Origin of the sequence: Streptomyces sp. NPDC050625, assembly GCF_040654755.1 — a bacterium.
In the GTDB taxonomy this organism is placed as follows: domain Bacteria; phylum Actinomycetota; class Actinomycetes; order Streptomycetales; family Streptomycetaceae; genus Streptomyces.
In genome coordinates, this window is the sequence record NZ_JBFAIQ010000005.1 from 1 (window position 1) to 114,460 (window position 114,460).

Annotated in this window: 103 protein-coding genes, 2 tRNA genes, 2 pseudogenes and 1 riboswitch (1 of these 108 cut by a window edge); of the genes and pseudogenes, 59 read left to right on the forward strand and 48 right to left on the reverse strand. The window is 69.5% G+C overall.

The genetic code is table 11. The annotated features are described in order from the left end of the window. Nucleotides 1-161 precede the first annotated feature (161 nt). The 4 genes from AB0I54_RS13265 to AB0I54_RS13280 all read left to right on the forward strand — a co-directional run bounded on the left by AB0I54_RS13265 (nt 162) and on the right by AB0I54_RS13280 (nt 3,805). Nucleotides 162-1,109, forward strand: coding sequence for a MerR family transcriptional regulator (locus tag AB0I54_RS13265; protein ID WP_363296089.1), 948 nt, complete (start codon nt 162-164; stop codon nt 1,107-1,109). A 136-nt stretch (nt 1,110-1,245) separates the two neighbouring features. Further along, nucleotides 1,246-1,827, forward strand: coding sequence for an RNA 2'-phosphotransferase (locus AB0I54_RS13270; RefSeq protein WP_363296509.1), 582 nt, complete (start codon nt 1,246-1,248; stop codon nt 1,825-1,827). A gap of 59 nt (nt 1,828-1,886) precedes the next feature. Continuing rightward, nucleotides 1,887-2,789: an LLM class flavin-dependent oxidoreductase gene (locus AB0I54_RS13275; RefSeq protein ID WP_363296090.1), complete on the forward strand. Its 903-nt coding sequence runs from the start codon at nt 1,887-1,889 to the stop codon at nt 2,787-2,789. A gap of 89 nt (nt 2,790-2,878) precedes the next feature. Beyond that, a complete protein-coding gene (locus AB0I54_RS13280; RefSeq protein WP_363296091.1) occupies nt 2,879-3,805 on the forward strand; it encodes an HAD-IIB family hydrolase in 927 nt (308 codons plus the stop codon). A gap of 71 nt (nt 3,806-3,876) precedes the next feature. Here the strand turns inward: AB0I54_RS13280 and cydD are convergent, their stop codons facing one another. From cydD to AB0I54_RS13295, 3 genes are all read right to left on the reverse strand, one after another. Then, nucleotides 3,877-7,398, reverse strand: coding sequence for a thiol reductant ABC exporter subunit CydD (gene cydD, locus AB0I54_RS13285; protein ID WP_363296092.1), 3,522 nt, complete (start codon nt 7,396-7,398; stop codon nt 3,877-3,879). A gap of 61 nt (nt 7,399-7,459) precedes the next feature. Then, nucleotides 7,460-8,464, reverse strand: coding sequence for a cytochrome d ubiquinol oxidase subunit II (gene cydB, locus AB0I54_RS13290; RefSeq protein ID WP_363296093.1), 1,005 nt, complete (start codon nt 8,462-8,464; stop codon nt 7,460-7,462). Nucleotides 8,465-8,482: 18 nt separating this feature from the next. Next, nucleotides 8,483-9,991 (reverse strand): cytochrome ubiquinol oxidase subunit I, encoded by a 1,509-nt coding sequence (locus tag AB0I54_RS13295; RefSeq protein WP_363296094.1) that lies wholly within the window; start codon nt 9,989-9,991, stop codon nt 8,483-8,485. Nucleotides 9,992-10,352: 361 nt separating this feature from the next. Between AB0I54_RS13295 and AB0I54_RS13300 the strand changes: the two are divergent. Further along, a pseudogene (locus tag AB0I54_RS13300) lies at nt 10,353-10,400 on the forward strand (hypothetical protein); the annotation flags it as partial. Nucleotides 10,401-10,460: 60 nt separating this feature from the next. Here the strand turns inward: AB0I54_RS13300 and hisC are convergent. After that, nucleotides 10,461-11,540, reverse strand: a complete 1,080-nt coding sequence (gene hisC, locus AB0I54_RS13305; protein ID WP_363296095.1) for a histidinol-phosphate transaminase — start codon at nt 11,538-11,540, stop codon at nt 10,461-10,463. A 439-nt stretch (nt 11,541-11,979) separates the two neighbouring features. Between hisC and AB0I54_RS13310 the strand changes: the two genes are divergently transcribed. From AB0I54_RS13310 to AB0I54_RS13325, 4 genes are all read left to right on the forward strand, one after another. After that, nucleotides 11,980-13,092 carry a LacI family DNA-binding transcriptional regulator gene (locus AB0I54_RS13310; protein ID WP_363296096.1) on the forward strand — a complete coding sequence of 371 codons (1,113 nt, stop codon included), beginning with the start codon at nt 11,980-11,982 and terminating at the stop codon, nt 13,090-13,092. A gap of 440 nt (nt 13,093-13,532) precedes the next feature. Further along, a complete protein-coding gene (locus AB0I54_RS13315) occupies nt 13,533-14,609 on the forward strand; it encodes a metallophosphoesterase (RefSeq protein ID WP_363296097.1) in 1,077 nt (358 codons plus the stop codon). Between the two features lie 181 nt (nt 14,610-14,790). Next, on the forward strand, nt 14,791-15,660 hold the full coding sequence (locus tag AB0I54_RS13320; RefSeq protein WP_363296098.1) for a hypothetical protein: 870 nt from the start codon (nt 14,791-14,793) through the stop codon (nt 15,658-15,660). Nucleotides 15,661-15,944: 284 nt separating this feature from the next. Then, complete coding sequence (locus AB0I54_RS13325) at nt 15,945-16,430, forward strand: hypothetical protein (protein ID WP_363296099.1); 486 nt, start codon at nt 15,945-15,947, stop codon at nt 16,428-16,430. Between the two features lie 47 nt (nt 16,431-16,477). On the opposite strand, the gene thiC is transcribed toward AB0I54_RS13325, so the two are convergent. After that, on the reverse strand, nt 16,478-18,280 hold the full coding sequence (gene thiC, locus AB0I54_RS13330) for a phosphomethylpyrimidine synthase ThiC (protein ID WP_363296100.1): 1,803 nt from the start codon (nt 18,278-18,280) through the stop codon (nt 16,478-16,480). Next, nucleotides 18,273-18,453, reverse strand: a riboswitch (TPP riboswitch). It overlaps the preceding gene by 8 nt. 71 nt (nt 18,454-18,524) lie before the next feature. On the opposite strand from thiC, the gene AB0I54_RS13335 reads away from it, so the two are divergent. Then, nucleotides 18,525-20,000, forward strand: coding sequence for a YibE/F family protein (locus AB0I54_RS13335; protein ID WP_363296101.1), 1,476 nt, complete (start codon nt 18,525-18,527; stop codon nt 19,998-20,000). Between the two features lie 113 nt (nt 20,001-20,113). Here AB0I54_RS13335 and AB0I54_RS13340 read toward each other — a convergent pair whose 3' ends face one another. From AB0I54_RS13340 to AB0I54_RS13355, 4 genes are all read right to left on the reverse strand, one after another. After that, the gene (locus AB0I54_RS13340) at nt 20,114-20,551 is read right to left on the reverse strand and encodes an SsgA family sporulation/cell division regulator (protein WP_363296102.1); all 438 of its coding nucleotides are present in this window, start codon (nt 20,549-20,551) and stop codon (nt 20,114-20,116) included. Nucleotides 20,552-20,649: 98 nt separating this feature from the next. Beyond that, complete coding sequence (locus AB0I54_RS13345; protein WP_363296103.1) at nt 20,650-21,510, reverse strand: helix-turn-helix domain-containing protein; 861 nt, start codon at nt 21,508-21,510, stop codon at nt 20,650-20,652. Nucleotides 21,511-21,706: 196 nt separating this feature from the next. Then, nucleotides 21,707-21,919 (reverse strand): DUF5326 family protein, encoded by a 213-nt coding sequence (locus AB0I54_RS13350; protein WP_363296104.1) that lies wholly within the window; start codon nt 21,917-21,919, stop codon nt 21,707-21,709. A 134-nt stretch (nt 21,920-22,053) separates the two neighbouring features. Further along, the gene (locus tag AB0I54_RS13355; protein WP_363296105.1) at nt 22,054-22,371 is read right to left on the reverse strand and encodes a cupin domain-containing protein; all 318 of its coding nucleotides are present in this window, start codon (nt 22,369-22,371) and stop codon (nt 22,054-22,056) included. A gap of 59 nt (nt 22,372-22,430) precedes the next feature. On the opposite strand from AB0I54_RS13355, the gene AB0I54_RS13360 reads away from it, so the two are divergent. The 6 genes from AB0I54_RS13360 to AB0I54_RS13385 all read left to right on the forward strand — a co-directional run bounded on the left by AB0I54_RS13360 (nt 22,431) and on the right by AB0I54_RS13385 (nt 27,180). After that, nucleotides 22,431-22,811, forward strand: a complete 381-nt coding sequence (locus AB0I54_RS13360) for a phage holin family protein (RefSeq protein WP_363296106.1) — start codon at nt 22,431-22,433, stop codon at nt 22,809-22,811. Nucleotides 22,812-22,816: 5 nt separating this feature from the next. Then, nucleotides 22,817-23,308 carry a low molecular weight protein-tyrosine-phosphatase gene (locus AB0I54_RS13365; RefSeq protein ID WP_363296107.1) on the forward strand — a complete coding sequence of 164 codons (492 nt, stop codon included), beginning with the start codon at nt 22,817-22,819 and terminating at the stop codon, nt 23,306-23,308. Further along, on the forward strand, nt 23,305-24,453 hold the full coding sequence (locus tag AB0I54_RS13370; protein ID WP_363296108.1) for a cystathionine gamma-lyase: 1,149 nt from the start codon (nt 23,305-23,307) through the stop codon (nt 24,451-24,453). The genes AB0I54_RS13365 and AB0I54_RS13370 overlap by 4 nt, the downstream gene beginning before the upstream one ends. Nucleotides 24,454-24,680: 227 nt before the next feature. Then, nucleotides 24,681-25,586: a LysR family transcriptional regulator gene (locus AB0I54_RS13375; protein ID WP_363296109.1), complete on the forward strand. Its 906-nt coding sequence runs from the start codon at nt 24,681-24,683 to the stop codon at nt 25,584-25,586. Nucleotides 25,587-25,674: 88 nt separating this feature from the next. Further along, on the forward strand, nt 25,675-26,157 hold the full coding sequence (locus tag AB0I54_RS13380) for an NUDIX hydrolase (protein ID WP_363296110.1): 483 nt from the start codon (nt 25,675-25,677) through the stop codon (nt 26,155-26,157). A 156-nt stretch (nt 26,158-26,313) separates the two neighbouring features. Beyond that, a complete protein-coding gene (locus AB0I54_RS13385) occupies nt 26,314-27,180 on the forward strand; it encodes a GNAT family N-acetyltransferase (RefSeq protein ID WP_363296111.1) in 867 nt (288 codons plus the stop codon). Between the two features lie 66 nt (nt 27,181-27,246). On the opposite strand, the gene AB0I54_RS13390 is transcribed toward AB0I54_RS13385, so the two are convergent. Continuing rightward, entirely contained in the window at nt 27,247-27,678 is a 432-nt protein-coding gene (locus tag AB0I54_RS13390) for a heme-binding protein (protein ID WP_363296112.1), read from the reverse strand. A 37-nt stretch (nt 27,679-27,715) separates the two neighbouring features. Beyond that, entirely contained in the window at nt 27,716-28,924 is a 1,209-nt protein-coding gene (locus AB0I54_RS13395; RefSeq protein ID WP_363296113.1) for an MFS transporter, read from the reverse strand. A 145-nt stretch (nt 28,925-29,069) separates the two neighbouring features. Between AB0I54_RS13395 and AB0I54_RS13400 the strand changes: the two genes are divergently transcribed. Both AB0I54_RS13400 and AB0I54_RS13405 read left to right on the forward strand, forming a co-directional pair. Next, nucleotides 29,070-29,528 carry a MarR family transcriptional regulator gene (locus AB0I54_RS13400; protein WP_363296114.1) on the forward strand — a complete coding sequence of 153 codons (459 nt, stop codon included), beginning with the start codon at nt 29,070-29,072 and terminating at the stop codon, nt 29,526-29,528. 9 nt (nt 29,529-29,537) lie between these two features. Continuing rightward, entirely contained in the window at nt 29,538-29,990 is a 453-nt protein-coding gene (locus AB0I54_RS13405; RefSeq protein ID WP_363296115.1) for a GNAT family N-acetyltransferase, read from the forward strand. 81 nt (nt 29,991-30,071) lie between these two features. Here AB0I54_RS13405 and AB0I54_RS13410 read toward each other — a convergent pair whose 3' ends face one another. Next, nucleotides 30,072-31,457, reverse strand: a complete 1,386-nt coding sequence (locus AB0I54_RS13410) for a serine hydrolase domain-containing protein (RefSeq protein ID WP_363296116.1) — start codon at nt 31,455-31,457, stop codon at nt 30,072-30,074. Between the two features lie 44 nt (nt 31,458-31,501). Then, nucleotides 31,502-32,980, reverse strand: coding sequence for a replicative DNA helicase (gene dnaB / locus AB0I54_RS13415; RefSeq protein ID WP_363296117.1), 1,479 nt, complete (start codon nt 32,978-32,980; stop codon nt 31,502-31,504). A gap of 459 nt (nt 32,981-33,439) precedes the next feature. Between dnaB and AB0I54_RS13420 the strand changes: the two genes are divergently transcribed. After that, entirely contained in the window at nt 33,440-34,777 is a 1,338-nt protein-coding gene (locus AB0I54_RS13420) for an MATE family efflux transporter (protein WP_363296118.1), read from the forward strand. Nucleotides 34,778-34,890: 113 nt separating this feature from the next. On the opposite strand, the gene rplI is transcribed toward AB0I54_RS13420, so the two are convergent. The 4 genes from rplI to rpsF form a co-directional block, all read right to left on the reverse strand. Further along, nucleotides 34,891-35,337 carry a 50S ribosomal protein L9 gene (gene rplI, locus AB0I54_RS13425; protein ID WP_263210579.1) on the reverse strand — a complete coding sequence of 149 codons (447 nt, stop codon included), beginning with the start codon at nt 35,335-35,337 and terminating at the stop codon, nt 34,891-34,893. 18 nt (nt 35,338-35,355) lie between these two features. Continuing rightward, the gene (rpsR, locus tag AB0I54_RS13430; protein ID WP_003949403.1) at nt 35,356-35,592 is read right to left on the reverse strand and encodes a 30S ribosomal protein S18; all 237 of its coding nucleotides are present in this window, start codon (nt 35,590-35,592) and stop codon (nt 35,356-35,358) included. A 57-nt stretch (nt 35,593-35,649) separates the two neighbouring features. Then, nucleotides 35,650-36,234: a single-stranded DNA-binding protein gene (locus AB0I54_RS13435; protein WP_363296119.1), complete on the reverse strand. Its 585-nt coding sequence runs from the start codon at nt 36,232-36,234 to the stop codon at nt 35,650-35,652. Between the two features lie 77 nt (nt 36,235-36,311). Further along, a complete protein-coding gene (gene rpsF / locus AB0I54_RS13440; RefSeq protein WP_003956532.1) occupies nt 36,312-36,602 on the reverse strand; it encodes a 30S ribosomal protein S6 in 291 nt (96 codons plus the stop codon). 276 nt (nt 36,603-36,878) lie between these two features. On the opposite strand from rpsF, the gene AB0I54_RS13445 reads away from it, so the two are divergent. The 3 genes from AB0I54_RS13445 (at nt 36,879) to AB0I54_RS13455 (ending at nt 39,594) form a co-directional block, all read left to right on the forward strand. After that, nucleotides 36,879-37,196 (forward strand): hypothetical protein, encoded by a 318-nt coding sequence (locus AB0I54_RS13445; RefSeq protein ID WP_363296120.1) that lies wholly within the window; start codon nt 36,879-36,881, stop codon nt 37,194-37,196. 179 nt (nt 37,197-37,375) lie between these two features. Beyond that, nucleotides 37,376-38,497, forward strand: coding sequence for a peptidoglycan bridge formation glycyltransferase FemX (gene femX, locus AB0I54_RS13450; RefSeq protein WP_363296121.1), 1,122 nt, complete (start codon nt 37,376-37,378; stop codon nt 38,495-38,497). A 65-nt stretch (nt 38,498-38,562) separates the two neighbouring features. Then, a complete protein-coding gene (locus tag AB0I54_RS13455) occupies nt 38,563-39,594 on the forward strand; it encodes an alanine racemase (RefSeq protein WP_363296122.1) in 1,032 nt (343 codons plus the stop codon). 101 nt (nt 39,595-39,695) lie between these two features. Here AB0I54_RS13455 and AB0I54_RS13460 read toward each other — a convergent pair whose 3' ends face one another. Beyond that, nucleotides 39,696-41,204, reverse strand: coding sequence for a glycosyltransferase 87 family protein (locus AB0I54_RS13460; protein WP_363296123.1), 1,509 nt, complete (start codon nt 41,202-41,204; stop codon nt 39,696-39,698). 129 nt (nt 41,205-41,333) lie between these two features. Beyond that, nucleotides 41,334-43,964: a transglycosylase domain-containing protein gene (locus AB0I54_RS13465; RefSeq protein ID WP_363296124.1), complete on the reverse strand. Its 2,631-nt coding sequence runs from the start codon at nt 43,962-43,964 to the stop codon at nt 41,334-41,336. A gap of 353 nt (nt 43,965-44,317) precedes the next feature. Between AB0I54_RS13465 and AB0I54_RS13470 the strand changes: the two genes are divergently transcribed. From AB0I54_RS13470 to AB0I54_RS13485, 4 genes are all read left to right on the forward strand, one after another. Beyond that, a complete protein-coding gene (locus tag AB0I54_RS13470) occupies nt 44,318-45,001 on the forward strand; it encodes a helix-turn-helix transcriptional regulator (RefSeq protein ID WP_363296125.1) in 684 nt (227 codons plus the stop codon). Between the two features lie 43 nt (nt 45,002-45,044). Then, a complete protein-coding gene (locus AB0I54_RS13475) occupies nt 45,045-46,127 on the forward strand; it encodes an inositol-3-phosphate synthase (RefSeq protein WP_363296126.1) in 1,083 nt (360 codons plus the stop codon). 95 nt (nt 46,128-46,222) lie between these two features. After that, nucleotides 46,223-47,485, forward strand: coding sequence for an MFS transporter (locus AB0I54_RS13480; protein WP_363296127.1), 1,263 nt, complete (start codon nt 46,223-46,225; stop codon nt 47,483-47,485). 136 nt (nt 47,486-47,621) lie between these two features. Beyond that, complete coding sequence (locus tag AB0I54_RS13485; RefSeq protein WP_363296128.1) at nt 47,622-48,113, forward strand: hypothetical protein; 492 nt, start codon at nt 47,622-47,624, stop codon at nt 48,111-48,113. A gap of 99 nt (nt 48,114-48,212) precedes the next feature. On the opposite strand, the gene AB0I54_RS13490 is transcribed toward AB0I54_RS13485, so the two are convergent. Beyond that, nucleotides 48,213-49,679 carry a CCA tRNA nucleotidyltransferase gene (locus tag AB0I54_RS13490; RefSeq protein WP_363296129.1) on the reverse strand — a complete coding sequence of 489 codons (1,467 nt, stop codon included), beginning with the start codon at nt 49,677-49,679 and terminating at the stop codon, nt 48,213-48,215. A gap of 257 nt (nt 49,680-49,936) precedes the next feature. Here AB0I54_RS13490 and AB0I54_RS13495 point away from each other — a divergent pair, with 257 nt between their 5' ends. The 7 genes from AB0I54_RS13495 (at nt 49,937) to trxA (ending at nt 59,664) form a co-directional block, all read left to right on the forward strand. Further along, nucleotides 49,937-52,300 carry a DUF6049 family protein gene (locus AB0I54_RS13495; RefSeq protein WP_363296130.1) on the forward strand — a complete coding sequence of 788 codons (2,364 nt, stop codon included), beginning with the start codon at nt 49,937-49,939 and terminating at the stop codon, nt 52,298-52,300. Nucleotides 52,301-52,346: 46 nt separating this feature from the next. Continuing rightward, the gene (murJ, locus tag AB0I54_RS13500) at nt 52,347-54,683 is read left to right on the forward strand and encodes a murein biosynthesis integral membrane protein MurJ (RefSeq protein ID WP_363296131.1); all 2,337 of its coding nucleotides are present in this window, start codon (nt 52,347-52,349) and stop codon (nt 54,681-54,683) included. 118 nt (nt 54,684-54,801) lie between these two features. Beyond that, nucleotides 54,802-56,499, forward strand: coding sequence for a protein kinase family protein (locus AB0I54_RS13505; protein ID WP_363296132.1), 1,698 nt, complete (start codon nt 54,802-54,804; stop codon nt 56,497-56,499). A gap of 22 nt (nt 56,500-56,521) precedes the next feature. Continuing rightward, entirely contained in the window at nt 56,522-57,244 is a 723-nt protein-coding gene (gene sigM / locus AB0I54_RS13510) for an RNA polymerase sigma factor SigM (RefSeq protein WP_363296133.1), read from the forward strand. After that, complete coding sequence (locus tag AB0I54_RS13515) at nt 57,241-58,149, forward strand: hypothetical protein (RefSeq protein WP_363296134.1); 909 nt, start codon at nt 57,241-57,243, stop codon at nt 58,147-58,149. Before sigM ends, AB0I54_RS13515 begins: the two co-directional genes overlap by 4 nt. Nucleotides 58,150-58,318: 169 nt before the next feature. After that, on the forward strand, nt 58,319-59,287 hold the full coding sequence (gene trxB / locus AB0I54_RS13520; RefSeq protein WP_363296135.1) for a thioredoxin-disulfide reductase: 969 nt from the start codon (nt 58,319-58,321) through the stop codon (nt 59,285-59,287). Nucleotides 59,288-59,331: 44 nt separating this feature from the next. Continuing rightward, nucleotides 59,332-59,664, forward strand: a complete 333-nt coding sequence (trxA, locus tag AB0I54_RS13525; RefSeq protein WP_363296136.1) for a thioredoxin — start codon at nt 59,332-59,334, stop codon at nt 59,662-59,664. Between the two features lie 94 nt (nt 59,665-59,758). Here trxA and AB0I54_RS13530 read toward each other — a convergent pair whose 3' ends face one another. The 9 genes from AB0I54_RS13530 to rpmH all read right to left on the reverse strand — a co-directional run bounded on the left by AB0I54_RS13530 (nt 59,759) and on the right by rpmH (nt 66,662). Beyond that, nucleotides 59,759-60,376 (reverse strand): GNAT family N-acetyltransferase, encoded by a 618-nt coding sequence (locus AB0I54_RS13530; protein ID WP_363296137.1) that lies wholly within the window; start codon nt 60,374-60,376, stop codon nt 59,759-59,761. 332 nt (nt 60,377-60,708) lie between these two features. Next, nucleotides 60,709-61,809, reverse strand: coding sequence for a ParB/RepB/Spo0J family partition protein (locus AB0I54_RS13535; protein WP_363296138.1), 1,101 nt, complete (start codon nt 61,807-61,809; stop codon nt 60,709-60,711). Further along, complete coding sequence (locus tag AB0I54_RS13540; RefSeq protein WP_363296510.1) at nt 61,806-62,879, reverse strand: ParA family protein; 1,074 nt, start codon at nt 62,877-62,879, stop codon at nt 61,806-61,808. Before AB0I54_RS13540 ends, AB0I54_RS13535 begins: the two co-directional genes overlap by 4 nt. 265 nt (nt 62,880-63,144) lie before the next feature. Then, on the reverse strand, nt 63,145-63,861 hold the full coding sequence (gene rsmG / locus AB0I54_RS13545; protein ID WP_363296139.1) for a 16S rRNA (guanine(527)-N(7))-methyltransferase RsmG: 717 nt from the start codon (nt 63,859-63,861) through the stop codon (nt 63,145-63,147). Between the two features lie 117 nt (nt 63,862-63,978). Then, nucleotides 63,979-64,491, reverse strand: a complete 513-nt coding sequence (locus tag AB0I54_RS13550) for a R3H domain-containing nucleic acid-binding protein (RefSeq protein WP_189311399.1) — start codon at nt 64,489-64,491, stop codon at nt 63,979-63,981. A gap of 15 nt (nt 64,492-64,506) precedes the next feature. After that, on the reverse strand, nt 64,507-65,766 hold the full coding sequence (yidC, locus tag AB0I54_RS13555) for a membrane protein insertase YidC (RefSeq protein ID WP_363296140.1): 1,260 nt from the start codon (nt 65,764-65,766) through the stop codon (nt 64,507-64,509). Between the two features lie 3 nt (nt 65,767-65,769). Beyond that, nucleotides 65,770-66,135 (reverse strand): membrane protein insertion efficiency factor YidD, encoded by a 366-nt coding sequence (gene yidD / locus AB0I54_RS13560; protein ID WP_363296141.1) that lies wholly within the window; start codon nt 66,133-66,135, stop codon nt 65,770-65,772. Next, nucleotides 66,132-66,503, reverse strand: coding sequence for a ribonuclease P protein component (rnpA, locus tag AB0I54_RS13565; RefSeq protein WP_363296142.1), 372 nt, complete (start codon nt 66,501-66,503; stop codon nt 66,132-66,134). The genes yidD and rnpA overlap by 4 nt, the downstream gene beginning before the upstream one ends. 21 nt (nt 66,504-66,524) lie before the next feature. Next, entirely contained in the window at nt 66,525-66,662 is a 138-nt protein-coding gene (gene rpmH, locus AB0I54_RS13570; RefSeq protein WP_003956500.1) for a 50S ribosomal protein L34, read from the reverse strand. A gap of 396 nt (nt 66,663-67,058) precedes the next feature. Between rpmH and dnaA the strand changes: the two genes are divergently transcribed. From dnaA to AB0I54_RS13615, 9 genes are all read left to right on the forward strand, one after another. Beyond that, a complete protein-coding gene (dnaA, locus tag AB0I54_RS13575) occupies nt 67,059-69,017 on the forward strand; it encodes a chromosomal replication initiator protein DnaA (protein ID WP_363296143.1) in 1,959 nt (652 codons plus the stop codon). An 862-nt stretch (nt 69,018-69,879) separates the two neighbouring features. Next, on the forward strand, nt 69,880-71,010 hold the full coding sequence (dnaN, locus tag AB0I54_RS13580; RefSeq protein WP_363296144.1) for a DNA polymerase III subunit beta: 1,131 nt from the start codon (nt 69,880-69,882) through the stop codon (nt 71,008-71,010). Nucleotides 71,011-71,170: 160 nt separating this feature from the next. Continuing rightward, a complete protein-coding gene (gene gnd / locus AB0I54_RS13585; RefSeq protein ID WP_363296145.1) occupies nt 71,171-72,046 on the forward strand; it encodes a phosphogluconate dehydrogenase (NAD(+)-dependent, decarboxylating) in 876 nt (291 codons plus the stop codon). A gap of 52 nt (nt 72,047-72,098) precedes the next feature. Continuing rightward, nucleotides 72,099-73,220, forward strand: a complete 1,122-nt coding sequence (gene recF / locus AB0I54_RS13590; RefSeq protein ID WP_363296146.1) for a DNA replication/repair protein RecF — start codon at nt 72,099-72,101, stop codon at nt 73,218-73,220. Next, on the forward strand, nt 73,217-73,759 hold the full coding sequence (locus AB0I54_RS13595; protein WP_363296147.1) for a DciA family protein: 543 nt from the start codon (nt 73,217-73,219) through the stop codon (nt 73,757-73,759). The genes recF and AB0I54_RS13595 overlap by 4 nt, the downstream gene beginning before the upstream one ends. Before the next feature lie 420 nt (nt 73,760-74,179). Beyond that, a complete protein-coding gene (gyrB, locus tag AB0I54_RS13600; protein WP_363296148.1) occupies nt 74,180-76,219 on the forward strand; it encodes a DNA topoisomerase (ATP-hydrolyzing) subunit B in 2,040 nt (679 codons plus the stop codon). Nucleotides 76,220-76,261: 42 nt separating this feature from the next. Next, the gene (gene gyrA, locus AB0I54_RS13605; protein WP_363296149.1) at nt 76,262-78,856 is read left to right on the forward strand and encodes a DNA gyrase subunit A; all 2,595 of its coding nucleotides are present in this window, start codon (nt 76,262-76,264) and stop codon (nt 78,854-78,856) included. Between the two features lie 18 nt (nt 78,857-78,874). Further along, complete coding sequence (locus tag AB0I54_RS13610) at nt 78,875-79,675, forward strand: DUF3566 domain-containing protein (RefSeq protein ID WP_363296150.1); 801 nt, start codon at nt 78,875-78,877, stop codon at nt 79,673-79,675. Nucleotides 79,676-79,786: 111 nt separating this feature from the next. Beyond that, a tRNA-Ile gene (locus tag AB0I54_RS13615) sits at nt 79,787-79,863 on the forward strand. A gap of 246 nt (nt 79,864-80,109) precedes the next feature. On the opposite strand, the gene AB0I54_RS13620 is transcribed toward AB0I54_RS13615, so the two are convergent. Both AB0I54_RS13620 and AB0I54_RS13625 read right to left on the reverse strand, forming a co-directional pair. After that, nucleotides 80,110-84,111: an AAA family ATPase gene (locus tag AB0I54_RS13620; RefSeq protein ID WP_363296151.1), complete on the reverse strand. Its 4,002-nt coding sequence runs from the start codon at nt 84,109-84,111 to the stop codon at nt 80,110-80,112. A gap of 419 nt (nt 84,112-84,530) precedes the next feature. Then, on the reverse strand, nt 84,531-85,010 hold the full coding sequence (locus AB0I54_RS13625) for a hypothetical protein (protein ID WP_363296152.1): 480 nt from the start codon (nt 85,008-85,010) through the stop codon (nt 84,531-84,533). Nucleotides 85,011-85,158: 148 nt separating this feature from the next. Between AB0I54_RS13625 and AB0I54_RS13630 the strand changes: the two genes are divergently transcribed. The 3 genes from AB0I54_RS13630 to AB0I54_RS13640 are packed head-to-tail and all read left to right on the forward strand — an operon-like array spanning nt 85,159 to nt 87,523. Continuing rightward, a complete protein-coding gene (locus AB0I54_RS13630) occupies nt 85,159-86,370 on the forward strand; it encodes an amidohydrolase family protein (protein WP_363296153.1) in 1,212 nt (403 codons plus the stop codon). A 38-nt stretch (nt 86,371-86,408) separates the two neighbouring features. After that, a complete protein-coding gene (locus AB0I54_RS13635; protein ID WP_263210617.1) occupies nt 86,409-86,603 on the forward strand; it encodes a ferredoxin in 195 nt (64 codons plus the stop codon). Next, a complete protein-coding gene (locus tag AB0I54_RS13640) occupies nt 86,600-87,523 on the forward strand; it encodes an FkbM family methyltransferase (protein ID WP_363296154.1) in 924 nt (307 codons plus the stop codon). The genes AB0I54_RS13635 and AB0I54_RS13640 overlap by 4 nt, the downstream gene beginning before the upstream one ends. 67 nt (nt 87,524-87,590) lie before the next feature. Here AB0I54_RS13640 and AB0I54_RS13645 read toward each other — a convergent pair whose 3' ends face one another. The 3 genes from AB0I54_RS13645 to AB0I54_RS13655 all read right to left on the reverse strand — a co-directional run bounded on the left by AB0I54_RS13645 (nt 87,591) and on the right by AB0I54_RS13655 (nt 89,649). Further along, complete coding sequence (locus tag AB0I54_RS13645) at nt 87,591-88,346, reverse strand: glycosyltransferase (protein WP_363296155.1); 756 nt, start codon at nt 88,344-88,346, stop codon at nt 87,591-87,593. Nucleotides 88,347-88,354: 8 nt separating this feature from the next. Further along, nucleotides 88,355-89,143: a GntR family transcriptional regulator gene (locus AB0I54_RS13650; RefSeq protein ID WP_363296156.1), complete on the reverse strand. Its 789-nt coding sequence runs from the start codon at nt 89,141-89,143 to the stop codon at nt 88,355-88,357. A gap of 158 nt (nt 89,144-89,301) precedes the next feature. Next, the gene (locus tag AB0I54_RS13655) at nt 89,302-89,649 is read right to left on the reverse strand and encodes a DUF6344 domain-containing protein (protein WP_363296157.1); all 348 of its coding nucleotides are present in this window, start codon (nt 89,647-89,649) and stop codon (nt 89,302-89,304) included. A gap of 348 nt (nt 89,650-89,997) precedes the next feature. Between AB0I54_RS13655 and AB0I54_RS13660 the strand changes: the two genes are divergently transcribed. Then, a complete protein-coding gene (locus tag AB0I54_RS13660) occupies nt 89,998-90,126 on the forward strand; it encodes a DLW-39 family protein (RefSeq protein ID WP_003999697.1) in 129 nt (42 codons plus the stop codon). A gap of 246 nt (nt 90,127-90,372) precedes the next feature. After that, entirely contained in the window at nt 90,373-91,704 is a 1,332-nt protein-coding gene (locus AB0I54_RS13665) for a hypothetical protein (RefSeq protein ID WP_363296158.1), read from the forward strand. Here AB0I54_RS13665 and AB0I54_RS13670 read toward each other — a convergent pair. Together AB0I54_RS13670 and AB0I54_RS13675 are read right to left on the reverse strand one after the other, a co-directional pair. Then, nucleotides 91,668-93,176 carry a protein kinase gene (locus AB0I54_RS13670; RefSeq protein ID WP_363296159.1) on the reverse strand — a complete coding sequence of 503 codons (1,509 nt, stop codon included), beginning with the start codon at nt 93,174-93,176 and terminating at the stop codon, nt 91,668-91,670. The genes AB0I54_RS13665 and AB0I54_RS13670 overlap by 37 nt on opposite strands. 165 nt (nt 93,177-93,341) lie before the next feature. Further along, nucleotides 93,342-93,890, reverse strand: coding sequence for a DNA-binding protein (locus AB0I54_RS13675; protein ID WP_263210626.1), 549 nt, complete (start codon nt 93,888-93,890; stop codon nt 93,342-93,344). A gap of 173 nt (nt 93,891-94,063) precedes the next feature. Between AB0I54_RS13675 and AB0I54_RS13680 the strand changes: the two genes are divergently transcribed. After that, nucleotides 94,064-94,136, forward strand: a tRNA-Ala gene (locus AB0I54_RS13680). A gap of 401 nt (nt 94,137-94,537) precedes the next feature. Here the strand turns inward: AB0I54_RS13680 and AB0I54_RS13685 are convergent. Continuing rightward, entirely contained in the window at nt 94,538-95,509 is a 972-nt protein-coding gene (locus AB0I54_RS13685; RefSeq protein ID WP_363296160.1) for a patatin-like phospholipase family protein, read from the reverse strand. A 365-nt stretch (nt 95,510-95,874) separates the two neighbouring features. On the opposite strand from AB0I54_RS13685, the gene AB0I54_RS13690 reads away from it, so the two are divergent. Then, a complete protein-coding gene (locus AB0I54_RS13690) occupies nt 95,875-96,327 on the forward strand; it encodes an SPW repeat protein (RefSeq protein WP_363296161.1) in 453 nt (150 codons plus the stop codon). 81 nt (nt 96,328-96,408) lie between these two features. Beyond that, nucleotides 96,409-96,738, forward strand: coding sequence for a DUF3040 domain-containing protein (locus AB0I54_RS13695; protein WP_363296162.1), 330 nt, complete (start codon nt 96,409-96,411; stop codon nt 96,736-96,738). 92 nt (nt 96,739-96,830) lie between these two features. On the opposite strand, the gene AB0I54_RS13700 is transcribed toward AB0I54_RS13695, so the two are convergent. Continuing rightward, a complete protein-coding gene (locus AB0I54_RS13700) occupies nt 96,831-97,232 on the reverse strand; it encodes an anti-sigma factor antagonist (protein WP_363296164.1) in 402 nt (133 codons plus the stop codon). 334 nt (nt 97,233-97,566) lie between these two features. Between AB0I54_RS13700 and AB0I54_RS13705 the strand changes: the two genes are divergently transcribed. Then, nucleotides 97,567-98,088: a vitamin K epoxide reductase family protein gene (locus AB0I54_RS13705; protein WP_363296511.1), complete on the forward strand. Its 522-nt coding sequence runs from the start codon at nt 97,567-97,569 to the stop codon at nt 98,086-98,088. A gap of 52 nt (nt 98,089-98,140) precedes the next feature. Here the strand turns inward: AB0I54_RS13705 and AB0I54_RS13710 are convergent, their stop codons facing one another. Beyond that, nucleotides 98,141-98,341: a DUF2180 family protein gene (locus AB0I54_RS13710; RefSeq protein WP_363296165.1), complete on the reverse strand. Its 201-nt coding sequence runs from the start codon at nt 98,339-98,341 to the stop codon at nt 98,141-98,143. A 206-nt stretch (nt 98,342-98,547) separates the two neighbouring features. Next, nucleotides 98,548-99,153 carry a MarR family winged helix-turn-helix transcriptional regulator gene (locus AB0I54_RS13715; RefSeq protein WP_363296166.1) on the reverse strand — a complete coding sequence of 202 codons (606 nt, stop codon included), beginning with the start codon at nt 99,151-99,153 and terminating at the stop codon, nt 98,548-98,550. A 580-nt stretch (nt 99,154-99,733) separates the two neighbouring features. Between AB0I54_RS13715 and AB0I54_RS13720 the strand changes: the two genes are divergently transcribed. Beyond that, nucleotides 99,734-100,429, forward strand: a complete 696-nt coding sequence (locus tag AB0I54_RS13720; protein ID WP_363296167.1) for a chloride channel protein — start codon at nt 99,734-99,736, stop codon at nt 100,427-100,429. On the opposite strand, the gene AB0I54_RS13725 is transcribed toward AB0I54_RS13720, so the two are convergent. Next, nucleotides 100,369-100,809: a nuclear transport factor 2 family protein gene (locus AB0I54_RS13725; RefSeq protein WP_363296168.1), complete on the reverse strand. Its 441-nt coding sequence runs from the start codon at nt 100,807-100,809 to the stop codon at nt 100,369-100,371. The two genes, AB0I54_RS13720 and AB0I54_RS13725, sit on opposite strands and share 61 nt — an antisense overlap. Before the next feature lie 52 nt (nt 100,810-100,861). On the opposite strand from AB0I54_RS13725, the pseudogene AB0I54_RS13730 reads away from it, so the two are divergent. Then, a pseudogene (locus tag AB0I54_RS13730) lies at nt 100,862-101,035 on the forward strand (RNA polymerase subunit sigma-24); the annotation flags it as partial. A 429-nt stretch (nt 101,036-101,464) separates the two neighbouring features. On the opposite strand, the gene AB0I54_RS13735 reads toward AB0I54_RS13730, so the two are convergent. From AB0I54_RS13735 to AB0I54_RS13745, 3 genes are all read right to left on the reverse strand, one after another. Continuing rightward, nucleotides 101,465-101,881 carry a DUF779 domain-containing protein gene (locus AB0I54_RS13735; RefSeq protein WP_363296169.1) on the reverse strand — a complete coding sequence of 139 codons (417 nt, stop codon included), beginning with the start codon at nt 101,879-101,881 and terminating at the stop codon, nt 101,465-101,467. A 15-nt stretch (nt 101,882-101,896) separates the two neighbouring features. Further along, on the reverse strand, nt 101,897-103,414 hold the full coding sequence (gene adh / locus AB0I54_RS13740) for an aldehyde dehydrogenase (protein WP_363296170.1): 1,518 nt from the start codon (nt 103,412-103,414) through the stop codon (nt 101,897-101,899). 126 nt (nt 103,415-103,540) lie between these two features. Next, nucleotides 103,541-104,782 carry a transcriptional regulator gene (locus AB0I54_RS13745; RefSeq protein ID WP_363296171.1) on the reverse strand — a complete coding sequence of 414 codons (1,242 nt, stop codon included), beginning with the start codon at nt 104,780-104,782 and terminating at the stop codon, nt 103,541-103,543. A 225-nt stretch (nt 104,783-105,007) separates the two neighbouring features. On the opposite strand from AB0I54_RS13745, the gene AB0I54_RS13750 reads away from it, so the two are divergent. Genes AB0I54_RS13750 through AB0I54_RS13760 form a run of 3 tightly spaced genes read left to right on the forward strand, consistent with a single transcriptional unit; the run spans nt 105,008 to nt 108,325 of the window. Continuing rightward, nucleotides 105,008-106,282, forward strand: coding sequence for an iron-containing alcohol dehydrogenase (locus AB0I54_RS13750; RefSeq protein ID WP_363296172.1), 1,275 nt, complete (start codon nt 105,008-105,010; stop codon nt 106,280-106,282). Between the two features lie 16 nt (nt 106,283-106,298). After that, nucleotides 106,299-107,663, forward strand: a complete 1,365-nt coding sequence (locus tag AB0I54_RS13755; RefSeq protein WP_363296173.1) for a histidine kinase — start codon at nt 106,299-106,301, stop codon at nt 107,661-107,663. Further along, the gene (locus AB0I54_RS13760; RefSeq protein WP_363296174.1) at nt 107,660-108,325 is read left to right on the forward strand and encodes a response regulator transcription factor; all 666 of its coding nucleotides are present in this window, start codon (nt 107,660-107,662) and stop codon (nt 108,323-108,325) included. Before AB0I54_RS13755 ends, AB0I54_RS13760 begins: the two co-directional genes overlap by 4 nt. 18 nt (nt 108,326-108,343) lie before the next feature. Here AB0I54_RS13760 and mftM read toward each other — a convergent pair whose 3' ends face one another. From mftM to mdo, 4 genes are all read right to left on the reverse strand, one after another. Beyond that, nucleotides 108,344-109,270 carry a mycofactocin oligosaccharide methyltransferase MftM gene (gene mftM, locus AB0I54_RS13765; protein ID WP_363296175.1) on the reverse strand — a complete coding sequence of 309 codons (927 nt, stop codon included), beginning with the start codon at nt 109,268-109,270 and terminating at the stop codon, nt 108,344-108,346. Beyond that, entirely contained in the window at nt 109,267-110,790 is a 1,524-nt protein-coding gene (locus tag AB0I54_RS13770) for a VWA domain-containing protein (RefSeq protein ID WP_363296176.1), read from the reverse strand. The genes mftM and AB0I54_RS13770 overlap by 4 nt, the downstream gene beginning before the upstream one ends. A gap of 50 nt (nt 110,791-110,840) precedes the next feature. After that, nucleotides 110,841-112,037 carry a MoxR family ATPase gene (locus AB0I54_RS13775; RefSeq protein ID WP_363296177.1) on the reverse strand — a complete coding sequence of 399 codons (1,197 nt, stop codon included), beginning with the start codon at nt 112,035-112,037 and terminating at the stop codon, nt 110,841-110,843. Between the two features lie 107 nt (nt 112,038-112,144). Beyond that, nucleotides 112,145-113,437, reverse strand: a complete 1,293-nt coding sequence (mdo, locus tag AB0I54_RS13780; protein ID WP_363296178.1) for an NDMA-dependent methanol dehydrogenase — start codon at nt 113,435-113,437, stop codon at nt 112,145-112,147. A 387-nt stretch (nt 113,438-113,824) separates the two neighbouring features. Here mdo and mftA point away from each other — a divergent pair, with 387 nt between their 5' ends. The 3 genes in view from mftA to mftC are tightly spaced (at most 10 nt apart) and all read left to right on the forward strand, a layout consistent with a single transcriptional unit that may run on beyond the window. After that, nucleotides 113,825-113,932 (forward strand): mycofactocin precursor MftA, encoded by a 108-nt coding sequence (mftA, locus tag AB0I54_RS13785; RefSeq protein WP_363296179.1) that lies wholly within the window; start codon nt 113,825-113,827, stop codon nt 113,930-113,932. A 10-nt stretch (nt 113,933-113,942) separates the two neighbouring features. Continuing rightward, nucleotides 113,943-114,227 (forward strand): mycofactocin biosynthesis chaperone MftB, encoded by a 285-nt coding sequence (mftB, locus tag AB0I54_RS13790; RefSeq protein WP_363296180.1) that lies wholly within the window; start codon nt 113,943-113,945, stop codon nt 114,225-114,227. Further along, nucleotides 114,224-114,460: the 5' portion of a mycofactocin radical SAM maturase gene (gene mftC / locus AB0I54_RS13795; RefSeq protein ID WP_363296181.1), read on the forward strand. The gene runs 993 nt beyond the window's last position; the window shows 237 of its 1,230 coding nt (coding positions 1-237); the start codon lies at nt 114,224-114,226; its stop codon lies beyond the right edge, outside the window. The genes mftB and mftC overlap by 4 nt, the downstream gene beginning before the upstream one ends.

Consider the following 114,460-nt stretch of genomic DNA (forward strand, 5'->3'; position numbering starts at 1 on the left):
GCTCTTCGAGCAGGGGGGACCCCCAGGCGGCACGGGTGGGCGATGGGGGTCCCCCCTGCTCGAACGAAGTTGAGAGCTTGGGGGAGGCACCCCGCAGCGCCGGGCTGCGCGACCCACCCCCGTTCAGCGCCATCACCGGGCACCCCACCAAGGAACCCCACATGACCGACCCCCCGGCCCCCACCCCCTACCGCATCGAAGACCTGGCCCACCACACCGGCACCACGGTGCGAACCATCCGCGCCTACCAGGACCGCGGCCTCCTCCCCCGCCCCGAACGCCGGGGCAGGGCCAACGTCTACTCCGACGTCCACGTCACCCGCCTCCGCCAGATCGCCGACCTCCTCGACCGCGGCTACACCCTGGCCTCCATCAAGGAGCTCCTGGAGGCATGGGACACCGGCCGCGGCCTGGGCGGCGTCCTCGGGCTGGTCACCGAGGTCGAGGGCCCGTGGACCGACGAGGAGCCCTCCCGGGTCTCCCGCGCGGAGCTGGACGCCCGCTTCGGCGGCACCCCCGACGACGACGCCGTGGCCGAGGCGGTCGAACTCGGCGTGCTCGAACCCGTACCCGCGGACCCCGACTCGTTCCTCGTGCCGAGCCCCCAAGAGCTGGCCGTCGCGGTCGAGTTGCACACGGCCGGAGTCCCTCTGTCCGCGATCACCGGCCACCTACGGGAGTTGAGGGTCCAGGTCGAGCACATAGCCACCCGTTTCCTGGAGTTCACGACCGAGCACGTCTTCGCCCCGTACCTGGACGACCCGCACCGTCTCACCGACGACCGGGCGGCGGAGGCGGCCTCGCTCGTACGGCGTCTGCGCCCCCTCGCGCAGCAGACCGTGGACGCCGAACTCGCCCGCGCGATGCGCCTGTTCGCCACCCGTCATCTGCGCCGGCAGCTGGGCGCGGGAGATCCACGAAAGCCGGTCGAGGAGAGCCGTCCCGTATCGATACCGGCAGAGACGATCCAGGCTGTGGAGCGGCTGGTTGGTGCCGAGCGGGCTGCCGAGTTCGTCGCGCTGGCGGCCGAACGGGAGGTGCGTGCCCGGCTCTTGGACGACCTGATGACAAGTCATGTCGCCGTGAAGGATCTTGACGAAACTCCCTGAATCGCCCACTGCTTGTCCACAACTTCGCCAATTACCCTGTGGATAACCGGACTTGGTTGTGGATCAAACCTCCGGGCGAAAATAACCTGCGTGATCCGCGTCTCTCCCGCACGCTGGTGGAGTGAGTGAAAGAGAGATGGACGAGAGGCGCACCGTGAAGGTGTCGAAGTACCTCTCGAAGCACCTGCGGCACCAGCCCGAACGGATCGGCCTCACGCTCGACGAGGGCGGCTGGGTGGAGATCGACACCCTGATCGCCGCGGCGGCCGCGCACGGATTCCGGTTCAGCCGCGCCGAGCTCGACCATGTGGTGGCCGCCAACGACAAGAAGCGGTTCGCCGTCGAGGGCACCCGGATCCGCGCCAGCCAGGGCCACAGCGTCGAGGTCGACCTCGGACTGCCCCCGGCGACCCCGCCGCCGTACCTCTACCACGGGACCGTCGCCCGCAATCTGGAGTCGATCCGCGCGGCGGGCCTCAGGCCGATGAACAGGCACGACGTACACCTCTCGGCCGACCGCGAGACCGCGACCCGGGTCGGCGCCCGGCGCGGCCGCCCCGTCGTACTGACCGTCGACGCGGCCGCCATGCACCGCGCCGGTCATGTCTTCCACATCAGCGCGAACGGCGTGTGGCTGACCAAGGCCGTACCGCCCGAGTACCTCCGCTTCGCCGAGCCGCACCGACCCCCCTTCCGCTCCGCCTCACCCCGTGGCTGAGCGGCCGCATACAGTGACCGTTTCGGCCCTGGTCGCGGGGTCCCCTTAGTCTCGAACGCATGAGTCTGCGTCTGAGCACCGTGATCCTCCCGTACCGCCGCTGGCACGAAGGCGGCCGTTCGGCCTGGACACGTGCCGAGCAGCTCGGCTTCCACACCGCCTACACCTACGACCACCTGACCTGGCGCAGCTTCCGCGACGGTCCGTGGTTCGGCGCCATACCGACGCTGACCGCCGCCGCGGCCGCCACCGACCACCTCCGCCTGGGCACGCTGGTGACCTCGCCGAACTTCCGGCACCCGGTGACCCTCGCCAAGGAGCTGATCTCGCTCGACGACATCTCCGGCGGCCGGATCACGCTGGGCATCGGCGCGGGCGGCACCGGCTTCGACGCCACGGCACTCGGCCAGGACCCGTGGAGCCCGCGCGAGCGCGCGGACCGGCTCGCCGAGTTCGTACCGCTGCTGGACCGGCTGCTCACCGAGGACTCGGTGTCGTACGAGGGCGACTTCTACTCGGCGCACGAGGCGTACAACATCCCGGGCTGTGTGCAGCGCCCCCGGCTGCCCTTCGCGGTGGCCGCCACCGGCCCCCGCGGGCTGAAGCTCGCCGCGCGGTACGGGCAGGCGTGGGTGACCACCGGCGACCCCAAGCTGTACGAGAACGGCACGCCGGAGGAGTCGGTCAAGGCGCTGCGCGGCCAGACCGAGAAGCTGGCCGACGCCTGCGCCGCGCTCGGACGGGATGTGGCCGGCCTCGACAAGATCCTGCTCACCGGCTTCACCCCGGACCGCGGGCGCCCGCTGGAGTCCCTGGACGCGTTCGTGGACTTCGCGGGCCGGCACCAGGAGCTGGGCTTCACCGAGATCGTGCTCCACTGGCCCGTGCCCGACTCGGACTTCGCCGCGGACGAGAAGGTCTTCGAGCAGATCGCCATGGAGGCGCTGGCGCAACTGGACTGACCCGGCCCGGTGCCACCCGGCCACATCGCCGTCGGCCACACGTCATCCGTGTCTCATCTGTGCGGGCTCTCGCACGGCCGTGCTGGCATATGCGCGAGAATGACCCGGTGACCTCAGCCACCGGAACGCCCGAGACCCCGGCCTCCCCCAAGCTCTCGACCGCGCTCAAGCAGGCAGGCAGCCCCGTCGTCCCGGCGCGGCTGATCGCCACCGACCTCGACGGCACCCTGCTGCGTGACGACAAGTCGGTGTCCCCGCGTACGGTCGCCGCGCTGGCGGCCGCCGAGGAGGCGGGCATCGAGGTCTTCTTCGTGACCGGCCGTCCGGCCCGCTGGATGGACGTGGTCGCCGACCACGTCCACGGCCACGGCCTGGCGATCTGCGGCAACGGCGCCGCCGTCGTCGACCTGCACGGCGGCCCCGGCACCCACCGGTTCGTGAAGGTGCGCGAACTGGCCCGACAGAACGCCCTCGACGCCGTACGCCTGCTGCGCGACGCGGCGCCCGGCACGGTGTACGCGGTCGAGCAGACGTACGGCTTCCACCAGGAACCGGCCTATCCGAAGCTGCACATGGAGATACCGGACAACCTCGCGCCCGCCGAGGAGCTCCTGGCGTCCGACGGCCCGGGTGCCGCCGAGCCGGTGCTCAAGATCCTCGCCTATCACCCGGATCTCGACCCCGACGCGTTCCTCACCCTCGCCCGCCTCGCCGTCGGCGACCGTGCGAACGTCACCCGCTCCAGCCCCAGCGCCCTGCTGGAACTCAGCGGCCCCGGCGTCTCCAAGGCCAGCACCCTCGCCCTGTGCTGCGCCGAGCGCGGCATCTCGCACGAGGAGGTCGTCGCCTTCGGGGACATGCCCAACGACGTGGAGATGCTGACCTGGGCAGGTCAGTCGTACGCGATGGGCAACGCGCACCCGGACGTGCTGGCCGCGGCGTCGGGCCGGACGGTCGCCAACAACGAGGACGGCGTGGCCGTCGTCATCGAGCAGTTGCTGACGGCCGGGGCGTAGCCTCACCGGGCCGCGGGCGGACCCGCCCGTACGGCGGGACCGCGTCAGCGCCCTCCGCCCGGCGGACCGCGTCAGCGCATTCCGACCGGCAGCTCCGCCTCGGCCTCCCGTTCCACCATGGTGCGCAGCGGCCCGTCCACGGCGGCCAGTTCGGCGTACGGTCCGTGCTGCACCACGCGTCCCTCGCCCAGCACGATCACCTCGTCCACCGCGTCGAGTCCGGCGAGACGGTGGGTGATGAGCAGCGTCGTACGGCCCTCGGTGGCTGCCAGCAGATCGGCGGTGAGCGAGTCGGCGGTGGGCAGATCCAGGTGCTCGGCGGGCTCGTCGAGCACGAGGACCGGGAAGTCGGCGAGCAGCGCGCGGGCGAGCGCCAGCCGCTGCCGCTGTCCGCCGGACAGCCGCGCGCCGTGCTCGCCGACGAGCGTGTCGAGCCCGTCGGGCAGCCCGTCCGCCCAGTCGAGCAGCCGGGCCCGCGCCAGCGCGTCCCGCAGCTCCGCCTCGGTCGCGTCCTTCTTCGCGAGCAGCAGGTTCTCGCGGACGGAGCTGTCGAAGAGGTGCGCGTCCTGGGCGCACAGCCCGACGAGCCGCCGTACGTCGTCGCCGTCCAGCGCGTATGCGTCCACACCGGCCAGCGTGTAGGAGCCCGCGCTCGGGTCGAGGAACCGCAGCAGCACCTGGGCGAGGGTCGTCTTGCCGGACCCGGACGGCCCGACCACGGCGACCCGGCGCCCTTCCTCCAGCGTCAGGTCGAGCCCGGTGAGCGCCTCCCGGTGCTGCCCGGAGTACCGGGCGGCCAGCCCCTTCACCACGACCGGGAACGGTGACGCGGGCGCCTGCCGCGGCCGCTCCGGCTCCCGTACGGGCTCGGGGGCGTCCAGGATCTCGTACACACGCTCCGCGCTCCGGCGCACCCGCTGCCGGTACCGCACGGCCACCGGCAGCCCGAGCACGGCCTCGAAGGCGGCCAGCGGGATGAGGACGACCACGGCCATCACCACCCCGTCCAGCCGGCCCCCGGCGACCGCCTGGGCGCCCAGCAGGGCGGTGGCCGCCACGGTCAGGCCGGAGATCAGCGCGGTGAGTCCGTCGCCGAGCGCGGTGGCGGTGGCGGCGCGCGAGGCGAGCCGGGTGAGGGTGCCGTCGGCCCGCCGCGCCGCGTCGGTACGGGCGGGCAGCGCGCCGGCGACCGTCAGCTCGGCGGTGCCGGTGAGCAGGTCGGTCACTCGCGTCGCGAGGTCTCCCCGGGCGGGCGCCAGCCGTCGCTCGGCACGCCGCGCCACGGCGCCGGTCAGCAGCGGTACGCCGATCCCGGCCGCGAGCAGTCCCGCCGCGAGCGCGGCTCCGGCCCCGGGCACCAGCCAGGCGGTGAACGCCACGGACCCGGCGGACACGGCCACCGCGACCCCCGCGGGCAGCAGCCAGCGCAGCCAGTAGTCCTGCAGCGCGTCCACGTCGGCGACGAGCCGGGACAGCAGGTCGCCCCTGCGGGCCGTACGGAGCCCGGCGGGCGCCAGCCGCTCCAGCCGCCGGTACACGGCGACCCGGGTGTCGGCCAGCATCCGCAGCACGGCGTCGTGCGACACCAGCCGCTCCGCGTACCGGAACACGGCCCGCCCGATCCCGAAGGCCCGGGTCGCCGTCACGGCCACCATCAGATACAGCACGGGCGGCTGCTGCGAGGCACGCGAGATGAGCCACCCGGAGGTGGCCATCAGCCCGACGGCGGAGCCGAGCGCCAGACTCCCGAGCAGCAGCGCGAGGACGAGGCGTCCGCGCCGGGGGCCGGCCAGTGCGCGGACACGGGTGAGGACCCGTCCCTCGGACTTCGTGGGGCCCGCTTCGGACCCGTCCCCGGCAGGAGCACCGGCCGGCACCTCCTCGACGGAGCGCGCGTCCAGCGACCCGGCAACGGCGGAAGCGGGGGAGGCGGTGGCCGCGGTGGCGGAGGACTCGGCCGCCGCCAGCCGCACCACGCGGTCGGCGACGCCGAGCAACGCCGGTCGGTGCACGACCAGCAGGACGGTCCGCCCCACCGCAAGCCGTCGCACCGCCGTCACGACCTCGGCCTCGGTGGCCCCGTCGAGCGCGGCCGTCGGCTCGTCCAGCAGCAGTACGGGCCGGTCGGCGAGGAACGCCCGGGCCAGCGCGAGCCGTTGCCGCTGCCCGGCGGAGAGCCCGGCACCGTCCTCGCCGAGCACGGTCCGGGCGCCCTGGGGCAACGCGTCCACGAACTCCAGAGCCCCCGCGTCGCGCAGCGCCCGCCGTATGGCTTCGTCGTCCGCGTCGGGACGCGCCAGCCGTACGTTCTCCGCGATGGTCCCGGCGTACAGGTGCGGCCGCTGCGGCACCCAGGCGATGCGCGAGCGCCACTGCTCCAGGTCGACGTCGGCCAGATCGGCTCCCCCGATCCGCACCCGGCCCTCACTGGGCCGTACGAACCCGAGCAGGACGCTCAGCAGCGTGGACTTGCCCGCACCACTCGGCCCGACCAGGGCGACGGTCTCTTCGGGTTCGACGGCGAAGGAGACATCCGTCACGGCATCCATGGACCGCCCGGGATACCGGACCGTCACGCCCTCGAAGGCAAGCGCTCCCGAGGGCACCGGCCCGGTCCCGGACTCGGGTACCGGCGTCTCCAGCACGGCGAAGATCTCCTCGGCGGCGGCAAGTCCCTCCGCCGCCGCGTGGTACTGCGCCCCCACCTGGCGCAGCGGCAGATACGCCTCGGGCGCCAGCACCAGGATGAGCAGCCCGGTGTACAGGTCCATGTCGCCATGAACGAGTCGCATGCCGATCGTCACCGCGACCAGCGCCACCGACAGCGTCGCGAGCAGCTCCAGCGCGAAGGAGGAGAGGAACGCGATCCGCAGGGTCCGCATGGTCGCCTGGCGGTACTCACCGGTGATACGGCGGATGGAGTCGGCCTGCGCCTTGGCGCGCCCGAACACCTTCAGGGTGGGCAGCCCGGCGACGACGTCCAGGAAGTGCCCCGAGAGCCGGGACAGCAGCCGCCACTGACGGTCCATCCGGGACTGGGTGGCCCAGCCGATCAGCGCCATGAAGAGCGGGATGAGCGGCAGGGTGCCGACGATGATCGCCGCCGACATCCAATCCTCGGTGACGATCCGTGCCAGCACCGCGGCCGGTACGACCACCGCGAGCCCCAGCTGCGGCAGATAGCGGGAGAAGTAGTCGTCGAGGGCGTCGACACCACGCGTGGCAAGGGTGACCAGGGAACCGGTCCGCTGTCCGCTCAGCCATCCGGGGCCCAGTGTCGCGGCGCGCTCCAGGAGCCGTCCGCGCAGCTCGGACTTGACTGCCGCGCTCGCCCGGTGCGCGGCGAGCTCGGTGAGCCAGGAGACCAGCGCACGGCCGCCGGCGACGGCCACCAACAACACCAGGGAGGTGCGCAGTTCATTCGCCGACTGGCCGTGCTGGAAGGCACCGACCACCACTTCGGCGATGAGCATGGCCTGGGCGATGACGAGTCCGGCGCCGAGGGCACCCAGGGCGACGACCGCCGCCAGGAAAAGTCGCGTGGCGCGGGCGTAGCGCAGAAGACGCGGATCGATTGGTTTCACGTGAAACATGCCCTTCGGCCCGAGGAGGGGTGTTTCACGTGAAACATGGTGAACACCCCTCCTGCCAGACTCAATGCGCGGGTTCGGCGATGTGCTGCGTGCCGATCCGCTTGCGGAACACCCAGTACGTCCAGCCCTGGTAGAGCAGCACGATCGGCGTGGCGATCCCTGCGCACCAGGTCATGATCTTCAGGGTGTACGGGCTCGACGAGGCATTGGTGACCGTGAGGCTCCAGTCACCGTTGAGCGACGACGGCATGACATTCGGGAAGAGCGACAGGAAGAGCATCGCCACGGCGGCCACGATCGTGACGCCGGACAGCGCGAACGACCATCCCTCGCGGCCCGCCTGGTTGGCCACCAGGGCGGCGACCAGTGCGACGACCGCCACGATCATGGCCGCCAGGCTCTTGCCGTCACCGCTGTCGACCTGCGTCCACAGCAGGAAGATCACTGCCAGCACAGCCGTGACGAGGCCGACCCTCAGCGCGAGCTTCCGCGCCCGCTCCCGGATGTCCCCGACCGTCTTGAGCGCGGTGAACACCGCACCGTGGAAGGTGAACAGCGTCAGCGTCACCAGGCCGCCGAGAAGCGCGTACGGGTTCAGCAGATCCCACACGCTGCCGACGTACTCGGCATGCTCGTCGATCTTCACGCCCCGCACGATGTTGCCGAAGGCCACACCCCACAGGAGGGCGGGGATCAGCGAGCACCAGAAGATCGCGTTCTCCCAATTGCGCTGCCAGTTCTCCTCGGGCCGCTTGGCCCGGTACTCGAACGCGACGCCCCGGACGATCAGACTGACCAGGATGACCAGCAGCGGCAGATAGAAGCCGGAGAAGAGCGTGGCGTACCACTCGGGGAAGGCGGCGAAGGTCGCGCCGCCGGCCGTGAGCAGCCACACCTCGTTACCGTCCCAGACAGGGCCGATGGTGTTGATCAGCACCCGCTTCTCGGCCCGGTTCCGGGCGAGAAGCTTGGTGAGGATGCCGACCCCGAAGTCAAAACCCTCCAGGAAGAAGTAGCCGATCCACAGGACGGCGATCAGTACGAACCAGACGTCGTGAAGTTCCATGACTGCAGCTCCCTCGGCCTAGTACGAGAAGGCCATCGGCTTGTCGGCGTCACGGGCCTCGCCGCCGATCTTCGTGGGCGGGTTGAGGTCGGCCTCGGTGAGTTCGGGCGGGCCGGCCTTGACGTACTTCACCAGCAGCTTGACCTCGATCACGGCGAGGATCGCGTACAGCAGGGTGAAGACGGTCATCGAGGTGAGGACCTCGGCCTGGGAGACACCGGGGGAGACCGCGTGGCGGGTCTGCAGGACGCCGTAGACGACCCAGGGCTGGCGGCCCATCTCGGTGAAGATCCAGCCCCAGGAGTTGGCGATCAGCGGGAAGGCCAGGGTCCAGATCGCGATGCGCCAGGACCAGGTGGTGAGCTTCGGGCCGAAAGCCTTGTTCTTGAGCAGGACCAGATGCGGCACTTCGTCGTCGCTCACCCGCAGGTGCTGCGGCAGCATGAACCTCTTCCGAGTCAGCCAGAGTCCGGCCAGACCGATGGCGAAGGACGCCATGCCGAAGCCGATCATCCAGCGGAACGCCCAGAAGGTGACGGGGATGTTCGGCCGGTAGTCACCGGGCCCGAACTTCTGCTGCTCGGCCTTGTTGACGTCGTTGATGCCGGGCACATAGGAGCTGAAGTCGTCGTTCGCGAGGAAGGACAGCACGCCCGGCACCTCTATCGCGACCGTGTTGTGGCCCTTCTCCACATCGCCGTACGCGAAGATCGAGAACGGTGCGGAGTCCTGGCCGTCCCACAGGGCCTCGGCGGCGGCCATCTTCATCGGCTGCTGCTTGAACATGACCTTGCCGAGGGTGTCGCCGCTGACCGCGGTGAGCAGACCGGCGATGACCACGGTGATCAGACCTAGCCGCAGCGAGGTCTTCATCTCTGCGATGTGCTTCTTGCGGGACAGGTGGTAGGCGGCGATGCCGACCATGAAGGCGCCGCCGGTCAGGAAGGCCGCGGCGAGCGTGTGGAAGGCCTGGGCCAGCGCGGTGTTCTGGGTCAGCACGTGCCAGAAGTCGGTGAGCTCCGCACGCCCCTTCGCCTTGTTGATCCGGTAGCCGACGGGGTGCTGCATCCATGAGTTGGCCGCGAGGATGAAGTACGCCGACAGGAACGTGCCGATCGAGACCATCCAGATGCAGGCTAGGTGGATCTTCTTGGGCAGCTTGTCCCAGCCGAAGATCCACAGACCTATGAAGGTGGACTCGAAGAAGAAGGCGATCAGGGCCTCGAAGGCAAGCGGTGCGCCGAAGATGTCGCCGACGAAGCGTGAGTAGTCGGACCAGTTCATGCCGAACTGGAACTCCTGCACGATGCCGGTGACGACGCCCATCGCGATGTTGATCAGGAAAAGCTTGCCCCAGAACTTGGTCGCTCTGAGGTACTTCTCCTTTTCCGTGCGCACCCACGCCGTCTGCAGACCGGCCGTGAGGGCCGCCAGCGAGATCGTCAAGGGCACGAACAGGAAGTGGTAGACGGTGGTGATGCCGAACTGCCAACGCGCCAGTGTCTCCGGCGCCAAAGCCAAGTCCACGTCGACAATCTCCTTACATGCCGTGGTCAAGCGGCAGTTTGCCCCTTATGTCACACACAACGGCGGAGCAACCGGGACACGCTTGTGAACGCGTTCACATTCACAAGCAATTATGACGCATGGCCGTTCGATGTCGGAGGGGTGGGGGGTCCTAAGCACGATCCGGCGGACCCTGGCCGAAAAGGGCCGGTGGGCCCATGGCGCACAGGGGCTTCCCCTGCTGATTCAACAGAACGTTGCATCCGAGGCGGGCGGTGTGGCAGATACGGATCTTCTGGCCCGCGGCTCACCTCAGGGTGACGCTTGATGGCGTCTCCGTTCCACGTGAAACGGACGCCCACCGGATCGTCGCGCCGGCACGATCGCGTTCTGGCCGGAGGGCGAGGCTCTCGCCCTCCCCTACGGCCTCACACCGATCTCGCGAGGCGACGAGTGCCGCCTCGCGAGCCTGTGCAACGTCCGGGCCTTCTCAGAGCTCCTTGCGGAACGCCTCCGCCACCTTCACGAAGATGTCGTTCGCCTCGTGCTCCCCGACCGTCACCCGCACACCCTCGCCGAGGAACGGCCGGACCACGACGCCGTGCTGTTCACAGGCAGCCGCGAAGGCGGCCGTGTCCTCTCCCAGCCGCAGCCAGACGAAGTTGGCCTGGGTCTCGGGCACCGTCCAGCCCTGGGCGCGCAGCGCGTCGACCACACGCTGACGCTCGCACACCAGCGAACCGACCCGGCCGAGCAGTTCGTCCTCGGCGCGCAGCGAGGCGATCGCCGCCTCCTGCGCGAGCTGGCTCACACCGAACGGCACGGCCGTCTTGCGCAGCGCCGCCGCCACCGGCTCATGCGCGATCGCGAACCCGACGCGCAGCCCGGCGAGTCCATAGGCCTTCGAGAAGGTGCGCAGGACACAGACGTTCGGCCGGCTGCGGTAGAGCTCCGCGCCGTCCGGCACTTCCGGGTCACGGATGAACTCCCGGTAGGCCTCGTCCAGCACCACCAGTACATCTCGGGGCACCCGGTCGAGGAAGCGCTCCAGCTCGGCCCGCCGTACGACCGTGCCGGTCGGGTTGTTGGGGTTGCAGACGAAAATCAGCCGCGTCCGGTCGGTGATCGCGTCCGCCATCGCGTCCAGGTCGTGCACATCGCCCGGCGTGAGCGGCACCTGCACCGATCGTGCACCGCTGATCTGCGTGATGATCGGGTACGCCTCGAAGGACCGCCAGGCGTAGATGACCTCGTCACCGGGGCCACTGGTGGCCTGGATCAGCTGCTGGGCGACGCCGACCGAGCCGGTGCCGGTGGCCAGATGGGAGAGCGGGACGTCGAAGCGCTCCGACAGCTCGTCCATCAGCCCGCCGCACGCCATGTCCGGGTAGCGGTTGAAGTTCGCGGCGGCCGCGGTCACCGACTCCATGACCCCGGGCAGCGGAGGGTAGGGGTTCTCGTTGGAGGACAGCTTGTAGGCGACCGGGCCGTCGGCCGCGGCGGGCTTGCCCGGCTTGTAGGTGGGGATACCCTCCAGCTCGGCGCGCAGCTTCGGGCTCGTCTCGCTCACCGCAGTCCTCCTCGCGACCCCCGGCGGACCGTCCGCGCCGCCGACTTCCAATACTGCTCACCTTATGAGGATTCGGCGCTCCTGCGTACAGGTGCGGAGCGACAGGAAACAGTGAAGCGAAAACCACATCAGCCCCACCCGCATCAGGGGCATCACCGCATGAAGATGTACGAAACGGGGGGCGCGTCGCACATATATCTACGCGCCGGTGGCTCACGCCGTGGCGCGCATCGCTCGTCAAGGTGAGTTGAGACCTCTTCGAAACATCGGGCCCTTGGCAGGCCCATGCGCGCCGACAAGTCACGTCCTGCCATTAGATCGTTCAACTGACTTTCTTTCTAAGGCAGTTGACCCCTTATGACCATGCAGAAACGTGCCTGTCAACGCGTGCATATGCGTCCGCACTACCCCACCGCCTGAGCCCTACTATCGGCTCGCCATGACAGCAGCAGGGAAGCACCAGGTGAGCCGCGCGGAAACCTCACGTCGAGGCAGTCGGCCGGGCCGAGCAGGCATCAGAGACGTCGCCGCCGCCGCCGGGGTCTCCATCACGACCGTGTCCGACGCCCTCAACGGCAAGGGCCGGCTCCCGGACGCCACCCGGCGCCATGTCCGCGAGGTCGCCGACCGGCTGGGGTACCGCCCCTCGGCCGCCGCCCGCACACTCCGTACCGGCAAGTCGGGGCTCATCGGCCTGACCGTGACGACGTACGGGGATGAACCTTTCACCTTCACCGAGTTCGCGTACTTCGCCGAAATGGCTCGCGCCGCGACCTCGGCCGCACTCGCCCGCGGCTATGCCCTGGTGATCCTGCCCGCGACCTCGCGCCACGACGTCTGGTCGAACGTCGCCCTGGACGGCACGGTCGTCATCGACCCCTCCGACCAGGACCCGGTGGTCAGCGAGCTGGTCCGGCAGGGCCTGCCGGTCGTCTCCGACGGCCGCCCGGCCGGTTCGCTCCCGGTCACGGCATGGGTCGACAACGATCACGAGGCCGCCGTACTCGGCATCCTCGACCATCTCGCCGACGCGGGCGCCCGCCGGATCGGCCTGCTCACGGGGACGACGACGGACACGTACACCCGTCTGTCGACCACCGCGTATCTGCACTGGTGCGAACGGGTCGGCCAGGACCCGGTGTACGAGGCCTACCCGGCGCACGACCCGTGTGCCGGCGCCGTCGCCGCCGACCGGCTGCTGGCCCGCCCCGACCGCCCCGACGCCGTCTACGGCCTCTTCGACCCCAACGGCACCGACCTGCTGGCCGCCGCCCGCCGCTACGGCCTGCGCGTCCCGGACGATCTGCTGCTGGTGTGCTGCAGCGAGTCCACGGTGTACGCCAACACCGAGCCGCCCATCACCACGCTCTCCCTGAAGCCCCGGCGCATCGGCACGGCCGTGGTCCAGCTCCTCATCGACGCCATCGAGGGAGTCGAGTCCGAGCACCCGGTCGAGCAGGTGATACCGACCGAACTGATCGTGCGCACATCGTCCCAGCGCCGTTCGCCGCGGACGACGGTCAGCCCGCCGCGGGTGCCGGAGGAGAAATAGCACCACCGGGCCGACGGGCCGGGCTCGCGGAAGCCCGGCCGGACCGTCGGGAGGGGGCAGCGGCAACGGGGGCCGACGGTCACGAGTGCATCACACCTTCGGGGCCCGGCTCGACAGCCGCCCACGGGGACTCATCGCCGCGACGGCAGCCGCCGTCCGCATCACAACAGCGGGTCGTCGGGGTGCAACAGCGGGTCGTCAGCCTGACGCCAGGAGGTCGTCCGCTCGGTGCCGGCGGTTCCTCAGGCGGCCATCGGAAGGTGAAAGCCCTGCCCAAACGGGGCGAAAGCCGCGTTGAACTGGCGTCTTGCTCCGATTCACCACCCCTGGGTCATCACATGGCGCGATCCGCATTCCTATGATGGGCCCACGACACCGCGGGCCGCTGCGACCAGGCAGTCCGAACCGGTGCAGATGCGGCGCGATGGTGGAGGGGTCTGATGACTCAGGGGGCCGGTCAGGGACCCGAAGTGGAGCGGACGGCGACGTTGCGCGACTTCCGGGTACCCGGGTACGTCCATGAGACCGGTCCGTATGCCCACAGCACCCACCCCGGCAACACCGTCGCCCCCGTGGACGAGGGCTACCCGGAGGGGTACACACCGACCCAGCGCGACCTGCCCGTCATCAACCGGGGCGACACGCTCCAGGTGCCCGTCGAACCGGCGGCCGCACCGGCCCCGCGGCAGACCACCGGCACGGGCCCGCTGTATGTCGTCGGGGACGTGCACGGCTATCTCGACGACCTGATCGCCGCCCTCCGGGAGAAGGGCCTGATCGACTCGGCCGGTCAGTGGTGCGCGGGCACCGCCCGGCTGTGGTTCCTCGGTGACTTCACCGACCGCGGCCCGGACGGCATCGGCGTCATCGACCTGGTGATGCGGCTGTCCGCCGAGGCCGCCGCGGCCGGCGGCTACTGCAAGGCGCTCATGGGCAACCACGAACTCCTGCTGCTCGGCGCCAAGCGGTTCGGCGACACCCCCGTCAACTCCGGCGCGGGCACCGCCACCTTCCAGGCCGCCTGGCTGCTCAACGGCGGCCAGAAGACCGACATGGACCGCCTCCAGGACCACCATCTGCAGTGGATGGCCCGCCTCGACGCCGTCGAGGAGGTCGACGGCTATCTGCTCGTCCACTCCGACACCACCGCCTACCTGGACTACGGCGACTCGATCGAGGCGGTCAACGACACCGTCCGTGAGACGCTCACGCGCAACGACGCGGACGAATGCTGGGACCTGTTCCGCAAGTTCACCAAGCGCTTCTCCTTCCGTGACGAGGGCGGCGCCGACGCCGTGCGCTCCCTCCTCGATACGTACGGCGGTACGCGCATCGTTCACGGTCACAGCCCCATTCCGTACCTGCTGGGCGAGGTCGGGTCGGAGGACGGCGAGGAGGATGCCGGTCCCGTGGTCGAAGGACCGCACGTCTACGCCGAGGGCCTGGCCATCGCCATGGACGGTGGTGTGACCATGGCCGGAAAGCTGCTGGTCCAGCAACTTCCCCTGGATAACTGAGCGTTCCACGGGCAAGCGTCCCCCGACGGCGTACATGCAGGCCAGCACCCAATTTCCGGCAACCCCCTGTCACCGCGTGCCGTCGCGGCTCTACCATCGGCTTATCCGTAGCAGGCTCCCCTCCGTTTCTGCCCGACGGCTCGCCGGCGTGCGAGCCCCAAGCCCTACGGAGCATCGGGGGATGCACATGAACAGCGTTCCGCAGCACCTGCACAGCGAGGACCGCCAGGAATACGAGCGGATCCTCGATGAGGCGCTGCGCTCCGCACCACACCGCCCGGAACTGGCCGCTGTGGGACAGCGGCTGAACACCGAACAGCTGCGCACCATGGCGCTGAACGCCACCACGCTCATCACCGCGGCCGCGGCGACCGAGTACCAGCACTATGTGAAGGTCCGCGAGGAACTGCGCCAGCCGGCGCCGTCCACCCCGTCGTCCAGCGGTGAATCCGGCTCCGGTGAGCCGGGGGTCACGGGCGCGATGGGGCTCGCCACCACCCTCGGCGAGGCCGCCGAGACCACCGGCGCGGGCGCCGTCGCCGTCGTCGCGGTCCTCGCCCCCGTCCTCGCCGGAACCGCCGCGGCGATATTCCTGCTGGTCGGCTACATACTGAAGATGCTGGACCCCGAGCCGGCATTCGCTCAGACCATGCTGACGGCGGGCTGGATGTTCGGCGCCATGACCGCGGCCGCGATCCTCGTCGCCGCGGTCGGGCTGCTGCTCACCGCCCTGCGCAACAGCCCCTCGCTGGACGCCGGAGCCTACGGCGAGGCGAACGGAGAGGTGGCCCGGGCCAGGGAAGCCTGGCGAGAAGCCCTGCTGGAGCGGGGCGTCCTCCCCTTCCTGCAGGAAGCCCTCGCCAACCCCGGCACGACCGCACTGCAGCGCACGACCCCGCCGGCGCCGACCAGCCGCATGCCGCGCCTCGGCTACGACCGCCCGGGCTTCAGCAGCCCCGACGACGGCGGCACCCCGGGCCCACGCCCGAGCTTCACCAGCCCGGACTACACGAGCCCGGACTTCGGGGGCCCGGAACACCAGCCGGAATAGCCCCGGCTTGCGCCCCCGACGGGGCGCAAGCCGGGCAACCGGCAACGGAGTGACCGCCGGATCAGTCGGCGATCGGCAGATACACCCGATTCCCCGCGGCCGCGAACTCCTTCGACTTCTGAGCCATGCCCTCCTCGATCTCCATCCGGCTGGTACCGCAAGGCCTCTGCCTTGGGGCCTTAACGATCTTGACCCGGCCTCTGTCCGTTGTGGAGGATCGTTCTTGGGGGTGGCCCGCGATGCGGATGAGGGTAATCAGACGGCCCGCGTATGTGTGGCTGCCAGTGACCAGCGCGATCGCGAGCTACGCCTGCGCCGCTCTGCTCATCGGGCCGCTGCACGTCGAACCGCAAGCGGCGTTCCTGCTCGGCGGAATGTCGATCTTCTTCTGGGCGCTTGGGTGGGACTCCGCGATCCGCAGTACCGCCGACCGCGTGTCCATCACCAACTTCCTCGTTACTTCGACCGTTGCTTGGAACGAGGTCGCGCGGGTGACGGCCGACGACGGCCTGATCATCGCTCTGCGAGACGGGCGCACTATCGGCTCGGTCGCCTTCGGCAGTTCACTGATGGGCGCTTTTACCGGATACCGGACCCACCAAAGAGCCCTTCGGCTGCTTGGGGAGGCGCACCGTACCGCGTCCCAGGCGCGCCCCGGCAAGAGCAACGGCCCGGTCCAGCTCGACGTGACGTTCGAGTGGAGGCGCCTCCTCTGCGCCCTCGTAGCTGTCTACGGCCCGCTCCTCGTCATCTGGGCACTGTCAAGGTAAGCGTGCCCGGCGCTGCCCCCCATTGAAGGACAGCGCCTGAACGCACATCAATCCGCAAGCGGCAGGTACACCCGGTTCCCGCCGGCCGCGAACTCCTTCGACTTCTGGAGCATCCCCTCCGCGACCTCCTCCGGCGACGCCCCCTCAGCCGCCCCGCCACCGAATCGCTCTGTGATGGATTGGCTGATTTTCATCGAGCAGAACTTCGGCCCGCACATCGAGCAGAAGTGAGCGGTCTTGGCCGGCTCCGCCGGCAGGGTCTCGTCGTGGAACTCCCGTGCCGTGTCCGGGTCCAGGGCGAGGTTGAACTGGTCCTCCCACCGGAACTCGAAGCGCGCGTCGGACAGAGCGTCGTCCCACTCCTGCGCACCAGGGTGCCCCTTGGCGAGGTCGGCTGCGTGGGCGGCGATCTTGTAGGTGATGACGCCGGTCTTGACGTCGTCACGGTTGGGCAGGCCCAAGTGCTCCTTGGGCGTGACATAGCAGAGCATGGCCGTGCCCCACCAGGCGATCATCGCGGCACCGATGCCGGAGGTGATGTGGTCGTACGCCGGCGCGACGTCCGTCGTCAGCGGGCCGAGCGTATAGAACGGAGCTTCATCGCAGATCTCCTGCTGAAGGTCGATGTTCTCCTTGATCTTGTGCATCGGGACGTGTCCCGGCCCCTCGATCATGGTCTGAACATCAAAACGCTTGGCGATCCGGTTGAGTTCCCCGAGCGTTCGGAGTTCCGCGAATTGCGCCTCGTCGTTGGCGTCGGCGATCGAACCCGGCCGAAGGCCGTCGCCCAGCGAGTACGTGACGTCGTAGGCGGCGAGGATCTCGCAGAGTTCCTCGAAGTTCTCGTACAGGAACGACTCCTTGTGGTGCGCGAGGCACCAGGCCGCCATGATCGAGCCGCCGCGCGAGACGATGCCGGTCTTGCGGTTCGCCGTGAGCGGGACGTACGGCAGGCGGACGCCCGCGTGGACCGTCATGTAGTCCACGCCCTGCTCGGCCTGCTCGATGACCGTGTCCTTGTAGATCTCCCAGGTCAGTTCCTCGGCCCTGCCGTCGACCTTCTCCAGGGCCTGATAGAGCGGCACCGTGCCGATGGGGACGGGGGAGTTGCGCAGCACCCACTCGCGGGTGGTGTGGATGTTGCGGCCGGTGGACAGGTCCATGACCGTGTCGGCGCCCCAGCGGGTCGCCCAGGTCATCTTCTCGACCTCCTCCTCGATGGAGGACGTCACCGCGGAGTTGCCGATGTTGGCGTTGACCTTCACCAGGAACCGCTTGCCGATGATCATCGGCTCGATCTCCGGGTGGTTGACGTTGGCGGGCAGCACGGCCCGGCCTGCCGCGATCTCCTCACGGACGACCTCGGGAGCAACGTTCTCCCGCACGGCCACGAACTCCATCTCCGGCGTGATCTCCCCCCGGCGCGCATACGCGAGCTGGGTGACCGCCGTGCCGGCACGGCCGCGGCGCGGCAGACGCGGGCGTCCGGGGAAGACCGCGTCGAGGTTGCGCAGACCGCCGCGGGGAGAAGTGTGCTTGACCCCGTCGTCCTCGGGACGGACGGGACGGCCCGCGTACTCCTCGGTGTCACCACGGGCGATGATCCAGTTCTCCCGCAGCGGCGGTAGGCCCCTGCGGACGTCCGTCTCGACGAGCGGATCGGTGTACGGGCCGGAGGTGTCGTACAGCGTGACCGACTGCCCGTTGGTGAGGTGCACCTGACGAACCGGCACACGTACATCGGAGCGTGAGCCCTCGACATACCCCTTGTGCCAGCCGATGGACTTCCCGGCCTCACCCTGGGCAGGGTTCTGCATGGAGGCAGGCGTGCGTGCGTCCTTGTTGGTCATGAGACCTACTCCCTACGCCGGCATTACCCGGTAACAGGTTCAGCGGTCGACGCAGCGGTTTCCGTCTCGGCCGGCGTTTCATGTGAAACATCACTCTGTTCCACGTGAAACATCGCAAATACGGAGGTCAGCGCCCTCTCAGCCCGGTGCTCCGAGCTCCCGCGTGTGCAAAGGTGCCTCCACGCTAGCGTCAATTCGGCCGCGGTGAACAGAGGGCCCCTACCGTTCTTGCGATGATCTGGCGGTGACCACGACACGGCAGTACCCCTACCCGCCTCCCGAGCCGCCGCACCGTCCCGGCCCCGGACAGCGCGGCGGACACGAGCACGAGGGCCACGGTGGCGGTGACGAGAACCACCACGGGCACGGCCATGGACAGACCCCAGGACACGGGAACGGCGGCGGCCACGGCCACTCGCACAGCCACAGCCACGGCCCCGCCGCGCCCGTCTCCCAGCATCTGCGCAAGGTCATCGCGGCGATCCTGATCCCGTTCACCGCGGCGGTCGTGGTCGGACTCGTCGTGCTCTGGCCCGGTGGAGCCCCGTCACACCAGCGCACGGGAGTCGGCTTCGACCGGCAGACGCAGCAGGCCACGGTCACCAAGGTCGTCGAGCTGAGCTGCAAGTCGGTGAACGCCTCGGGGCAGGCCCCGACGGGCGACACCTCCACCGCCGAGGGCAACTCCGCTCAGCAGGAGGCGAACGGCACCTGCAAGAAGGCGACGATCCAGGTCGACACCGGCAAGGACAAGGGCCGTACGTTCACGGAGATCGTGCAGCCGGACCAGTCACGGCAGTTGCACGAGGGCGAGAAGGTCGTGGTCGCCTATGAGCCCTCGGCGCCCAAGGACCTGCAGTACTCGGTCACCGATGTGAACCGGAAGTTCCCGATGGCGCTGCTCGCCGGGATCTTCGCGCTCGCCGTCGTGGTGGTGGGCCGGTTGCGCGGTGTCATGGCGCTGGTCGCGCTGGCCGTCAGCTTCATGGTGCTGACCCTCTTCATCCTGCCCGCGATCCTGCAGGGCTCGAACCCACTGGTCGTGGCGGTGGTCGGGTCGAGCGCCATCATGCTGATCGCGCTCTATATGTGCCACGGCCTGTCGGCCCGCACCTCGGTCGCGGTGCTCGGCACGCTGGTGTCGCTCCTGCTGATCGGCATCCTGGGCTCGGAGTTCATCGACTGGGCCGCGCTGACGGGCAACACCGATGACAACACCGGTCTGATCCATGGCCTGTATCCGTCGATCGACATGAGCGGTCTGCTGCTGGCCGGCGTCATCATCGGTTCGCTCGGTGTCCTGGACGACGTGACGGTGACCCAGACCTCGGCGGTGTGGGAACTGCACGAGGCCAATCCATCGATGGGCTGGCGCGGGCTGTACCGGGCGGGCATCCGCATCGGCCGTGATCACATCGCGTCCGTCGTCAACACGCTCGTACTCGCCTATGCCGGTGCCGCGCTGCCGCTGCTGCTGCTCTTCTCGATCGCGCAGAGCAGCGTGACGACCGTCGCCAACAGCGAACTGGTGGCGGAGGAGATAGTGCGCACCCTGGTGGGCTCGATCGGCCTCGTCGCCTCGGTGCCGGTCACCACGGCCCTGGCCGCCCTCGTGGTGTCGGCCGACCGGCCAGGACAGGGGGCGGGGAAGGCGGGGAAGCCGGCCGAGGTCCAGTCGGCCGCGACGCGCGGCGGCCGGGGACGACGGCGCAAGAGGTGACACTCCGGTAGAAACGGTGACCCATGAGGAGAACCGGCGCCCAATGAGGAGAAGCGTTACTGCAGTGCTCCGCACGTCACTGTGGGGCGCCTCGCCCTCCATGCCGTAGCGCGTCAGCCTGCGCTCTGCTCCTCGGCCAGGATGCGGACCAGAGCCTCGTCGAGATGGGCGTCGAAGTCCTCCAGCGCCCCCTCCTGGCCGAGCGGCACCAACTTGTCCGTACGGTCCAGGAAGGCCACCAGCGGCGGCGCCGAGGACCGGAACACCGCCTGGTCGCCACCGACCTGAAGCCGGATCAGCACCTCTCCCAGTACATCCGTGTCGGCAGGCGCGATGTGCACATCACCGTCCCCGCACGGCCGGCCCACCCCGTCGATCAGCAGTTCCCGTCCGAAGGCCCACGTCACCGGGGCATCTCCGGGTAGATGGAAGGTCAGCCGCACGGCATAGGGGTCACAAGTCTCGTAACGCAACTCCACCGGAATGCGAAAGGAGAGCTCCTCGGACACGAGAAAGCTCATCATGACCTCTGCCTGTACGGACTCGCGCATCGCCTACCCCGTCTTATGACACCGACCGGCCGGATTGATTCCTTTGACGCTGGTCAAATCTTGCAGAAAGTACACGTGAGATCACAAGGAGTGAGTTTTCAGATACTGATAGAGATCGCCAGTGTCCCCAGATGCCGTCCGACCTCGGCCTGCAGTTGCCGGGCCGCGGGCAGCAGCCGGTCCGCCTGGTGGGCGGGCAGGGACAGGGCCATCGTGGCCGCCGTGGTGCCGACCGTGATGGGGATCGCCGCGCAGACCGTCCCCAGCGCGTACTCCTGCCGCTCCGTCACCGGCTCCATCCGGCGCATCCGGTCCAGCCGCCGCAGCAGGCTCCGGCCGTCGCGCACGGTGTACGGGGTGAGGGGTTGCACCGGGTAGCGGTCCAGGTGGTCGAGGCGCGCGGCCTCGTCCATCTGGGACAGCAGACACTGCCCGATCGAGTGCGCGTGCCCGGTTTCGCGGAAGTCGGCCCACTCCTCGACCGCCGGGTTGCCCGGGGTGTCGGAAACGCACATGACCTCGATCTCGCCGTCCTGGTACATCGCGTAGTACACCGGTACACCAATGGAATCGCGCCATTGCGCGAGCACGGCCGAGACCGCGCTGCGACGTTTCTGCTGCGCCCCGCTGCTGCCCAGCCGCTCGGCCGCCTCACCGAGGAAGAACAGGCCCTTGTCACGGCGGAGATAGCCCTCGTGCACGAGGGTGCGCAACAGGTGGTAGGCCGTCGGGAGCGCCAGGCCGGTCTCGCGGGCCAGTTGCTTGGCGGGAGCGCCGTACTCGTGCTCGGCGACCGTTTCCAGCAGCCGCATCGCCCGTTGCACGGAACCGATGAGGGTCGCGGAGTGCGGCTGCTCGGGGACCGCCGCGGAGGTCGGCCGCTGCGCGGGGGGTGTGGAGGAGCGCGGCTGTGCGGGGGGTGCGTGCGGTACTGCGGGTGCGGTGTCAGCCGTGGCCAAGGGTCACTCCCGAAGCGCGAGGGGGCAGCCCGTGCGGAGGAACACGGGTGGGGTGTACGCCGCCCGCGGGGCTGGGCCCCGCGTCGAATTCCGGACTTTAACGGCCCGCCACGGCTGTCAGACGGCCTGCCCGGAAAACTTCGCTCGCCCGAGGGAACAGGTGATTCCTGTTACCGCCACCCGTTTCCCACGGCCCTCACCAGTCGCTGCGCGACGAGGAACCCGACATGAACTTCCGCACGACGTAGATCAGTCCGCCGACCAGAGCGACGAAGATCAGGATCTTGAAGAGCAGGTAGACCACGAATCCGACCACGCTGACTATCAGCCCGCCGAACACGACCAGGGCGATGACCGGCACCGCGATCCACTTCACCCACCACGGCAGTCCCGCGAAGATCTCTCGCATTGCCCTCGTCCTTTGCAGTCTTGTGCGTTCTCGATGTCCTGCACTCGATGCTAGAGCCGCCAGGGGGCCCGGCGGGGGCCTCGCACCCCTTGTCCTCCCCTGACCGTTCCCCTAGGGAACCCTGAGGCGCGGAATCAGGCCTCAGGGGGAGAGAAGATCACCAGGACCCTCAGGTCCTCGCTGATGTGATGGAACTTGTGGGCCACCCCGGCCGGCACGTACACCACGCTGCCGCGCGCGACCTGAGTCGTCTCCATGCCCACCGTGATCGACGCACGGCCACTCACGACGAAGTACACCTCGTCCTGGTTGTGGGGCTTCTGAGGGTCGTGCTCGCCCGCGTTGAGGGCATAGAGACCGACCGACATGTTGCGCTCCCGCAGAAACTGGAGGTAGGCCCCCTCGTTGGCGGCGCGCTCCGCCTCCAGTTCGTCCAGCCGGAATGCCTTCATCTCACTTGTCCGCCCTTGCTCACTGCTCAGATCCGGTCACGTCTGCCACGATCAGACACATGAAGAATTTCGTAGTCAAGACGATCGCCAACGCCGGGGCCCTGGCGGTCGCCGTGTGGCTGCTCGACAAGATCACTCTGACCGGTGACAGCACGGGCAAGAAGGTCGGCACGCTGATAGTGGTCGCCCTGCTCTTCGGCCTGGTGAACTGGCTCGTCAAGCCGATCGTGAAGATCCTGACCTTCCCCCTGTTCATCCTGACCCTCGGCCTGATCACCCTGGTGGTCAACGCGCTGATGCTGATGCTGACCTCGTGGCTGAGCGGCAAGCTCGACGTGGGCTTCCACGTGGACGGCTTCTGGACCGCCGTCGTCGGCGGCCTGATCATCTCCATCGTCTCCTGGGCGCTGAACGTCGTCCTGCCCGACGGCAAGGACTGACCCCGATGGCGTACCGCGTCTGCTTCGTCTGCACCGGCAACATCTGTCGTTCCCCGATGGCCGAATCCGTCTTCCGCGCGCGCGTGGCGGAGGCGGACCTGGCGGGCCTGGTCGAGATCGACAGCGCCGGCACCGGCGACTGGCACGAGGGCGACGGCGCGGACCCGCGTACCGTCTCCGTCCTGGAGGAACACGGCTACGACGCGGACCACACGGCCCGCCAGTTCCGGGCCTCGTGGTTCGCGCGCCTCGACCTCGTGATCGCCCTCGACGCCGGCCACCTCAAGGCGCTGCGCCGTCTGGCGCCCACGGACGAGGACGCGCTCAAGGTGCGGCTGCTCCGTTCGTACGACCCCGCCGCAGGCGACGACCTCGATGTGCCGGACCCGTACTACGGCGGTCCGGACGGCTTCGAGGAGTGTCTTGAGATGGTGGAGGCGGCAAGCACCGGTCTGCTCGCCGCGGTACGCGAGCAGGTGGAGGGACGGGCGGCATGAGCGATTCAGCGACGGACGACGGCGGTACGGGGGACGGCACGCGCGCGGTGCGGGCAGGGCTGCCCGAACCGGTCAAGTACGAACCGACCCTGCCCGGCCCGGTCTTCGCGGCGCACTTCCATCTGCCGGGTGAGGTGACGGGCCCGTACGCCTACGGGCGTGACGACAACCCGACGTGGACCCTGCTGGAGCGGGCCATCGGCGAGCTGGAGGCGCCCGGGCAGGACGCCGTCGAGACCCTTGTGTTCGCCTCCGGCATGGCCGCCGTCTCCGCCGTGCTGTTCTCCCAGCTGCGCGCCGGGGACGCCGTGGTGCTGCCGAGCGACGGCTACCAGGTGCTGCCCATGGTGCGCGCCCAGCTGGAGGCGTACGGCATCGAGGTGCGTACCGCCCCGACCGGTGACGACGCCCAGCTGGAGGTTCTGGACGGGGCGAAGCTGCTGTGGATCGAGTCCCCGTCCAACCCGGGGCTCGATGTGTGCGACATCCGGCGGCTCGCCGAGGCGGCACACGCGCGTGGCGCCCTGGTCGCCGTCGACAACACCCTTGCCACGCCGCTCGGGCAGCGGCCGCTGGAGCTGGGCGCCGACTTCTCCGTGGCGAGCGGCACCAAGCAGCTCACCGGGCACGGGGACATCCTCCTGGGGTATGTCGCCGGCCGCGACGCCGAGGCCATGGCCGCCGTCCGCCGCTGGCGCAAGATCGTCGGGGCGATCGCCGGGCCCATGGAGGCCTGGCTGGCGCACCGCTCCATCGCGACGCTCCAGCTGCGCGCGGACCGGCAGAACGCCACCGCCCTCGTGCTCGCGCAGGCCCTGCGCGAGCGGCCCGAGGTGACCGGGCTGCGCTATCCCGGGCTGCCCGACGACCCCTCGTACAAGACCGCCTCGCGGCAGATGCGGCGCTATGGGTGCGTGGTGTCCTTCACGCTGCCCACGCGCGCGCGTGCCGAGCGTTTTCTCCAGGCGCTGCGGCTCGTGGACGACGCGACGAGCTTCGGCGGGGTGCGGTCCACGGCCGAGCGGAGGCGGCGCTGGGGCGGGGATCCGGTGCCTGAGGGCTTCATCCGGCTGTCCGTCGGTGCCGAGGACGCCGACGATCTGGTGGCGGATGTGCTCCGGGCGCTCGACGCATCGGTGGACTGACCGGATCGGGGACGCCCGCCCTGGGTCCGGCTACGTACAACGGACGGTCCGAGCCTCCCCCCTCGTGGCTCGGACCGTCCCGGTTCTGCGCGCGAAGAACCGCGCGAACAAGGCTAGTTGACTCTGTGTCAGTGTCCAATCACTGTAGCGACAGAGACCTATCGACTTATTTATAGTTGGGCCCTGCCCGGGGGCCGGAGAAGGGCAGGGAAAGGGGAGGGCGTGCCATGGATCTGGCCTTGCTGCGCACTTTCGTGACCGTGCACCGGGCCGGCTCCTTCACCCGCGCCGCCGCCCTGCTCGGCCTCTCGCAGCCGGCCGTCACCTCACAGATCCGCACCCTGGAAAGACAGCTGGGCCGCCCGCTGTTCCTGCGGCAGGCCCGCGGAGTGACTCCGACGACCATCGGCGACGAACTCGCCCACAAGGCCGCGCCGCACCTCGACGCCCTGGTGGAGATCACCGAGACGGGACTCGACGACGAGTCCTCGCTGCGCACCCTGCATCTCGCCGGTCCGCCCGAGTTCACCGCGGAGCGCGCACTGCCCGCCCTCACGGAGCTCACCGGCGAGGACGGCCAGGGTTTCGCGCTGCGCGCCTCATTCGGGAACGCGGAGGAGACCCTGGAGGGGCTGGCCGCCGGACATCATGATCTGGCCATCAGTACGGCCCGTCCGCGCGGCGCGCTGCTCACGGCGACTGCGCTCTGCGACGAGGAGCATGTATTGGTCGCGGCCCCGCGCTGGGCCGAGCAGATCGGTTCCGGGGTGCTGCGCCGCAAGGGCGCGCCCGCCCTGGAGAACCTGCCCGTCGTCGAGGTCCATGAGTCGCTGCCCTTCGTCTCCCGCTACTGGGCCTCCGTCTTCGACTCCCGCCCGGCCGCCTCGGGCACCGTCATCGTCCCCGATCTGCGTGCCGTCCTCGCATGCACGATCACGGGCGCGGGGCTCGCGGTGCTTCCCCGCTATCTGTGCGCCGCCGCTCTCGACCTCGGGGGGGTCGTCGCACTCCACAATCCCGCGGTGCCGCCCCTGCGGACGTACTTCCTGGTGGTACGCACCGGCACACTCGCCATGCCCCATGTCGCGCGGGCGCACGAGTGGCTCCAGCGGGCGGCGACGGACTGGTGCTGAGCGTCCTCGGCGGGCGAATCACGCCATGCAATGGGACGGTGGCAGTTTGTGATGTTTCACGTGGAACCAGCCGGGCCACATTTCCTCCATGACCGTCCGACCCGTGGTCAAGCGCACCGCCCGTGCCGTCCTCCTGGATGGCGACGACCTGATCCTGATCAAGCGCACCAAGCCCGGTGTCGATCCCTACTGGGTCACTCCCGGTGGCGGGGTCGAACCGGAGGACACGACCGTCGTCGATGCCCTGCACCGCGAGGTGTACGAGGAGCTCGGCGCCAAGATCACCGATGTGGTGCCCTGCTTCGTGGACACCGTGGAGCACATCGGTGAGGACGGCGGCGCGACCGGCGTGAAGGTGCAGCACTTCTTCGTCTGCCATCTGGAGTCCATGGACCCGGCCCTGCGCCATGGCCCCGAAGTGGAGGAGCCCGCCGGCGAGTACGAGATCGTCCGCGTGCCGTTCACCCGGGTCGGCATCGCCTCCGTCCATCTCGTCCCGCTGTCGCTGCGGCACTATCTGGACGGCAATATCGAGGGCGTACGCGCCATGCACGCCCCCGACCTCGGCTGACCGTGTGCCCCGCACGCCAATCGGGTCCCCGATGTTTCACGTGAAACAACCCTCCTGGTCCACACGTTGTACGGATGGCCACGACGTGGCCAAAAGCACATGCGTCCCCTCGAATCAGGTGGACGTCAGGGGTGCCGGTCGGACAGCCTGACCTGCGTGCCGACTCCTTCCCTCGCCGCTCTGCCCATCCGTCGACTGACGCCTCGCGATCTCGCCGCCTGCGCCGACCTGTCAGAGAACCGGGGGTGGCCCCGCGAGGAACACAAGTGGGGATTCCTCCTCACGGCCGGGAAGGGCCACGGCATCGACGACCCCGACGGCGGCCTTGTCGCCGCCTACGTCGTCACGGAGTACGGCCCCCGGGAACGGCCGGATCTTGCGGCCATCGGCATGGTGCTGGTCGCCGAGAGGCACGCCCGCCAGGGCGTCGGACGCCGGCTGATGCGCCACATCGTCTCGACGATGGGAACCACACCGCTGACGCTTCATGCGACGCCGTACGGCCGACCGCTCTACGAGGAGCTCGGCTTCAAGGTCACCGGGCGGGCGGAGATGCTCCGCGGGCACTTCACGCCGGGCGGGCCGGAGCCTCGGGTCGTGACGCGCTCGGCCACCGCCGAGGACCTCGGCTCGATCCTCCGGCTCGACGAGGAGGTGTTCGGCGCCGATCGCACGCACATCATCACGCGCCTGCCCGCCTTCGCCGACCAGCTGCGTGTCGCCGAGGAGCACGGCCGGATCGTCGGATACACGGCCGCCTGGCCCAATATGGACACCCATGTCGTCGGTCCGCTGATCGCCCGCGACACGGAGACCGCGAAGGCTCTGCTCGCCTCACTCGCCGCCCACACGGAGCGTCCGCTCCGCATCGACATCGATGTACGGCACGAGGAGCTGATGGCCTGGGCGCAGGAGCGCGGGCTGAAGCCCGTGTCGTCCAACGCCGTCATGACGTACGGCATCACGGAACTGCCCGGGGACTGGACCCGGCGCTTCGCTCCGGTGACGGTCGCGGCGGGCTGAGCAGCGCTCGTACGCACGGCGAAGGCCGGCTCCCACCGTGTGGCGGGAGCCGGCCTTGGAGCTTGGTCATGCGCGGGATCGGGCGAGCGTCTCCACGGCGGCGAGAGCGAAGCCGTGGTCCTGCTCCGGCGCACCGCCGCCGACGCCTACCGCACCGATCAGACGGCCGTCGCGGTGTACCGGGATGCCGCCCGCGATGAACAGCAGCGGCCGGTCGAGCGCGGTGGGCAGCGTGTGGAACAGGCCGCCGGGCTGGACGGCTTCGACGAGGTCCGCGGTGGGGGCGTTCAGCTGAAGCGCCGTGTACGCCTTGCGGGTGCTGGTCTCCCCGGAAATCAGCACGGCCCGGTCGTCACGCCGGAAGGCGAGCAGATGACCGCCCGCGTCCAGGACGGTGACGCTGACGGTGACTCCGGCGGTCTCCGCCGCGCGACGGACCTCGGTGATGAGGCTCTCGGCGTCGCGGGTGCTGAGCGGGGCGACGGCGGTGGTGCTCATGGGGTGTTTCTCCTCGGACTCGAATGAGGGGTGTGGCTCAGTGGTGGACGGCCGTCCGCTGCGCGGTGGGTGTGCCACCCGCTACCACGGCGGAGGGCTCGCTGTCGCGGCGCTCCAGGGCCGCTGAGAGGACGGCCAGGATCAGGGCGGCCGCGGCAAGCGCGGCGCCGACCCAGTTGGGGGCGGTGTATCCGTAGCCCGCGGCGATCACCATGCCGCCGAGCCAGGCGGAGAGCGCGTTGCCGAGGTTGAAGGCGCCGATGTTCACGGCCGAGGCCAGGGTGGGTGCTCCGTGCGCCTGGTCGAGGACGCGCTTCTGCAGCGGCGGGACGGTCGCGAAGCCCAGCGCGCCGATGAGGGCGATGGTCACGGCTGCCGCGATCTTGTTGTGCGCGGTGAGCGTGAAGAGCGCGAGCACGACGGCCAGGGCGCCCAGGGAGACGTACAGCATGGGCATCAGCGCGCGGTCGGCGAACCTGCCGCCGACGAGGTTGCCGCCGACCATGCCGAGGCCGAAGAGGACCAGCAGCCAGGTGACGGAGCCGTCGGCGAAGCCGGCGACATGGGTCATCATCGGCGCGATGTAGGTGATGGCCGCGAAGACCCCGCCGAAGCCGAGGACGGTCATCGCCATGGCCAGCAGGACCTGGGCGTTCTTGAAGGCCGCCAGTTCGTGGCGCAGATGCACACCGTCCGACTTGGGCAGCTCCGGGACCAGCCTGGCGATGCCGGCCAGGCCGACGACGCCGAGGGCGGCGACGATCCCGAAGGTCACGCGCCAGCCGACGTGCTGGCCGACGAGGGTGCCCAGCGGGACGCCGACGACATTGGCGACCGTCAGGCCGGTGAACATCATCGCGATGGCTCCGGCCTTCTTGTCCGGGGCCACCAGTTCGGCCGCGACGACCGAGCCGATGCCGAAGAAGGCGCCGTGGGCGAGCGAGGCGATCACCCGTCCGATCAGCATGACGGCGAAGGCGGGGGCGAGGGCGGACACCAGGTTTCCGGCGATGAACAGGCCCATCAGCAGCATCAGCATCCGCTTGCGCGAGACCTTGGTGCCGAGCGCCGTCATCAGCGGAGCGCCGATCACCACACCGAGCGCATAGCCCGTGACGAGCAGGCCCGCGGTGGGGATGGAGACGCCGAAGTCACCCGCGACCTCGGGCAGCAGGCCCATGATCACGAACTCGGTCGTTCCGATTCCGAAGGCCCCGATCGCGAGGGCCAGAAGCGCGAGAGGCATGTGGAGGTACACCCTTCCCAGATGATTGCAGGAGCGCTTTGCGTGCGTTCACAATAGTTGCAGACGCGGGCTATATGCAAGCGCGGACTGTCGCGGTGTTGCCCTATCCTGGGTTTCAGCCGCTCCGGGACGGAGGAGAACGCCCATGACAGCGACGGACCCCGCGCTCACCGCCCTCGCCCAGGGCTGGTGTGCCCTCTCCCTGCTGCACGGGAGGATCGAGGCGCACATCGAGCGGGCCCTGCAGGCGAAGCACGACCTGAGCGTGCGCGAGTACTCCCTGCTGGACGTGCTCAGCCGGCAGCACGACCGCGAAGGGGGGCATCTGCAGATGAAGCAGGTCGCCGACGCGGTCGTCCTCAGCCAGAGCGCCACCACCCGGCTCGTCACGCGTCTGGAGGACCGCGGCCTGCTTGAGCGCTATCTGTGCCCCACCGACCGACGTGGCATCTACACGAACGTCACCGAAGCGGGTCTCGAACTGCTCGAAGAGGCGCGTCCGACCAATGACACCGCCCTGCGCGAGGCCCTCGACGAGGCGGCCGGAAACCCCGAACTCGCGCCGCTGGTACGGGTCGTCGAGTCGTTGAACGTGCCCGCATAGGGTGCGGGCATGGGAGACCTCGAAATACGCCCTGTCGTCGCCGCCGACATCCCGGCCGTCGTCGGCATGCTCGCCGACGACCCACTGGGCACGCGGCGCGAGTCACCGGACGACCTGGCCCCGTATCTGACCGCGCTGGAGCGGCTCTCCGCCGACCCGAACCAGCGGGTGGTCGTGGCCGTGCGCGAGGGCCGCGTCATCGGCACGCTCCAGCTCACCCTCATTCCCGGGCTGTCCCGGCGCGGTGCCACCCGGTCGATCATCGAGGCCGTTCGCATCCACGCGGACGAGCGCGGCACCGGGCTGGGCACCCAGCTGATCCAGTGGGCGATCGACGAATCCCGTCACCAGGGCTGCCAGTTGGTGCAGCTGACCTCCGACGTCAGCCGCACCGACGCCCACCGCTTCTACGAGCGGCTCGGCTTCACGGCCTCGCATGTGGGCTTCAAGCTCCAGCTCTGACAGACAGCTTCACACTCCGGCTCTCAAACACAGGAGGCGGCCTGTTTCACGTGAAACGGGCCGCCTCCTGTATCGGACCGACTAGCCGATCCCGCGCCACCCCTCCGGATCCACGCCACCGGGCACCGGAGCCCCCTCCTCGTACGGCTGCCGCGTGAACACGAACGATCCGAGGTCTAGATGGCTCACCGACCCGTCCGGGCTCTGTACGGGCCGCAGAAGCTCTCCGGCGTAGTAGCCCTCAAGGCCCGTCCAAGTACCGTCACCGTTGGGCCGGAAGCGTGACCGGCGGCCGTTGCCGGACAGCGGCCCGAGCGAAATGAGCCCGTCGGCCGTCACCCGCACGGCGAAGGCCTGCGTGCCCCAGTACCACTGGCCCGCCAGCTCCACCACGAACGGGTCGGCTTCCCTCAGCGGCCGCCACGGCTCCGGGATCCGGGGCTCGGCCTCGGCGACGATGCGGACGAGATCGGCGCCCACCGCGGACAGCACCGGGCCGGAGGTGCAGTTCGCCAGCACCACGGCCGCGACATCGTCCGCCACGCTGATGACGAGGTTCGCCAGGAAGCCCGGCAGCGAACCCGAGTGCCCCACCAGCAGCCGCCCGTGGCGGTGCTGGATCTGCAGGCCGAGTCCGTAGGAGGCACCGTCCGCCACGTCCGCGGCCTCGGCCGGCGCGGCCGGCGTGCGCATCTCCCGTACGGACTCCGCGCTCAGCACCCGATCGTCCCCCGTGGCCAGGAAGGCGGCGAACCGCGCCAGGTCACCGGAGGTGGACCAGAGTTGCCCGGCAGGAGCCATTCTCCCGAGATCCTCGGCGGGCTCAGGAAGCATCACATCGGCCCACGGATGCACGGCCCAGCCACCCGCACGCGGCGCCCGGGGCTGCGCACTTGTCCGGCTCAGGCCCAGAGGTTCGAGGATCTCGCGCCGCAGGACGTCCTCCCAGGGAGCGCCCCGCAGTTCCTCCACCAGCGCGCCCAGCAGCGTGTAGCCGGGGTTCGAGTAGTGGTGGCGGCGGCCGACGGGGTGCAGGAAGGGCTGCTCGCCGAGCACGTCGGCGAGTTCGGGGCGCAGCGACCCGGGTGTGCGCTCCCACCACGGCCCGGGCGACTCCGCCGCCAGCCCGCCGGTGTGCGCGAGCAGTTCGGCGATGGTGGCCTCCCCCGCGCCGGTGCCCGGCAGATGCTTCTCCAGGGGGTCACCGAGGTCGAGGAGTCCCTCGTCGCGCAGCCGCAGCACGAGGACGGCGGTGAAGGTCTTGGTGATCGAGCCGATCCGGTACTGCACGTTCTCGTCCGGGGCGTGCCCGTCCACCGAGGTCCGCGCACCGTGCCACACGGCCCTTCCGTCCCTCACCACAGCCGCCACCAGTGACGGTGCCCGCCCTTCCGCCTGCGCCACGGCGATCCGGTGCAGCAGTGCTCGTCGCGTACCGGGGAGCAGCTCTTCCTGCGATGTCGTCATGAGCCCAGTCCATCGGGTGCGGCGAAGTGCGTCGAGTTCATTTCTCAGGTCTGTGCCATGTCCACGAACCGCGAGTAGTGGCCCTGGAAGGCCACCGTGATCGTCGCGGTCGGGCCGTTACGGTGCTTGGCCACGATCAGGTCGGCCTCCCCCGCGCGCGGGGACTCCTTCTCGTACGCGTCCTCGCGGTGCAGCAGGATGACCATGTCGGCGTCCTGCTCGATGGAGCCGGACTCACGCAGGTCGGAGACCATCGGCTTCTTGTCGGTGCGCTGTTCGGGGCCACGGTTCAGCTGTGAGAGCGCGATGACCGGGACCTCCAGCTCCTTGGCGAGGAGCTTGAGGTTACGGGACATGTCCGAGACCTCCTGCTGACGGCTCTCGGCCCGCTTGGAACCGCCGGACTGCATCAGCTGGAGATAGTCGATGACGACCAGCTTGAGGTCGTTGCGCTGCTTCAGACGGCGGCACTTGGCGCGGATCTCCATCATCGAAAGGTTCGGGGAGTCGTCGATGTAGAGGGGGGCCGCGGAGACGTCCGGCATACGGCGGGCCAGTCGCGTCCAGTCCTCGTCGGTCATGGTGCCCGAGCGCATGTGGTGCAGGGCGACACGGGCCTCGGCGGACAGCAGACGCATCGCGATCTCGTTGCGGCCCATTTCGAGCGAGAAGATGACGCTCGGCAGATTGTGCTTGATCGAGGCGGCCCGGGCGAAGTCCAGCGCCAGCGTCGACTTACCCATGGCGGGACGCGCGGCGATGACGATCATCTGGCCCGGGTGCAGCCCGTTCGTCAGCGAGTCGAAGTCCGTGAAGCCGGTGGGCACACCGGTCATCTCACCGCTGCGCGAGCCGATGGCCTCGATCTCGTCGAGGGCGCCCTCCATGATGTCGCCGAGGGGCAGGTAGTCCTCGCTGGTGCGCTGCTCGGTGACGGCGTAGATCTCGGCCTGGGCGCGGTTGACGATCTCGTCGACGTCGTCGTCGGCCGCGTATCCCATCTGGGTGATGCGGGTGCCCGCCTCGACCAGCCGGCGCAGTACGGCCCGCTCGTGGACGATCTCGGCGTAGTACTCGGCGTTGGCCGCCGTCGGCACGGTCTGGACGAGCGTGTGCAGATAAGAGGCGCCGCCGACCTTGTTGATCTCGCCGCGCTTGGTGAGCTCGGCGGCGATCGTGATGGGGTCGGCCGGCTCGCCCTTGGCGTAGACGTCGAGGATCGCGGTGTAGATCGTCTCATGGGCGGGCTTGTAGAAGTCATGGCCCTTGAGGACCTCGACTACGTCCGCGATGGCGTCCTTGGACAGCAGCATGCCGCCGAGGACGGACTGCTCGGCGTCGAGATCCTGCGGCGGCACGCGCTCGAAGGCCGAGCCGCCGCCGTCCCACTCACCGTTCTCCCGGCCCCGGTCGTGTCGCTCGTCACGGCTTCGGCCGCCGTCCCCGCGTCGACGGGAAGCAGGCAGACGATCACTGGGGCCACTGTCGGCCCACGGGTCGTCCAAGGGCTCGGAAATGCTCACCGAGCCACCTCCTCCCGTCCGCCCAGCGGACCTCGCCGTGCCCCTCATTTCTACGGCACGACACTGACAGTTGAGAGGCCCAACTCCGGTTCCATCGCGTCGGATTTGTGACGTTTCCGAGGTCGGCGGACGGAGCGGGCGCCGGACCACGTTAGGCCCGTCGGCACCGTCAGCCAATCTGGTTATCCACAGGCCATGTGGACGACGGCCCGGATGCTGTGGAGAAACCGGCAAAACCTGTGCACGACCCGGTGGACAGCCCTGTGAACAAGCCCTCGCTCACCCTGGAGAAATCGCTCTGACCTGCAACGTTGTCGTCCACCGGCTGTGCAGAAGAAAAACTTCCCCAGTCGGATCAAGATCGGTTCGAACGGTGCGCGAGCCTACGCGACGTCAGATGAGAAGTAAGGACTGCAACTTAGTTGCACCTCTTACCTGTGGACGATTAGATTAGTGCCCATGCCACTGGCTCCCGCGACCCCCAGGCCCACCCGACGGCAGCACGACCGCGAGATCGTCGCGCTGGCCGTCCCGGCCTTCGGCGCACTCGTCGCCGAGCCGCTGTTCGTCATGGCCGACAGCGCCATCGTCGGCCATCTCGGCACCGCCCAGCTCGCCGGACTCGGCGTAGCCTCGGCCCTCCTCACGACCGCCGTGAGCGTCTTCGTCTTCCTCGCCTACGCCACCACGGCCGCCGTCGCGCGCCGGGTCGGCGCGGGCGACCTCCAGGCAGCCATACGCCAGGGCATGGACGGCATCTGGCTGGCGCTCCTGCTGGGAGCCGCGGTCATCGCCGCCGTCCTGCCCCTGGCCCCCGGTCTCGTGTCCCTCTTCGGCACCTCGCCCACCGCCGCTCCCTATGCGACCACCTATCTGCGCATCTCGGCCCTGGGCATCCCGGCGATGCTGGTCGTGCTCGCCGCGACCGGGGTGCTGCGCGGGCTCCAGGACACCCGGACCCCGCTGTACGTCGCCGTCGCGGGCTTCGTCGCCAATGCCGTCCTCAACGTCGGACTCGTCTATGGCGTCGGCCTCGGTATCGCAGGCTCCGCCTGGGGCACCGTCATCGCCCAGTGCGGCATGGCGCTGGTCTATCTCGCCGTGGTGGTCCGGGGCGCCCGTAAGCACGGGGCGTCCCTGCGCCCCGACGCCACGGGCATCAGGGCCTCCGCACAGGCCGGCGCGCCCCTGCTCGTCCGGACGCTGTCGCTGCGGGCGATCCTCATGATCGCCACGGCCGTCGCGGCCCGCCTCGGTGACGCCGACATGGCCGCCCACCAGATCATTCTGTCCCTGTGGAGCCTGCTGGCCTTCGCTCTCGACGCCATAGCGATCGCAGGTCAGGCCATCATCGGGCGCTATCTCGGCGCGGACGACGCCCAGGGCGCCCGCGAAGCCTGCCGCCGGATGGTCCAGTGGGGCATCGCCACCGGTGTCGTACTGGGCCTGCTCGTGGTGGCCGCCCGGCCCTTGTTCCTCCCGCTGTTCACCAGCGACTCCGTGGTGAAGGACGCGGCGCTGCCCGCACTGCTGATGGTGGCGCTCTCCCAGCCCGTCTGCGGGATCGTCTTCGTCCTGGACGGCGTCCTGATGGGTGCCGGGGACGGGCCCTACCTGGCCTGGGCCATGGTGGTGACCTTGGCGGTGTTCACCCCGGTCGCGCTGCTCGTCCCCACACTGGGCGGTGGCCTCATCGCGCTCTGGGCGGCCATGACGCTCATGATGACGGTCAGGATGCTCACCCTCTGGCTGCGCGCCCGCTCGGGCCGCTGGATCGTGACGGGTGCGACGCGCTGACCGTTTCACGTGAAACACGCAGCGCCCGGCACGCAGCCGTACCGACACCGAACGCGAAGAGGGGCCGCCTCGTAGGAGGCGGCCCCTCTCAGCTGCTCAAGCCGAGCGCAGCGTCACGCCGCGACGACCTCGATGCTGACCTTGGCGGCAACCTCGGGGTGCAGACGCACGGACGTCTCGTGGGCGCCCAGGGTCTTGATCGGCGCGCCGAGCTCGATGCGGCGCTTGTCGACCTCGGGGCCACCGGAAGCCTTGATCGCGGAAGCGATGTCGGCCGGGGTGACGGAACCGAAGAGACGACCGGCGTCGCCGGAGCGGACGGCCAGGCGGACCTTGACACCTTCGAGCTGGGCCTTCACAGCGTTGGCCTGCTCGATGGTCTGGATCTCGTGGATCTTGCGGGCGCGGCGGATCTGCGCCACGTCCTGCTCGCCACCCTTGGTCCAGCGGATAGCGAACTTCCGCGGGATGAGGTAGTTGCGAGCGTAACCGTCCTTGACGTCGACGACGTCGCCGGCGGCGCCGAGGCCGGAGACCTCGTGGGTGAGGATGATCTTCATGTGTCGGTCACCCTTCCCTTATCGCGCGGTGGACGTGTAGGGCAGCAGCGCCATCTCACGGCTGTTCTTGACGGCCGTGGCGACGTCACGCTGGTGCTGCGTGCAGTTGCCGGTCACGCGGCGGGCACGGATCTTGCCGCGGTCGGAAATGAACTTCCGCAGCATGTTCGTGTCCTTGTAGTCCACGTACGTGACCTTGTCCTTGCAGAAAGCGCAGACCTTCTTCTTCGGCTTGCGCACAGGCGGCTTCGCCATGGTGTTTCTCCTGTGTGATCAAGAAGTTTGGGTACGACCCGCCCTCGGTCCGAAGACCTAGAAGGGGGGCTCGTCCGAGTAGCCGCCGCCACCGCCGCCGCCGGAGTTTCCACCCCAGCCGCCGCCACCCTGGTTGCCACCGGCGGGAGCGCCGGTCGCCCACGGGTCGTCGGCAGGAGCGCCGCCGCCCTGCTGGCCGCCACCGGGGCCTCCGCCCCAGCCGCCGCCACCCTGGCCGCCACCGCCGCCGTAACCGCCCTGGCCACCGCGAGCGCCACCGGCGGTCTTGGTGACCTTGGCCGTGGCGTTGCGCAGGCTGGCGCCGACTTCCTCGACGTCCAGTTCGTAGACCGTGCGCTTGACGCCCTCACGGTCCTCGTAGGACCGCTGCTTCAGCCGGCCCTGCACGATGACGCGCATGCCTCGCTGGAGCGACTCGGCGACGTTCTCCGCCGCCTGACGCCAGACCGAGCAGGTCAGAAAGAGGCTTTCGCCGTCCTTCCACTCGTTGGTCTGACGGTCGAAGGTGCGGGGAGTGGACGCGACGCGGAACTTCGCGACCGCCGCACCGGACGGGGTGAAGCGCAGCTCGGGGTCGTCGACAAGATTGCCGACGACCGTGATGACGGTCTCGCCTGCCATGGGGAACCTCTCGGCGGGTTTGCTCTGGCTGCTTGGTTGCTGCTACTCGAATTCCGAGATCAGCTGAGCTGGATGGCTCAGTGGGTCTCGGGGCGGAGGACCTTGGTCCGGAGGACCGACTCGTTCAGGTTCATCTGGCGGTCGAGCTCCTTGACGACCGCAGGCTCGGCCTGCAGGTCGATGACCGAGTAGATGCCCTCGGGCTTCTTCTTGATCTCGTACGCGAGACGACGACGGCCCCAGGTGTCGACCTTCTCCACCTTGCCGTTGCCCTCACGGACGACGGAGAGGAAGTTCTCGATCAGGGGGGCGACAGCGCGCTCCTCCAGATCGGGGTCGAGGATGACCATCACCTCGTAGTGACGCATGTGGAACCCACCTCCTTTGGACTCAGCGGCCACGGTCGTTCCGTGGCAGGAGGGTTGTGATGCGTACGCAACAGTGTCTGTCAGTAAAACAGCCGCCACTGACAATCGGAGGCTCCCGTCGGGAGCCTCCGCGGTGGCCTGGGCAGACACCGGTGCAGACGGTACAGAGTACCCGCACACCGGCTTCCGGTTGAAATCCGGCCGGGGGGACCGCCAATCTGTACACGTCGGGTGTGTATGGCGCTACGATGCGCCGCCTTCCGCAGGAGGTGCCCCATGGCACAACAGGCATTGCGACCCAACACCGCCGGATCCTTCCTCGCGACGGACGGCAAACCTCATCCCCTCCAGGACGCGCTGACCTTGGTGACGCTGGTTCTGGGCGTGACGTCCTTCGTCACGGCGATGTTCGACAACCTCCACCTGATCAGCTCCTGGACGGGCCTGGTGGGGATCTTCACCGGCGCGTACGGGCAGTGGATCTCGGAGACCACACGCGAGCGCCTCGGTCTGATCCTGGGTCTCGGTGCCGCGGCCGTCGGTTTCTACCTGGGAATGGCGCACGGCGGACTGTTCGGCGGGCTAGGCGGATGACCGTCCGGACACCGCGTCTCGAACATCCGTAGAACACCGCTGACCGCCTCGGCGCGCGACAGGCCGGGGTGAAGGACCCGTACGCCCAGTCGGGGCGCCCGCAAGGCGCAGTAGGCTTCGGCGCGAGAGCCGGAGCCCCTGTACCCATGGGGACACACCAGCCCGAGGAGCGCCCCGACATGAGCCTGACCCTGAGGACCATCAGCCGCGAACAGCATCTGGCATACATCCAGAGTCTGCCGGCGGCGAGCCACATGCAGGTCCCGGCCTGGGCCGATGTCAAGGCGGAGTGGCGGTCCGAGAACCTCGGCTGGTTCGACGACCGCACCGGCGAGATGGTCGGCGCGGGCCTGGTCCTCTACCGCCAGCTACCCAAGATCAAGCGCTACCTCGCCTACCTTCCCGAGGGCCCGGTCATCAACTGGTTCGCGCCGAATCTGGACGACTGGATCCAGCCGATGCTGGCCCACCTCAAGCAGCAGGGCGCCTTCTCCGTGAAGATGGGCCCGCCGGTGATCATCCGGCGCTGGGAGGCCAACTCCATCAAGCAGGGCATCCAGGACCCGGACGTGAAGCGCCTGCGCGACATCGAGGCCGACTTCATCGAGCCGCGCGCCTTCGAGGTGGCCGACAAGCTGCGCCGAATGGGCTGGCAACAGGGTGAGGACGGCGGGGCCGGCTTCGGTGATGTCCAGCCGCGTTACGTCTACCAGGTGCCGCTGGCCAACCGCTCCCTGGAAGAGGTCCACAAGAACTTCAACCAGCTGTGGCGCCGCAACATCAAGAAGGCCGAGAAGGCCGGCGTCGAGGTCGTCCAGGGTGGCTACCAGGACCTCGAGGAGTGGCAGCGGCTGTACGAGATCACGGCCGTGCGCGACCACTTCCGGCCCCGCCCGCTGTCGTACTTCCAGCGCATGTGGACGGCCCTCAACAGCGAGGACCCCAACCGCATGCGGCTGTACTTCGCCCGCCACAACGGCGTGAACCTCTCCGCGGCGACCATGCTGATCGTCGGTGGGCACGTCTGGTACTCCTACGGCGCCTCCGACAACATCGGCCGTGAGGTCCGGCCCTCGAACGCGATGCAGTGGCGGATGCTGCGCGACGCCTACGCGCTCGGCGCGACGGTCTACGACCTGCGCGGCATCTCCGACTCGCTGGACGAGACCGACCACCTCTTCGGCCTGATCCAGTTCAAGGTGGGCACCGGCGGGCAGGCCGCCGAGTACCTCGGCGAATGGGACTTCCCGCTGAACAAGCTGCTCCACAAGGCTCTCGACATCTACATGTCGCGTCGCTGATGTCCCGTTCGGTGCTTCCATACCTCTGACACACCGCAGCCACGAGAAAGGTCCCAGGTCCGGCCATGGCGCTCACGCTCTACGTCGACACCGCGCGCTGGCGTGCGCACCACAAGCACGTGCAGGAGCAGTTCCCGGGGCTCGTCCCGGTCTGCAAGGGCAACGGCTACGGCTTCGGGCACGAGCGCCTGGCCGAGGAGGCCACGCGCCTGGGCTCGGACATCCTCGCCGTCGGCACGACGTACGAGGCCGCGCGCATAAAGGACTGGTTCGGCGGTGACCTGCTGGTGCTGACGCCGTACCGGCGGGGCGAGGAGCCCGTGCCGCTGCCCGACCGGGTCATCCGCTCGGTATCGTCCATCGACGGCGTGTACGGCCTCGTGGGCGCCCGTGTGGTCATCGAGGTGATGTCCTCGATGAAGCGGCACGGCATCAGCGAGCAGGAGCTGCCCCAGCTGCACTCCGCCATCGAGAACGTCCGGCTGGAGGGCTTCGCCATCCATCTGCCGCTGGACCGCACCGACGGCTCGGACGCCGTCGAGGAGGTCATCGGCTGGATGGACCGGCTGCGAGCGGCCCGGCTGCCGCTGCACACGATGTTCGTCAGCCACCTCAAGGCCGACGAACTCGCCCGGCTCCAGCAGCAGTTCCCGCAGACCCGCTTCCGAGCCCGGATCGGCACGCGGCTGTGGCTGGGGGACCACGAGGCCACCGAGTACCGCGGGGCGATCCTGGACGTCACCCGCGTCGCCAAGGGGGACCGGTTCGGCTACCGCCAGCAGAAGGTGGCCTCCGACGGCTATCTGGTGGTCGTGGCGGGCGGTACGTCGCACGGAGTGGGCCTGGAGGCCCCGAAGGCGCTGCACGGCGTCATGCCGCGCGCCAAGGGCGTCGCACGGGCCGGCCTGGCGACCGTGAACCGGAACCTTTCTCCGTTCGTCTGGGGCGGCAAGCAGCGCTGGTTCGCCGAGCCGCCGCACATGCAGGTGTCGATCCTGTTCGTGCCGGCGGACGCGCCCGAGCCGAAGGTCGGAGAGGAGCTGGTGGCCCATCTGCGGCACACCACCACGCAGTTCGACCGGCTCGTGGACCACTGAGCGACCCACGAACAGCCGAAAGGCCGTACACCGGAGTTCCGTGTACGGCCTTTTCCGTGCCCGCCGACGCCGTGTGGCGCGGGCGTCCGAGGTCTGTTCGCTCAGAGCGAACGGCCTGTCGGGGGTTCCGTCTCCGGGCTGCCCCAGTCCACCTGAGGAGCGTCGAAGTGGGCGGCGTGCCGCGGGGGATGGGCCGCCGCGCCGAGCACGAAGACGTCCGCCGCGCCGTCGAGCACACCGCCCGAGGGGTCGTCGTCACCGGAGCGGCGCACCACGTCCCGCTCCGGCATGAGGATGTCCCGTACGACCACGGCACACAGATACAGCGTGCCCAGCAGGTGCACCGCGATCGCCCACTGGTATCCGTGGGTCGGCAGTCCCTTGTGGGCGTCTCCGCTGGTCGTGTACGCCAGGTACATCCAGATCCCGAGGAAGTACGCCACCTCGCACGCCTGCCAGATCAGGAAGTCCCGCCACTTCGGCCGGGCCAGTGCGGCCAGCGGCACCAGCCACAGCACGTACTGCGGCGAGTAGACCTTGTTGGTCACGATGAAGGCCGCCACGATCAGGAAGGCGAGCTGGGCGAAGCGCGGGCGGCGCGGAGCGGTGAAGGTGAGCACCGCGATTCCCGCGCAGCACAGCAGCATCAGCAGTGAAGCGAGCGTGTTGACCGTGTCGGTGCTGGGCGGGCTGGTCGAGTTCTGGGCCCAGATCAGCCAGAAGGAGCCGAAGTCCACGCCCCGCTCCTGGCTGAACGTGTAGAACTTCGACCAGCCCTCGAAGGCGAACGCCATCACCGGAAGGTTCACGGCCAGCCAGGCGATCGTCGCACCGCCCAGGGCGATGCCGAAGTCCCGCCACTTGCCCGCGCGCCAGCACAGCACGAGCAGCGCGCCGAGCAGCAGGACGGGATAGAGCTTGGCGGCCGTGGCGAGCCCCAGCAGGACGCCGAACGCGAGGGAGCGGCCCCGCGCCCACATCAGCATCGCCGCGGCCGTCAGAGCGACCGCCAGAAGGTCCCAGTTGATGGTGGCGGTGAGCGCGAAGGCGGGCGCCAGGGCGACCAGCAGGCCGTCCCAGGGGCGCCGTGCGTGCGTACGGCTCACACAGACGGCGATCACGGCGGCGCACACCATCAGCATCCCGGCATTGACGAACCAGTACACCTGCTCCTGGTGCTGGAGGCTGCCGCTGCCAGGAGTGAGCCAGGCGGCCACCTCCATGAACACACCGGTCAGGACCGGGTACTCGAGGTACTCCATGTCGCCCTGGAGCTTGTCGAAGTACGGCACCAGCCCATCGGCGAAGCCGCGCCCCTGATAGAGGTGCGGGATGTCCGAGTAGCAGGCGTGCGTGTACTGCGAACTGGCGCCGAAGAACCAGGCGCCGTCGTAACAGGGCGCCTTCTGGACCAGGCCGAGGGCGAACACGCCGATCGCCACCAGCACCACGACCCGCACCGGGGTCCACCAGGTCGTTCCGAGCAGGGCGTACCGCCCGATGGGGCCGCCGATCAGCTCACTGCCGGCCGCGGCGACCTCGTCCTCCCTGGTCGGCCGCACCAGATCGGGCTCGTGCACGCTCGTGGGCGTCGTTTCTGCACTGGGCATGGGGCACATCCTGCCGTACGTGTGTAGGAGTACGCCGAAGGCCGCCGCACCTCGTGAGGTACGGCGGCCCGTGTTTCACGTGAAACACCCACGGCGGGCGAAATGATCACCAACCGGTCGGTGCACCGACTAACCTGTCGATCCTCCGAAGAATCCTCCGTTGCCGTTGCCGTTGCCTCTGGTACTGCCGGTACCCGACGTATCCGTGGGAGTCGGCGACGAGGTCACCCCACCGTCTGTGCCAGTGGTGGTCCCGCCGTCGGTGTTGCCACAGTTGAACTTGAACCTGCAGGTCTCGGTCGCGGAGGGAGAAGGCAAGGTGGCCGTCTCGCTGGGCGTCTCGCTCGGCGTTTCGCTCGGGGTCTCGCTCGGGGTGATGGTGACCGACGGGCTCGGGGAGGGAGCGCCCACCTCGTCCGCGATCTCACCGATCTTGACGGCCTCCGGGAAACCGGGGTCGGACTTCCCATTCAGCGCGGCCTTCATGTACTCGGTCCACACCGACGTCGGGATGTCACCACCGTGGATGGACGCGACACCGGCCGTGCCGTTCATGGAGAGCAGCTCGTGGTCCTTGGGGTTCTCGCGGAACATGGCGACCGCCGTCGACAGCTGCCGGGTGTAGCCGACGAACCAGGCCGACTTGTTGCTGTCGGTGGTACCGGTCTTGCCCGCCGCCGTACGGCCCAGGGCCTTGGCGTTCTGACCCGTACCGTTCTGGATCACGTTCTCGAGCGTGTCCGTGACGTTGTTCGCCACGTCCTCGGGGATCGCCGTCGTGCGCTTCGGCTTCGTGAAGCCGTCGAGCTCCTGCCCGTCCTTTTTGACCTTGGTGACCGAGTACGGGTCCGTGTGGGTCCCAGAGGCCGCGAAGGTCGAGTAGGCGTCGGCCATACGGATCGCGCTGGGAGTGGAGGTGCCGAGCGCGAAGGACGGGTTGAGCCCGGCGAAGCTCGCGTCCAGGATGCCGGCCTTCTTGGCCACGTCCCTCACGTGCGACATGCCCACGTCCCAGCCGAGCTGCACGAACGGCGTGTTGATGGACTGCTCCATCGCCTTGCGCAGGGTGATGTAGCCCCAGGCATGGTTGCTCTCGTTGTTCTGGTAGAAGACCGAGTTGTCCTTGTTCAGGACGAACGAGCCGTCCTCGTTCCTGACCTTGAGATGGTCGTCGCCGTTGTACTTGCTCAGCGGCGAGACCCCGGCCCCGTCCGTCTTGTACGTGCCGTACTGCATGGCCGCCGCGAGCACGAACGGCTTCCACGTCGAACCCACGGGGACACCCGAGGTGTCCGCGTTGTTGGTGAAGTGGTTGTTCTCGTAGCCCGCACCGCCGTACAGCGCGACGATCGCGCCGTCATTGGGCACCACCGAGGCCGCGCCGAACTGGACGTACTTGTCCTTCTCGCGCGTCTTCGGGTTCAGGCGCTGCTTCTCGATCTTCTTCACGGCCGCGCTCAGGGCGTTGACCTTGGTCTTGTCGAAGGTCGTGTAGATCTGGTAGCCGCCCTGGTCGAACTCCTGCTCCGAGATGTGGGAGTGCGCCAGGACGTACTTCTTCGCCGTGTCGGCCAGATAGCTGATCTGGCCGGTCATGCCCTTGGTCGCCTTGCGGCCCTGAGGCGTGGGGTACTCCTTGATCGCATCCTGGTACTGCTGGTCCGTGATGCGCTTGTCCTTGTGCATCTCGCCCAGAATCCAGCTCCAGCGTTCCTCGGAGCGCTTGCGGTTGGACGTGGCGTCCGCCGCGGGGTCGATGTCCGAGTTGCCGGCCGGGTCGTAGTACGTCGGGCCCTTGAGCAGCGCCGCGAGGAAGGCGCACTGACTCGGCTTGAGCTTGACCGCGTCCACGCCGTAGTAGGTCTGAGCGGCGGCCTGGATGCCGTAGGCGCCACGGCCGTAGTACGAGGTGTTCAGGTAGCCCTGCAGGATCTGCGGCTTGGTGAGCTTCGTGCCCACCTTGATGGAGATGAACATCTCCTTGAACTTCCGGGACAGCGTCTGGTCCTGGCTCAGGTAGGTGTTCTTGACGAACTGCTGGGTGATCGTCGAGCCACCCTGCGTCTGACCACCGCTGGCCATGTTGGCCAGGGCGCGGGCGATACCCATGGGGTCGACGCCCGAGTCCTGGTAGAAGCTCTTGTTCTCGGCCGAGATCACCGCCCACTGCATGGCCTCGGGGATCTGGTCGATCGTGACGTTCTGCCGGTTCGCGCCCGTGCCGGTGGCGACCATCTGCGAGCCGTCGGCCCAGTAGTAGACGTTGTTCTGGGACTTGGCCGCGTCGTTCTCACTGGGGATGGAGACCATCGCGTAGCCGACGCCGACCATGGCCACGAGGCTGCCGACGAAGCCGATGAACAGCCCGGTGACGAGCTTCCAGGAAGGCACCCAGCGGTGCCACCCGTCCTTGTCGTAGCGCGGGTAGTCGATGAACCGCTTCTTGGCGGGAGGGGCCGCCCGGCCTCTGCCACGCCCTGGCCCGCCCGGGCCACCACGTCGGCCACCCGGACCCTCGTCGGCCGCTCTGCGGCGGCCTCCCGTACTTCTCTGCGCCGCCCGACGGGCCTCGGCACGGCTGCCGTAGGGGCGCTCCTCGGCTCTGGCCCCATAGGCACCGGACCCATAGGAGTCGGAGGGGGACCCGGTGGCGCCTCGCGGTGCCGCACGGCGGCCGGAGGACGAGCCGGACTGGCCGCGTCTGGCCGCGGCACGTCCGCCTCCCTGCGGCGGCGGCGGTTTGCGACGGTGCTCGCTCATCGAACGACTACTCCTCGGGCAGGCGCACCCTTGCGCGCCTGGAAAAGGCGGCTGGTTTCCGGTCCCCCCGAAGTACGGATGTGGTCGGTTCTGCATTCACCCGTACTGCACCGAGGACAAGGACGCTCCCCAGACGTCACTTGGTTCCCGGCGGTGTGCATGCCGCACAGACTACGCACCGCCAAAACCTGCTTTTACGGATGTTCATCCCAAATCAGGCAACTCGCCTCCTGCGAATCGGTGATGTGATCCCGTTCACCGTCCCCCCTCTTGTCGCATGCGGAAGGCCGTTCTATCGTCGTGATGTATCGAGTCGATACATCAGCGAGAGATAAGGACGAGAGGAGGCGACGATGAGCCGGCGTTCCGGCATCCTCGAGTTCGCCGTACTCGGCCTGCTCCGCGAGTCTCCGATGCACGGCTACGAGCTGCGCAAACGACTCAACACGTCACTGGGTGTGTTCCGTGCGTTCAGCTACGGGACGCTCTATCCCTGCCTCAAGACGCTGGTCGCCAACGGCTGGTTGATCGAGGAGCCGGGCAGCACCCACGAGGACGCCCTGGCCGCTCCCCTCGCGGGACGCCGCGCCAAGATCGTCTATCGGTTGACGGCGGAAGGTAAGGAGCACTTCGAGGAGCTGCTCTCGCAGACCGGCCCCGACGCGTATGAGGACGAGCACTTCGCCGCCCGGTTCGCCTTCTTCGGGCAGACGTCACGCGACGTGCGCATGCGCGTACTGGAGGGCCGCCGCAGTCGGCTGGAGGAGCGCCTGGAGAAGATGCGCGCCTCGCTGGCCCGTACCCGGGAGCGACTCGACGACTACACGCTTGAGCTCCAGCGCCACGGGATGGAGTCCGTGGAGCGCGAAGTGCGCTGGCTGAACGAGCTCATCGAGAGCGAGCGGGCCGGGCGGGACCTCAGGGGTTCCGCGTCCGGGGGGCCCGCTCAGCAGGACACATCATTTGGAGCGACGGGCGGCCTGCCCCGTCCCGGGGACACCCCCGGGACGGATACGCCCGGCGACACCGCCACGTGAAGCCCACTCAGGGCCTCACTCGTACACACAGGGAGCAACCGGAATGGGTTCGGTTCGCGTAGCCATCGTCGGCGTGGGCAACTGCGCCGCGTCGCTGGTGCAGGGAGTCGAGTACTACAAGGACGCCGACCCGGCGTCGAAGGTCCCCGGCCTGATGCACGTGCAGTTCGGCGACTACCACGTCCGTGACGTGGAGTTCGTCGCCGCCTTCGACGTCGACGCGAAGAAGGTCGGCCTCGACCTCGCGGACGCCATCGGCGCCTCCGAGAACAACACCATCAAGATCTGCGACGTGCCCAACACCGGTGTCACCGTCCAGCGCGGCCACACCCTCGACGGTCTCGGCAAGTACTACCGCCAGACCATCGAGGAGTCCGAGGCCGAGCCGGTCGACGTCGTCCAGATCCTGAAGGACAAGCAGGTCGACGTCCTCGTCTGCTATCTGCCCGTCGGTTCCGAGGACGCGGCGAAGTTCTACGCCCAGTGCGCCATCGACGCCAAGGTCGCCTTCGTCAACGCCCTCCCGGTCTTCATCGCCGGCACCAAGGAGTGGGCGGACAAGTTCACCGAGGCGGGCGTCCCGATCGTCGGTGACGACATCAAGTCGCAGGTCGGCGCCACCATCACGCACCGTGTCATGGCGAAGCTGTTCGAGGACCGGGGTGTCATCCTGGACCGCACGATGCAGCTGAACGTCGGCGGCAACATGGACTTCAAGAACATGCTCGAGCGCGAGCGCCTGGAGTCCAAGAAGATCTCCAAGACGCAGGCCGTCACCTCCCAGATCCCCGACCGGGACCTCGGCGAGAAGAACGTCCACATCGGCCCGTCCGACTACGTCGCCTGGCTCGACGACCGCAAGTGGGCGTACGTCCGCCTGGAGGGCCGTGCCTTCGGTGACGTCCCGCTGAACCTGGAGTACAAGCTCGAGGTCTGGGACTCCCCGAACTCCGCGGGTGTCATCATCGACGCCCTGCGTGCCGCGAAGATCGCCAAGGACCGCGGCATCGGCGGCCCGATCCTCTCCGCGTCCTCGTACTTCATGAAGTCCCCGCCGGTCCAGTACTTCGACGACGAGGCCCGCGAGAACGTCGAGAAGTTCATCCGCGGCGACGTCGAGCGCTGAGACGGGCGCTCGTCCGAGAACGCTCCTGCCAGGGCTGTGAGGGTCCCCGGGTTTCCAGCCCCGGGGACCCTCCCGCATGTGTGAGGCTGAGCCCCATGCCCGTCGTTCGCGACCTGCGCGTCCTGCTCCGCTTCCGGAACTTCCGGCGCCTGCTCGCCGTACGCCTGCTCTCCCAGGGCGCCGACGGTGTCTATCAGGTCGCGCTCGCCACGTACGTCGTCTTCTCCCCGGAGAAACAGACCTCGGCCGCCTCGATCGCCTCGGCGATGGCGGTGCTGCTGCTCCCGTACTCGCTCGTCGGCCCCTTCGCGGGCGTCCTGCTGGACCGCTGGCGACGCCGTCAGGTCTTCTTGTACGGCAACCTGTTGCGCGCCGTGCTGGCGGCGGGCACGGCCGTCCTGATGGTCATCCAGGTGCCGGACTGGCTGTTCTACGTCTCCGCGCTGTGCGTCACGGCCGTCAACCGCTTCGTTCTCGCCGGACTCTCCGCCTCCCTGCCGCGTGTGGTCGACACCGAGCGCCTGGTGATGGCCAACTCCGTCTCCCCGACCGCCGGAACGCTCGCCGCGACCGCGGGCGGCGGTCTCGCCTTCCTCGTACGGCTGGTGGTGTCGGACTCGGACGCCGCGGTGGTCCTGCTGGGCGCCACCCTGTATCTGTGCGCGTCCCTCGCCTCGCTGACCATGGCTCCCGGACTGCTCGGTCCCGACCGGAACCATGAAATTCCCCACCTGGGCACGGCGCTTGTGGGCACCGCGCAGGAACTGCTGGCGGCCGTACGGCATCTGGCCGCGCCGCAGCGCCGGGAGGCGGTCTGGGCACTGCTCACGATGACGCTGATGCGGTTCTGCTACGGCGCCCTGCTGGTCATGGTGCTGATGCTGTGCCGGTACGCCCTCTCCTCCACCCCGGAGGGCGGACTCCGGCTGCTCGGCCTCGCGTTGGGGGTGTCCGGCGCCGGCTTCTTCGCGGCGGCCCTGGTGACGCCCTGGGCGGCCGGACGGCTCGGTCCCGGACGATGGATCGCCGTGTGCGCCGCGACGGCCGCGGTCCTGGAACCGGCTCTCGGTCTGCCCTTCTCCACCGGCCCCATGCTGGTCGCGGCCTTCGTCCTGGGGCTGACCACCCAGGGGGCGAAAATCGCCACGGACACGATCGTGCAGTCCTGCGTGGAGGACGGCTTCCGTGGCCGGATCTTCTCCGTTTACGACGTCCTGTTCAACGTGGCCTTCGTCGGCGCCGCCGGCGCAGCGTCCCTGATGCTCCCCCCGGACGGCCGCTCGGCGGTCCTGGTGGTCACGGTCGCCGTTATCTACGGGGCGGTTGCTGTGGCTATGGCCCGCTTTGAACGCTGGTAAGTGTCACATCAAAGCTACAGAGGGGCCCTGGGTTCCAGGATTGTCAGTGGGAACCGCTAACTTACGTGGGTCTTACCTCGCGCCGTGCGCACCCATGTTCCAGCCGTGCGCACCCACGTTCTAGGGGGATCCCCAAGTGACTACTCCGCCGCCCCAGGGCCAGAACCCGTTCGCACAGGGCCAGGCCCCGTACCCGCCGCAGGGCGGCCAGCCGCAGCAGGGTCAGGCTCCGTACCCGCCCCAGCCCGGTGCCCCGTACGCTCCCGTTCCGCCGCAGCCCAAGCGCAAGATCGGCTTCCGCACGATCAGGACCATCGTCGTCATCGTGCTCGCACTCGGCGGCGCCCTCTACGGCTACATATCCAGCCAGGACGACGCGAACACGGCCAAGGTCGGCGACTGCATGCACCGCGGCAGCACCAACGACACCAACCCGGACCTCGAGGTCGTCGACTGCAATTCGTCGAAGGCCCAGTACGTGGTGCTGGCCAAGGTCAAGGGCAGCTACTTGACCGAGATCTCGGCCTCCACCAAGTGCGAGTCCGAGGCCAAGGACTTCAAGTACACGTACACCGAGACGAAGAGCGGCAGCGACTTCCTGCTCTGCCTGAAGGACTACAAGAAGTAAGGCAGATGTGGCGAGGGGCGGTGTTTCACGTGAAACACCGCCCTTCGATGTATCTCGGTGGCGGCATGTTTCACGTGAAACATGCCGCCGTTTTCACGCTCAGCCCTGCTCGGCCCACCACTCCTTGAGTGCCGTCACCGCCGTGTCGTGCTCCATCGGGCCGTGTTCCAGTCGGAGCTCCAGCATGTGCTTGTAGGCCTTGCCCACCGTCGGGCCCGGACCGACGCCCAGGATTTCCATGATCTGGTTGCCGTCCAGGTCCGGGCGGATCGCGTCGAGTTCCTCCTTCTCCTGGAGCTGGGCGATGCGCTCCTCCAGGCCGTCGTAGGCCCGGGACAACGCGGCGGCCCTGCGCTTGTTGCGGGTGGTGCAGTCGGAGCGGGTCAGCTTGTGGAGCCGGTCGAGAAGCGGTCCCGCGTCGCGGACATAGCGGCGGACCGCGGAGTCCGTCCACTCACCGGTGCCATAGCCATGGAAGCGCAGGTGGAGTTCGACCAGCCGCGAGACGTCCTTCACCAGCTCGTTGGAGTACTTCAGCGCCGTCATGCGCTTCTTCGTCATCTTCGCCCCGACCATCTCGTGGTGGTGGAACGAGACCCGACCGTCCTTCTCGAAGCGCCGTGTGCGCGGCTTGCCGATGTCGTGCAGCAGGGCGGCCAGGCGGAGGGTCAGGTCGGGACCGGCCTCCTCCAGGGCCATCGCCTGCTCCAGGACGATCAGCGTGTGCTCGTAGACGTCCTTGTGCCGATGGTGCTCGTCACGCTCCAGGCGCAGCGCAGGCAGCTCCGGCAGGACGTGGTCGGCCAGACCGGTGTCGACCAGAAGCGTGAGGCCCTTGCGCGGGTACGCGGACAGGACCAGCTTGTTCAGCTCGTCCCGGACCCGCTCCGCCGACACGATCTCAAGGCGGCCGGCCATGTCCTTCATCGCCGTGACGACCTCGGGGGCGACCTCGAAGTCGAGCTGGGCGGCGAAGCGCGCGGCACGCATCATCCGCAGCGGATCGTCGGAGAAGGAGTCCTCGGGGGTGCCCGGAGTGCGCAGCACCCGTGCCGCGAGGTCCTCAAGCCCGCCGTGCGGGTCGATGAACTCCTTCTCCGGCAGCGCCACGGCCATCGCGTTGACCGTGAAGTCACGCCGGACGAGGTCCTCCTCGATGGAGTCGCCGTACGACACCTCGGGCTTGCGCGAGGTCCGGTCGTACGCCTCCGACCGGTAGGTTGTCACCTCGATCTGAAAGCACCGATCAGCGTCTGCGACGCGGGCGCTCTTCTGCGCCCCCACCGTGCCGAAGGCGATCCCGACCTCCCATACGGCGTCCGCCCACGGCCGCACGATCTTCAGTACGTCCTCGGGGCGGGCATCGGTGGTGAAGTCCAGGTCGTTGCCGAGCCGGCCGAGCAGCGCATCGCGGACCGAGCCGCCGACCAGGGCGAGCGAGAACCCGGCCTCCCGGAAACGGCGGGCCAGGTCGTCGGCGACGGGGGCCACCCGCAGCAGTTCGCTCACCGCGCGCTGCTGCACCTGGTTCAGGGCAGTGGAAGTGTCATCGTTGGCGTTCGGCACAACAAAAGAGGGTACGTGGCCCGGACGGCCAGGAGCGCCCCCATTAAACGCCCGCGAACATCTGCCGTTATAAGGGTCACAGGCCCCGCTCCCGTCACGTACGTCCACTCTCCCTTTTATAAGGGTCATACAGGACATGTCACCCGGGTCCTCGATCTTGTGGAGCGGACCGCGGCACGTCGCCTCAGCGCACCTCGTTACCATGCGGGGACGCACATTCCGACGACCACTGACGACGACGAGGGACGGGCGAGCGCGTGGCCGAGGCGGCAGACTTCCAGGGGATGAGTCCCTCACCTGCCCGCCGGTGGCTGAGGCGTACCGGAGCACTGCTCGCCGGGGCGCCTCTGCTGGCCGGCCTGCTCCAGCTGCCCGCCGCGACGCCCGCCCAGGCCGCCTCCTCGGACGCGGTGTCCGTCTCACTGGACTCGCTCAGCCCCAGTGCCCCGACGGACGGGGACACACTGACCGTCTCCGGCACGGTGACGAACAACGGCAAGCAGTCGGTCACCGACGCACACGTGGGCGTGCGCGTGGGGCCGGAGCTGACCATCCGCTCGGCCATCGACAGCGCCGCCGACCGGTCCGACAGCCTCCAGACCTCCGCCGGCTCCGAGGTCGGTGGCAAGTACGTCGCGAAGTTCGCCAAGCTCCCCCCGCACGTCGCCCAGCACTTCAGCATCTCCGTACCGGTCGACAAGCTCGGCCTCGGCAAGGACGGTGTCTACGAGCTCGGCGTCTCGCTCTCCGGCCAGACCGCGGCACAGCCCTGGGAGCAGGTGCTCGGCATCCAGCGGACGTTCCTGCCTTGGCAGCCGGACGAGGCCGACACCAAGACGAAGACGACGTTCCTGTGGCCGCTGATCTCCACCGTCCACATGACGGCGAAGACGGGCGCCGGTGAACAGCAGACGCCGGTCTTCCTCAACGACGACCTGGCCAAGGACATCGCGCCGGGCGGCCGCCTGGCCCAGATGCTGGCCCTCGGCAAGGACCTCGACGTCACCTGGGTGATCGACCCCGATCTGCTGGCCTCCGTGGACGCGATGACGCGCAACTACCGGATCCAGGGCGACGGCCACGCCACCACGGCCGGCACGCACCAGGCGGTCGCCAAGCAGTGGCTCGCCGACCTGCAGAAGGCCGTGGCCGACAAGGAGGTCGTCGCGCTGCCCTTCGCGGACCCGGACCTGGCCTCCCTCGCCCACAACGGCACGAGCGTCACCGGATCGCTCAGCCACCTCAAGGACGCCACGGACGTCGTCACGAACACGGTGGAGCCGATCCTCCATGTGAAGCCGACCACCGACTTCGCCTGGCCCGTGAACGGCGCCGTCGACCCGTCGATCATCAAGGTCGCCACCTCCGCGGGCGCCGACAAGGTGATCGCCCGCAGCGACAGCCTCCAGGAGACCGGCGGCCTGACCTACACGCCGTCCGCGGCCCGCCCGATCGGCGGCGGCACGACGGCGGTGGTCGCGGACGCACGGCTGTCCAGGGCGTTCGAGGGCGATCTGACGAAGGCGGACTCGGCCACGCTCGCCGTCCAGGAGTACCTGGCCCAGAGCCTGGCGCTGAACGTCCAGACGGACCGGCAGCGCAGCATCGTCGTCGCCCCGCAGCGCATGCCGTCCTCCAGCCAGGCGCAGGCGATGGCGCAGGCGATCGGGGCCCTCCAGGAGACGAACTGGGTCCAGACCCAGGACCTCGCCGACGCCGCCAAGGCCAAACCGGACCCGAGCGCCACCACGAGGATCCCGTCGACGTCCGCGTACCCCTCCTCGCTGCGCAAGCAGGAGCTGCCGCGGTCGGCCTTCGAGCAGATCGCGCGCACACAGGACAAGCTCGACAACTTCCAGGTGATCCTCACCGACCAGTCCCGGGTCGCGACCCCCTTCGGGCGGGCCATAAACCGTGGGATGTCCACGTCGTGGCGAGGCCGGACCGTCGAGGCGGACCGCTTCCGGGCCGGCGTGGAGGCATGGCTCGACGAACTCACCGACCAGGTCAAGCTGATCGACAAGTCCCCGACCAAGCTCTCCGGCCGTAGCGCCACCATCCCGGTGACCGTGCAGAACAACCTGGTGCAGGGCGTCGACCACCTGGTCCTGCGGCTGACCTCGACCAATCCCACCCGCCTCAAGATCGGCGGCGAGGCGTACCAGGAGCAGCGCGTCGCGGTGTCCGGCGGACACAGCCAGTCCGTGAAGTTCACCACGTCCGCCAACGCCAACGGCCAGGCCACCGTGATCGCCCAGCTGTACACCGAGGACGGCCAGGAGTACGGCAACGAGGTCAGCTTCGATGTGAAGGTCACCGAGGTCACGCCCACCGTGATGCTGGTCATCGGCGGCGGTGTCCTGCTGCTTGTCCTCGCGGGCTTCCGGATGTACACCCAGCGCAAGCGGGCGGCCGCCAAGGAGGCCGAGGAGGCCGGTCCCGAGGACGCGGGGACGGACACCGACGGTCCCGAGAACCCCGAAGGCCCTGAAGAACGTCTTCAGGAGGAGTCCGACGCCCGCTCCGGGGCAGACGACCCGGAGCAGCCGAGTGACCCGACACCGGACACCGCACCGGAAAGCGCCGACCCGTCCGGGACGGGTGAGAGAGTGGACCGTTGAGCGATGTCGTGGCCGGTGGGCCCGGGGACGATGAGGTGGGGTAACCATGAACGCGCCGTACGAGGGTGACCGTGGCCAGGCCGCGGCCGGCTCGGGCTACCCCGAGCCGCCGCCCGAGCCCGGCCAGGTGCCGCCGCAGCCCGCGGCGGACATGTACCTCCAGGACGCCTACGACCAGGACCCCTACCGGGCACAGGACCTCTCCGCCCAGGACCCGGTCGCCGAGGCGCTCTACGACCGTGCCTCGCACCCTCCGCCGCCCCCGGGCACGTACGAGCCGCAGCAGCCGCTGTACTCCCAGCCGGCCCAGTCCCCGTACGCCCCCGACCCCAACGTGTGGGCCCAGACCCCCGCGCCGGAGCCGGAGCGTCCGGCGCAGTACATGCCGTACGGCGACAACCCCCGCACGACCCAGTTCGTGGGCGTGGACGACCTCGTCACGCACTCCGGCGAGGAGCGCCACGAGCCGGACGCCTTCGCTCATCTCTTCCGGGACCAGCAGCAGGGCGGCGGACACCCCGCCACGGGGACCCCGGCCGTTCCCGGCCCGGCTGGACCGGGCGTCGGCCAGGGCCCCATGGGGCAGTACGCGGCGACCCCGCAGCCCGCGGTCCCGCAGCACCCCGCCGCCCCGTACGCCGCGGCCGCCCACCCCGCCGCGCCTCATCCGGCCGGGGCGCCCGCTCCGGCATCCGCCGGGCCCGCCGCTCCCGACGCCGGCTCCGCCTCCGCCGCGCCTGCCGCGAAGAAGGGCGGGCGGGCCTCGGGCCTGCTGAAGTCCAGCGCCGTGATGGCGGCGGGCACGATGGTCTCCAGGCTCACCGGCTTCGTCCGCTCCGCGCTGATCGTCTCCGCCCTGGGCGTCGGCCTGCTCGGCGACACCTTCCAGGTCGCCTACCAGCTGCCGACGATGATCTACATCCTGACCGTCGGCGGCGGCCTCAACTCGGTCTTCGTGCCACAGCTCGTCCGCGCCATGAAGGAGGACGAGGACGGCGGCGAGGCGTACGCCAACCGGCTGCTGACGCTGGTGATGGTGGCGCTGGGCGCCCTCACGGCCCTCGCGATCGTGGCCGCCCCGCTCCTGATCCGGCTGCTGTCCGACTCGGTCGCCAGCGACCCGGCGGCCAACGAGGTCGGCGTCACCTTCGTCCGCTACTTCCTGCCCTCGATCTTCTTCATGGGCATCCACGTGGTGATGGGTCAGATCCTCAACGCCCGCGGGAAGTTCGGCGCGATGATGTGGACCCCGGTCCTCAACAACATCGTCATCATCGTCACGCTCGGCATGTTCATCTGGGTGTACGGAACCGCCGCCAACTCCGGGATGAAGGTCACGAGCATCCCGCCGGAGGGCCAGCGGCTGCTCGGCATCGGTGTGCTGCTCGGCCTCGTCGTCCAGGCCCTGGCGATGATCCCGTACCTGCGGGAGACCGGCTTCCGGCTGCGGCTGCGCTTCGACTGGCGGGGGCACGGCCTCGGCAAGGCGGCCACGCTCGCCAAGTGGACGATCCTGTTCGTCCTCGCCAACCAGGCGGGCGCGCTCGTCGTCTCCCAGCTGTCCACCTCGGCCGGCAAGGCCTCGCCCGTCGACGGCACCGGCTTCGCCGCCTACGCCAACGCCCAGCTGATCTGGGGCCTGCCGCAGGCCATCATCACGGTCTCGCTGATGGCCGCCCTGCTGCCGCGCATCTCGCGCTCGGCCTCCGAGGACGACGCGGGCGCGGTCCGCGACGACATCTCGCAGGGTCTGCGGACGACCGCCGTGGCCATCGTGCCCATCGCGTTCGGCTTCCTGGCCCTCGGCATCCCGATGTGCACGCTGATCTTCGGCTCCTCGGGCACCAGCGAGGCAACCAACATGGGCTACATGCTGATGGCCTTCGGCCTCGGCCTGGTCCCGTACTCCGTGCAGTACGTCGTCCTGCGCGCCTTCTACGCCTACGAGGACACCCGCACGCCGTTCTACAACACGGTGATCGTGGCCGCGGTCAACGCGGGAGCCTCGGTGCTTTGTTACGTCCTCCTCCCCGCCCGCTGGGCGGTCATCGGTATGGCCGCCGCCTACGGCCTCGCCTACGCGATCGGCGTAGGTGTTGCCTGGAAGCGGCTGCGGAAGCGGCTGGGCGGCGATCTGGACGGCTCGCGCGTCCTGCGGACGTACGCGCGTCTGTGCATCGCCTCGGTGCCGGCGGCGCTGCTCAGCGGCGCGGCCTGCTACGGGATCGGACACACCCTCGGCCAGGGCGTCGTCGGCTCGTTCGCCGCACTCCTGGCGGGCGGTGCCGTACTGCTCGGGATCTTCTTCGTCGCGGCCCGGCGCATGCGCATCGAAGAGCTCAACTCGCTCGTCGGCATGGTGCGCGGGCGTCTGGGGCGCTGAAGAGGGGGTACGCGCACAACCATCGTCCGCCGCCGTGTGTCGTGCATAGCGGCGGACTGTGGGCACAATTGGTTTCGGCGTCGGACAGCGTGCAACGGATGGGGAGGCAGGGACGACGGTGGCGGAACGGAGCACGGCTGCCGTCGACGTGGCAGACAACAGCGGTGACGAGCCGCTGACCGCCAAGGCGGACCAGTCCACGGCCGACGGGGTGGCCCAGAACCCGGAGCTGGACACGAACAGCAACGAGGCACAGGGGAGCGGCGGGACCGGCAGTGGTCCCGGGAAGGCGTCACCTTCCGAACTGCACAGCGGTCACAAACTCGCCAGGCGTTACCGCCTGGAGGAGTGCGTCACCCGTCTGGACGGATTCAGCAGCTGGCGAGCGGTCGACGAGAAACTCCGTCGCGCCGTCGGCGTCCATATCCTGCCCGCGGACCACACACGAGCCCGCTCGGTGCTGGCCGCGGCCCGTTCCTCCGCGCTGCTCGGCGATCCCCGCTTCGTCCAAGTCCTGGATGCGGTCGAGGAGAACGACCTCGTCTATGTCGTGCACGAGTGGCTGCCCGACGCCACGGAGCTGGGCACCCTGCTCTCCGCCGGACCGTTGGAGCCGCACGACGCCTACCAGATGGTCAGCCAGGTGTCCTCGGCCATGGCGGCCGCCCACCGCGAGGGCCTCGCCCATCTGCGTCTCAACCCGAACGCCGTGCTGCGCGCCTCCACCGGCCAGTGGCGCATCCGGGGGCTCGCCGTGAACGCCGCGCTGCGCGGCATCAGCTCCGACACCCCGCAGCGTACGGACACCGAGGCGATCGGTGCCCTGCTGTACGCGGCGCTGACCCAGCGGTGGCCGTACGAGAACGCCGCATACGGCCTGTCCGGGCTGCCCAAGGACATCGGCCTCATCGCGCCCGACCAGGTGCGCGCAGGCGTCCACCGGGGCCTGTCCGAGCTCGCCATGCGCGCGCTCGCCAACGACGGTGCCACCGCCTCCCGGCACGAGTCCCCGTGCACCACGCCGGAGGAACTGGTGAAGGCGATCGGCGAGATGCCCCGCATCCGCCCGCCGGAGCCCTCGTTCACCGCACCGCCCGAGTACCAGCGCACGACGTACCAGCAGGGCACGTACGGCCGCCCGGCCGCGCATCCCGGCGCCGGCCAACCGCTCACCACACCGCCGCCCCCGCTCCAGAGCCGCACCGGCAAGGCCCTGAAGTGGGCGGTCTCCGCCCTCCTCATCGCGGCCCTGGGCCTGGGCAGCTGGCAGCTCGCGGACGCCCTGATGGACCAGGGCGGCAAGTCCGGGGACACACCGAGCTCACAGTCGACGGACGACGGTGACAAGGGCCCGAAGAAGCCACCGTCCGGCATCCCCATCCCCATCAAGGGCGCTCGCGACTTCGATCCGTTCGGCGACAAGTCCGAGAAGCCGGCCGACATAGGGAAGATCTACGACAACAGCACAGCCTCCTACTGGCAGACCGACTTCTATCTGAGTCCGAAGTTCGGCAACCTGAAGTCAGGCGTGGGTGTCATCCTTGACCTCGGCAAGGTCCAGCAGGTCGGAAAGGTGACGGTCAGCTTCGTCGGGCAGACCTCAGTCGAACTCCGTGCTGCTGGTGCGGAGGCGGGTTCGGAGCCGACGTCCTTCGACGCCTACACCAAGACGGCCGACGGCTCGGGCACCACGGTGGTGCTCCGGCCCGGCAAGTCCCTCAAGACTCAGTACCTTCTGGTGTGGTTGACCGAGCTGCCCGCGGACAACAACGGCCACTGGCGGGGCAGAGTGGCAGACATCAAGGTGACCAGCTGAGGTCTCCACTCGGGAGGGGTAGATGGCGGAGGGCGCCCGATACGACGGAGTGAGCGACCAGGACCTGCTCGCCCGCCATGTGGAAGGCGACCCCGATGCCTTCGGTGAGATCGTGCGGCGGCACCGGGACCGGCTCTGGGCGGTCGCGCTGCGGACGCTGGGGGACCGTGAGGAGGCCGCTGACGCGGTCCAGGACGCCCTGGTGTCCGCATACCGGGCCGCGCATACATTCCGGGGCCAGTCGGCCGTCACAACGTGGCTGCATCGGATCACGGTGAACGCCTGCCTGGACCGTGCCCGCAAGGCAGCCTCCCGGAAGACCGCTCCCGTCGACGACACCGAGCGTCTGGAGCAGCTCCTCGAGCCGCACGAATCGGCCTCGGCGCCGGCCGAGCGGAACGACCTGCACCGCCAGCTCCTCGAAGCCCTCGGCACGCTTCCCCGCGAGCAGCGTGCGGCCCTCGTCCTGGTGGACATGCAGGGCTACCCCGTGGCGGAGGCGGCCCGCATTCTCGATGTGCCGACCGGAACGGTGAAAAGCCGCTGCGCTCGGGGTAGAGCAAGGCTGCTGCCACTGCTCTCCCACCTCCGGCCGGAAAACGCCGCCGACGGGACAGAGCCGGACCCGGGACGGAACCGGGCGCCGGGGACATCCGTCCCACCGGCAACGGGACCTCAGAACAGAGGTCCACACACCGGGCCGAGCGATTCAGCCGCAGTGAAGGGCGGAGGTGGGCGAGCGTGACTTCCACGACGGACACAACCGGGCACCCGGACGTCGCCGAGATCTCCGACCTCACCGAAGGCCTGCTCCCGCCCACGCGGACCACGGACGTACGGCGCCATCTGGACGAGTGCGAGCTGTGCACGGACGTCTTCACCTCGCTGGAGGAGATCCGGGGCCTCCTGGGCACGCTGCCGGGCCCGGTGCGGATGCCCGACGACGTCGCCGGGCGTATCGATGCCGCCCTCGCCGCGGAAGCCCTGCTGCAGGCCACCACGCCCGAGTCCGCGGACACACCGGTCCTGGGCTCCGCCTCCCCCGGTCTGTCGGACGAGGACGCCGAGGCGCCTGTTTCACGTGAAACATCGGCACCGGCGGACCGACCCGCCGGACACCCCCACGCGGCGACCGGCCCGGGCCGCAAGGACCGCGGGCGCGGCCGGCGTCGCCGGACGGTCGTCCTGGGAGCCGTCTTCACCGCTGCCCTGCTGGGGGCCGGGTCGCTCTTCCTGGAGTCACTGGGGAATGACCAGCCGACCACCGCGGCGCACGACACGTTTTCCAGCGGAAGCCTCAAGGGCCAGGTGACGGATCTCCTCACCACGAAGAAGGGCCTGCAGCGGGGCAGCCAGAAGCCCCGGCTGGGTATCGAGTCGGAGACCGACACACCCGGCTCGACCGCCAAGACCCTCATCCAGCCCCAGCTCCCGGTCCCCGGCTGCGTTCGGCAGGGCATCAACAACGCCGGCGCTGTCCTGGGCGCCCAGAAGGGGACGTACGAGGGGACGGACGCCTACCTCGTCGTCCTGCCCGACGCGGGCGACAACACGCGAGTGACGGCGTACGTCGTCGACGCCACCTGTGTGAGCAAGGAAGCGTCCGCCCCGGGCAAGGTCCTGCTGACGCAGTCCTTCGCGCGTCCCTGAGCAACCGTTCTTCGTCTCGGCCCAGCGTGGTGCATCCCTGCCCGTGTGGCATGCCGTGTGCCCGGACACACCGGGAATGCGGGACCCTTAGGATCCGTTGGGTGGGGTGAGGGTTCCGAAAGGGCTCCCCCCGGTCGACTGACACAGACCAGAGACGAGGAATCAAGCCGTGAGCGACGTCCGTAACGTGATCATCATCGGCTCCGGGCCCGCCGGGTACACGGCAGCGCTCTACACCGCGCGCGCGTCGCTGAAGCCCCTGGTGTTCGAGGGTGCCGTCACCGCGGGCGGTGCGCTGATGAACACCACCGAGGTGGAGAACTTCCCCGGCTTCCGTGACGGGATCATGGGCCCCGACCTCATGGACAACATGCGCGCCCAGGCCGAGCGCTTCGGCGCCGAGCTCGTCCCGGACGACATCGTCTCCGTCGATCTTGCCGGTGAGATCAAGACCGTCACGGACACCGCGGGCACCGTCCACCGCGCCAAGGCCGTCATCGTCACCACCGGCTCCCAGCACCGCAAGCTCGGCCTGCCCAACGAGGACGCCCTCTCCGGCCGTGGTGTCTCCTGGTGTGCCACCTGTGACGGGTTCTTCTTCAAGGACCAGGACATCGCAGTGATCGGCGGCGGTGACACCGCGATGGAGGAGGCCACCTTCCTCTCGCGCTTCGCCAAGTCCGTGACGATCGTCCACCGCCGGGACAGCCTGCGCGCCTCCAAGGCGATGCAGGAGCGGGCCTTCGCCGACCCGAAGATCAAGTTCGCCTGGCACAGCGAGGTCGCCGAGATCCAGGGCGACCAGAAGCTCTCCAGCCTCAAGCTCCGCAACGTCAAGACCGGCGAGCTCTCGGACCTGGCGGTGACGGGTCTGTTCATCGCGATCGGCCACGACCCGCGCACCGAGCTGTTCAAGGGCCAGCTGGACCTCGACGAGGAGGGCTACCTGAAGGTCGACTCGCCCTCCACCCGGACGAACCTGACCGGCGTCTTCGCCGCGGGTGACGTGGTCGACCACACCTACCGTCAGGCGATCACCGCGGCCGGCACCGGCTGCTCCGCCGCTCTCGACGCCGAGCGTTTCCTCGCCGCCCTCGCGGACAGCGAGAAGGCCGAGCCCGAGAAGACCTCCGCCTGATTCCCCTTCCCGCCCCACCGCACGATCAAGTTAAGGAGCCCGCCGTGGCCGGCACCCTGAAGAATGTGACTGACGACTCCTTCGAGCAGGACGTCCTCAAGAGCGACAAGCCCGTCCTGGTGGACTTCTGGGCCGCCTGGTGCGGACCGTGCCGCCAGATCGCGCCGTCCCTGGAGGCGATCGCCGCCGAGCACGGCGACAAGATCGAGATCGTCAAGCTCAACATCGACGAGAACCCGGCTACGGCCGCCAAGTACGGCGTCATGTCGATCCCGACTCTGAACGTCTACCAGAACGGCGAGGTCGCCAAGACGATCGTCGGTGCGAAGCCGAAGGCCGCGATCGTCCGCGACCTTGAGGACTTCATCGCCGAGTAGTCGGCAGGGCCGTCGAGGCGACGGCGGATGTTTCACGTGAAACACGAATGGGCCAACCCGGAAGGGCTGGCCCATTCGGCGTTTCCAACGGCTCTCAGAGCGGCCGTAGCACGGGTTCCTTCTGTACGGCCCCGAGCAGCCGGTCGATGGCCAGCTCCACGTCTTCCTTCCACGAGAGCGTCGACCGCAGTTCCAGCCGCAGCCGCGGATGGATGGGGTGCTGCCGGACCGTCTTGAAGCCCACGGCCAGAAGGTGGTCGGCGGGCAGAAGACAGGCCGGCTCTTTCCAGCGGGCGTCACCGAACGCCTCGATCGCCTTGAAGCCACGTCGCAGCAGATCCTTGGCGACCGTCTGGACCATCACTCTGCCGAGCCCCTGCCCCTGATAGCCGGGCAGGATGAAGCCGGTCATCAACTGCACGGCGTCCGGGGAGACAGGGCTCGTGGGGAACGCCGTGGAGCGGGGGACATAGGCGGGTGGGGCGTAGAGCACAAAGCCGACCGGTGCGTCGTCGACATAGACCACGCGGCCGCAGGACCCCCAGTCCAGCAGGACGGCGGAGATCCAGGCCTCCTTCTCCAGAGCCGGAGTGCCTGCCCTTACCGCGGCCTCACCGCTGACGGGGTCCAACTCCCAGAAGACACACGCCCGACAGCGCTGGGGAAGGTCCTGAAGGTTGTCCAGCGTGAGCGGTACGAGCCGACGCCCCATGAAGGCTGATCCTCGCTTCCTTCGCCCGCGGCATCGCGAGCGGCTGTCAGAGCGCTGCGTTCCCTGAGCAGACTGCCGACGAACCCGCCGACCGCGCCCAAGCCCAGGCCCGCGCTCACCAGTCCGGTACGGCTCATCGTTCGCATGGCCCCCGCCTCCCACTCAGAGGTGCTGCCAGGTGGACGCGCCAAACCCGATCGCATCGTATCCACGATGCGATTGCATCGATACCGCCTGAAAGCAAAGAGCGGACCGTGTTCCGGTACACACCGGACACCATCCGCTCCACTGCCTGAACAAGCGAGCCCCGACCAAGGAGGACCGCCCGGGGCTCAGTCCTCCGTCTCCTCGGACAGATCGTCCGGGACGCCCCTCTGCAGGACCGGTCCCTCGCCCGGGGCGAGCGTGCCGAGGATCCGCTCAAGGTCTTCCATCGAGGCGAACTCGACGGTGATCTTGCCCTTCTTCTGGCCCAGGTCGACCTTCACCCGCGTCTCGAACCGGTCCGACAGACGCGTGGCGAGCTCGCTCAGCGCCGGGGAGACCAGGGCACCGGCACGCGGTCCCTTGGCCCGCTGTGCCGTCTGGGGCCGCGATCCCATGAGGGTCACGATCTCCTCCACGGCCCGCACCGAGAGTCCCTCGGCCACGATCCGGTGGGCCAGGCGGTCCTGCTCCTCCGAGTCCTCGACGGACAGCAGTGCGCGGGCATGTCCGGCGGAGAGGACTCCGGCGGCGACCCGGCGCTGGACCGCGGGAGAAAGCTTCAGCAGCCGCAGGGTGTTGGAGACCTGCGGACGAGAGCGCCCGATCCGGTCCGCCAGCTGGTCGTGCGTGCAGTTGAAGTCCTTCAGCAACTGGTCGTAGGCGGCGGCCTCTTCCAGCGGGTTCAGCTGGGCACGGTGCAGGTTCTCCAGCAGCGCGTCCAGGAGGAGCTTCTCGTCGTCGGTGGCACGCACGATCGCCGGGATCGCTTCGAGGCCGGCCTCACGGCAGGCCCGCCAGCGCCGCTCACCCATGATGAGTTCATAGCGCGCGGGGCCGAGCTGCCGTACGACGACGGGCTGGAGGAGACCGACCTCCTTGATGGAGGTGACCAGCTCCTGCAGCGCGTCCTCGTCGAAGACCTCACGCGGCTGGCGCGGGTTCGGCGTGATGGACTCAAGGGGGATCTCGGCGAAGTGGGCACCCACGGGAGGCGCGGGCGTCTCCGTGAAGCCGTTCATCGACGGCTCCTCGGTTTCATGTGAAACAGGCGGCAGCGTGGCCACCTTCGCCGCGGCCACCCCACGGTCGCTCGCCAGCACCGGAACCGCTGCGGGGGACGCGGGAACCGCACCACCCAACGCGGTCTGGGCCGGAGTCTTCTCCGTCGGGGCAGCGGGGATCAGTGCGCCGAGCCCACGGCCCAAACCCCTCCGTCGCTCGCTCACTGGATCCCCTCCACCATGCTCGGGTTGTTCTGGGCGCCGATGTGGGCCTGCGTCGGGTCATAGCTGACACCGACACCCTTCAGCGCGATTTCTCGGGCGGCCTCCAGATAGGAGAGGGCACCGCTCGATCCTGGATCGTAGGTCAGCACCGTCTGCCCATAGCTGGGCGCCTCGGAGATACGGACCGACCGGGGAATGCTAGTGCGCAGCACCTCGTCACCAAAGTGGCTGCGCACCTCGTCGGCGACCTGGGAGGCAAGACGCGTCCGGCCGTCGTACATGGTGAGCAGGATCGTCGATACATGCAGGGCGGGGTTGAGGTGGCCCCGCACCAGGTCGACGTTGCGCAGCAGCTGCCCCAGGCCCTCCAGCGCGTAGTACTCGCACTGGATCGGGATCAGGACCTCCTGGCCCGCGACCAGAGCATTGACCGTGAGCAGACCGAGAGAGGGCGGGCAGTCGATCAGGATGTAGTCCAGCGGCTGCTCGTATGCCTGGATCGCACGCTGCAGCCTGCTCTCCCGCGCCACGAGGGACACCAGCTCGATCTCCGCACCGGCGAGATCGATCGTGGCGGGGGCGCAGAAGAGACCCTCGACATCGGGGACCGGCTGTACGACATCCGCGAGAGGCTTGCTCTCGACCAGCACGTCATAGATGGAAGGAACATCGGCGTGATGGTCGATCCCCAGAGCCGTGGACGCATTGCCCTGTGGGTCGAGGTCGATCACCAGGACGCGGCTGCCATGCAGGGCCAGCGAAGCGGCAAGATTGACGGTCGTTGTCGTCTTGCCCACACCGCCCTTCTGGTTGGCGACGACGACGACCCGGGTCTGCTCCGGTCGTGGCAGTCCTTCGCCGGCGCGGCCCAAAGCCTCCACCGCCAGCTGGGCAGCACGACCGATCGGAGTGTCGTCCATCGGAGGCGGTGTTTCACGTGAAACATCCGCCCCCATCGACTCGGTACGGGGACCGGGGACCGGATCGGTCATCGGTCCCGCGATGTTGGCGTCGGACCGCAAGGATTCACTCTCCTCGACTTCAGGCTCGCAATGAACAGAGCCTCCCATGTCTTCGGGGTCGCGAACCAGTGAGGCCTGTTGTTCTGTGGAGAAATCCACCTCTGTGGACAACTCCGATGCCTCTCCGAGTGAACCGAGAGGCTTGCGGTCGCGGGGTTCGGCCGCAGCGCGGCCGCGACTGATGATGCCGTGCAACAGTGAGCGACGTTTCACGTGAAACACGATGCACAGCGGCCGCGGCCGGGCCCTCACGACACTCCGGCATGCATGGGTCTGGCAGCTTGTGTGGAGTACGTCTCGTCCGCAGGACGGATCAGCGCCGCCGGCGTGCCCGCCCCGTACGGGCAGCCTTCGCCCGCTTCGCCGCGAACCGCACACCGCCGGGGCTCTCCCCGACCTCCACCCGTACGACCGTGGACAGCGGGTCCACGACGCCTTCACCCACGTGGAGCACGGACGTCTCCACCGCCCCGAGCTTGCTCAGCGCGGTGGCCGCAGCCTTGAGCTCCTCCTCGGCGGTGTCCCCCTTCAGGGCGAGCATCTCGCCGTACGGCCGCAGCAGCGGGATGCCCCAGGTGGCCAGCCGGTCCAGCGGAGCCACGGCCCGCGCCGTCACCACATGGACCGGCGGCAGCTTGCCCATGACCTCCTCGGCACGGCCACGCACAACGGTGACGTGATCCAGGCCCAGAAGCTCGACGACCTCGGTGAGGAAGGTCGTGCGGCGCAGCAGCGGCTCCAGAAGCGTGATCTTCAGGTCCTCACGGACGAGCGCCAGGGGAATGCCTGGCAGGCCCGCGCCCGAGCCGACGTCGCACACCGTCACCCCCTCGGGGACGACTTCGGAGAGCACCGCGCAGTTCAGCAGGTGGCGCTCCCACAGACGGGGCACTTCCCGCGGGCCGATCAGACCACGCTGCACGCCCGCCTCGGCGAGCAGCTCCGCGTAGCGGACCGCATCGGCGAAGCGATGACCAAACACCTCCCGCGCCTGTTCGGGCGCAGGGGGGAGCTCCGCTGCCTCCGTCACGGGGACCGTCCTTCCGTACAGCGCCGGCGCACCGAGCGCCGACCACCAGAACTACCAGGCTGACAAAGTTCGGCCCCGTCTGCGCAACAGACGGGGCCGGTGGATTGTGGAGACCGATCAGGCGGGCAGCACGACGACGAAGCGCTGCGGCTCCTCGCCCTCCGACTCGCTGCGCAGTCCCGCGGCCTTGACCGCGTCGTGCACGACCTTGCGCTCGAACGGGGTCATCGGCTTCAGCTTCACGGGCTCGCCGGAGCTCTTGACCTCGGCGGCGGCCTTGGCACCCAGCTCGGAGAGCTCGGCCCGCTTCTTGGCTCGGTAGCCCGCGATGTCCAGCATCAGCCGGCTGCGGTCCCCGGTCTCCCGGTGCACGGCCAGTCGGGTCAGCTCCTGCAGAGCCTCCAGCACCTCGCCGTCACGGCCGACCAGCTTCTGCAGGTCGCGGCTGCCCGCGTCGCTGATGATCGACACGGAGGCGCGGTCGGCCTCGACGTCCATGTCGATGTCGCCGTCGAGATCGGCGATGTCCAGCAGACCCTCGAGGTAGTCCGCCGCGATCTCGCCCTCCTGCTCCAGGCGGGTCAGGGTGTCTGCACCCTCGGCAGCGGCGGAGGTGGTGCCTTCCGTCACGGGATGGACTCCTTCTTACTTCTTGGACGGGGACTTGGGCCGCTGCGGACCCTTGCGCTGACCGGACTGGGCCTTGCTGCGGTTCCCGGTGCCGGGCTTCGGGTCCTGCTTGGCGGCGGGCTTGGCGTCCTGCGGCTCGTCGGACTTCTCCAGCGAGGTGGTCGGCGTGGGGTCGTCGGCCTGCTTCGCGCCGCCGGACTGCCGCTGCGCCTTCGTCTGGCGCTTGGGCTGCTGGCGCCGGGGAGCGGCGGTCGTGCCGTCCTCGGACACGGCGGCGGCCGGGCTCTCGCTCTTCACCACGGTGCCGTCGACCTCGGCGGCGAGGCCTGCCTTGCTCAGGGCGTTGATGAACTTGCGCTCGAACTCATTGCGGTCACGGCCCTTGGCGACGATCGCCTTGACGATGGTCTTCTCGCTGCGGCGACGGGTCTTGCCGTGGCTCGTCACGTGCTTGGTCAGGCGCTCCAGGTAGGCGGCCTGGGCCTTGGAACCCGGGGTCGGGTTGTTGTGGATGACGTACATCTGCTGGCCCATGGTCCACACGTTGGTGGTCAGCCAGTAGACGAGGACACCGACCGGGAAGTTGATGCCGAAGACGGCGAACATGACCGGGAAGACGTACATCAGCATCTTCTGCTGCTGCATGAACGGCGTCTTCACCGTCGTGTCGACGTTCTTCGTCATCAGCTGACGCTGCGTGTAGAACTGCGACGCCGACATCAGGACGATCATGATCGCGGTGACGACCCGGACGTCGGTGATGGAGGCACCGAGCGACTCCACCTTCGCCGCACCGTCCGTGAACTTCGCGGCCAGCGGAGCACCGAAGATATGCGCCTTCTGCGCGCTCTCCAGGAGGCTCTGGTTGATGACACCGATGGTCTGGCCCGACGCGATGCCGTTGAGCACGTGGTACAGGGCGAAGAAGAACGGGGACTGCGCCAGGATGGGAAGGCACGAGGAGAGCGGGTTGGTGCCCGACTCCTTGTACAGCTTCATCATCTCTTCGGACTGACGCTGCTTGTCGTTCTTGTAGCGCTCCTGGATCTTCTTCATCTCGGGCTGGAGCGTCTGCATGGCCCGGGTCGCCTTGATCTGCTTCACGAACAGCGGGATCAGGCAGATCCGGATCAGAATCACCAGGGACACGATGGACAGGCCCCAGGCCCAGCCGGTGTCAGGACCGAAGATGGCGCCGTACACCGTGTGGAACTGGACGATGACCCAGGAGACGGGTGTCGTGATGAAGCTGAAGAGGCTGGCAATCGTGTCCACTAATCATGCTCCTTGGGCATGGGACGAAGTCTCTGCGGCCGGGCTCGAAGGGGGCTCGGAAGGGAGCTTCCCGACGATGGCCGGTTCGGCGGCGGAGGGTCCGCCCCTGCGTGCGCGCCAGGCGCCGCGCAGCATTTCGTGCCACCGCGGGCGCTTGCGCGGCGGAACATGGTCCACACCGCCGAGCGACCACGGATTGCACCGGAGGATGCGCCAGGCGGTGAGTGCCGTCCCCTTGATCGCACCGTGCCGGTCGATGGCCGTGTAGCCGTAGTGGGAGCACGACGGGTAGTACTTGCACACCGGGCCTAGCAGCGGACTGATCGTCCATTGGTACAGCTTGATCAGGGCCAGCAGTGGGTACTTCATCGCGCGCCCCCTCCCAGCAGCCGTTGAAGGGCGGCATCCAGGTCTCGGGCCAGCTGTGCATGGTCTGCGTCACCCGCTCCGGGCAGCGCTCGTACGACTACCAGGCTACCGGGGGGAAACAGGGCGACTCGGTCACGCATCAGATGGCGAAGTCTGCGCTTCACTGTGTTGCGTACGACCGCGCCACCCACTGCCTTGCTCACGACGAAACCCGCACGCGTCGGGGGAGCGCTCTCCCCAGGCGCGTGCGGGTCCGTGGCACCGCTACGAAGGTGGACGACGAGAAGCGGGCGTCCAGCCCGACGACCCCGTCGTACCGCGGTCGCGAAGTCCTCGCGCCGCCTCAGCCGGTTCTCGGTGGGCAGCACGACGTCATGACCTGATCGGGATCAGGCGGACAGACGGGCGCGACCCTTGCTACGGCGGGACGCGAGAATCGCGCGGCCGGCACGGGTGCGCATACGCAGCCGGAAGCCGTGGGTCTTCGCGCGACGACGGTTGTTCGGCTGGAAGGTGCGCTTGCTCACTCGGGGGCTCCAGTAAAAATCGGGTAGTTGCGGGGTGCCGTCCTGGCTGTCACCGTGCGCCCACGAGAAGCTCGCGTTACGCCCGAGTGCACCGCTTTCCGATCACCTTCAGTGACCTGTGCCCATCGGAGGCAGGCGGCAGCAGCCATCGACAACTCGACCTGGTTACGGTACGCGGGGCTGCGCCATCCGGTCAAACCAGGGGTCACGGAGAGACACTGTCCACAGGCTGGGGACAACAACTTGAACCGCACGGGCCGCGCTGACTACCGTGACTGAACTCCGATTCGTTCCTTTATCCCCGGCCGAGCGGGTTCCTCCCGCCCGCCCACCCGATCTGCATCCCGACCCGTCCTCGAACCACACGTTCGTGGGACCTGTGAGAGAGCGTGCCCTGTGGCTGACGTACCTGCCGATCTTGCCGCAGTGTGGCCACGAGTACTGGAGCAGCTCCTCGGTGAGGGCCGCGGTCAGGGTGTCGAGGCGAAGGACGAGCACTGGATCCGGCGCTGCCAGCCCCTCGCGCTGGTCGCGGACACCGCCCTGCTCGCCGTACCGAACGAATTCGCGAAGGGCGTACTGGAGGGCCGTCTCGCCCCGATCGTCAGCGAGACCCTGAGCCGCGAGTGCGGCCGTCCGATCCGCATCGCGATCACCGTCGACGACTCCGCGGGCGAGCCCCCGGCCCCGCCGGCGCCCCCCGCCCAGCCGCAGTCCCGCTACGAGGAGCCGGAGCTGCCCGGCGGGCAGTACGACGGCTACGGCCGCCACCGCGGCGACCAGCGGCAGGGCGGCGACCAGGCGCCGAGCCCGGACCAGCTGCCGACCGCCCGCCCCGCCTATCCGTCCGAGTACCAGCGCCCCGAACCCGGCGCCTGGCCGCGCCCCGCCCAGGACGAGTACAGCTGGCAGCAGCCGCGGCTCGGCTTCCCGGAGCGGGACCCCTACGCCTCGCCGTCCCAGGACTCCTACGGGCCGCCGTCACGCGACTCCTACGGCCCGCCGGCGCAGGACTACGGCTCGCAGGACGCGTACGGCCCGGGCCAGGACGCCTATGGCCCGGCCAAGGACGCGTACGGCTCGCCGTCCCAGGACTACCGCCCGCAGTCGATGGAGCGCCCTTCCTACGACCAGCAGCGCTCCGACTACGACCCGTCACGCGTCGACTACGACCAGCGCGACGCCGCCCGCCGCGACCTGCCCGAGCCGTCCGGCTCCGGTCAGGCGCACCGCGGCGGTCCGGGCGGCACCGGACGGCCGGCGACCGGTGCTCCCGGCCCGCTGGCCGCGAAGCCCGCGCCGGCGACCGGTCCGGGCGAGCCGACCGCACGGCTGAACCCGAAGTACCTCTTCGACACGTTCGTCATCGGTGCCTCGAACCGCTTCGCGCACGCGGCCGCGGTCGCCGTCGCCGAGGCGCCCGCGAAGGCGTACAACCCTCTGTTCATCTACGGGGAGTCGGGACTCGGCAAGACGCACCTGCTGCACGCGATCGGGCACTACGCGCGCAGCCTGTACCCGGGCACGCGCGTGCGCTATGTGAGCTCCGAGGAGTTCACCAACGAGTTCATCAACTCCATCCGCGACGGCAAGGGCGACAGTTTCCGCAAGCGCTACCGCGAGATGGACATCCTGCTCGTCGACGACATCCAGTTCCTGGCGGACAAGGAGTCGACGCAGGAGGAGTTCTTCCACACCTTCAACACGCTCCACAACGCGAACAAGCAGATCGTGCTGTCCTCCGACCGGCCGCCCAAGCAGCTGGTCACGCTGGAGGACCGGCTGCGGAACCGGTTCGAGTGGGGTCTGATCACCGACGTCCAGCCGCCCGAGCTGGAGACGCGCATCGCGATCCTCCGCAAGAAGGCGGTGCAGGAGCAGCTGAACGCCCCGCCGGAGGTGCTGGAGTTCATCGCCTCCCGCATCTCGCGCAACATCCGCGAGCTGGAGGGCGCGCTGATCCGGGTGACCGCGTTCGCGTCGCTCAACCGGCAGCCGGTGGACCTGGGCCTGACGGAGATCGTCCTCAAGGACCTGATCCCGGGCGGCGAGGACTCGGCGCCGGAGATCACGGCGACGGCCATCATGGGGGCGACGGCCGACTACTTCGGCCTCACGGTCGAGGACCTGTGCGGCACCTCGCGCGGCCGCGCCCTGGTCACCGCGCGCCAGATCGCCATGTATCTGTGCCGTGAGCTCACCGACCTGTCGCTGCCGAAGATCGGCGCCCAGTTCGGCGGCCGCGACCACACGACCGTGATGCACGCCGACCGCAAGATCCGCGCGCTGATGGCCGAGCGGCGCTCCATCTACAACCAGGTCACGGAGCTGACCAACCGCATCAAGAACGGCTGACCGCCACGCCCCTCATGCGCTGAAGGCGCCCCCGGGAGGACATCCGGGGGCGCCTTTCGTCGTTCCGGCACGGCCACGACCGTCACCGGGCAGCAACCCGATGTTCGATTACCAGCCGGGTTACGGCCGCTCTCCACAGATTCGGTGACTTTCTTCCGTCCACATCCTGGGGACTGTGGAGTTGTCCAGATCGTGTCCACAGGGAACCCTGTTGAAAGACCATCAGACCAGGTCACCTGGCTGTGGATTGGTGGACGAAGGATCTCCACAGACTGTGGACGAAGGAAAGATCCACAGGCTGTGCACGGAGTTGTCCACCGGCAGCCCACAGGCTGGGGCCGGTTGTCCCCAGCGATCCCCGGCTTCTCCACATGGCTGTCCACTGTTCGGCAACGCGGCGCACCCGATCACCGCGTCGAGTGAAAGGCGTCACATCAAGGTGCCGGATTGGGGTGTGGGAAACGTGGGTAAATCTGGGGACGCAGCTGGGGAGAACTGCCCTCGGGCTGTGGGCGGTGTGTGCAGAACTTCCTGTTCTCCACAGAGACGCCTGGTTGTCCACTGCCGTCACCCACAGGACCGGTGGACAAAATTTCCGCGCTGAGCTGGGCAAACGTGGTTATCCACGGTATCCACAGGCCCTACTACTACTCCCGACTAGAGAGAGTGCGGAATCCGTTTCGAAGCGGGGCCTGTGCACAACTCGCCGTTTCGAGCCCGGCTGCCCCTCGGCACGACTTGACCCCGACGGGCACCTACTGTCAGTGCCGTGCGTCAGACTGGTCCCCGGTGTTCTTCCCGTCGCAGTGGGCGGTGACACCGAGTCGTAGGGCTCAGTAGCAACAGCAGGAGGCGGCTTACGGTGAAGATCCGGGTGGAACGCGACGTACTCGCGGAGGCAGTGGCCTGGGCGGCACGCAGCCTTCCGGCCCGTCCGCCGGCGCCTGTCCTCGCCGGCCTTCTCCTGAGGGCCGAGGACGGACAGCTGAGCCTGTCCAGCTTCGACTACGAGGTCTCCGCCCGGGTGTCCGTCGAGGCCGAGGTCGAGGAGGAGGGCACCGTCCTCGTCTCCGGCCGGCTGCTCGCCGACATCTCCCGCGCCCTCCCCAACCGTCCGGTGGAGATTTCCACAGACGGTGTACGGGCGACGGTGGTCTGCGGCTCCTCGCGCTTCACACTCCACACCCTGCCTGTGGAGGAGTACCCGTCCCTGCCCCAGATGCCGAACGCGACGGGCACGGTCCCCGGCGAGGTCTTCGCCTCCGCCGTCCAGCAGGTCGCCATCGCCGCGGGCCGCGACGACACGCTGCCCGTCCTCACCGGTGTGCGCATCGAGATCGAGGGCGACACGGTCACCCTGGCCTCCACCGACCGCTACCGTTTCGCGGTCCGTGAGTTCCTGTGGAAGCCGGAGAACCCGGACGCCTCGGCGGTCGCCCTGGTGCCCGCCAAGACGCTCCTGGACACCGCCAAGGCGCTCACCAGCGGCGACAGCGTGATCCTGGCGCTGTCCGGCTCGGGCGCGGGCGAGGGTCTGATCGGCTTCGAGGGCGCCGGACGCCGGACCACCACCCGCCTCCTGGAGGGCGACCTCCCGAAGTACCGCACGCTGTTCCCGACCGAGTTCAACAGCATCGCCGTGATCGAGACCGCCCCCTTCGTGGAGGCCGTCAAGCGCGTCGCCCTGGTCGCCGAGCGCAACACCCCGGTGCGGCTCAGCTTCGAGCAGGGCGTGCTCATCCTGGAGGCCGGCTCCAGCGACGACGCACAGGCTGTGGAAAGGGTCGACGCGCAGCTGGACGGCGACGACATCTCGATCGCCTTCAACCCGACCTTCCTGCTCGACGGTCTGAGCGCCATCGACTCGCCGGTGGCGCAGCTGTCGTTCACGACGTCCACGAAGCCCGCGCTGCTCAGCGGCAAGCCGGCGGTGGACGCCGAGGCGGACGAGGCCTACAAGTACCTGATCATGCCGGTGCGCCTCAGCGGCTGAGCGGGCCCGCCCACCGGTCACCGCCCCGTCGGACGAAGCCGCAGGTGAGGGCATACGTATGAGCGCGTATGCCCACAGATGTGCGTGAGAGTCCGGGTTTAGGCTCGGACGTGGGTACGAAGGTGCCCCACACGTCACAGAGCAACCTAAGGATCAACTGATGGACCTCGGTCTCGTCGGCCTCGGCAAGATGGGCGGCAACATGCGCGAGCGGATTCGCCGCGCGGGCCACACCGTCATCGGATACGACCGCAACGCGGACCTCGCGGATGTCCACAGCCTGGAAGAGCTTGTGGGCAAGCTCCCCGGCCCGCGGGTGGTCTGGGTGATGGTCCCGGCCGGCGAGCCCACCCAGAGCACGATCGACCGGCTCGCCGAGCTCCTGGAGCCCGGCGACGTGGTCGTGGACGGCGGCAACTCCCGCTGGACGGACGACGAGCGGCACGCCGAGGAGCTGGCCGCCAAGGGCATCGGCTTCGTCGACTGCGGTGTCTCCGGCGGCGTCTGGGGCCTGGAGAACGGCTATGCGCTGATGTACGGCGGCGACGCCGAGAACGTCGCCAAGGTGCAGCCGGTCTTCGACGCGCTCAGGCCCGAGGGCGACTTCGGCGCGGTGCACGCGGGCAAGGTCGGCGCGGGCCACTTCGCGAAGATGGTCCACAACGGCATCGAGTACGCGATGATGCAGGCCTACGCCGAGGGCTGGGAGCTCCTGGAGAAGGTCGACTCCGTGACCGACGTCCGTGAGGTCTTCCGCTCCTGGCAGGAGGGCACGGTCATCCGCTCCTGGCTGCTGGACCTCGCGGTCAACGCCCTCGACGAGGACGAGCACCTGACCGAGCTGAAGGGTTATGCACAGGACTCCGGCGAGGGCCGGTGGACCGTGGAGGCCGCCATAGACAACGCGGTGCCGCTTCCCGCGATCACCGCCTCGCTGTTCGCGCGGTTCGCCTCCCGCCAGGAGGACTCGCCGCAGATGAAGATGATCGCCGCGCTGCGCAACCAGTTCGGCGGCCACGCCGTAGAGAAGAAGTAATCCACAGGGTCGCCCCGCGATCCACAACCTTGGGGGAGGTCGGCGAACGACCATGCACGTCACGCATCTGTCGCTGGCCGACTTCCGCTCGTACGCCCGGGTCGAGGTCCCGCTGGACCCGGGCGTCACCGCCTTCGTCGGCCCCAACGGGCAGGGGAAGACGAACCTCGTCGAGGCCATCGGCTATCTCGCCACCCTCGGCAGCCACCGGGTCGCCTCCGACGCCCCCCTGGTCCGCATGGGCGCCGACCGCGCGATCATCCGGGCGCAGGTCCGACAGGGCGAGCGGCAGCAGCTGGTCGAGCTCGAGCTGAACCCGGGCAAGGCCAACCGCGCCCGTATCAACAGGTCCTCGCAGGTCAGGCCCCGTGATGTGCTCGGGATCGTACGGACCGTGCTGTTCGCGCCCGAGGATCTCGCCCTGGTCAAGGGTGACCCCGGTGAGCGGCGGCGCTTCCTCGACGAGCTGATCACCGCCCGCTCGCCGCGCATGGCGGGCGTGCGCTCCGACTACGAGCGGGTCCTCAAGCAGCGCAACACGCTTCTGAAGTCGGCCGCGCTGGCCCGCCGGCACGGCGGCCGTTCCATGGACCTGTCCACGCTCGACGTGTGGGACCAGCACCTGGCGCGCGCGGGCGCCGAGCTGCTCGCCCAGCGCCTCGATCTGATCGCCGCGATCCATCCGCTGACCGACAAGGCGTACGAGCAGCTGGCCCCCGGTGGCGGTCCCGTCGCCCTGGAGTACAAGCCGTCCGCCCCCGGCGAGGCCCACACGCGCGAGGACCTCTGCGCCCAGCTGATGGAAGCCCTGGCCGAGGCCCGCAAGCAGGAGATCGAGCGGGGTGTGACGCTCGTGGGCCCCCACCGTGACGATGTGATCCTCAGACTCGGCCAGCTGCCCGCCAAGGGGTACGCCTCCCACGGCGAGTCCTGGTCCTGTGCGCTGGCGCTGCGCCTGGCGTCGTACGACCTTCTGCGCGCGGAGGGCAATGAGCCGGTGCTGATCCTCGACGACGTGTTCGCCGAGCTGGACGCCCGGCGCCGGGAGCGGCTGGCCGAGCTGGTTGCGCCCGGTGAGCAGGTCCTGGTGACCGCCGCGGTCGACGACGACGTGCCGCACGTCCTGGCGGGGGCGCGGTACACCGTGGCCGAGGGGACGGTGGAGCGCGTATGAGCACCGACGAACCCACCCCCCAGGGCCGCGGGAAGGCGCCCGAGCCCTCCGGGGTCGACCTGGCGCGCGTGGCGTTGCGCGCCGCCAAGGAGCAGGCACGCGCGCGTGGCGCCGCGGCGCAGGAGAAGAAGCAGGCGCGGCGCGGTGGCCTGCGCTCCGGCGCGCGCGCCGACGGCCGCGACCCGATGGCGCTCGGTGCCGCGATCAACCGGCTGATCAACGAGCGCGGCTGGGAGACCCCGGCCGCGGTGGGCGGGGTCATGGGCCGCTGGCCGCAGATCGTCGGCGAGGACCTGGCCAAGCACTGCGTACCGCAGCGGTACGACGAGGACGAGCGCGTCCTGAGCGTGCAGTGCGACTCCACGGCGTGGGCGACCCAGCTGCGGCTGCTCGCCCCGACGCTGGTCGCCCGGCTCAACGAGGACCTCGGCCACGGCACGGTGAAGCTGATCAAGGTGAACGGCCCCGGCGGTCCCGTCCGCCGCTACGGCTCCTTGCGTGCCCCGGGGAGCACGGGCCCCGGTGACACCTACGGGTGACATACCTCACGTGGCGGTGCCGTGGCGCGGTCCGCTCGTACACCGGCGCGCCGTCTTGTCGTACAACCGCACGCTGTTGCGAATCCCGACCTGACCCCGGAGTAGCAAAGGGTTGACAGCCGGAAGCGCTGAGTGCCTCCGTGAGCCTCTTGGAGCCCCCTTCCACATATCGGGACCCGGCCGAGACCGGTTCAGGGCGGCACATGGGGACTCAGGTACCGGCAAACCCCCATCACTGTCGGCGCTACCGGTAGACTGGAAGCCAATCCCGCCCCAGTCGTGGGGACGTCCGGGAAAAGCTGAGCAACGCTGAACAAGGCTTACCACCGCAACATGCCGCAGCCGCTCCGGCAACCTCCCCCAAAGGGGGCGCCCCCAGGAGCCCGGCTCGTGCTGTGCCAGTGCCAGAAAGGGCGCTTCGTGGCCGATTCCGGCAACCCCAACGAGAACATCCCGTCCACCGACGCAGGCGCGAACGGTGAGGTCACCGCCTCGTACGACGCCAGCGCCATCACCGTGCTCGAAGGGCTGGACGCGGTCCGCAAGCGACCCGGTATGTACATCGGCTCCACCGGCGAGCGCGGCCTGCACCACCTGGTGTACGAGGTCGTCGACAACTCGGTCGACGAGGCGCTCGCCGGTCATGCGGACACCATCGACGTCACGATCCTGGCCGACGGCGGTGTGCGTGTCGTCGACAACGGCCGTGGCATCCCGGTGGGCATCGTCCCCTCCGAGGGGAAGCCGGCCCTTGAGGTCGTCCTGACGGTGCTGCACGCGGGCGGCAAGTTCGGCGGCGGCGGCTACGCCGTCTCCGGCGGTCTGCACGGTGTCGGCGTCTCCGTCGTGAACGCCCTGTCCAGCAAGGTGTCGGTGGAGGTCAAGACCGACGGCCACCGCTTCACCCAGGACTACAAGATGGGTGTCCCGACGGCGCCGCTGGCCGAGCACGAGGAGACGGACGAGCACGGCACGTCGGTCACCTTCTGGGCCGACTCGGACATCTTCGAGACCACCGAGTACTCCTTCGAGACGCTCTCGCGGCGCTTCCAGGAGATGGCGTTCCTCAACAAGGGCCTGACCATCAGGCTCACGGACGAGCGCGAGTCGGCGAAGGCCACGGCCGGTGCGGACGAGGCGGGTGCGGACGAGAAGGACGAGGTCAAGACCGTCACGTACCGCTATGAGGGCGGCATCGTCGACTTCGTGAAGTACCTCAACTCCCGCAAGGGAGACGTGGTGCACGCCACCGTCATCGACCTGGAGGCCGAGGACAGGGACAAGAGCCTGTCCCTAGAGGTCGCGATGCAGTGGAACAGCGGCTACAGCGAGGGCGTGTACTCCTTCGCGAACATCATCCACACCCACGAGGGCGGTACGCACGAAGAGGGCTTCCGTGCCGCGCTGACCTCGCTGATCAACAAGTACGCGCGCGACAAGAAGCTGCTGCGCGAGAAGGACGACAACCTCACCGGTGACGACATCCGTGAGGGTCTGACCGCGATCATCTCGGTGAAGCTGAGCGAGCCCCAGTTCGAGGGCCAGACCAAGACCAAGCTGGGCAACACGGAGGCGAAGACCTTCGTCCAGAAGGCGGTCTACGAGCACCTCAACGACTGGCTGGACCGCAACCCGAACGAGGCCGCGGACATCGTCCGCAAGGGCATCCAGGCGGCCACCGCGCGTGTGGCGGCCCGCAAGGCCCGCGACCTCACGCGGCGCAAGGGCCTGCTGGAGTCGGCGTCCCTGCCGGGCAAGCTCTCCGACTGCCAGTCGAACGACCCCACCAAGTGCGAGATCTTCATCGTCGAGGGCGACTCGGCCGGCGGCTCGGCCAAGTCCGGCCGCAACCCGCAGTACCAGGCGATCCTCCCGATCCGCGGCAAGATCCTCAACGTGGAGAAGGCGCGGATCGACAAGATCCTGCAGAACCAGGAGATCCAGGCGCTGATCTCGGCCTTCGGCACGGGCGTGCACGAGGACTTCGACATCGAGAAGCTCCGCTATCACAAGATCATCCTGATGGCGGACGCCGACGTCGACGGCCAGCACATCAACACCCTGCTGCTGACCTTCCTGTTCCGCTTCATGCGGCCGCTGGTCGAGGCCGGGCACGTGTTCCTGTCCCGTCCCCCGCTCTACAAGATCAAGTGGGGCCGGGACGAGGTCGAGTACGCGTACTCCGACCGTGAGCGCGACGCCCTGCTGGAGCTGGGCCGTCAGCGCGGCAAGCGCGTCCGGGAGGACTCGATCCAGCGCTTCAAGGGTCTCGGCGAGATGAACGCCGAGGAACTGCGCGTGACCACCATGGACATCGAGCACCGCGTCCTCGGCCAGGTCACCCTCGACGACGCCGCCCAGGCGGACGATCTCTTCTCGGTCCTCATGGGCGAGGACGTCGAGGCCCGCCGCGCCTTCATCCAGCGCAACGCCAAGGACGTCCGCTTCCTCGACATCTGAGTCGGTCTCAGCTGACCGCACCAGGAAGGATCTTCACCAGCAATGGCCGACGAGAACACTCCTGTCACCCCTGAAGAGAACGGCGAGGCGACCGTCCGCGTCGAGCCCGTCGGGCTCGAGACGGAGATGCAGCGCTCGTACCTCGACTACGCGATGTCCGTCATCGTGTCCCGCGCGCTGCCCGACGTCCGTGACGGTCTCAAGCCCGTCCACCGCCGTGTCCTGTACGCCATGTACGACGGGGGCTACCGCCCCGAGCGCGGCTTCTACAAGTGCGCCCGTGTCGTCGGCGACGTCATGGGCAACTACCACCCGCACGGCGACAGCTCCATCTACGACGCGCTGGTCCGCCTCGCCCAGCCGTGGGCGATGCGGATGCCGCTCGTCGACTCCAACGGCAACTTCGGCTCCCCGGGCAACGACCCGGCGGCCGCCATGCGCTACACCGAGTGCAAGATGGCGCCGCTGTCGATGGAGATGGTCCGCGACATCGACGAGGAGACCGTCGACTTCACGGACAACTACGACGGCCGCTCCCAGGAGCCGACCGTCCTGCCCGCCCGCTTCCCGAACCTGCTGATCAACGGCTCGGCCGGGATCGCGGTCGGCATGGCGACCAACATCCCGCCGCACAACCTGCGCGAGGTCGCGGCCGGCGCCCAGTGGTGCCTGGAGAACCCGGAGGCCTCGCACGAGGAGCTCCTGGACGCGCTCGTCGAGCGCATCAAGGGCCCGGACTTCCCGACCGGCGCGCTCGTCGTCGGCCGCAAGGGGATCGAGGAGGCCTACCGCACGGGCCGCGGCTCGATCACCATGCGCGCGGTCGTCGAGGTCGAGGAGATCCAGAACCGCCAGTGCCTGGTGGTGACGGAGCTGCCGTACCAGGTGAACCCGGACAACCTGGCGCAGAAGATCGCCGACCTGGTGAAGGACGGCAAGATCGGCGGCATCGCCGACGTCCGTGACGAGACCTCCTCGCGCACGGGCCAGCGCCTGGTCATCGTGCTGAAGCGGGACGCGGTCGCCAAGGTCGTGCTGAACAACCTCTACAAGCACACCGACCTGCAGACGAACTTCGGCGCCAACATGCTGGCACTGGTCGACGGCGTGCCGCGCACCCTGTCCCTGGACGCGTTCATCCGCCACTGGGTGACGCACCAGATCGAGGTCATCGTCCGCCGTACGCGCTTCAGGCTGCGCAAGGCCGAGGAGCGGGCGCACATCCTGCGCGGTCTGCTGAAGGCCCTGGACGCCATCGACGAGGTCATCGCCCTGATCCGGGGCAGTGAGACCGTCGAGGTCGCGCGCACGGGCCTGATGGCTCTCCTGGAGATCGACGAGATCCAGGCGAACGCCATCCTCGAGATGCAGCTGCGCCGGCTGGCCGCCCTGGAGCGTCAGAAGATCGTCCAGGAGCACGACGAGCTCCAGGCGAAGATCAACGAGTACAACCAGATCCTCGCCTCCCCGGTCCGCCAGCGGGGCATCGTCAGCGAGGAGCTGGCGGCGATCGTCGAGAAGTTCGGCGAGGACCGCAAGACCATGCTGGTGCCCTACGACGGTGACATGTCCATCGAGGACCTGATCGCCGAGGAGGACATCGTCGTCACCGTCTCGCGCGGCGGTTACGTCAAGCGGACCAAGACGGACGACTACCGGGCGCAGAAGCGCGGCGGCAAGGGCGTTCGCGGCACGAAGCTGAAGGAAGACGACATCGTCGACCACTTCTTCGTCTCGACCACGCACCACTGGCTGCTGTTCTTCACCAACAAGGGCCGGGTGTACCGGGCGAAGGCTTACGAGCTTCCGGACGCCGGCCGTGACGCGCGTGGGCAGCACGTTGCGAACCTGCTGGCCTTCCAGCCGGACGAGGCGATCGCCGAGATCCTCGCGATCCGTGACTACGAGGCGGCCCCCTACCTGGTGCTGGCCACCAAGGCGGGCCTGGTCAAGAAGACCCCGCTGAAGGACTACGACTCCCCGCGCTCGGGTGGTGTGATCGCCATCAACCTGCGGGAGCGGGAGGACGGATCCGACGACGAACTGATCGGGGCCGAGCTCGTTTCGGCCGATGACGATCTGCTGCTGATCAGCAAGAAGGCGCAGTCGATCAGATTCACCGCTACGGACGAGTCGCTGCGGCCGATGGGCCGTGCCACCTCGGGTGTCAAGGGCATGAGTTTCCGCGAGGGCGATGAACTCTTGTCGATGAATGTTGTTCGACCCGGTACGTTCGTGTTCACTGCCACGGACGGCGGGTACGCGAAGCGGACCGTCGTCGACGAGTACCGCGTCCAGGGTCGCGGCGGCCTCGGCATCAAGGCCGCCAAGATCGTGGAGGACCGTGGATCGCTCGTCGGCGCGCTGGTGGTCGAGGAGACCGACGAGATCCTCGCCATCACGCTGTCCGGCGGTGTGATTCGTACGCGAGTCAACGAGGTCAGGGAGACGGGCCGTGACACCATGGGCGTCCAACTGATCAACCTGGGCAAGCGCGATGCCGTGGTCGGTATCGCTCGAAACGCCGAGGCGGGGCGTGAGGCGGAGGAGGTCGACGGCGAGGATGTCGTGGACGAGACCGCCGAGGGTGCCGCGGTCACCGGCACGGACGAGGGTGAGGCGCCCTCGGCCGAGTAGCACGAGGAGTGAGTCAGCGTGAGCGGAGCCACGGGCGCCGGTCCGGTCGGTAGCTCGACCGGGACCTCTGCCGGTAAGCACGACGACGGCGGCGGCCGTGGCTCCGCCACGAACGCGGGCACCCCGACGGACCCGCACACGACCAATCTCAAGCCGGTCAAGTCCTCCGGGACCGACTCGCACTCGCCCGACACTCATGGATCCCAGGGGGGAACTGTGACGGACACCCGAGGCCCGCAGACCCAGCAGTACGCGGCTGGAGCGGGCCCGGCCGCTCCGGGCGCCCAGCCCCCGGCCGCCGCCGCCGAGGCGCAGGCCGCTTCGCCGCTGCCCGGTGAGCGCCGGCAGCAGCAGCCCTCCGGGCCCTACCACCCGCCGCAGGCCTACCCGGCGCAGGCTCCGGCAGGAGCCGTACGCCGGGCGCGCACCGGCGCGCGCACCACGCCCCGCACCCGCAAGGCGCGGCTGCGCGTGGCCAAGGCCGACCCGTGGTCGGTGATGAAGGTCAGCTTCCTGCTCTCCATCGCGCTGGGCATCTGCACGATCGTCGCGTCCGCCGTGCTGTGGATGGTCATGAACGCGATGGGTGTGTTCTCGACGGTCGGCGGCACCATCTCGGAGGCGACCGGCTCGAACGAGGCCAACGGCTTCGACCTGCAGGCCTTCCTGTCCCTCCCGCACGTCCTGATGTTCGCGACGATCATCGCGGTGATCGATGTCGTCCTCGCGACGGCCTTGGCCACCCTCGGCGCGTTCATCTACAACCTCTCCGCGGGCTTCGTCGGCGGTGTCGAACTGACGCTGGCCGAGGACGAGTGACCGGCGGACAAACGTTCGCTGACGGTCCTCCGACAACCGATTTTGGGACTGCCCCGGTCGTGCGCTAATCTTCAGGAGTCAGCGCGCGGGACACACACCGCAGAGCGCGGCGGGGCTATAGCTCAGTTGGTTAGAGCGCATCCCTGATAAGGATGAGGCCACAGGTTCAAATCCTGTTAGCCCCACCAGCATGAAGACCCCCGGCCCAGCAGGGCCGGGGGTCTTCATGCTGGTGGGGCAGGTCGGGTTCGGGGGCGCGCGGCAACGCCCGCCGGCGCACGAAAACGCCCGACCGCTGGCGACGGGGGATGCACCAGCGATCGGGCTGTGGCCAACAGTAACAAGGGTGTCGGCGCCGTGGGAGCCGACTGCTCGGCTGCACCGAGCAGTTGTGATCGGGATCACGCAAGCGCTGTCTGAAACGGTCGGTGACGTCACCGGTCGCAGGGGGGCTCGTACGAGAGCCGGGGCAGGTACTCGTGCCACTTGTCCGGGGTCAGGACGCCCCGGGTGATCGAGCAGATGTGGCCGATCGCCTCGTCCACGTCGAGCTTCCACAGCCGCACGGTGTCGGCGCCGCTCGACACCCCGAGCATGTGGCTGTTGGGGCTGAACGACAGGAAGTTGCCCGTCTTGGCGTTGGGGCTCATCGACTGGCCGATGGCGGAGGCCGAGGAGGGGCGGGTGACGTTCCACAGCCGGACCGTGTCGTCGTTGCCGCCGCTCGCCAGCGTGCGGCCGTCCTGGCTGAACGTCAGCGACACGACCGCCTCGGTGTGGCCGCTGAGGACGGGGCCGAGGACGGTGGCGTGACGCGGGTCGGCGACGTTCCACAGCCGGACCGTGCCGTCGTCGCTGCCGCTGGCCAGTGTGTGGCCGTCGGGGCTGTAGGCGAGCGCGTTGACCGGTCCCAGGTGCTCCTTGAGGACGGGGCCGAGGACGGTGGCGTGACGCGGGTCGGTCACGTTCCACAGGCGGACCGTCGTGTCGGCGCTGCCGCTGGCGAGGGTGCGGCCGTCCGGGCTGAAGACGAGGGTGTTGACGTATCCGGTGTGGCCGGTGAGGAGCTTGCCCAGGCGCCGCGGGCGGGCCGGGTCGGTGATGTCCAGCAGCTGGATGGTCCGGTCGTCGTAGTCGGCGGCCAGGGTGTGCCCGTCGGGGCTGATGGCCAGCGCGTCGGCGCCCGCGAACCGGGTGCGCAGCGCGAGGGGCCGGCCGTGGGAGACGGGACGGCCGGGGTCGGCGACGTTCCACAGCTGCACCGTGTTGCCGGTCCCGGTCAGCACGGCGAGCGTGCGGCCGTCGGGGGAGAACACCAGCGACCGCAGGTCCCGCTCCCCGGTCGTGAAGGGCTCGCTCAGCAGGACGGGCCGGCCGGGGGTCTGCACGTTCCACAGCCGTACCCGCCCGTCGCGCGCGGCCGTGGCGAGCACCCGCCCGTCCGGGCGGTACGCCCCGATCCGGCCGATCATGTCCGAGGAAGGGATCGACCACAGCCGCACCTTGTTGTCGCCGCTGCCGGTGGCCAGGGTCCGCCCGTCGGGGCTGAAGCCCACGGCGTACATCTCGCCGCTGCTGCCCGCGAGGGGCTCGCCGACCTGGGACGGGTAGGCCGGATTGCGGACGTTCCACAGGCTCGCCGTGCTGTCGGCGCTGCCGGCGGCGAGCATGGTGCCGTCCGGGCTGAAGGCCACCGACCAGATGGGACCGGTGTGGCCGGTGAGCGGCGCGCCGAGCTGTCGCGTACGGCGCGGCGAGCTCACGTTCCACAGCCGGATGGTGTTGTCCGCGCTGCCGGAGGCGAGGGTGCGGCCGTCGGGGCTGAAGGCCACCGAGTGCACCGTGGAGGTGTGGCCGGTGAGCGGGGTGCCGAGCGGCGCCGGACGGCGTGGGTCGGCGGTGTTCCACAGCAGGATCGTGTTGTCGTCGCCCCCGGCCGCCAGCGTGTGCCCGTCGGGGCTGAAGGCCACGGAGCGCACGGCGCCGGTGTGGCCGGTCAGGGTGGAGAGCGCGGCCGGCCGGGCCGGGGCGTGTACGTCCCACAGGCGCACGGTGCGGTCTTCGTCCGCGGCGGCCAGGGTGCGGCCGTCCGGGCTGAAGGCGAGCAGGTAAATCGTGCCGTCGTGGCCGGTCAGGGGCTTGCCGAGGGCGCGTGGACGGGCGGGATCCCGTACGTCCCACAGCCGGATCGTCCCGTCGTCGGAGGCGCTGGCGAGGGTGTGGCCGTCGGGGCTGAAGACCGCGGTGCTCACCCAGCTGGTGTGGCCGGTGAGGGGGCCCCCGAGGGGCCTCGGGCGGGTCGGGTCGGTGACGTCCCACAGCCGGACGGTCCGGTCGTAGCTGGCGGTGGCCAGGACATGGCCGTTCGGGCTGAACGTGGTGAGGTAGACGGCGCCGGTGTGGCCCAGGAGCGGGGTGGCCAGCGGGGCGTTGACGATCGAGATCAGCCGGCTGTTCGTGCCCGCGTCGTCGGGCCGCAGCCCGTGCGCCACCAGGTCGAGCTGGGCGGACAGCGAAGGGTCCGTGTACTGGACGCGGTCGGCCTCGGCGACCACCTGCTGGAACACCGCGTCGTCGCGCTGCTGGCGGGCGACCACCGCCGAGCCGACGGCCAGCACGGCCAGTACGACCAGGGCCGACACCGCGGCACGGCTGAGCCACACCGTGCGTCTGCGCAGCCGGACCGAAGCCTTCAAGAACTCCACCGCACTCCTGGTGAGGAAGGTGTCACCGGTGGACTTCACCCAGGCGTGGGCCTGCTCCAGCCGGGAACCCCGGTAGAGCAGTGACGTGTCGCGCTCGGAGCCCTCCCAGGCCCGGCCGTCCTCCTCCAGCCGCTGGCGCAGCAGATTGCCGCCCCGGTCCTCGTCGATCCAGTCGCGCAGCCGGGGCCAGGCGTGCAGCAGCGCCTCATGGGTGATCTCGACGGTCTCCGCGTCCAGGGTCACCAGCCGGGCGCGCACCAGCGCCTCAAGCGACTCCTCCGTCTTGCCGGGGTCGGTCGACTCCTGGGCCAGCTGGCGCCGGGTGCCCCGGCGACGGGTGGCCTGGGTGTCCTCGCTCAGCCGGACCAGCCGGAGCAGGAGCAGTCGCGCGGCCGTGCGGGCCGCCGGGTCGAGGCCGGACCAGGCCCGCTCGGCGGTCGCCGCCACCGCCCCCTGGATTCCGCCCGCCGCGCGGTAGCCGGCCAGTGTCAGCCGTCCCGCCTTGCGCCGCTGCCAGGTGGCGAGCAGGGCGTGGGACAGGAGCGGCAGCACGCCGGCGTCGTGCGTCCCGCGGGGTCCGTCGGCGCTCACCTCCCGGACGATCAGCTCCGCGAGCCCCGGTTCGAGTTCCACGCCGACGGCCTTGGCCGGACCCGTCACCGCCTCGCGCAGCTCCGCCGTGGTCAGCGGGCCGAGGACCATGTGCCGGTGCTGCAGCGCGTCGGCCAGCTCGGGATGGCGCAGGCACTGGTCGTAGAAGTCGGCGCGTATGCCCAGGACCACGAGCACGGGGGCCGGGTCGTCGGGGCCGTCGGGTGAGCAGGCGGTGTGCAGCAGCTGGACGAAGGCGCGCCTGCTCGTCTCGTCGGGGCAGAGGGTGAACGCCTCTTCGAACTGGTCCACGATGACGACCGGACGGGCGGCCCCGGGCGCCTCGCGCCGCGCCCATGCCGTCACGGCCTCCCGCACCGCCCGCCCGGACTCCGGGGTGCCGGGTTCCTCCTTCGAGGAGAGGACCTTCTCCAGTTCGGGGATGCGGCGGACCAGTTCCGCGAGCGGGTCGGCGCCGGGCACGAGCTGCAGGACGCCCCGGGCCGGGCCGTCCCCGTCGTCCGCCGCACCGCTTTGCAGCGCGGGCACCAGGCCGGCGTTCAGCAGGGAGGACTTTCCCGCGCCCGAGGCGCCGACGAGCACCACCACGCCGCCGGTCCGTTCGGCGGCGCGGAGCTGGGCGACCAGGGCGTCCGTGCTGCGCTCGCGGCCGAAGAACCACCGGGCGTCCTGCCTGCGGTACGAGGCGAGTCCCCGGTACGGGCACACACCGGGGACGGCCGGGGCGTCGGCCGGAGCCTGCTCCTCGTCCTCGGCGGATCCGGCGGACCGGTCGCCCACCGGGTCGGCCACCGCGCGCTCCCACAGAAGCTGCCACTGGGCCAGGTCGTACAGGCCCGCGGAGACCGGCGCGGGCTGCGCGCGCCGTGCCTGGGGGATCAGTACCTGCAGCACCGCGGCGAGGGCGGTGAACTGGGCCGGTACGTTCTTCGCCCGCCGCCAGTCGCTGATCCGCTGGGCGGACACCCGTACCGGGCGCCCTCGTTCGTCGACCCGGTGAAGCCGGTCGACCGCCTCGGCCACGCGTTTGAGGGGAGGGTTTCCCGCCTCCTTGTACAGCAGCGCGAGACGTTCCGCGAAGGCTGTGCGTGCCCCCGAGTCGGAACCCAAGGTCTCCACCCCTTACTTCCCCGCTTACTTCCCCGCGCCTGGACATCCGGACCGGAAAACCCACTTTATACGGCTGACCTGCGAGGAAGCCGGTGTCCGGACGCCACAGCCTCCTCGGCGGGGGCCTCAACTGGCAGGATTTCGCCGTAGTGGCGGGTTCCACGGACGCCGCCCGGACAGGCCACCTGCTCAGCGTTCGAAGAGACAGCTCACGACGCCGCATGTTCTCGGTCACCTTCCGCCGGACTCACCGGTCGGCGGCGTCGCTCTCGTCGTACGAGCTTGAAGGACCCGTGCAGACAGTCCCTCGTGGGCTGCGTCCCGCCGATCTCGGGTCCGGCCTCCTCCGCGTCGTTCGGCGCCGGTCCCCACGTGGGGAGGGACCGGAGCCGAACGACGCGGCACCACGGAGGCCCCGGCGGCTCCCGCTAGCGGATCCAGCCCGCGGCACGAGCGGCGGTGACCGCGTGTCCCTCCGCGTGGTCGGCCGCCTCGTTCAGGGACGGGTCCCTTCCCGCCGCCGTCCCGCCGGCCGCGACCGCGGCGGCCCGAGAGGCGGCCAGGGCCGCGCGCAGCGCCTCGACCGCCTCGGGGGTGTCGTCGTGCGACCGGGCGATCTGGGCGGCGAGCGCCGCGGCGGCCGCGGCATTGCGGGCGCACCGGGCGTCCGCCGCCGGGGAGGGTGCCCTCCCGGTGAGCGCGGAGATGGACTCCGCGGACAGACGCAGGGCGTTGGCGGCCCGTCCGACGGGGCTCCTCGGCACGATCTCGGCCGCGTCCTGCTCGATTCCGGCGTGCCGGCACAGGGCCGCGGCACGGTCGTACGCGCTCTGCGCGCGGGCGGAGTGGAGTTTCCTGAGGGCTTCCTGTGCTTCCTGTGCCTCCTGTGCGTCTCGCGGTTCAGCCATCCCTGCCTCCTCGTTCGCCGGTGTGACGCCTGACGCTGCTCGGCGGCGCGGCGCAGCGGCCACGCTCCCCTTGCCCGTCAAGTGAGTCGGTCCTAACCTATTTCTGACGGTCCGTCAGATACCGTATCGGTCAGTGAGAGGCGAGGCCATGGTCACCAGCGTCGGCGAAACCAGTGAGCTGCCGAAGGTCATCAGCGTGGACGATCATGTGATCGAGCCCGCGCACCTCTTCGAGACGTGGCTCCCGAGCAAGTACCGCGACAAGGGGCCGAAGCCGTTCACCGCGGGCATCGGCGAGCTCCAGTACATCGGCGGCAAGTACCGGTTCACCACGGACCCGGACGGCCAGATCACCGACTGGTGGGAGTACGAGGGCGGCCTCTTCCCGTACAAGCGCATCATCGCGGCCGTCGGTTTCTCCCGGGACGAGATGACGCTCGACGGCATCACCCGCGAGCAGATGCGCCGCGGCTGCTGGGACCCCAAGGCCCGGCTGGAGGACATGGACCTCAACCATGTCGAGGCCTCCCTCTGCTTCCCGACCTTCCCGCGCTTTTGCGGGCAGACCTTCGCCGAGGCCGAGGACAAGGAGGTCGCCCTCGCCTGTGTGCGCGCCTACAACGACTGGATGGTCGAGGAGTGGTGCGGTGACAGCGGCGGGCGCCTGATCCCGCTGTGTCTCATCCCCCTGTGGGACGTCCGGCTCGCCGTCGCCGAGATCCGGCGCAACGCCGCCCGTGGCGTACGGGCCGTGACCTTCAGCGAGATCCCCACCTATCTGGGCCTGCCCTCGATCCACTCCGGCTACTGGGACCCGTTCTTCGCGGCGTGCGAGGAGACGGGCACCGTGGTCAACATGCACATCGGGTCCTCGTCGCAGATGCCCGCCGCGTCGCCGGACGCTCCCCCGGCGGTCCAGGCCTCGCTGAGCTTCAACAACGCCATGGCGTCGATGATGGACTTCCTCTTCTCCGGGGTCCTGGTCAGGTTCCCGCGGCTGAAACTCGCGTACAGCGAAGGGCAGATGGGCTGGATCCCGTACGCCCTGGAACGCGCCGACGACGTGTGGGAGGAACACCGGGCCTGGGGCGGGGTCAAGGACCTGATCCCGGAGCCGCCGTCGACGTACTACTACCGGCAGATCTTCTGCTGCTTCTTCCGTGACAGGCACGGCATCGAGGCGATCGAGACCGTGGGCGTGGACAACGCGACCTTCGAGACCGACTATCCGCACGTCGACTCGACCTGGCCGGACACCAAGCGGGTGGCCCAGGAGCATGTGGGGGGCCTGCCCGCCGACGTCGCCTACAAGCTGCTGCGCGGCAACGCGATCCGGATGCTGGAGCTGCCTTTCGCATAGGCCGCGTAGGAGGAGGCACCGCTGGGAAGGGACCCGGCATGAAGGTCTCCATCGACGCCGGCCTCTGTTACGGTTCCGCGGAGTGCGCCCACCGCGCGCCGGCCGTGTTCGCGTTCGAGGACGGGTACGGCGTGGTCCGGCCCGGCCATGAGGACGCCGGCGACGACGGACTCGTACAGGAAGCCGCCGAGCGGTGCCCCTCCCAGGCCATAAGGATCAGCGAGAACGCATGAGCAGTGCCCTTTCCGAGGCCATGGTCACCCTCGGCCGACGCTATGTGCGCGACGCCCCGGGCTCCCTCGGCAAAGCGCTGCTGGCCGGGCGCTGTCTGAATCCGTATCTGCGCGACCACCCCCGGCGGCGGGTGGTCGAGACCCGCTCCGGCGCCCGGTTCGCGGTCGACACCCAGGACCTCATCCAGCGCTATCTGTATCTGTTCGGGGTGTGGGAGCCGCACATGACGCGCTGGCTCCAGGGCCGGCTGCGGCAGGGTGACGTCCTGGTCGACGTCGGAGCGAACGTCGGCTATCTGAGCCTGGTGGCGGCCCGCCTGGTCGGGGACACGGGCCGGGTGGTCGCCGTCGAGGCGTCACCCGCCTTCCACCGCAGGCTGCTGCGGAACATCGAGCTGAACCAGTGTGGCGGCACCGTCCGCGCGGTCAACGCCGCCGTCTCGGACAAGCGCGAGACGCTGACCTTCGTCCTGGCCAGCTCGCACAACATGGGCGCCAACAGCATCGTTCCCTACGACGGCCCCGCCGAGTCGAGCTTCGAGGCGCAGGCGTGCCCGCTGCCCGAACTCCTGGAGCCGGAGGAGATCGCCCGGGCCCGCGTCATCAAGATCGACGTCGAGGGCGCGGAGGGCGCCGTCGTCCAGGGCCTGGCCCCGATCCTCGACCGGCTGCGTCCCGACGCGGAGATCGCCGTCGAGGTCACTCCGGAGCGCATGGCCCGGCTCGGCCACTCGGTCGACGACCTGCTGGAGACCATGCGCAAGGCCGGGTTCCATACGTATCGCCTGCTCAACGACTATGCGCCGGAGAGCTATCCGGCGGCCCTGAGCCGGCCGGTGGCCCCGGTGCGATGGCGGGGACCGGTCGTTGGCGAGAGCGAGCTGGTGTTCTCGCGCGTCGACGCCGAGACGCTCGGGTGACGAGGTCTGGGCGAGTGTCCCGACCGCCGCGGCTCTTCCCGACGACGGATCTGACCGATCCGGCGGTTCACGCCGGCGGATAGCGCCAGTCGACCTCCGCCAGCGCCCGCGCCCTCGCCTCGACGACCGCCATGCGTGCCTCGCGTTCCACCGGATCGACGTGCGAGGCCTGTCCGGTCGCCTGCCCCTCCCACTTCCGGTAGAGCAGTCCCACCTCCGCCGAGAACCAGCCACGGCTCACGGCGTTCAGTGCGAGCAGCAGACCGGTGTCCTCGGACGCCGGGAGGGCCATCCAGCCGCCGAGCGCGAGCAGCAGACCGCGGCGGACGAAGAGCGTCGCGGGGTGGACCTGAGCGCGGAAGCCGTTGGCCTTCCAGTGGTCGAGCACGGCTCCGCGCTCGACGGGGCCCTCGTCCGGGTCGCCCGGGAAGCCGACGGTCGAGCCGTCGGGCAGCAGGTCCAGGGCCCGCGAGGTGGCCCACCCGATGGTGCGGTCGGCCTCCAGAACGGCCAGGTCACGGGCGAGTGCGCCCGGTGCGAGCTGGTCGTCGGCGTCCAGGATCCTGACGTACTCGCCGTCCGCGTGCGCCAGGGCGATCGTGCGGGCGACGCCGGGACCGCCGGGCCGGCCCTGCCGGAAGGTCACCCGCACGTCGTCGGGGAGGTACGGAAGGACCTCGTCCGTCCTTCCGTCCTCCTGGACGACCCAGTGCCACTCCCAGCCGTCCGGGAGCCGCTGTTCGCACAGGGACTTGTACGCCTCCGGCAGGAACCGGGCCGAGGGGGCGTGCACAGCGGTGACGATGATGACGCGCCGGCTCACGGCGGCACTCACCACCTTTCCAGGGACGTGGTGAAGAGCAGTTCCGTGCGGTCGCCCGGCAGCGTGACGACGGAGACGTCCACCACGCGGCCCTCGATGTCGTACGAGGTCTTCCTGAGGACGATCACCGATGTGCCCGCCGGGAGGTCCAGCGCCTTCGCCTCCTCCGGCGTCGGGGGGCGGGCGGTGAAGCGCTCCTCGACGCGGTCCACCTCGATGCCGACGGTGTACAGCTGGTGCTGTGTGCCGCCGGGCCACGGCTCCTTGGTCTCGTCCAGCAGGTCGGGGTTGGCCGCGATCATGTCGCGGACGAGATAGGAGGTGACGAGGTTGAAGGGTGCGGTCTCGGCCGCGTACCGCGTCCTGTACGTGCGTTTGAGCAGCGTCGTGCCCACCGGTACCCCGAAGGCGTCCGCCAGCTCGTCCGGTGCCTCGAACTCGCGGTATTTCGCGTAGAAGACGAGGTCGTCGAGGCGCAGACCGGTGTCGTGCTCCGTGGCTCCGGTCTCGGCCCGGATGGCCTCGGGCGCACGGGCGCGGTTCTTCTCCCACTGGTGCCGCCCGTTGTCGCGGACCGCGAGCGTACGGGGGCGCCGGACGAAGTTGCCGCGGCCGTGCTGCTTGTCGATCAGGCCTTCCTCGCTGAGCAGCCGCAAGGCGTTCTGCACGGTCGGCACGCTCCGGCCGTAGTGCTCGGCCAGGGCGGCCTCGGACGGCAGCCGGTCGCCGGGCTTGCGCAGGCGCTCCCGGATGGACCGGCGTATGTCGTCGGCGATCTCCTCGTAGGCCTTGGGCACGGATTCAGTCTAGCAACTCCTAAAGAGGTCTTGACGACTTGAGGAGTCCGGTCGTTCTGGGCGCGACGAGGACCCCCGGCCCGTGGAGGCCGAGGGTCCTGCCTGTTCAGTACGCAAGCTCGCCGTCATATCTGTCCTGCTCGTGCCCACCGTGTCCGTCAGCAGGCGAGGGGTGCCGTGTGTTCGCCCAGGGCCTCCAGTTCGTCCGCTTCCGTCGTGTCGTCGAGGGGGCGGTGGCGGCAGCTGGGGGATTTGCCGTGGGCCTCCGCGTGGATCCGTTGTTTCATCGTGGGGGGCAGGGCCCTGACGTTGGGTCGGGAACCGGTGGGGGACCAGGACCATCGGGGCAACGACGGCAACGTCGGATGCGCCTTGCTGTTGCGCGGGGTCTCGGTCTGCGGTACCGCCGCGGCGGTGGTCGCCGAGACGAGTCCGAGCGCCGTGAACAGCGCGAGGAAGGCGGTGACGATGGTGGTCCACAGCTTCATGACCTTGTTCCGGGCCATGGCCCCTCACTTTCGGGTCGGGCGATTTGCGTACTTTCCTCATGATGTGTATGGGGGTCGCGAAGTGGTGGACCTCCGCCCGTGGCGCGTCGATGTTCTGATGAACACCACCCGGATGGAGGCAGGGGCGTCGGAAATGTTCCAGAACGGGGCGAGAGAGCCTGAAGAGCGAGCAAAGTGACCGTCCGTGGGGGTGTGATCACCCTCCGATCGGAGCGGCGCGATCCTCACCCATTGCCCTGTCGCGGGCGGGAGTTGGCGTCCGACGCAGGTCACCGATCGATATCGGTCGGTGTGTATAGTCGGGCGCCAGAGGTCCCCTACGTCAAGGAAAGACGAGGTCGCGCGGTGAAGAAGCTTCTCCTGGTCGCACTGGCCGCCATCGGCGGGCTCCTCGTGTACCGCCAGATCCAGGCGGATCGCGCCGAGCAGGATCTGTGGACGGAGGCGACTGACTCCGTGCCCACGGGTTCGTGAGTACCGATACCGGAATCTGATCAGACCCCGACCGCCCTCGCGGTCGGGGTTTTGTGTTGCCGGGGTGCGCCGGGGTGCGCCGGGGGCCGGGGGCGCCGCAGGGGGCGGGGGCAAGGGCCCCGAGACGGCGCTTTTCGGACGCTCGTCCGGATTTCGCGGATGGCGCGGGCGCGGCCGGGGCAGGATGGCCACGGTCCGGCACGACTCGGTCACGACGGCCGGTGTACGACGACGAGGGGGCGCGTGATGATGCGGCGTACGGCGTGGCGGCGGGCCGTCGTCGCGGGCGCGGTGCTGTGCGCGGCGGGGCTGCTGCCGAGCGGGAGCGCCGTGGCGGCCGGTACGCCGGGCGGCAGCGCCTATGACTTCGCCCCGGGCGACCGTGACGTCGTCGGAGCGAGGAGCACCACGGGCGCCGTGGCGCTGGAGCCGGGCCGGACGTACCGCAGCTCCATCGCCCAGGGCGCCAAGCTCTCCTACCGCCTCGAACTCGACGCCACGACGACCGCGTACGTCCCCGTCACCCTCGTACCGCCCCCGAACGCCACCGTCACCGCCTCCGACGGCATCAGGGTGTCGCTGCAGGACGCCGACGGCACCCCCTGCTCCTATGCGTCCGCCCGCTTCGGCGGCGGACTGAGCCCCCGTCCCGTCACGGCGCTCGGGGTGCGCGAGAGCGGGAAGACGCTCTGCAAGGGCGCCGGCATCTACTACCTGCTCGTCGAGCGGCTCGACGCCACCGGATCCGGGAACACCGTCTCGCCCGGCGCCTGGGACCTGGAACTCGCCCCCGTGACGGAACCCCGCCTGGAGCGGGCCGGGGCCACGACAGCGCCCGGGGTCTGGAACTCCGCCTCCCCCGAGGCCCTCGCCGGCGACCCCAGGAGCCGCGGCGGCGGAGCGGGCTTCGCCACGGCACGTGGGCTGGAACAGGGCGTGTGGCAGACCGGCATCGAACCGGGACAGACCCTCTTCTACAAGGTGCCGGTCGACTGGGGCCAGCAGCTCTACGCCACCGCCGAACTGGGCAGTTCGAGCAGCGACGGCGGCTATGTCAACGGCGCCCTCGACCTCGCGGTGCACAACCCCGTCCGCGGCCGCGTGGACGACGTGGCCCGCGGCTACACCGGAAGCCAGACGACGGCCACCGTCTCCCCCCTGCCCCCCGTCGAGTACCGCAACCGGTACGCCGTCGCCGAAGACGTGCGCGGCATGCGCTTCGCCGGCTTCTACTACCTCGTCGTCCATCTCAGCGCCAAGACGGCCGACACGTTCGGCAAGGGCCCCTACGGGCTGACGCTGCGCGTGCGCGTCAGCGGCACCGCGCACTCCGGACCGGGATACGCGGGACTGCCCGCGCAGCACAAGCTCTTCGAAGTCACCCGGCAGGACCGCCGGGCGGCGGCGGCCGGGGCCGCAGGGGAGTCCGGCGGCGGTGACCCGGCGATGAGGGCGCTCGCGGTCGCCGGCCTCGGCACGGGTACCGCGCTGCTGATCCTGCTCGGGGTGTGGACGGTGGTGGCCCGGCGGCGGGCCGGGGCTCAGATCCGGGTCAGCGCCCAGAAGCCCACGGCGTAACAGGCCAGCGCGAGCAGCAGGATCGGGACCGTCGCCTTCGCCGGGGGACCGGGGCGGCGGGCTCGGCGCGCCCGGCGTCTGGAGCGCCGCGGCTCGGTCTCCGGCGCGGGCGGCGGGAACTGCGGCTCCTGGGCGGTGTACGAAGCGGTGGAGGCATCGACTCGCTGCTGCGTCACCGGGGTCAGGACCTGGGTGGGGTTCCACGGCAGATGCGGCTGATGCGGCTGATGCGCCTGCAACGGATGGAATGGGGGGAGCGGCTGCTGGTACGGCTGCTGTTGCGGCTGGAACCCCTGGGGAGTGTGCGCGGTGTACGTCGGCTGGGCGGGTGTTTCCGGCTGCTCCTCCGGCTGGGCCGTATGGGGCGGCGGCAGATGGAAGCTGCCGGTGTCCGACATGGCGGAGGGCTGCGAGCCGGTCGCCCGGCGCGGATCGGCGGGCGCGGCGGTGTTGCCGGTGCCGGAAGTGCCGGCAGTGTCGGCGGCGGCTGCTGCCGCGCCGGAGGCCGGCCTCGACGGCCGGGAGCCCGTGTCCCCCGCTCCTACGGCCTGAGCGCCCGTGTCCACACCTCCGTCCACACCCGGAGCCCGCTCCAGGGGCCCGTCGGGTGCGAAGCCCGGTGGGAGCGGCCCGAGTTGGTCGAAGATCTCGATCCACTCGTCGTCGGCGCCCGGTTCGGGCAGCAACTCCCTGGCGGAGGCGAGGGCCTTGCGCGCACCCGTCGCCGTACGGAAGCGGGCCTGTGGGTCGGGCTGGATCAGCGTGGCCACGACCTGCCAGAGCGGATCCGGGATGCCCTTGGGCGCACCCGGTGTGCCGTGCTCGGCGAAGTACTGGACGAGCGCCTTGGCGTCGGGCTTGGCACCCTCCAGCAGATACAGCGCGACCAGACCCACCGCGAACAGGTCGGACGGGAAGTCCGGTTCCGCGCCCATCATCTGCTCGGGCGCGAGGTAGCCGGGCGTTCCCACCACGAGGTTGGTCTCCGTCAGACGGGGTTCGCCCAGCCGCATCGCGATCCCGAAGTCGGACAGCCGCAGCCGCGGGCGGCCGGTGCCGGTCGCTTCGAGCAGGATGTTGGCGGGCTTGATGTCACGGTGCACCACCCCTTCCCCGTGCACCGCGGCGAGCCCGGACAGGAGCTGATCGAGGAGCGTGCAGACGAACACCGGCGGCAGCGGGCCGTAGTCCCCGACCAGATGGACCAGCGAACCTCCGGCGACCAGGTCCATGGTGAACAGGACCTGGTCGTCGTCGGCGGCCCAGCTGGCCGGTGCGAGCACATGCGGATGGTCGATCCGCAGGGCCTGCTCCCGCACGAAGCGCAGGAGCGAGTGGGCGTCGCGCTGCTGCAGCACCTTGGCGGCCACATAGCGCCGGCGGCGGTGATCCCAGGCGCGCCACACGGCGCCGACTCCTCCGCGACCGATCGGGTCGACCAGTTCGTACCGGCCGGCGAAGACCTCACCCATGGCTGCCCGTCGCTCCTCCCCCTGCGGTTGCCCCCTGCTTCCCCCGTACTTCCCCCGGTACTTCCCTCGTGCTTCCCCCGTGATGAGTGATACGACCCCTCCGTGCCCCGAGCCGTTCCCCGACCCCGATCCGCCGGACCCCCTCCGGTGGACCGGGCCGTGGGATCAGCTCTGGTGGGACTGGTAGTGCGCGACCGCGTCGGAGGTGCGGCCCGCGCCGTACACCCGGAGGAACTCTGCCAGTTCCGGGTGGGTCGGGGCGAGGGTGTCGGCGGCCTCGATGATGTCCCCCGCGGCGGCCACCGAACGCAGCAGCGACTGGATCTCCCGCACCACCCGCTTGACCGTGGGCGCACCCGAACTGGTCGTCGGCTGCGAGGTGTTGCTGAGCACGGAGCCCCCCTGCGACTTCTTGATCTCGTCCATGCGGTCCGTCGCCTCGGCCGCGCTCACGCTGCCGTCCGCGACCTGCGCCGCCAGGTCCTGAAGCAGCTGCACCCGCTGGACCACCGCGGGATTGCCGATCTTCGCGCGCTGGCCGCTCATCAGCTGTGACAGCATCGGCGCGGAGAGTCCCAGCACCGCCGCGAGACGAGCCTGGTTGAGGCCAAGATCGTCGATGAGCTTACGGAAGAGCGCCCCCAACGGCTCCCCGTACCAGTTCCGCTGCAGCTCCCGCGCTCTTGCGGTGGCTTCCTGCTGTGCGGCGTCCATTGCGTCTCCCCATCGCTTCCCCAGAACGTGGTTCGCTGTCGCGAACCACGACGAGCATCTTACGGAGAGTGGTCGTTCACGGGGACCCCCAAGTTTTTTGCGAGATACCGGGGGTGACCCGGTACTCTGGTCTGCGGCGCCCACCGGAGTGATCCGGCGGCTGCTTTTTGCACGGGGCCTTAGCTCAGTTGGTAGAGCGCTGTCTTTGCATGGCAGATGTCAGGGGTTCGACTCCCCTAGGCTCCACCCGGTAAATGCCCTCTGACCTGCGGAAACGTGGTTTCAGGGGGCATTTTTTGTGCCCATCAGTGGGCGGGGCCGTGCCCATCGGATACGGCGGAGCCCTTGTCTCCCAAGGGGTTTGCTGCCCCTGTCTCTCCCCCCGCGATCTCCTAGGCTCGGGGCGTCGGTGCGCTCGTAGGTCTGCTTCTCTGGGGACGGGTGTGAGCGGACGGCCCAGAGTTGCGATCATCGGCCGGACTGGATCCCGGATGAATGCGCGGTCAGCTGCTGGCGGGCTGTGCGGCGAGCGGGCGCAGGCGGTGGGCGTCGTCGAATAGGGCGCGTTTCGGCCAGTCGCACGGCGATGAGCGCGGTCGGCGCTGCGGGGGCAAGCAGTGCCGGGGAGGCCGGCGACACGGCTCCACTCAACTCGGGGCACTTCGTCCTGTCCGGAAAACTTGGGACACCTCAGAGGTCGGATTCGGCGCGTCGTGTGGGCCGTGGTCGAGCCATTGATGGGTTGAGTCCGTGGCTGCCTCGATGAGTTGCGCAGTCTGCCGGAAATCGATGGGCAGCAGTTCCACCGGGCGTACCGGCGGCAGAACATGGAGCCGCACGTGGGCGCGGGCCTGCGCGATCGAGGCTGCCATGCGTTGCTCTTCCAGCAGGTTGTACGCGTGAACAGCCATCGCGAGCACGGTGGACGGCGGCGCGGACAGACGGCACGGGAACCCACGGGCCAGGACATAGACCTCGTCTGCGCCGAGCGCGATCGCACGGTCGAGGGTGGTGCCGTTGGCTACGGCGCCATCGATGAGGTGGCGTCCCTCGATCTCCACCGGCGGGTAGAACCCCGGAACGGCGGTGCTGGCCATGAGCGCCGGTATCGCCGGGCCGTAGGTGAGGAGGATCCCTTGCCCGTCGCATGCATCCGTGGCCAGGATCTTGAGAGGAACCGTCGCGTCCTCGATGCGCTCCAGCGGCAGGACATGGTGAAGGAAATCCTCGAAACGACGATTGCTGAAAACGTGATCGGCCCGGCCGGCCGCCGCCCGGCCGACCAGGACAGGGTCGACTGGGAAGATGTAGTTCAGCCCTCCCAGTGCCCGCAGAACGGCACGAACAGGGCGGCCCGGGAAGCTGGCGAGCAGTCTCGGCAGCATTTGTGAGGGCTCCAAGGGGTACACATCGTGCTCCCCGACCTGCAGCCACAACCGCGCGAGTTCATCGACACCTTGTGTGTCCGGCCGGGCCGCGTAATAGGCCGCGTTCAGGGAGCCCACCGAGGCGCCGACGACAAGGTCGGGATGTATGCCGCGCGCGGTAAGAGCGCGCAGCATCCCCACCTGTGCGGCGCCCAGACTGCCGCCCCCCGACAGAACAAATGCCGTCGTCATCACGAAACCTCTTCGCGAACCCCTGAATTTCAGGGTCACAGTCGACCTTCTGATGGTCCAGTGACTCTCCGACCTGCTCGATTGACTCGTGCACGATGTGGTTGCCACGAACGCCACCCAGTACGACCTTCGCATCATTGCCTAATGCAAGAGTACGCTGGAAGAAGCGGGTCCAGAGGGTGGCCGGAGCCGCACGAGAAACGGGCCCCGCGGAGTGGGAGTCCCCAGAGGTCACCCTGAAGGCCGGAGTCGCCCTACCAGCGCGCACCCGGTCCCCTCGGTCATCGTGACTCGGCGGTCAGCGCCGGCACGTGACCGCTTGAGCCTATTGGGGCGTTTCAGGGCACCGAGAGGAAGCGAGTCGCATGTCTGACCTCTCTCACAGTCGGCCCGACATCGCCGGCCACCCCGACGTGGCCGAGATGCGGGAACGCTATGCACGCGTGGCGGGCGGCCGTCAGGCCGTCGCCGTGGACGGGCTGATCCTGCTGACCGGGCTGTACACGGCCATCTCGCCCTGGGTCGTGCACTTCCATGCACAGCCCGACATCACCGTGAACAACCTGATCGTCGGCATCACCATGACCGTGATCGGCCTGGGGCTGTCACTGGCCGGCGAGAAGTTGCTCCGGCTGAGCTGGACAGTCGCCGCCATGGGCGTCTGGATGATCATCTCGCCGTGGGTGGTCACCGTCGGCCACAGCGCCTCCGCAGGAATCATCTGGAACAACTGCTGGATCGGTGGCGTCGCCTTCGCCCTGGGTCTGGCTGCCATGGCCATGGCGAGGTCGGCCGGTTCCGGCACCGCCACGAAGTAGTGGCCCCATCGGCGCGGCACAGGTTTGCGCCGCCGTGGCCTGGCCGCGCCTCTGGCACGGGAACGCCCCTGGGAGGGTCCCATGAGCCTCTCCCAACACGATCAGCGGGTCCTCGCCGACATCGAGCAGCATCTGACCGAGGACGACCCACATCTGGCACGGATGCTCAGTTCCTTCGGTAAGGTCACCCCCCTCTACACCCTCCTCCCGCGCTTGCTCCGGCGCTGTCGCGCGGTCCCTCGGGCCACCGCGGCGTTCCTGTCGCTCGCCGCAATACTGCTGGTCGTGGCCATCGCCGTTTCCAGTCCGGCCCTCTTCATCACGGCGATGGCCATGGCCTGCGTCTCGGCACTGCCGAAACTGACCGGATCCTTCCCGCACTCTCGCCACAGCGGCCGCACGAACCGCTGACCGTAGCGCCCCTTGGGCACCGGCCAGGTGATCAGCCACCACACGAGCCACCCCGGGGCGGCCGCATTCCGGAGCCGCCACGCCGTGCCACCTCAGCGGTCCGGGGGATCATCCGTCGGCATGCTGCCCCTGCCGGCCGTCGCCGGATGGCGCACCACATGGGCTGCGAGCGCTGTGGACAGGTCATGGTGGACGGGGATGCCCGGACAGTCCCCTTCGGACAGGGGCGCACCGCCAGAGGGGATCGCGGCAAGTTCCAGGCTTCGGCCATGAGCTGCGAGGCAGCGCGCGGCTTCGGCGATGGCACACCGCCCCTCCGTGGACCAGGCCCGCAATTCGGCGAGGTCCACGATGACCGGTCCGGTGCCGCGGACCACAAGCCAGTCGACCGCACCCAGGAAACGGTGCACGGCGTCCGGGCCCAGGTATCCGGCTACAGAAAGCACGCCCACGTCCACGTCTTCTTCGATGGTGTAGCGCCAGTCGATGGTCATGTCGTGAACCTCCTTGTACGACGCGACGGTTCAGATCGCCGGCTACCGCTGTCCGGCAGCGCGCCACTGTATGTTCCGACCCCGCGATCGTGCGACAATGCAACGGTTTTTGCGGCAGGTCACTCCGCGCCCGTCGTTGCGGAACCACTCTGGACATGGCAGAACGCGCCCTTTGGGTTTTCCTGCTCGTGCGGACTTCCGTCCGCACGACGAAAGGGCCGATACGTCGACGGTTCGACGCGCGTTTCGGCTCGCTGCGGGCCGGCTACAGAAAGGGAAGGTGCATGTCCGCCGTCGCCGCCACCGGTCGACCGAGTCAACGACGGATGCCGGAATCCGGCCGGGGCCGTACCGGCGTAGGCGGGCGCGGCAGGGTGCCGTGCTCGCCGTTTCGGGCGCGCTGGGGCTCGTGGCGTCCTGGGTCATCACGATCGACGAGTTCAAGATCTTCGAGGCCCGGACGGCGGGCCGGACGTTCACGCCGAGCTGCAGTCTCAATCCCGCGGTGTCCTGTGGCAGCGTCATGGAGAGCGCGCAAGCGCATGTGTTCGGCTTTCCCAACCCCCTGATCGGTCTTGTCTGTTATGCCGTGGTGGTCACACTCGAGGTCGGACTGATCGCCGGCGGCCGGTACCCGGCGTGGATCTGGACGGGACTCGCCTGTGGTGCCCTGTTCGGGGTGTCGTTCTGCAGTTGGCTGCAGTTCCAGTCGTTGTTCCGCATCAACGCTCTGTGTCTGTGGTGCTGTCTCGTGCTGCTGGAATTCTCCTGGGTGCTGCCGGTGCTGCCGGTGCTGTGGACGGGGCTGATCGGTGTGGCCATCCTCGTCCGCTGGTGGGACTTCTGGACGGTGTGAGCCCGGCGGCCCACTGGTTCAGGGGCGGAACCCAGACATGGCCCCTGCCGGGTCAACTCACCTCTGTCTTGTGACAGGCCAGGCAGGTGATGTGCCGCAGGGGTTCGTCATGCGTCGCGCGGCCGGTTCCGTTGACGTCCTGGACCAGAACGTGGCTCTGGTGCGCGTGTTCGCGGCAGACCGCCGCCCCGCAGCGGACGCACACGGCCACGGCCGGCGTCGCGATGATGTCAGGGCAGTCGTAGCAGTTCATACCGTCTCCTCTCGCAATGCCAGAGCCAGACGCCAAGGCTTACCCGCGCGCAATTCCATGCTCCCGCCGAACATTGCAGAATGCAAGGAATTCGTGGGGCGCGCACCGGTGACTGTGGCCCGCGATCGCCGCACGGGGAGAGCAGGGCAGGGGGCTGGGACAGTCGGCAGGCGGCCTTCAGACGGTGCGTGGTCCGCGGGCCGGAGTCAGCCGTCCCTTGGCCGACGACGTCCTCCCTGCGGGGCGTCCGGCGGAGCCGGGTTGAGTGGGTCGTCGATGAGGCCGCCAACGCGGCGCACCTCGTCGAAGGGATCCACGGCCATCTCGTCCGCCGTCTCGGTGAGCGCCTTCAGCGCGGGAACGAGCGTGGCGCGCGCTTGGGCGGGCAGTTTCTGCACGAGGGTGCGGATCTCGGCGCGCCGGTGCGTGAGGACGCGCTCGACAAGGTCCCGTCCGTTGGGCGTGAGGCGGAGGATGACCTCGCGCCGGTTGTCTGGGTTGGTCTTGCGGTCGATGAGGCCGACGGACAGCAGGCGTTCGACCATACGCAGAGCGGTCGAGGAGTTGACCCCCAGCGTCGCGGCCATGGCGGCGAGCTTGACGGGCCCGCACGTGTCGAGCACCACCAGGGCGCGCAACTGGGGCAGCGTCAGGGAATCGTCGGTGGACGCGAGCGCGCGGGCCGAGATGGCGACGAGCAGCCTGGATGCCGCCATGACGGCAAGCGTGACCTCCTCGGCCTCCTGGTCGAGTTCCGCGCGAGAGGGTGGTGCGCCGGAGGGCTTGAGCCGGCCGGAGTCCTGCCGCGTCATCGCGTTTGTTCCACCTCTCCTGGTGTCGGTCTTGCGGCCTGGCATGACGTCCTCACCCCTTGCAATCATTGCAGAATGCAATGTTATAGTCGGTACATAGGCCGGAGCCGTTCGGGCGCGAAGGTTACGGCGTCAAGGGCGTGATGACGTTGAAGGCCGAGCCGATACATGAAGCCTATTCGTTCGTGTGCCTGCGGTGCGGGCACGCATGGGAGGGCTCTTACGAGATCCGGCACGCCCTCGACCGTCAGGGTCGCGTGCGAGTGGACTACTACGAGAAGAGCCTCAAGGTCCCTTCGCCGCTGACCGCTAACAGGTGCCGGGTGTGCTGCGGATGCCGGATCCGGATCCTGCGGCCCGGACGGGTGCGATCCGCTCGCCCCCGGTTCGACTGACGCCACCGCCGGGAGTGCTGATGCGCGACGGTGTGCAACCGCCCGCGCACAAGGCGAGGCCTGCCCTCACCGCCCCGCTGCCCGTCCGGGCCGTCCGCCGGCATGGTCCGTTCAGCACCTGGTACCGGCCACGCCCTGATGCCCGGAGCAGCGCCCCACACACCAGCCGACACCGGAGTACTCCCATGCCCGCACCCCGCACTCTGGCCGTGCCGGTCGGCGCAGCGGCGGCACTGGTGGCCGTCGGACTGCTCAAGCTCATCGCCCTCATCACCAACCTGAGCTTCCTCGGACGTGCGGGATTCGGCCCCGCGGTGCCGGGCGACACGGCGCACCGGTGGCTGCTGCTCGTCATGCCCGTGATCGGGGGGCTGGTGATCGGGGTGATGGCCCGGTACGGCTCGGACAAGATACGAGGGCACGGCATGCCGGAGGCCATCGAGTCGATCCTGGTCGGCGGCAGCCGGGTGCAGCCACGGGTCGCGGTACTCAAGCCCACGTCGGCCGCCATCTCCATCGGGACGGGCGGGCCGTTCGGCGCCGAGGGCCCGATCATCATGACGGGTGGAGCGGTCGGCTCCCTCCTCGCCCAACTGCTGCGCGTCACCGCCGACGAACGCAAGGCACTGCTGGTCACCGGCTCCGCCAAGCCGGGCGGCGGCCTCTGCCGCCGTTCCGGCCGTGGTCCGCCGGGGGCACTTCAGCAGGCGGATCGAGCCGCGCGCCCTGTGAGACGGTTCGTCCGTGGATCACGCCGCCGGACGGATGCCGGGCGGCGCGTTCCAGAGAGCCGCCGGCACGAGGCTCCGGCCGGAAGCGCTCAGAAGCCGGCCGCGGCGCCGCAGTACGCAGCCTGCAGGGCCCGGGAGCGATCCGCATAGCCCGTGATATGGGTGACCAGGCCGTCGACGACGTCGAAAACCTGGTACACCGTGCCGCCTGAACCAGCCGTGAGCGCCACGCCGTGAATCCGCAGTCCGAGGACCACGGCTCCCGGGTAGGTGAAGGTCTCGTCGACCGTCATCCGCTGCGTGCGGGCGTACAGGCGCGCGCAGCGTCCGAGGACGCGAGAGCGGCCACAGCAACCCCTAGCACTCCTGCCGGGATGACCCCAGCACACGTTCGGGTGCAGGACCTCGGCCAGAACCTGCCAGTCGGCAGCGTCCAGCGCTCGGCGCAAGTGAGCAGCGAGGGCGCTGGGGCCGGACCCGCGACTGGGTGACATATGTTCGTCCTCCCGACTCACGGAATCACTTAACATAATAAACTATGCGACAGTGCAATGGTTTGCCAGGCCATCAGGCTGACCCCGCAAGGGCCGCCAGGTCCTGCGCCCGGTGGTGGGCACGGCCACGGTGGCTGCCTGGTTCGCGGCCATCGACACCGTCACCTACCAGGGCGTCGAGTCCGCCGACATGAAAGCCGAACCCATCGAGATCAACGGTGGGCCGGGCATGGTGTTCAGCGGGCCGACGGCAACGCTTACGACATCGGGACGCGGTGAGCGTCGTCACCGCGCGCTGCCGCCGGGCGCGAGCAGGCTGGGCGCTGCCCGGAAGAACAATCACCTCAACCCAGTCGTTTGCGATTTTGCTCTCGGCCGCACGGTTAGAAACCCGCGATATCGAGGGAATGGCTGCCATCTGATTGCAGGAGCAACCAGATGTGGAGTACAGAAAAGTCCGATTCGATTGCAAAGTTTAGGTAAAGTTGCAGGTCGGGAGGCCTGTCGATTCGGGTTCGACTTCCCTGGGCTCCACGTCGTCAGACCCCTCCGGCCAGCTGGAACGTGGTTGGAGGGGTCTTTTTTGTCCAGGTTTTCCGTGCTGAGGGACGTCTCGGCCGGTATGGGTGCGGGGCCGGACACCAAGGTGTCCGGCCCCGCTGTCACCCACCGCCCGCGCCGGCCCGCCGGGTCACCCTGCCGGGTCACCCGCCGGGTCCGCCCCGGTCGGCAGGGGCGGTTCGGCCGCGACGCGCCGCCACTCCTCGTCGGTGAGGACCCGGGACCGGAGCAGGAAGCGCACGCCCTCGGGGGCTTCGAGGGAGAAGCCGCTGCCCCGGCCGGGGACCACGTCGACGGTCAGGCGGGTGTGCCGCCAGTACGCGTACTGGCCGGCGCTCATCCAGAACGGGGTGTCCCCGGCGACCCGGCCCAGCAGGACGTCCGCGGCGCCGACCCGGAACTCGCCGCGCGGGTAGCACATCGGCGCGCTGCCGTCGCAGCAGCCGCCGGACTGGTGGAACATCAGCGGGCCGTGACGTGCCGTCAGCTGCCGTACCAAGTCCTCTGCGGCGGCGGTCAGTTCCACTCGCGTCGCCCGCTCGCTCATCGTGAGACCCCCGGCCTAGAAGAAGCCGAGCTTCTGCTCCGAGTAGCTGACCAGGAGGTTCTTGGTCTGCTGGTAGTGGTCGAGCATCATCTTGTGGGTCTCGCGGCCGATGCCGGAACCCTTGTAGCCGCCGAAGGCCGCGTGGGCCGGGTAGGCGTGGTAGCAGTTGGTCCACACGCGGCCGGCCTTGATCTCGCGGCCCAGGCGGTAGGCGAGGTTGCCGTTGCGGGACCAGACGCCGGCGCCGAGGCCGTACAGCGTGTCGTTGGCGATCTTGAGGGCCTCTTCGGGGGAGTCGAAGGTGGTGACCGAGACGACCGGGCCGAAGATCTCCTCCTGGAAGATCCGCATGTCGTTGGTGCCCTTGAAGACGGTCGGCTCGATGTAGTAGCCGCCTTCCAGGCCCTCGACGGTGCGGGCCCTGCCGCCGGTGAGGAGTTCGGCGCCCTCCTGCTTGCCGATGTCGATGTAGGAGAGGATCTTCTCGAACTGGTCGTTGCTGGCCTGCGCGCCGATCATCGTCTCGGGGTCGAGCGGGCTGCCGCCCTTGATGGCCCTGGTGCGCTCCAGGACGCGGGCCATGAACTCGTCGTAGATGGAGGAGGCGATCAGGGCCCGGGAGGGACAGGTGCACACCTCGCCCTGGTTGACCGCGAACATCACGAAGCCCTCGACGGCCTTGTCCAGATAGGCGTCGTCGGCGGCCATGACGTCGGACAGGAAGATGTTCGGGCTCTTGCCCCCCAGCTCCAGGGTGACCGGGATGATGTTCTCGGACGCGTACTGCATGATCAGCCGGCCGGTCGTGGTCTCGCCGGTGAAGGCGATCTTGGCGATGCGCGGGCTGGAGGCGAGCGGCTTGCCGGCCTCGACGCCGAAGCCGTTGACCACGTTGAGCACGCCCGGCGGAAGCAGGTCGGCGATCAGCTCGATGACCTTCAGCAGGCTGACCGGGGTCTGCTCGGCGGGCTTGATGACCACGCAGTTGCCCGCCGCCAGGGCCGGGGCGAGCTTCCACGCGGCCATCAGGATCGGGAAGTTCCACGGGATGATCTGGCCGACCACGCCCAGCGGCTCGTGGAAGTGGTAGGCGACGGTGTCCTCGTCGATCTCGCCGACCGTGCCCTCCTGGCTGCGCACCACGCCCGCGAAGTAGCGGAAGTGGTCGACGGCGAGTGGGATGTCGACGTTCAGGGTCTCCCGGACAGGCTTGCCGTTCTCCCAAGTCTCGGCGACGGCGATCTTCTCCAGGCTCTCCTCGATGCGGTCCGCGATCCGGTTGAGGATGTTCGCCCGCTCGGCGATGGAGGTCCGGCCCCAGCGGTCGGCGGCGGCGTGGGCCGCGTCCAGCGCGAGCTCGACGTCGGCGGCGGAGGAGCGGGCGACCTCGCAGAAGACCTTGCCGTCCACCGGCGAGAGGTTGTCGAAGTAGCGGCCCTCGACGGGGGCGACCCAGTCACCGCCGATGAAGTTGTCGTAGCGGCGGGCGAAGTCGACGATGCTGCCTTCTGTTCCTGGCTGCGCGTACACCATGGCGGCTCTCCTCGGGGGATGGTGAGGGCTGTACGACGGCCCGTGCCGCCGTGCCGCCGCTCACTGTGAGCCCCGGAGGTTGGCGAGAGGTTGGCGTACCGGACGCCAGGAGTGAGGCGGTGGGTGTCAGTCGCGCAGCGCCGTGCTCAGCCGTCCCGCCGCGACCGCGCGACGCGCATCGCCCTGGTCGAGCAGGCGCAGCGCGTGCTCGTGCACCTCCACGTCGTACGGGGCCCGCTCGCCGTAGCGCAGGGCGTGCTCCGGGCGGGTGCTCGCCAGTACGGCCTCGCGGACGGCCACCTCCAGGTACGTACGCCACTGCTCGATGCCCGGCGCCGCCGAGCGGGGCAGCAGCGGGCCGCGGTACAGGCGCAGGGCGGTCTCCGCGTCACCGTTCTCCAGGGCGCGCAGCACGTCCACCGCGTCGCAGGACACGGGGGTGGTCAGGGCGTAGCGGCGGGTGGCGATGCCTCCGGACAGGGCCCGGCGCAGGTGGGAGATCTCCGCCTTGAACGTGGAAGCCGTGACGGCCCGGTCGCCGTACAGGGCCTCGCGCAGCCGCTCCGGTGAGAAGCCGTCCGGTTCGAGGGCTAGCAGGGTCAGGATCTCCAGCTGCCGGGGGCGCAGCGCGAGGGGCTGCTCCTCACGGACGGCCTGGTCGGACCCCAGGCAGGTCAGACGCACCTGGCCCGGGTTGTCGCGGGGCCGGCGGGGCAGCTCGGTGCGGAGCCGGGCTTCGATGACGGACACCAGCGAGCGCACCGTGGACATGGCCAGCGGGTTCGACCGGTCCCAGGTAGTCGACATGTCCAGGACACCCAGGACGCGGCCGTCCGGGCCGTGGACGGGGGCGCAGTAGCAGACCCACCCGTGCAGTGCCGTCACCAGGTGCTCGGCGGAGAAGACGGAGCTGGGGCGGCCGGTGCGCAGGGCGAGGGAGAGGGCGTTGGTGCCCATGGCCTGCTCGTCCCACCGTCCGCCGGGCGCGAAGTTGACGCGCTCGGCCCGGCGGGTCATGGTCCGGCCGCCGCAGGTCCACAGGATGGTCCCGGACTCGTCGGTGACGGCGGTGACGAATCCGGCGTCGTCGGCGATGCCGCGCAGTTCGTCGGCGAGGTCGTCGACCGGCCGGCGCAGCGGCGAGTCGGTCCAGCGGTGGTGCACCGTGCCGCCGTCGGTGACCGGGGCGCTGTCCCGGCCGGGGTCCACGCTGCTGAGCGAGCGCGCCCAGGACTCGGTCACCTCGTGGCGCAACGCGTCGGCGCCACCGCCCGCCGCCGGCCCGGTGGTCTTCAGTCGCGGCACCAGGCGGAACCACTCGCCCTCCAGCGTGGCCTTGCGGCGCCGGAGGTCACTGCGCTGTGACATCTGCATTTCCCCTGCCGTCGAACGGGGACATTCGGCTATTGTCCGCAAGAACTTCACCGGCACACCTGACCTGTCGGACCGTTTTCCCCGTCCGATCGGACAGGTGCCCCACCCGGACCGGCATGCCTAGCTTGGTCTTCGGTGCGTACAAAGTTTTATCCGCCAATCGGGCGGTAAAATCAAGGTTGCGTCCGCGTTGCGGGCCTCGTGCCCATGGGAGGTCGCATGACGCTCATGTCCGGCGCCGTGACGACCGGTGGCAGCGATCCGAGCGCGGACTGGAGCCGCGACGAGTGCCAGTGCGAGCTGCTGGGGCCGCAGGAGACGAGCAGCGACGCCGTGCGCCGGTCGGCCCGGCTGACCAAGTTCCACGTGCCCGAGGTCGTGTTCGGGCCCGGTTCACTGACCGAGCTGGGGCACTGCGCGCTGCGCCTCGGCGGCCGTCGCCCGTTCCTGGTCACCGACCCCGGGCTGCTGGAGGCGGGCTGGACGGACGAGGCGGTCGGCCATCTCCGGCGGGTCGGCCTGCGTCCCGTCGTATGGCACGACGTCACCCCCAATCCCAAGGACCACGAGATCCAGGCCGCCTTCGAGAGGTACGCGGAGAGCGGCTGCGACGTGATCGTCGGGGTGGGCGGCGGCTCGGTCATCGACGCCGCCAAGGGCGTGGCGATCCTGTCCGGCAACGGCGGGCACATTCTCGACTACGAGGGTGTGGACCAGGTGGTGCAGCCCATCCCGCCCACCGTGATGGTGCCGTCCACGTCGGGCACCGGCGCGGACGTCTCGCAGTTCGCCATCGTCACCGACACCACCCAGCACATCAAGATCAGCATCGTCAGCCGCACGCTGGTCCCGGACATCTCGGTGATCGACCCGCGCCTGCTGACCACCATGCCGGACTGGCTGAACGCCGCGACCGGGCTGGACGCCCTGACCCACGCCGTCGAGGCGTTCGTGTCCCGGGCCCACAACCCGCTGACCGACATCCACGCCCTGCATGCGGTGGAGCTGATCACCGGCAACCTGGTACGGACCCAGGTGCAGCCGAAGAACTTCGGTGCCCGGCTCGCCATGGCCCAGGCCGCCCTGGAGGCGGGCATGGCCTTCACCAACGCGATCCTCGGCGCGACGCACGCCATGAGCCACCAGGTCGGCGGACTGCTGGACGCGCCGCACGGCGTGGTCAACGGTGTCCTGCTGCCGCATGTCATCCGGTTCAACGCCGCGGCGTGGCCGGAGCGGTTCGTCGCGCTCGGCGCGGCGGCCGGCCTGCCGACCGACGGCGTTCCGCCGCACGAGGTGGCCGAGCGGCTCGCGGACCTGGTGCGCGCGCTCGCGGACGACCTCGGCGTCCCGAAGAGCCTGACGAGCCTGGGGGTCGCGGAGGCCGACGTGCCCGTGCTGGCCCGCACCACGCTGAAGGACGCCTGTATGGCCACCAACCCCAGGGACGTCGACGTGCGGGACGTCGAGCGGCTGTTCCGCGAAGCCCTGTGAGGCGATCTTGGTGAGCGTGCCGGAACGGTCCCCCCAGACCGCCGACCTGGGCGTCCTCACCGGGCTGCGGTCCGGCAAGCGGTCGTACTACCCGGCGTACGTGCGCTCCGCCGAGCGGCTGGAGCGGACGGTGGAGGCGCTCGACGGGATCTCCCGCGCCCTGGTGCGCACCGCCGAGGGCCCGCGCGCCCTGGTCGAGGCGGTCGTCCGGACGGCAGCCGAGCACCTGCAGGCCCGCTGGCTGCTGCTGGCCGTGGCGGACGGAGCACTGCGCGCCGCCCGGCCGCGCTTCCTGCTGTACGCCGACGACCTGCTGATCGACGACGAGAGCAGGGTGCCCGCCGAGGTACGGGAGCATCTGGCGCTGCTGCGCAGCCACCCCTGGGAGGCCGGCACGCCGGACCGGGGCCGGGACTGGGTGCGCGCGCCGATGACCCTCGACGACGAGCCGGTCGGCGGGATCGCGGCGGCGCCTGGCCCCGGTGTCGAGGTCGCCGACACCGACCTGGCGATCCTGCGGGTCCTGGCCAACCAGGCCGCCGTGGCGCTGCACCACACCTTCCTCTTCCACGCGGCGACCACCCTGCGCGGCCGGGCCGAGGAACTGTCCGAGGCGGCCGAGCGGCAGGCCCGCGACCTGGCCGCGCGCAGCGCCGAGCTGGCCGAGACACAGGCACGGCTGCTGGAGGCGCTGCAACGGCAGGCACTGGACGACGAACGGCGCCGTATCGCGCGCGAACTGCACGACAGCGTCTCCCAGTACGTGCTCAGCGCGGGCATGACCGTCGAGGTGTGCCGGGCGGAACTGGCGGCGCTCGGCGGACCGGCCGCGGACATCGCCGAACGGCTGGCCGGCGCCAAGGACCTCAACCGGCAGGCCGTGGAGCGGCTGCGGGCCGCGATCTACGCCCTCCAGCACACCTCGCAGGAACCCGCGGGACCGCTGCCGGTGATGCTGGAGCGGCTGTCCACGGTGCACCTGACCACGGACCTCGACGTACGGGTACAGGTGACGGGCAGCCCGGTGCCGCTGCCGCCCGAGGCCGACCAGTCGATCCTCCGGCTGGCCGGCGAGGCCCTGTTCAACTCCGCCACGCACGGCAAGGCGGGCCGGGCACTGGTACGGCTGCGGTATCTGCCCGAGGCCGTCGTGCTGACGGTGTCCGACGACGGCTGCGGCGATCCGGCCCAGCTGCGCCGCGCGCTGCGGCTGTCCAGGGCCACCGATCTGGGCGGCCGGCACCGCGGCCTCGCCAACATGGTCACCCGGGCGGAGGAGTTCGGCGGCCGGCTGTCCATCCGCAGGTCGGGCATGGGCGGCGTCCTGCTGCGGGTCGGCATCCCGCTGCCGGTGAAGCACTGTTCAGGAGGCAGGCGATGACCACTCAGCAGTCGGCCCAGGCGCCCGCGCAGGCCCAGCGGATCGTCCTGGTCGACGACCACGCGATCGTCCGGCACGGCCTCAGGTCGATCCTGGAACGCGAGAGCGACCTGGAGGTGGTGGGCGAGGCGAGCACGGCCGCCGAGGCCGCCGCCGTCGTGGAGCGGACCAATCCGTCGATCGTGCTGCTCGACCTGAAACTGTCCACGGCGGCCGACACCGAGGGCCTGGACCTGTGCGCCCGGCTGACCCAGCGGTACCCGGATCTGGCGGTGCTGGTGCTCACCACCTTCCTCGACGACTCCCTGGTGGTGCAGGCCATCCAGCACGGTGCGCGCGGTTATGTCGTCAAGGACGTCGACACCACCGAGCTGCTGCGCTCCATCCGCGCGGTCGCCCGCAACGAGAGCGCCTTCGACTCGCACGCCGCCGCGGCGATGGTGCGGTCGATGCGCGTGCAGCCCGACCGGCCGAAGTTCACCGACCGCGAGCTCAAGGTGCTCCGGCTGCTCGCCCGCGGGCTGAGCAACCGGGAGATCGGCGCCGAGCTGTACATCTCGGAGACCACGGTGAAGTTCCACGTCCGCAACATCATGCGGAAGACGGAGGCCGGAAGCCGGGCCGAAGTCGTGTACGAGGCCAGCAAGCTGGGCGTGATCTAAGAACGGAAGGGAGCGGGGTCAGCTCGCGTCGAGGACCAGCCAGCCACCGTGGTGCGAGGTGACGGAGAAGCGGTGGCCGGTGCGGCGGCCCAGGGCGGTGAGCCCGGCCGGGTCGAAACACCGCACGTGCCCGTAGGCGGCGGTGGGTTCGTCCTCGTACGGCACGGCCACCACCACCCGTTGCCGGGCCAGCCGCAGTGCCTCCCGTACGACGGCGCCGCCGTGCCCGGGATCGAGGTGCTCCAGGACGTGGATGACCATGACGGTGTCCACCGAGCGGTCCGGCAGGGGGACCTGCGCCGCGTCGCAGGCCAGGGTGTCCAGCGCGAGGCCGCGTGCGACCGCCACGGCGGCCAGCAGGCGCATGGTGCCGCGGGAGAGATCCGAGGCGATCACCGTGTGCCCCTCCCGCTCGGCGAGCAGCAGGGGCAGGAAGCCGAAGCAGGAGCCCATGTCCAGCACCGTGCCCGGGGCCACCAGGTCCAGGGTGCGGCGGTAGACGGGGGCGAACCCGGCGATCGACGAGTGACCGGCCGGCTTCGGCGCCCGCCAGTACTCCCGGATGCGGGCCAGTGTGTTGTCGTAGAACGTGGTCCAGGCGGGCAGCGCCCCGTCCACGCAGGAGCGCACCACCCCGGTGAAGACCCGCTCGAAGATGTCGCTGCCGGACAGCCAGCCGGGGGCGAACAGCTCCTCGGCGAGCAGGCCGGCCAGATCGTTGTCCAGTTGCCGGGGGCGCAGCGAGTGACCCAGCTCGACCCGGCGGCCCCGGCGGCGCAGGCTGAAGTGCTCGGTGCGGACGATGGGCCGGGGCGCGTCGTCGTCGAGGCGGGGGCTGTCGCGGATCACACGGACCAGGTGGTCGGCGTACGCGCCGGACGGGCACGGAGCCAAGGGGTCGATGCGGCGCGCGGCGATCGCGCTGCGCAGGCTGGGCACGCTCATCGTCCGGTCACCTCCGTGGCCATGCGGTGGGCGGTGCGTTCGAGACCGGCGAGGTCGGCGACCACCTGGACGCGGTCGCAGTACTCGGCGTAGCGCGGCAGGTCGCAGGAGCCGAGGCCCCAGGAGAACCGGGGTTCCGGGGTCAGCCAGATCGTCTCGCGCACCCTGCGGGTGATCTCCTCGAACGCGGGCAGCCCAGGGGGGTTGCCGTTGCCGCGTCCGTCGCCCAGGACCAGCAGGGTGGTACGGCGGTTCAGGGCGGGGGCGTGTTCGGCGAGCAGCAGCTCGAACGTCCGGCCGTAGTCGGAGTTCGCGTCCACGTCGAGCAGGCCGCCGGCCGGGAGGCCGTCGAAGACCAGGCCCAGCGCCCGCTCCAGGGGGTGCTCGGTGAACAGCTCGGTGATCTCGGTCGGTTCGTCCACGAAGGCGAAGGAGCGGACCTGTCCGAAGAGGGACTGCAGCCCGTGCACCAGGTGCAGGGCGAAACGGGCGGTGGCCCGCACGGACAGGGAGACGTCGGTCAGGATCACCAGGCGGGGGCGGTCCTCGGCGCGGGTGACGGTGACCGGGCGGAACGGCACTCCGTCGTAGCGCATGTTGCGGCGCATGGTGCGGCCCGGATGCACGCGCCCGCGTGGTGTGGTGCGCTTCCGGCTGGTCAGGGCGCCGTGCAGGGAGCGGCCGATGCGGCGCAACGCCTCCTCCAGCTGGGCGCGTTCGTGCTCGTCTACGGTCTCCGCGCGGGCACGTTCGGCGAGCCGCGCCGACTCCACGGCCACCGACTGGAGTTCGGCGAGACGGTCCAGGTGGCGCTTGAGCAGTTCGGGCAGGTTGTCGATGACGCCTGCCGGCCCTCGTCGAAGCGCGCCGGGTCCGGGGTCGTCGGGGTCGTCGGAGGCGTCGTCGGCGAGCCAGCCGAGCAGGGCGTCCTGCTGGGCCACGGTCAGTGTCGTCTCGATCGGATGTCCGGCCGCCGCCGCGAGCTGCCCGGGGATGCCGGCGCCGTGCAGCCGCTCGGTCTCCAGCTGGACGGCGGGGCCGCTCGTGCGGTCGGCGGCGCCGTCCTTGGACAGCACGATCTCGTCGGTCATCGAGGCCAGGTCGAGCTTGTTGGCCTCCTGGTGCAGGTTGTACCGCTGGGCCAGGTCCTGCTGGTCGAAGTAGTCCCGGATGTCGGCCGGCTTGCCGTGGCTGTGGCCCTGCTGCGGGGTCTCGGACGGCTCGTCGGAGACGGTGTACGACTCCAGTTCGCCGGTGTCGGTCAGGTCGTCGTGCTCATGGCTGTGACCGTGCCCGCCGGAGTCCTGGTGGACCGGGCGGAGCGAGAAGAACGCGGCGAACAGCTCGTCGAACAGCTCGTCGTCGCGGCGGTCCTTCACCAGCGTCAGGCGCAGGGCCTCGCGCAGTGTCCCGCGCCCGCCCAGCACGCCCGGCTGGGCGGCGGCGCGCATGGCGTCCATGGCCTCCGACACGGACACGCGCAGCCCGAACAGCCGTAGAACGCGGACGAATCGGTGCACCCCGGCTTCCATTGCGGCCTCCCGTGTCCTGTTGGTCCTGTCGTGGCGGGTCAGACCGCGCGGCGGCGGGCGATGGCGGCGAAGGCGCGAGCGCCCTGGCCGGCGCCGGGTGTGGTGCGGCGCGTCGGGCCGGGGCCGGGCGCGCCGTAGTAGCCGTCGTCGTGGCGGCCCTGCTGGTCCATGGCCGCACGGACAGCCCGCCCGTCCTCCTCGTGGTCGTGGTCGTGGTCGTGATCGTGGTTGTGGTGGTGCCCGTTGTGATGGTGGTGTCCGTGCCCGTCGTGGTGATGGCCCGGCTCGGGCAGGGTGCGGTTGGGGTCGACGAGGCGGGGCAGGACGTCCAGGGCGCGGCCGAGGTCGCGTTCGTACTTGAGGACCACGTTGGCGGTGTCGGCGAGCACCTCGGGATCCAGCTCCTCGACGCCCAGCACGGCGAGGGTGCGGGCCCAGTCGACCGTCTCGGAGATGCTGGGGTTCTTGCGCAGCTGCAGCTCGCGCAGGCCCCGTACCACCTCGACCAGATGACGGGCGGTGGCCTCGGACAGCCCGGTGTCCTTGGCGCGCAGGATCTCCAGCTCCCGCTCGGCGTCCGGGTAGTCGAGGAAGAGGTGCAGACAGCGGCGCTTGAGCGCGGCCGACAGATCGCGGGTGTTGTTCGAGGTCAGGATGACGTACGGCGGGACCTTCGCGGTGTACGTGCCGATCTCGGGGACCGACACCTGGTACTCGGCCAGGCACTCCAGGAGTACGGCCTCCAGCGCCTCGTCGGCCCGGTCGACCTCGTCGATCAGCAGCACCGCCGGCTCCTCGCCGCGGACCGCCTCCAGCAGGGGGCGCGGGGCGAGGAACCGGTCGGAGAAGAACACGCTGTCCTGTTCCTCGATCCGCCGGACGGCCGAGGCCAGATCGGGCGCGTCGGCGGTCAGATCGCCGATCTTGTCCCGGAGCATCTGGGTGTACAGCAGCTGCTTGCCGTAGTCCCACTCGTACAGGGCGCGGCTCTCGTCCTGGCCCTCGTAGCACTGCAGACGCAGCAGGCGGCGGCCGGTGGCGGCGGCCAGGGCCTTGGCCAGCTCGGTCTTGCCGACGCCGGCCGGGCCCTCCAGGAGTACCGGCTTGTCGAGTCTGGTCAGCAGGAACACGGTCGTGGCGAGCCGGCGGTCGGCGATGTAGCCGTGCGCGGCGAAGCGTTCGGTGATGTCCTCGACCGAGGCGAACTCGGCGGGGCGGGCGGGTGTGGCGGGCACGGGTCCTCCATGAGGTGCTGTTCGGCCGGGGAGGGGCGACGGGGCGGGGACGGCGAGGGTGGTCCGTACCCCGCCCCGGTCCCCAAGGGCTCGGTGGAAGCGGGTTTTCAGCCCAGGAGGTCGTCCAGGTCGCCGTTCATGCAGTGCTCGACGACCGGCCGGACGGTGTCGAACGTGCACTCCTTGGCGTTGCCCGGGGTGCAGGCGTCGCCGAGGACGTGGTTCGTGATCCGGTCGACGTCGGCGGCGTCGCCCTTGATCACCTTGGACTGCTCGTAGTACTTGGTCGGGCCCTGGCCCAGCCGGTTCTTGGAGTAGGTGTCCTGCTGGACGTCCGTGAACTTCTCCGGGATGCCGACGTCACGCAGCAGCCGGATGCCCGCGGCGAGCGCGGCATCGGCGGCCTGGACCTTGGTCATGCCGTGCGTGTCCACGCCCATCGCCTCGGCGATGTCCGCGAACCGCCCGTACTGCGCGGGCATGTTGAACGCCCACACGCGGGGCAGCGCGATGGCGTTGTTCAGCCCGTGGTGGGTGTCGTAGCACGCGCTGACCGCGTGCGAGACGGAGTGGATGATGCCCAGGCCACCGGAGTTGAACGCCTGCGCCGCGATGTACTGCGCGTACATCATGCCCTCGCGCCCGGCCAGGTCCTGGCCGTTCCACACCGCCTGCCGCAGATGACGGGCGGTGAGCCGGATGGCGTGCAGCGCGTTGCCAAGCGAGGGCTGGAAGTCGAGCCGGGAGACGTACGGCTCGGAGGCGTGCGCGAGGACGTCGAAGCCGCACTGCGCGGTGTAGTCGAGCGGGCAGTCGTAGTACAGGGTCGGGTCGTCGATGGCGAGCGAGGCGACCGAGGCGTCGTCGAAGGCGACGTACTTGTGCGGGTTGTCCGGGTCGGTGGTGGTGTCGGTGATGACGTACGCCCAGGAGGTCTCCGAGCCCGTGCCGGCCGTCGTCGAGACCGCGATGTGCGGCGGGTTCTTCGGGTTCTCGGACTTGTTGAAGCCCTCGAAGTCATTGACGTTGCGGCCGTCGTGGGCGACGGAGATACGGGCTCCCTTGCACGCGTCGTGCGACGAGCCGCCGCCGATCGACACGAACGAGTCGCACTTGTTCTCCTGGTACAGCGCCACGGCGTCCATGACGTTGTAGTCCTTGGGGTTCGACTCGACCTTGTCGTACACCACGACCTCCAGGCCGTGGTACTTCAGCGACTCGACGATCTTGTGCACGGTGTCGCTGCCGCGCAGGCCCGTGGTCATCACGAGCGTCCGCCTGAACCCGAGCTTCTTGGCCTCCGGGCCGATCAGCTCATGGGCTCCCGGACCCATCAACGCCCGCGGGAAGGGATGGAATTCCTTGATCGGGAACGGCTTGAGAAGTTCTTCGACCTTCATGATCGCGACTGTCCTCTCCGCGCGGTGGGGCCGCGCGTGCTGCGTCGACTGCTCCCAGGGCCCGCCGGCGGGCAGAGGTCCGGGTGGAGCACGGACGTGCCGAACGAATGCGGCGTGCATCACCCTCCGGGACCGCGCGGCGGTGCGACACCGGCCGCTCGGACGGCAGACGGGCGCGGACGGAGGGGATGTGCCCTGTCCGATCGAACGGGGTGAGCGCCGCTGACCTGCGGCGCAACGGGCACACCTGTCCGACCGGACAGGGTGAGGGCGGCCGAAAGCAGGGCGAGACGCGAAGAGGACCGGCCTAGCGTCGAATACGGCCGGTCACCGCGTGACGGCACCGGCGCACATTCCCGACTCCCCTTTCTCTTCAGGAGGTTTGCCATGGACGAGGACCAGATCCGCGCCGAGCAGGAGACGGCCGTGGACGACGTGGTCGAGGAGATCCTCGTCGAGGAGGTCTCCATCGACGGCATGTGCGGCGTCTACTGAGCCGGCCGCCATGCCGTCCCCCTTCGACTCGGACCGGCCCTACCGGCTGAACCCCTGCGTCGCGCTGCGCCCCGAGCCGTTCGGGGCGCTCGCCTACCACTTCGGCAACCGAAGGCTGTCGTTCCTGAAGGCGCCCGAACTGGTCGAGCTGGTACGGGGGCTGGGCCGTCACACCAGCGTCCGGGAGGCGCTCGCCGGTGTGCCCGAGCGGCGCCGGGACGCCTTCCGGCGCGCGCTGGCCTCGCTGGCCGCCGCCGACATGATCATCCCCACCGAAGCGGAGCCGCAGCCGTGACCGTCACCCAAGAAGCGTCCGCACCGGTCCCCGCCCTCGTCGAGCAGTTCAAGGGCGGGCTGCACGCCCCCATCTGCCTGACCTGGGAGTGGACCTACGCCTGCAACCTCTCCTGTGTGCACTGCCTGTCCTCCTCCGGACGGCGCGACCCGGCGGAGCTGTCCACGGACGAGATCAAGTCCGTGATCGACGAGCTCCGCCGCATGCAGGTCTTCTACGTCAACGTCGGCGGC

Coding starts and splice junctions, on each gene's coding strand:
- rplI (WP_263210579.1), bottom strand. CDS start 35,337: ATGAAGATCATCCTCACCCACGAGGTCTCCGGCCTCGGCGCCGCCGGC.
- femX (WP_363296121.1), top strand. CDS start 37,376: ATGAGCCTGACCCTGAGGACCATCAGCCGCGAACAGCATCTGGCATAC.
- AB0I54_RS13360 (WP_363296106.1), top strand. CDS start 22,431: ATGAAGAATTTCGTAGTCAAGACGATCGCCAACGCCGGGGCCCTGGCG.
- AB0I54_RS13405 (WP_363296115.1), top strand. CDS start 29,538: ATGGGAGACCTCGAAATACGCCCTGTCGTCGCCGCCGACATCCCGGCC.
- AB0I54_RS13760 (WP_363296174.1), top strand. CDS start 107,660: ATGACCACTCAGCAGTCGGCCCAGGCGCCCGCGCAGGCCCAGCGGATC.
- rpsR (WP_003949403.1), bottom strand. CDS start 35,592: ATGGCGAAGCCGCCTGTGCGCAAGCCGAAGAAGAAGGTCTGCGCTTTC.
- murJ (WP_363296131.1), top strand. CDS start 52,347: ATGAACGCGCCGTACGAGGGTGACCGTGGCCAGGCCGCGGCCGGCTCG.
- gyrA (WP_363296149.1), top strand. CDS start 76,262: ATGGCCGACGAGAACACTCCTGTCACCCCTGAAGAGAACGGCGAGGCG.
- AB0I54_RS13390 (WP_363296112.1), bottom strand. CDS start 27,678: ATGAGCACCACCGCCGTCGCCCCGCTCAGCACCCGCGACGCCGAGAGC.
- AB0I54_RS13380 (WP_363296110.1), top strand. CDS start 25,675: ATGACCGTCCGACCCGTGGTCAAGCGCACCGCCCGTGCCGTCCTCCTG.
- AB0I54_RS13715 (WP_363296166.1), bottom strand. CDS start 99,153: ATGACGCGGCAGGACTCCGGCCGGCTCAAGCCCTCCGGCGCACCACCC.
- AB0I54_RS13420 (WP_363296118.1), top strand. CDS start 33,440: ATGCCACTGGCTCCCGCGACCCCCAGGCCCACCCGACGGCAGCACGAC.
- adh (WP_363296170.1), bottom strand. CDS start 103,414: ATGGTGTACGCGCAGCCAGGAACAGAAGGCAGCATCGTCGACTTCGCC.
- AB0I54_RS13475 (WP_363296126.1), top strand. CDS start 45,045: ATGGGTTCGGTTCGCGTAGCCATCGTCGGCGTGGGCAACTGCGCCGCG.
- AB0I54_RS13700 (WP_363296164.1), bottom strand. CDS start 97,232: ATGACCATCGACTGGCGCTACACCATCGAAGAAGACGTGGACGTGGGC.
- AB0I54_RS13720 (WP_363296167.1), top strand. CDS start 99,734: ATGCCCGCACCCCGCACTCTGGCCGTGCCGGTCGGCGCAGCGGCGGCA.
- gnd (WP_363296145.1), top strand. CDS start 71,171: ATGGACCTCGGTCTCGTCGGCCTCGGCAAGATGGGCGGCAACATGCGC.
- AB0I54_RS13625 (WP_363296152.1), bottom strand. CDS start 85,010: ATGGCTGAACCGCGAGACGCACAGGAGGCACAGGAAGCACAGGAAGCC.
- rpsF (WP_003956532.1), bottom strand. CDS start 36,602: ATGCGTCACTACGAGGTGATGGTCATCCTCGACCCCGATCTGGAGGAG.
- AB0I54_RS13315 (WP_363296097.1), top strand. CDS start 13,533: ATGACTCAGGGGGCCGGTCAGGGACCCGAAGTGGAGCGGACGGCGACG.
- AB0I54_RS13595 (WP_363296147.1), top strand. CDS start 73,217: ATGAGCACCGACGAACCCACCCCCCAGGGCCGCGGGAAGGCGCCCGAG.
- AB0I54_RS13665 (WP_363296158.1), top strand. CDS start 90,373: ATGATGCGGCGTACGGCGTGGCGGCGGGCCGTCGTCGCGGGCGCGGTG.
- mftA (WP_363296179.1), top strand. CDS start 113,825: ATGGACGAGGACCAGATCCGCGCCGAGCAGGAGACGGCCGTGGACGAC.
- AB0I54_RS13310 (WP_363296096.1), top strand. CDS start 11,980: ATGACAGCAGCAGGGAAGCACCAGGTGAGCCGCGCGGAAACCTCACGT.
- AB0I54_RS13670 (WP_363296159.1), bottom strand. CDS start 93,176: ATGGGTGAGGTCTTCGCCGGCCGGTACGAACTGGTCGACCCGATCGGT.
- AB0I54_RS13395 (WP_363296113.1), bottom strand. CDS start 28,924: ATGCCTCTCGCGCTTCTGGCCCTCGCGATCGGGGCCTTCGGAATCGGA.
- AB0I54_RS13340 (WP_363296102.1), bottom strand. CDS start 20,551: ATGCGCGAGTCCGTACAGGCAGAGGTCATGATGAGCTTTCTCGTGTCC.
- AB0I54_RS13710 (WP_363296165.1), bottom strand. CDS start 98,341: ATGAACTGCTACGACTGCCCTGACATCATCGCGACGCCGGCCGTGGCC.
- AB0I54_RS13435 (WP_363296119.1), bottom strand. CDS start 36,234: ATGGCAGGCGAGACCGTCATCACGGTCGTCGGCAATCTTGTCGACGAC.
- AB0I54_RS13725 (WP_363296168.1), bottom strand. CDS start 100,809: ATGTTAAGTGATTCCGTGAGTCGGGAGGACGAACATATGTCACCCAGT.
- AB0I54_RS13685 (WP_363296160.1), bottom strand. CDS start 95,509: ATGACGACGGCATTTGTTCTGTCGGGGGGCGGCAGTCTGGGCGCCGCA.
- cydD (WP_363296092.1), bottom strand. CDS start 7,398: ATGTTTCACGTGAAACCAATCGATCCGCGTCTTCTGCGCTACGCCCGC.
- AB0I54_RS13690 (WP_363296161.1), top strand. CDS start 95,875: ATGTCTGACCTCTCTCACAGTCGGCCCGACATCGCCGGCCACCCCGAC.
- AB0I54_RS13365 (WP_363296107.1), top strand. CDS start 22,817: ATGGCGTACCGCGTCTGCTTCGTCTGCACCGGCAACATCTGTCGTTCC.
- AB0I54_RS13410 (WP_363296116.1), bottom strand. CDS start 31,457: ATGACGACATCGCAGGAAGAGCTGCTCCCCGGTACGCGACGAGCACTG.
- AB0I54_RS13445 (WP_363296120.1), top strand. CDS start 36,879: ATGGCACAACAGGCATTGCGACCCAACACCGCCGGATCCTTCCTCGCG.
- AB0I54_RS13455 (WP_363296122.1), top strand. CDS start 38,563: ATGGCGCTCACGCTCTACGTCGACACCGCGCGCTGGCGTGCGCACCAC.
- AB0I54_RS13460 (WP_363296123.1), bottom strand. CDS start 41,204: ATGCCCAGTGCAGAAACGACGCCCACGAGCGTGCACGAGCCCGATCTG.
- AB0I54_RS13465 (WP_363296124.1), bottom strand. CDS start 43,964: ATGAGCGAGCACCGTCGCAAACCGCCGCCGCCGCAGGGAGGCGGACGT.
- AB0I54_RS13270 (WP_363296509.1), top strand. CDS start 1,246: ATGGACGAGAGGCGCACCGTGAAGGTGTCGAAGTACCTCTCGAAGCAC.
- AB0I54_RS13470 (WP_363296125.1), top strand. CDS start 44,318: ATGAGCCGGCGTTCCGGCATCCTCGAGTTCGCCGTACTCGGCCTGCTC.
- AB0I54_RS13370 (WP_363296108.1), top strand. CDS start 23,305: ATGAGCGATTCAGCGACGGACGACGGCGGTACGGGGGACGGCACGCGC.
- AB0I54_RS13530 (WP_363296137.1), bottom strand. CDS start 60,376: ATGGGGCGTCGGCTCGTACCGCTCACGCTGGACAACCTTCAGGACCTT.
- AB0I54_RS13275 (WP_363296090.1), top strand. CDS start 1,887: ATGAGTCTGCGTCTGAGCACCGTGATCCTCCCGTACCGCCGCTGGCAC.
- AB0I54_RS13675 (WP_263210626.1), bottom strand. CDS start 93,890: ATGGACGCCGCACAGCAGGAAGCCACCGCAAGAGCGCGGGAGCTGCAG.
- AB0I54_RS13480 (WP_363296127.1), top strand. CDS start 46,223: ATGCCCGTCGTTCGCGACCTGCGCGTCCTGCTCCGCTTCCGGAACTTC.
- mftM (WP_363296175.1), bottom strand. CDS start 109,270: ATGAGCGTGCCCAGCCTGCGCAGCGCGATCGCCGCGCGCCGCATCGAC.
- AB0I54_RS13635 (WP_263210617.1), top strand. CDS start 86,409: ATGAAGGTCTCCATCGACGCCGGCCTCTGTTACGGTTCCGCGGAGTGC.
- yidD (WP_363296141.1), bottom strand. CDS start 66,135: ATGAAGTACCCACTGCTGGCCCTGATCAAGCTGTACCAATGGACGATC.
- AB0I54_RS13640 (WP_363296154.1), top strand. CDS start 86,600: ATGAGCAGTGCCCTTTCCGAGGCCATGGTCACCCTCGGCCGACGCTAT.
- AB0I54_RS13355 (WP_363296105.1), bottom strand. CDS start 22,371: ATGAAGGCATTCCGGCTGGACGAACTGGAGGCGGAGCGCGCCGCCAAC.
- AB0I54_RS13735 (WP_363296169.1), bottom strand. CDS start 101,881: ATGAGCGAGCGGGCGACGCGAGTGGAACTGACCGCCGCCGCAGAGGAC.
- sigM (WP_363296133.1), top strand. CDS start 56,522: ATGGCGGAGGGCGCCCGATACGACGGAGTGAGCGACCAGGACCTGCTC.
- AB0I54_RS13655 (WP_363296157.1), bottom strand. CDS start 89,649: ATGGCCCGGAACAAGGTCATGAAGCTGTGGACCACCATCGTCACCGCC.
- AB0I54_RS13320 (WP_363296098.1), top strand. CDS start 14,791: ATGCACATGAACAGCGTTCCGCAGCACCTGCACAGCGAGGACCGCCAG.
- thiC (WP_363296100.1), bottom strand. CDS start 18,280: ATGACCAACAAGGACGCACGCACGCCTGCCTCCATGCAGAACCCTGCC.
- AB0I54_RS13695 (WP_363296162.1), top strand. CDS start 96,409: ATGAGCCTCTCCCAACACGATCAGCGGGTCCTCGCCGACATCGAGCAG.
- mdo (WP_363296178.1), bottom strand. CDS start 113,437: ATGAAGGTCGAAGAACTTCTCAAGCCGTTCCCGATCAAGGAATTCCAT.
- AB0I54_RS13400 (WP_363296114.1), top strand. CDS start 29,070: ATGACAGCGACGGACCCCGCGCTCACCGCCCTCGCCCAGGGCTGGTGT.
- AB0I54_RS13350 (WP_363296104.1), bottom strand. CDS start 21,919: ATGCGAGAGATCTTCGCGGGACTGCCGTGGTGGGTGAAGTGGATCGCG.
- AB0I54_RS13750 (WP_363296172.1), top strand. CDS start 105,008: ATGACGCTCATGTCCGGCGCCGTGACGACCGGTGGCAGCGATCCGAGC.
- recF (WP_363296146.1), top strand. CDS start 72,099: ATGCACGTCACGCATCTGTCGCTGGCCGACTTCCGCTCGTACGCCCGG.
- AB0I54_RS13745 (WP_363296171.1), bottom strand. CDS start 104,782: ATGTCACAGCGCAGTGACCTCCGGCGCCGCAAGGCCACGCTGGAGGGC.
- AB0I54_RS13540 (WP_363296510.1), bottom strand. CDS start 62,879: ATGGGAGGCTCTGTTCATTGCGAGCCTGAAGTCGAGGAGAGTGAATCC.
- AB0I54_RS13280 (WP_363296091.1), top strand. CDS start 2,879: ATGCGCGAGAATGACCCGGTGACCTCAGCCACCGGAACGCCCGAGACC.
- mftB (WP_363296180.1), top strand. CDS start 113,943: ATGCCGTCCCCCTTCGACTCGGACCGGCCCTACCGGCTGAACCCCTGC.
- AB0I54_RS13630 (WP_363296153.1), top strand. CDS start 85,159: ATGGTCACCAGCGTCGGCGAAACCAGTGAGCTGCCGAAGGTCATCAGC.
- cydB (WP_363296093.1), bottom strand. CDS start 8,464: ATGGAACTTCACGACGTCTGGTTCGTACTGATCGCCGTCCTGTGGATC.
- AB0I54_RS13265 (WP_363296089.1), top strand. CDS start 162: ATGACCGACCCCCCGGCCCCCACCCCCTACCGCATCGAAGACCTGGCC.
- AB0I54_RS13375 (WP_363296109.1), top strand. CDS start 24,681: ATGGATCTGGCCTTGCTGCGCACTTTCGTGACCGTGCACCGGGCCGGC.